This window comes from Granulicella sp. dw_53 (genome assembly GCF_018449545.1).
GTDB lineage: Bacteria > Acidobacteriota > Terriglobia > Terriglobales > Acidobacteriaceae > Edaphobacter.
In genome coordinates this window covers 1-115343 of the sequence record NZ_JAAVUR010000001.1, presented here as the reverse complement: position 1 = coordinate 115343, position 115343 = coordinate 1, and the positions used below count along the sequence as shown (strand labels likewise).

97 protein-coding genes and 3 pseudogenes are annotated in these 115343 nt (G+C 54.2%); 33 read left to right on the top strand and 67 right to left on the bottom strand.

The genetic code is table 11. The annotated features are described in order from the left end of the window. Window positions 1–40: 40 nt before the first annotated feature. Both HB393_RS00490 and HB393_RS00485 read right to left on the bottom strand, forming a co-directional pair. A complete protein-coding gene (locus HB393_RS00490; protein ID WP_213803185.1) occupies window positions 41–457 on the bottom strand; it encodes a hypothetical protein in 417 nt (138 codons plus the stop codon). Then, window positions 457–1344, bottom strand: coding sequence for an ArdC family protein (locus HB393_RS00485; RefSeq protein WP_213803184.1), 888 nt, complete (start codon window positions 1342–1344; stop codon window positions 457–459). Before HB393_RS00485 ends, HB393_RS00490 begins: the two co-directional genes overlap by 1 nt. A 423-nt stretch (window positions 1345–1767) precedes the next feature. Between HB393_RS00485 and HB393_RS00480 the strand changes: the two genes are divergently transcribed. The 4 genes from HB393_RS00480 (at window position 1768) to HB393_RS00465 (ending at window position 10061) form a co-directional block, all read left to right on the top strand. Continuing rightward, entirely contained in the window at window positions 1768–4056 is a 2289-nt protein-coding gene (locus tag HB393_RS00480; protein ID WP_213803183.1) for an AAA family ATPase, read from the top strand. A 332-nt stretch (window positions 4057–4388) separates the two neighbouring features. Beyond that, entirely contained in the window at window positions 4389–5345 is a 957-nt protein-coding gene (locus tag HB393_RS00475; RefSeq protein WP_255550696.1) for a DNA recombination/repair protein RecA, read from the top strand. After that, window positions 5309–6853 (top strand): DNA polymerase Y family protein, encoded by a 1545-nt coding sequence (locus HB393_RS00470; protein WP_255550695.1) that lies wholly within the window; start codon window positions 5309–5311, stop codon window positions 6851–6853. Before HB393_RS00475 ends, HB393_RS00470 begins: the two co-directional genes overlap by 37 nt. Continuing rightward, the gene (locus tag HB393_RS00465; protein ID WP_213803181.1) at window positions 6846–10061 is read left to right on the top strand and encodes an error-prone DNA polymerase; all 3216 of its coding nucleotides are present in this window, start codon (window positions 6846–6848) and stop codon (window positions 10059–10061) included. The genes HB393_RS00470 and HB393_RS00465 overlap by 8 nt, the downstream gene beginning before the upstream one ends. Before the next feature lie 430 nt (window positions 10062–10491). On the opposite strand, the gene HB393_RS00460 is transcribed toward HB393_RS00465, so the two are convergent. The 9 genes from HB393_RS00460 to HB393_RS00420 form a co-directional block, all read right to left on the bottom strand. Continuing rightward, window positions 10492–11496: a DUF4238 domain-containing protein gene (locus tag HB393_RS00460; RefSeq protein ID WP_213803180.1), complete on the bottom strand. Its 1005-nt coding sequence runs from the start codon at window positions 11494–11496 to the stop codon at window positions 10492–10494. Between the two features lie 453 nt (window positions 11497–11949). Continuing rightward, the gene (locus HB393_RS00455) at window positions 11950–12858 is read right to left on the bottom strand and encodes a hypothetical protein (protein WP_213803179.1); all 909 of its coding nucleotides are present in this window, start codon (window positions 12856–12858) and stop codon (window positions 11950–11952) included. A gap of 54 nt (window positions 12859–12912) precedes the next feature. Continuing rightward, window positions 12913–13440: a hypothetical protein gene (locus tag HB393_RS00450; protein ID WP_213803178.1), complete on the bottom strand. Its 528-nt coding sequence runs from the start codon at window positions 13438–13440 to the stop codon at window positions 12913–12915. Window positions 13441–13452: 12 nt separating this feature from the next. Then, the gene (locus tag HB393_RS00445) at window positions 13453–14283 is read right to left on the bottom strand and encodes a hypothetical protein (protein ID WP_213803177.1); all 831 of its coding nucleotides are present in this window, start codon (window positions 14281–14283) and stop codon (window positions 13453–13455) included. 315 nt (window positions 14284–14598) lie between these two features. Beyond that, window positions 14599–15189, bottom strand: coding sequence for a toll/interleukin-1 receptor domain-containing protein (locus tag HB393_RS00440; protein ID WP_213803176.1), 591 nt, complete (start codon window positions 15187–15189; stop codon window positions 14599–14601). A gap of 69 nt (window positions 15190–15258) precedes the next feature. Then, the gene (locus tag HB393_RS00435; protein ID WP_213803175.1) at window positions 15259–15747 is read right to left on the bottom strand and encodes a hypothetical protein; all 489 of its coding nucleotides are present in this window, start codon (window positions 15745–15747) and stop codon (window positions 15259–15261) included. A gap of 135 nt (window positions 15748–15882) precedes the next feature. Then, a complete protein-coding gene (locus HB393_RS00430) occupies window positions 15883–16515 on the bottom strand; it encodes a hypothetical protein (RefSeq protein ID WP_213803174.1) in 633 nt (210 codons plus the stop codon). Continuing rightward, window positions 16516–17184: a hypothetical protein gene (locus tag HB393_RS00425; RefSeq protein WP_213803173.1), complete on the bottom strand. Its 669-nt coding sequence runs from the start codon at window positions 17182–17184 to the stop codon at window positions 16516–16518. It lies immediately after the preceding gene. Continuing rightward, window positions 17181–18347 carry a toll/interleukin-1 receptor domain-containing protein gene (locus tag HB393_RS00420; RefSeq protein WP_213803172.1) on the bottom strand — a complete coding sequence of 389 codons (1167 nt, stop codon included), beginning with the start codon at window positions 18345–18347 and terminating at the stop codon, window positions 17181–17183. Before HB393_RS00420 ends, HB393_RS00425 begins: the two co-directional genes overlap by 4 nt. Before the next feature lie 170 nt (window positions 18348–18517). Between HB393_RS00420 and HB393_RS00415 the strand changes: the two genes are divergently transcribed. Beyond that, the gene (locus HB393_RS00415; RefSeq protein WP_213803171.1) at window positions 18518–19024 is read left to right on the top strand and encodes a TIR domain-containing protein; all 507 of its coding nucleotides are present in this window, start codon (window positions 18518–18520) and stop codon (window positions 19022–19024) included. Between the two features lie 131 nt (window positions 19025–19155). On the opposite strand, the gene mobF is transcribed toward HB393_RS00415, so the two are convergent. The 18 genes from mobF to HB393_RS00325 form a co-directional block, all read right to left on the bottom strand. Continuing rightward, window positions 19156–21903: a MobF family relaxase gene (gene mobF, locus HB393_RS00410; protein ID WP_213803170.1), complete on the bottom strand. Its 2748-nt coding sequence runs from the start codon at window positions 21901–21903 to the stop codon at window positions 19156–19158. A gap of 8 nt (window positions 21904–21911) precedes the next feature. Continuing rightward, window positions 21912–23918, bottom strand: a complete 2007-nt coding sequence (locus HB393_RS00405) for a type IV secretion system DNA-binding domain-containing protein (RefSeq protein WP_213803169.1) — start codon at window positions 23916–23918, stop codon at window positions 21912–21914. 4 nt (window positions 23919–23922) lie between these two features. After that, entirely contained in the window at window positions 23923–24288 is a 366-nt protein-coding gene (locus tag HB393_RS00400) for a hypothetical protein (RefSeq protein WP_213803168.1), read from the bottom strand. Between the two features lie 166 nt (window positions 24289–24454). Beyond that, window positions 24455–24781 carry a hypothetical protein gene (locus HB393_RS00395; protein ID WP_213803167.1) on the bottom strand — a complete coding sequence of 109 codons (327 nt, stop codon included), beginning with the start codon at window positions 24779–24781 and terminating at the stop codon, window positions 24455–24457. Window positions 24782–24803: 22 nt separating this feature from the next. Continuing rightward, complete coding sequence (locus tag HB393_RS00390) at window positions 24804–25754, bottom strand: RepB family DNA primase (RefSeq protein WP_213803166.1); 951 nt, start codon at window positions 25752–25754, stop codon at window positions 24804–24806. A 91-nt stretch (window positions 25755–25845) separates the two neighbouring features. Then, window positions 25846–26238 (bottom strand): single-stranded DNA-binding protein, encoded by a 393-nt coding sequence (gene ssb, locus HB393_RS00385; protein ID WP_213803165.1) that lies wholly within the window; start codon window positions 26236–26238, stop codon window positions 25846–25848. Window positions 26239–26707: 469 nt separating this feature from the next. Beyond that, window positions 26708–27688 (bottom strand): ATPase, T2SS/T4P/T4SS family, encoded by a 981-nt coding sequence (locus tag HB393_RS00380; protein ID WP_213803164.1) that lies wholly within the window; start codon window positions 27686–27688, stop codon window positions 26708–26710. Next, window positions 27685–28491, bottom strand: a complete 807-nt coding sequence (locus HB393_RS00375; RefSeq protein WP_213803163.1) for a VirB8/TrbF family protein — start codon at window positions 28489–28491, stop codon at window positions 27685–27687. Before HB393_RS00375 ends, HB393_RS00380 begins: the two co-directional genes overlap by 4 nt. Before the next feature lie 162 nt (window positions 28492–28653). Beyond that, the gene (locus HB393_RS00370) at window positions 28654–29571 is read right to left on the bottom strand and encodes a hypothetical protein (protein WP_213803162.1); all 918 of its coding nucleotides are present in this window, start codon (window positions 29569–29571) and stop codon (window positions 28654–28656) included. A gap of 24 nt (window positions 29572–29595) precedes the next feature. Next, entirely contained in the window at window positions 29596–29865 is a 270-nt protein-coding gene (locus tag HB393_RS00365) for a hypothetical protein (RefSeq protein WP_213803161.1), read from the bottom strand. Between the two features lie 11 nt (window positions 29866–29876). After that, the gene (locus HB393_RS00360) at window positions 29877–30665 is read right to left on the bottom strand and encodes a hypothetical protein (RefSeq protein ID WP_213803160.1); all 789 of its coding nucleotides are present in this window, start codon (window positions 30663–30665) and stop codon (window positions 29877–29879) included. A gap of 236 nt (window positions 30666–30901) precedes the next feature. Further along, window positions 30902–31135, bottom strand: a complete 234-nt coding sequence (locus HB393_RS00355; protein WP_213803159.1) for a hypothetical protein — start codon at window positions 31133–31135, stop codon at window positions 30902–30904. 14 nt (window positions 31136–31149) lie between these two features. Next, window positions 31150–32409: a TrbI/VirB10 family protein gene (locus HB393_RS00350; protein ID WP_213803158.1), complete on the bottom strand. Its 1260-nt coding sequence runs from the start codon at window positions 32407–32409 to the stop codon at window positions 31150–31152. 2 nt (window positions 32410–32411) lie between these two features. Continuing rightward, a complete protein-coding gene (locus HB393_RS00345; RefSeq protein ID WP_213803157.1) occupies window positions 32412–33257 on the bottom strand; it encodes a TrbG/VirB9 family P-type conjugative transfer protein in 846 nt (281 codons plus the stop codon). A gap of 17 nt (window positions 33258–33274) precedes the next feature. Next, window positions 33275–35644: a type VI secretion protein gene (locus HB393_RS00340; protein WP_213803156.1), complete on the bottom strand. Its 2370-nt coding sequence runs from the start codon at window positions 35642–35644 to the stop codon at window positions 33275–33277. Then, on the bottom strand, window positions 35625–35888 hold the full coding sequence (locus HB393_RS00335) for a VirB3 family type IV secretion system protein (RefSeq protein ID WP_213803155.1): 264 nt from the start codon (window positions 35886–35888) through the stop codon (window positions 35625–35627). Before HB393_RS00335 ends, HB393_RS00340 begins: the two co-directional genes overlap by 20 nt. A gap of 14 nt (window positions 35889–35902) precedes the next feature. Continuing rightward, window positions 35903–36193: a hypothetical protein gene (locus tag HB393_RS00330; RefSeq protein ID WP_255550732.1), complete on the bottom strand. Its 291-nt coding sequence runs from the start codon at window positions 36191–36193 to the stop codon at window positions 35903–35905. 247 nt (window positions 36194–36440) lie between these two features. Continuing rightward, entirely contained in the window at window positions 36441–36656 is a 216-nt protein-coding gene (locus tag HB393_RS00325) for a hypothetical protein (protein WP_213803153.1), read from the bottom strand. Between the two features lie 81 nt (window positions 36657–36737). Here HB393_RS00325 and HB393_RS25585 point away from each other — a divergent pair, with 81 nt between their 5' ends. Further along, a complete protein-coding gene (locus HB393_RS25585) occupies window positions 36738–37007 on the top strand; it encodes a helix-turn-helix transcriptional regulator (RefSeq protein WP_213803152.1) in 270 nt (89 codons plus the stop codon). Between the two features lie 33 nt (window positions 37008–37040). On the opposite strand, the gene HB393_RS00315 is transcribed toward HB393_RS25585, so the two are convergent. From HB393_RS00315 to HB393_RS00305, 3 genes are all read right to left on the bottom strand, one after another. After that, the gene (locus HB393_RS00315; RefSeq protein ID WP_213803151.1) at window positions 37041–37613 is read right to left on the bottom strand and encodes a PIN domain-containing protein; all 573 of its coding nucleotides are present in this window, start codon (window positions 37611–37613) and stop codon (window positions 37041–37043) included. 2 nt (window positions 37614–37615) lie between these two features. Beyond that, window positions 37616–38065 (bottom strand): helix-turn-helix domain-containing protein, encoded by a 450-nt coding sequence (locus tag HB393_RS00310; protein ID WP_213803150.1) that lies wholly within the window; start codon window positions 38063–38065, stop codon window positions 37616–37618. Between the two features lie 1001 nt (window positions 38066–39066). Beyond that, the gene (locus HB393_RS00305) at window positions 39067–39498 is read right to left on the bottom strand and encodes an organic hydroperoxide resistance protein (RefSeq protein ID WP_213803149.1); all 432 of its coding nucleotides are present in this window, start codon (window positions 39496–39498) and stop codon (window positions 39067–39069) included. Between the two features lie 824 nt (window positions 39499–40322). Here HB393_RS00305 and HB393_RS00300 point away from each other — a divergent pair. Continuing rightward, the gene (locus tag HB393_RS00300; RefSeq protein ID WP_213803148.1) at window positions 40323–40967 is read left to right on the top strand and encodes a hypothetical protein; all 645 of its coding nucleotides are present in this window, start codon (window positions 40323–40325) and stop codon (window positions 40965–40967) included. Between the two features lie 193 nt (window positions 40968–41160). On the opposite strand, the gene HB393_RS25010 is transcribed toward HB393_RS00300, so the two are convergent. From HB393_RS25010 to HB393_RS00265, 10 genes are all read right to left on the bottom strand, one after another. After that, window positions 41161–41358: a beta-1,3-glucanase family protein gene (locus HB393_RS25010; protein ID WP_345944949.1), complete on the bottom strand. Its 198-nt coding sequence runs from the start codon at window positions 41356–41358 to the stop codon at window positions 41161–41163. 55 nt (window positions 41359–41413) lie between these two features. After that, window positions 41414–41878, bottom strand: coding sequence for a beta-1,3-glucanase family protein (locus HB393_RS25005; RefSeq protein ID WP_345944997.1), 465 nt, complete (start codon window positions 41876–41878; stop codon window positions 41414–41416). A 27-nt stretch (window positions 41879–41905) separates the two neighbouring features. Beyond that, the gene (locus HB393_RS25000; protein ID WP_255550692.1) at window positions 41906–42055 is read right to left on the bottom strand and encodes a hypothetical protein; all 150 of its coding nucleotides are present in this window, start codon (window positions 42053–42055) and stop codon (window positions 41906–41908) included. 66 nt (window positions 42056–42121) lie between these two features. Continuing rightward, window positions 42122–42652 (bottom strand): nucleotide disphospho-sugar-binding domain-containing protein, encoded by a 531-nt coding sequence (locus tag HB393_RS00290; protein ID WP_345944996.1) that lies wholly within the window; start codon window positions 42650–42652, stop codon window positions 42122–42124. Next, window positions 42652–43440: a hypothetical protein gene (locus HB393_RS00285; RefSeq protein ID WP_213803147.1), complete on the bottom strand. Its 789-nt coding sequence runs from the start codon at window positions 43438–43440 to the stop codon at window positions 42652–42654. Before HB393_RS00285 ends, HB393_RS00290 begins: the two co-directional genes overlap by 1 nt. A 160-nt stretch (window positions 43441–43600) precedes the next feature. Then, on the bottom strand, window positions 43601–43735 hold the full coding sequence (locus HB393_RS24995; RefSeq protein ID WP_255550691.1) for a hypothetical protein: 135 nt from the start codon (window positions 43733–43735) through the stop codon (window positions 43601–43603). Window positions 43736–44635: 900 nt separating this feature from the next. Then, on the bottom strand, window positions 44636–45328 hold the full coding sequence (locus HB393_RS00280; RefSeq protein WP_213803146.1) for a nucleotide disphospho-sugar-binding domain-containing protein: 693 nt from the start codon (window positions 45326–45328) through the stop codon (window positions 44636–44638). Between the two features lie 220 nt (window positions 45329–45548). Beyond that, a complete protein-coding gene (locus HB393_RS00275) occupies window positions 45549–47846 on the bottom strand; it encodes a S8 family peptidase (protein ID WP_213803145.1) in 2298 nt (765 codons plus the stop codon). Between the two features lie 58 nt (window positions 47847–47904). Beyond that, window positions 47905–48921 carry an AAA family ATPase gene (locus HB393_RS00270; protein WP_213803144.1) on the bottom strand — a complete coding sequence of 339 codons (1017 nt, stop codon included), beginning with the start codon at window positions 48919–48921 and terminating at the stop codon, window positions 47905–47907. Between the two features lie 279 nt (window positions 48922–49200). Next, window positions 49201–50424 carry a nuclease-related domain-containing protein gene (locus HB393_RS00265; RefSeq protein WP_213803143.1) on the bottom strand — a complete coding sequence of 408 codons (1224 nt, stop codon included), beginning with the start codon at window positions 50422–50424 and terminating at the stop codon, window positions 49201–49203. Window positions 50425–51274: 850 nt separating this feature from the next. Here HB393_RS00265 and HB393_RS00260 point away from each other — a divergent pair. From HB393_RS00260 to HB393_RS00250, 3 genes are all read left to right on the top strand, one after another. Further along, window positions 51275–52279 (top strand): nucleoside hydrolase, encoded by a 1005-nt coding sequence (locus HB393_RS00260; protein ID WP_213803142.1) that lies wholly within the window; start codon window positions 51275–51277, stop codon window positions 52277–52279. Between the two features lie 393 nt (window positions 52280–52672). Continuing rightward, window positions 52673–53833 (top strand): hypothetical protein, encoded by a 1161-nt coding sequence (locus HB393_RS00255; RefSeq protein ID WP_213803141.1) that lies wholly within the window; start codon window positions 52673–52675, stop codon window positions 53831–53833. Continuing rightward, complete coding sequence (locus tag HB393_RS00250; RefSeq protein WP_213803140.1) at window positions 53830–55626, top strand: multicopper oxidase domain-containing protein; 1797 nt, start codon at window positions 53830–53832, stop codon at window positions 55624–55626. Before HB393_RS00255 ends, HB393_RS00250 begins: the two co-directional genes overlap by 4 nt. Window positions 55627–55648: 22 nt before the next feature. On the opposite strand, the gene HB393_RS00245 is transcribed toward HB393_RS00250, so the two are convergent. From HB393_RS00245 to HB393_RS00230, 3 genes are all read right to left on the bottom strand, one after another. Beyond that, on the bottom strand, window positions 55649–55984 hold the full coding sequence (locus HB393_RS00245; protein ID WP_345944995.1) for a transposase: 336 nt from the start codon (window positions 55982–55984) through the stop codon (window positions 55649–55651). A 1725-nt stretch (window positions 55985–57709) separates the two neighbouring features. Continuing rightward, window positions 57710–58108 carry a hypothetical protein gene (locus HB393_RS00235; RefSeq protein WP_213803137.1) on the bottom strand — a complete coding sequence of 133 codons (399 nt, stop codon included), beginning with the start codon at window positions 58106–58108 and terminating at the stop codon, window positions 57710–57712. Continuing rightward, window positions 58105–58434 carry a type II toxin-antitoxin system HigB family toxin gene (locus tag HB393_RS00230; RefSeq protein ID WP_213803136.1) on the bottom strand — a complete coding sequence of 110 codons (330 nt, stop codon included), beginning with the start codon at window positions 58432–58434 and terminating at the stop codon, window positions 58105–58107. Before HB393_RS00230 ends, HB393_RS00235 begins: the two co-directional genes overlap by 4 nt. A 253-nt stretch (window positions 58435–58687) precedes the next feature. On the opposite strand from HB393_RS00230, the gene HB393_RS00225 reads away from it, so the two are divergent. After that, entirely contained in the window at window positions 58688–59908 is a 1221-nt protein-coding gene (locus HB393_RS00225; RefSeq protein WP_213803135.1) for a hypothetical protein, read from the top strand. 340 nt (window positions 59909–60248) lie between these two features. Here the strand turns inward: HB393_RS00225 and HB393_RS00220 are convergent, their stop codons facing one another. From HB393_RS00220 to HB393_RS00210, 3 genes are all read right to left on the bottom strand, one after another. Then, window positions 60249–60845 (bottom strand): hypothetical protein, encoded by a 597-nt coding sequence (locus HB393_RS00220; RefSeq protein ID WP_213803134.1) that lies wholly within the window; start codon window positions 60843–60845, stop codon window positions 60249–60251. A 30-nt stretch (window positions 60846–60875) separates the two neighbouring features. Beyond that, on the bottom strand, window positions 60876–62333 hold the full coding sequence (locus tag HB393_RS00215; RefSeq protein WP_213803133.1) for a hypothetical protein: 1458 nt from the start codon (window positions 62331–62333) through the stop codon (window positions 60876–60878). Between the two features lie 254 nt (window positions 62334–62587). Then, on the bottom strand, window positions 62588–66424 hold the full coding sequence (locus HB393_RS00210; RefSeq protein ID WP_213803132.1) for an AAA family ATPase: 3837 nt from the start codon (window positions 66422–66424) through the stop codon (window positions 62588–62590). 186 nt (window positions 66425–66610) lie between these two features. On the opposite strand from HB393_RS00210, the gene HB393_RS00205 reads away from it, so the two are divergent. Then, entirely contained in the window at window positions 66611–68353 is a 1743-nt protein-coding gene (locus tag HB393_RS00205; protein ID WP_213803131.1) for an ATP-binding protein, read from the top strand. Continuing rightward, window positions 68347–69186, top strand: a complete 840-nt coding sequence (locus HB393_RS00200; protein WP_213803130.1) for a hypothetical protein — start codon at window positions 68347–68349, stop codon at window positions 69184–69186. The genes HB393_RS00205 and HB393_RS00200 overlap by 7 nt, the downstream gene beginning before the upstream one ends. A gap of 371 nt (window positions 69187–69557) precedes the next feature. Here the strand turns inward: HB393_RS00200 and HB393_RS00195 are convergent, their stop codons facing one another. Together HB393_RS00195 and HB393_RS00190 are read right to left on the bottom strand one after the other, a co-directional pair. Continuing rightward, window positions 69558–70739, bottom strand: coding sequence for a site-specific integrase (locus tag HB393_RS00195; RefSeq protein WP_213803129.1), 1182 nt, complete (start codon window positions 70737–70739; stop codon window positions 69558–69560). A 14-nt stretch (window positions 70740–70753) separates the two neighbouring features. Beyond that, window positions 70754–70999: a helix-turn-helix domain-containing protein gene (locus HB393_RS00190; RefSeq protein WP_213803128.1), complete on the bottom strand. Its 246-nt coding sequence runs from the start codon at window positions 70997–70999 to the stop codon at window positions 70754–70756. 258 nt (window positions 71000–71257) lie between these two features. Between HB393_RS00190 and HB393_RS00185 the strand changes: the two genes are divergently transcribed. The 3 genes from HB393_RS00185 to HB393_RS00175 all read left to right on the top strand — a co-directional run bounded on the left by HB393_RS00185 (window position 71258) and on the right by HB393_RS00175 (window position 76542). Further along, window positions 71258–72667 carry a 3' terminal RNA ribose 2'-O-methyltransferase Hen1 gene (locus HB393_RS00185; protein ID WP_213803127.1) on the top strand — a complete coding sequence of 470 codons (1410 nt, stop codon included), beginning with the start codon at window positions 71258–71260 and terminating at the stop codon, window positions 72665–72667. Further along, on the top strand, window positions 72664–75219 hold the full coding sequence (locus HB393_RS00180; RefSeq protein WP_213803126.1) for a polynucleotide kinase-phosphatase: 2556 nt from the start codon (window positions 72664–72666) through the stop codon (window positions 75217–75219). Before HB393_RS00185 ends, HB393_RS00180 begins: the two co-directional genes overlap by 4 nt. 81 nt (window positions 75220–75300) lie before the next feature. After that, the gene (locus tag HB393_RS00175; protein ID WP_213803125.1) at window positions 75301–76542 is read left to right on the top strand and encodes a Fic family protein; all 1242 of its coding nucleotides are present in this window, start codon (window positions 75301–75303) and stop codon (window positions 76540–76542) included. 27 nt (window positions 76543–76569) lie between these two features. Here HB393_RS00175 and HB393_RS00170 read toward each other — a convergent pair whose 3' ends face one another. Beyond that, window positions 76570–76767, bottom strand: coding sequence for a helix-turn-helix domain-containing protein (locus HB393_RS00170; RefSeq protein WP_213803124.1), 198 nt, complete (start codon window positions 76765–76767; stop codon window positions 76570–76572). 251 nt (window positions 76768–77018) lie between these two features. On the opposite strand from HB393_RS00170, the gene HB393_RS00165 reads away from it, so the two are divergent. From HB393_RS00165 to HB393_RS00155, 3 genes are all read left to right on the top strand, one after another. Then, window positions 77019–78008, top strand: a complete 990-nt coding sequence (locus HB393_RS00165; protein ID WP_213803123.1) for an MBL fold metallo-hydrolase — start codon at window positions 77019–77021, stop codon at window positions 78006–78008. Between the two features lie 72 nt (window positions 78009–78080). Further along, window positions 78081–78494, top strand: a complete 414-nt coding sequence (locus HB393_RS00160) for a DoxX family protein (RefSeq protein ID WP_213803122.1) — start codon at window positions 78081–78083, stop codon at window positions 78492–78494. A 559-nt stretch (window positions 78495–79053) separates the two neighbouring features. Next, window positions 79054–79251 carry a malectin domain-containing carbohydrate-binding protein gene (locus HB393_RS00155; RefSeq protein WP_345944994.1) on the top strand — a complete coding sequence of 66 codons (198 nt, stop codon included), beginning with the start codon at window positions 79054–79056 and terminating at the stop codon, window positions 79249–79251. 87 nt (window positions 79252–79338) lie between these two features. Here HB393_RS00155 and HB393_RS24990 read toward each other — a convergent pair. Then, a pseudogene (locus tag HB393_RS24990) lies at window positions 79339–79522 on the bottom strand (IS6 family transposase); the annotation flags it as partial. A 126-nt stretch (window positions 79523–79648) separates the two neighbouring features. Beyond that, window positions 79649–81805 carry a glycoside hydrolase family 3 C-terminal domain-containing protein gene (locus HB393_RS00150; protein WP_255550690.1) on the bottom strand — a complete coding sequence of 719 codons (2157 nt, stop codon included), beginning with the start codon at window positions 81803–81805 and terminating at the stop codon, window positions 79649–79651. 1914 nt (window positions 81806–83719) lie between these two features. Here HB393_RS00150 and HB393_RS00145 point away from each other — a divergent pair. From HB393_RS00145 to HB393_RS00120, 6 genes are all read left to right on the top strand, one after another. Continuing rightward, complete coding sequence (locus HB393_RS00145; RefSeq protein ID WP_213803120.1) at window positions 83720–84730, top strand: D-2-hydroxyacid dehydrogenase family protein; 1011 nt, start codon at window positions 83720–83722, stop codon at window positions 84728–84730. A 1837-nt stretch (window positions 84731–86567) separates the two neighbouring features. Further along, a complete protein-coding gene (locus tag HB393_RS00140; RefSeq protein ID WP_213803119.1) occupies window positions 86568–87725 on the top strand; it encodes an MFS transporter in 1158 nt (385 codons plus the stop codon). Window positions 87726–87936: 211 nt separating this feature from the next. Then, window positions 87937–89415: an FAD-dependent oxidoreductase gene (locus HB393_RS00135; RefSeq protein ID WP_275951529.1), complete on the top strand. Its 1479-nt coding sequence runs from the start codon at window positions 87937–87939 to the stop codon at window positions 89413–89415. A gap of 129 nt (window positions 89416–89544) precedes the next feature. Beyond that, window positions 89545–90387: a LysR family transcriptional regulator gene (locus HB393_RS00130; protein WP_213803118.1), complete on the top strand. Its 843-nt coding sequence runs from the start codon at window positions 89545–89547 to the stop codon at window positions 90385–90387. A gap of 604 nt (window positions 90388–90991) precedes the next feature. Continuing rightward, window positions 90992–91594, top strand: coding sequence for a 5'-3' exonuclease H3TH domain-containing protein (locus HB393_RS00125; RefSeq protein WP_255550689.1), 603 nt, complete (start codon window positions 90992–90994; stop codon window positions 91592–91594). Window positions 91595–91797: 203 nt separating this feature from the next. Further along, window positions 91798–92550: a DUF2071 domain-containing protein gene (locus tag HB393_RS00120; protein ID WP_213803117.1), complete on the top strand. Its 753-nt coding sequence runs from the start codon at window positions 91798–91800 to the stop codon at window positions 92548–92550. A gap of 92 nt (window positions 92551–92642) precedes the next feature. Here HB393_RS00120 and HB393_RS00115 read toward each other — a convergent pair whose 3' ends face one another. From HB393_RS00115 to HB393_RS00090, 6 genes are all read right to left on the bottom strand, one after another. Next, the gene (locus HB393_RS00115; RefSeq protein WP_213803116.1) at window positions 92643–92831 is read right to left on the bottom strand and encodes a hypothetical protein; all 189 of its coding nucleotides are present in this window, start codon (window positions 92829–92831) and stop codon (window positions 92643–92645) included. A 194-nt stretch (window positions 92832–93025) separates the two neighbouring features. After that, window positions 93026–93583 (bottom strand): M15 family metallopeptidase, encoded by a 558-nt coding sequence (locus HB393_RS00110; RefSeq protein ID WP_213803115.1) that lies wholly within the window; start codon window positions 93581–93583, stop codon window positions 93026–93028. 141 nt (window positions 93584–93724) lie between these two features. Further along, a complete protein-coding gene (locus HB393_RS00105) occupies window positions 93725–93877 on the bottom strand; it encodes a hypothetical protein (RefSeq protein WP_213803674.1) in 153 nt (50 codons plus the stop codon). 239 nt (window positions 93878–94116) lie between these two features. Then, on the bottom strand, window positions 94117–94575 hold the full coding sequence (locus HB393_RS24985) for an alpha/beta hydrolase-fold protein (protein ID WP_345944948.1): 459 nt from the start codon (window positions 94573–94575) through the stop codon (window positions 94117–94119). A gap of 212 nt (window positions 94576–94787) precedes the next feature. Continuing rightward, entirely contained in the window at window positions 94788–96476 is a 1689-nt protein-coding gene (locus HB393_RS00095) for a carboxylesterase family protein (protein ID WP_345944947.1), read from the bottom strand. A 682-nt stretch (window positions 96477–97158) separates the two neighbouring features. Further along, complete coding sequence (locus tag HB393_RS00090; protein WP_213803114.1) at window positions 97159–97593, bottom strand: hypothetical protein; 435 nt, start codon at window positions 97591–97593, stop codon at window positions 97159–97161. A 611-nt stretch (window positions 97594–98204) separates the two neighbouring features. Here HB393_RS00090 and HB393_RS00075 point away from each other — a divergent pair. After that, window positions 98205–98663: a response regulator gene (locus tag HB393_RS00075; RefSeq protein ID WP_213803633.1), complete on the top strand. Its 459-nt coding sequence runs from the start codon at window positions 98205–98207 to the stop codon at window positions 98661–98663. Here the strand turns inward: HB393_RS00075 and HB393_RS25580 are convergent. The 4 genes from HB393_RS25580 to HB393_RS25575 all read right to left on the bottom strand — a co-directional run bounded on the left by HB393_RS25580 (window position 98606) and on the right by HB393_RS25575 (window position 100643). Then, the gene (locus tag HB393_RS25580; RefSeq protein WP_345944946.1) at window positions 98606–98758 is read right to left on the bottom strand and encodes a permease prefix domain 1-containing protein; all 153 of its coding nucleotides are present in this window, start codon (window positions 98756–98758) and stop codon (window positions 98606–98608) included. The genes HB393_RS00075 and HB393_RS25580 overlap by 58 nt on opposite strands. 660 nt (window positions 98759–99418) lie before the next feature. Then, the gene (locus HB393_RS00065) at window positions 99419–100063 is read right to left on the bottom strand and encodes a hypothetical protein (RefSeq protein WP_255550687.1); all 645 of its coding nucleotides are present in this window, start codon (window positions 100061–100063) and stop codon (window positions 99419–99421) included. Next, window positions 100060–100347: a hypothetical protein gene (locus HB393_RS24970; RefSeq protein ID WP_255550686.1), complete on the bottom strand. Its 288-nt coding sequence runs from the start codon at window positions 100345–100347 to the stop codon at window positions 100060–100062. Before HB393_RS24970 ends, HB393_RS00065 begins: the two co-directional genes overlap by 4 nt. 119 nt (window positions 100348–100466) lie before the next feature. Further along, on the bottom strand, window positions 100467–100643 hold the full coding sequence (locus tag HB393_RS25575) for a hypothetical protein (RefSeq protein ID WP_213803111.1): 177 nt from the start codon (window positions 100641–100643) through the stop codon (window positions 100467–100469). A gap of 35 nt (window positions 100644–100678) precedes the next feature. Here HB393_RS25575 and HB393_RS00055 point away from each other — a divergent pair. Beyond that, window positions 100679–101068, top strand: a pseudogene (locus HB393_RS00055) (IS66 family transposase); the annotation flags it as partial. Between the two features lie 71 nt (window positions 101069–101139). Here HB393_RS00055 and ltrA read toward each other — a convergent pair. Further along, window positions 101140–102402, bottom strand: a complete 1263-nt coding sequence (ltrA, locus tag HB393_RS00050; RefSeq protein ID WP_213803109.1) for a group II intron reverse transcriptase/maturase — start codon at window positions 102400–102402, stop codon at window positions 101140–101142. 693 nt (window positions 102403–103095) lie between these two features. Here ltrA and HB393_RS00045 point away from each other — a divergent pair. The 6 genes and pseudogenes from HB393_RS00045 to HB393_RS00020 form a co-directional block, all read left to right on the top strand. Further along, window positions 103096–103653 (top strand): annotated as a pseudogene (locus tag HB393_RS00045) (transposase); the annotation flags it as partial. Between the two features lie 841 nt (window positions 103654–104494). Then, window positions 104495–105496 carry a phytanoyl-CoA dioxygenase family protein gene (locus HB393_RS00040; RefSeq protein WP_213803108.1) on the top strand — a complete coding sequence of 334 codons (1002 nt, stop codon included), beginning with the start codon at window positions 104495–104497 and terminating at the stop codon, window positions 105494–105496. A 23-nt stretch (window positions 105497–105519) separates the two neighbouring features. Next, the gene (locus tag HB393_RS00035; protein WP_213803107.1) at window positions 105520–107466 is read left to right on the top strand and encodes an ABC transporter ATP-binding protein; all 1947 of its coding nucleotides are present in this window, start codon (window positions 105520–105522) and stop codon (window positions 107464–107466) included. Further along, complete coding sequence (locus HB393_RS25570; protein WP_213803106.1) at window positions 107466–108689, top strand: putative sugar O-methyltransferase; 1224 nt, start codon at window positions 107466–107468, stop codon at window positions 108687–108689. The genes HB393_RS00035 and HB393_RS25570 overlap by 1 nt, the downstream gene beginning before the upstream one ends. An 81-nt stretch (window positions 108690–108770) precedes the next feature. Continuing rightward, window positions 108771–109436 (top strand): DUF2306 domain-containing protein, encoded by a 666-nt coding sequence (locus HB393_RS00025; RefSeq protein ID WP_213803105.1) that lies wholly within the window; start codon window positions 108771–108773, stop codon window positions 109434–109436. A 195-nt stretch (window positions 109437–109631) separates the two neighbouring features. Next, window positions 109632–110663: a hypothetical protein gene (locus HB393_RS00020; protein ID WP_213803104.1), complete on the top strand. Its 1032-nt coding sequence runs from the start codon at window positions 109632–109634 to the stop codon at window positions 110661–110663. A 433-nt stretch (window positions 110664–111096) separates the two neighbouring features. On the opposite strand, the gene HB393_RS00015 is transcribed toward HB393_RS00020, so the two are convergent. The 3 genes from HB393_RS00015 to HB393_RS00005 all read right to left on the bottom strand — a co-directional run bounded on the left by HB393_RS00015 (window position 111097) and on the right by HB393_RS00005 (window position 114502). Beyond that, the gene (locus HB393_RS00015) at window positions 111097–111867 is read right to left on the bottom strand and encodes a hypothetical protein (protein ID WP_255550685.1); all 771 of its coding nucleotides are present in this window, start codon (window positions 111865–111867) and stop codon (window positions 111097–111099) included. Between the two features lie 413 nt (window positions 111868–112280). After that, window positions 112281–113297 (bottom strand): flavin reductase, encoded by a 1017-nt coding sequence (locus tag HB393_RS00010; RefSeq protein ID WP_213803103.1) that lies wholly within the window; start codon window positions 113295–113297, stop codon window positions 112281–112283. Window positions 113298–113317: 20 nt separating this feature from the next. Then, entirely contained in the window at window positions 113318–114502 is a 1185-nt protein-coding gene (locus tag HB393_RS00005; RefSeq protein ID WP_213803102.1) for a putative sugar O-methyltransferase, read from the bottom strand. Between the last annotated feature and the right edge of the window lie 841 nt (window positions 114503–115343).

Genomic DNA, 115343 nt, shown 5'->3' with positions numbered 1-115343 from the left:
AACGCGCTGCCCTGTGTCCGCTCCGGGGAGAGGGAGAGGTCTAGTCGCGTGGCTTCTGCTGCTGCTCGAAGGCTTCGGAGAAGCCCTGCAAGCGCAAGTTGTTGTCCCATGTCTTTGCGAAACGCTGGTGCTGTTCGTGGAGCGAAACAAGGTGAACGTAGTTCCCGCGCACGATGTTGCGGCTCCACTGCTCCACGCCGAGATAATCGTTGCGGTAGTAGAACGCGGAGAGATGCGCTCCACCGGCAAGGCCAAGCTCGAAACACATTTCCGGGTCGCGCATGGCATCGCCGTTCTGTTCGCCGTAGTGGGTGACAGAGAGCGCCGGGAGTCCCATCGGGCCAGACTCATCCAAGGCTTCGATGACAAGCTCCATAAACGGGGCGTTGTCGATTTTGAGGTACAGGCCGGGATACCATCCCCCGGCCATCTTGAGGATTTGAAGGATGGTTTTCATTACGCCACCCGCGCCAGTTCTGCATCGGGCATCGTCTCTTCGACTGCGGACGATTCCAACGCGGCAAGGATGACAGCGGAAGTCTGCTGGATCACTTCAAGCGATTCCGCTAGTAACGATGCGTTGCCGTGGTACAGATGGATATAGTCTGCGGATGCGCTGCCCGTCTCCAGACCTACGGCTTTGCCGATGACAAACGCGATAGCTTCGGCCTCCGTCTCACGTACCGTCTTCGTGGTTGCCGTGCGCCGTTCGGCCTTGTGCAACATCTCATGCGCCAGCTCGTGAACAAGCGTCGAAAACTCCTCGGCCTTCGACTGTCCGGGAAGGATGGCGATGCGTCCGCCGTAGCTCATGCCTAGCGCGGGCGCGATGCGCTCAGTAAAGACAAGCTCGATGCCCTGACGGTCGATGAAGGAAACGAGGCGGTTGCCGCTCTCCCCTACATCGCCGCTAATCTCGCGCATGGCCGGAAGCTCTGCACCTTCGGTCTGCGTGACATCGAAGACATACGCCGAACGAAACCCAACCAATACAGGCACGTTCTGCTTGGTGATGTCCTTCTCGGCCTCCTCCTTCTTCTTGCGCTGGATGCCGACGATGGGGGCAAGAATGCGGATGCCCTTCTCGCCCTTCTTCACGGAGCGGCCTAGCTCCTTCCACTTCCAGAACCCCGCTACTCTGGTCGCGTCGTGCTTCTGCCGTGCAATCTCCAGAATGTTTCCGAGGCTGTAGTTATGAAAGCGGCTCATCGCGTTCAGATAGGCGGTGAGTGCATCGCTGTGTCCTGCCTCTAGCTGCTCGATGAGGCTCTGGACGTTGGCGGCGATTACTTCTTTCGCCGTTTTGGGCTGATTGTTGCTCTTAGTGGTGGCTGCGCTGTTCATGGTGTTGTCTCCTTGGCCTTGGCCGTTGCTTTTCATGCCATGCGTGGCATGTACCTACATGCCGAACGCCTCCTGGCGAAGGCGGGGCGGCAAGGCGCAAGGGGAGGGGTATCTCCCATCCGGAGCAAAGCGGAGGACGAGCGAAGCGAAGGTCTGCACAAGCGCAGCGCGGAAGACTGTTGGGAAACCCCTTGCGCCGCGCCAGGGCAGCGCCCTCAGCGAGGTTTGGTTTCCTTATTCGTGCGCACTAGCGCACATGAATTTCAGGGTCGCGTTGCGGCAGGAACAGGCCGCTAGAAAAGGGAGCAAAGACGCGGAGCGGCCGAAGCGCGGCGAGGAGACCTCCTCCCGCAAAGAGGCGCAAGGTTTAGAATCGGTGAGCCGATCAAATTGAAGTGTTTTCGTATTCTGCCGAGGTACTAAGTGCTGAATAGGCTGCAACTCTTACGCAATATCGGGCAGTTCGATTCTGTTCCTGCGGGGGCGCAAACGCCTCTGCTGCGGAATGTGCTGATCTACGCTGAGAATGGGCGAGGAAAGACAACGCTGACAGCCATTCTTCGCTCACTGCGTAGCGGCGACCCTGTTACCGTCCTAGAACGTCGCAGACTATCCGCGGCCAATCCTCCCCATGTGGTGATCGACTGCTCCGGCGGCCCGCCAGCGGCGATGTTTCAGAACGGAGCCTGGAATCGCACGTATCCGCAAATGGAAATCTTCGACGATCAATTTGTCGATGAAAATGTATGTTCTGGTCTCGATGTCGCATCCGCACATCGTCAGAATCTGCATGAGCTGATTCTTGGCGCACAAGGTGTCACCCTTCATTCGCGTGTCACCGCTGCTGTCGAGGCAATCGAAACTGTTAACGGAAGAATCAGGAATGCTGCCAACGCAATCCCTGCGAATGAACGTTACGGGATGACAGTTGACGATTTTTGTAATCTTCCCAACCGAGCTGACATAGAAGACGCGATCCTTGCAGAAGAACGTCTCTTCGCTGCAAGCCGTCAGTCTGAGACCATACGAGCGGCAGCACTTTTTGAGCCATTTCGTTTGCCCGAGATCGATGTTGAAAGGATTGAGGCCGTTCTTGGCCGGGATCTGGCATCTCTGGAGACTGGCGCACTGGCGCGCGTACAGGAACGCATCACCACGCTCGGGCCTCGCGGCGAACCATGGATCGCGACAGGGATGGGTTTCGTCTCGGAAACGGGACGGGACGACTGCCCTTTCTGCGCGCAACCCCTGAGCACATCTCCAGTGATCGAGTCCTATCGTGGATATTTCAGTGAAGAGTACGCCCGATTGAAGGGCGAGATTGCAGAGCTTCTTCGTCTCTTAGAACGACAGCATGGAGGTGATGCGCGGGCGGCTTTCGAGAGGAGCGTCAGGGTTGCGCAGGAGAGAAAGCAGTTCTGGCAGGAATTCATATCGACTCCTGAGTACGATTTCGATACAGTCGCCCTTGCCAACACTTGGCGGACAACATATGACCAAGTGCGAACCTTGGTTGAACGAAAGCAGGCCGCACCGTTGGAGCCGGTGGCCTTGCCGGAAGACCTTCGCCGCTCTGTTCGTGACCATGCCACGAACGGACAAGTGCTGCATGATCTCGACCCGCAAATCACCGAAGCGAACGATCAAATTGCACTGGTCCGAGAACGCCTGGGAACGGTTGATCGCCGCGCCATCGAAACGAATCTGGCCCGGTTACGAGCGACCCGTAGTAGACATAGCCAAGCTATGACTCCGCTTTGTGCCGAGTACATCGCCGCAAAGGCCGCGAAAGAAACAGCCGACAACGAAAGAGACGCGGCCAAAGCCGCTTTGGATCAATACCGGAATACTGTGTTTCCCGGTTACCAAACCGCGATCAATCTTTATCTCGGACGGCTGAATGCCGGGTTCCGTGTGGATCGGGTAGTGTCAACGGATACGCGGGGAGGTCCAACCTGTAACTACAGCCTTTTGGTTAACAACACGCAGGTTCCAGTTGCCGGAAACGCGGGACAAAATGAGCCATCGTTCCGCACGGCACTCAGCGCCGGTGATCGGAACACGCTGGCTCTGGCGTTCTTCTTCGCCGCTCTTGACCAAAATCCGAATCTTGCACAGTCTGTCGTGGTGATTGACGATCCTCTCTCTAGTCTTGACGATCACCGGATTCTGGCAACGACGCAGGAATTGCGGCGGCTGGGTCAACGTGCGGCTCAGTTGGTGGTCTTGTCGCACAACAAGCCATTTCTTTGCCGTCTCTGGGAAGGCATGGACAGGCAAGTCAGAACCGCGCTCAAGATCGAACGAGACGGGGCGGGTTCCACGCTCTCGGTATGGTCGGTCGATGCCGATAGCATCACTGAACATGATCGCCGCCATGTCCTGCTGACAGAATATCTGGCGAATGGGCCGCGTGGAAACGAACGGGAGGCAGCCCGTTCATTGCGTCCTCATCTCGAAGCGTACCTCCGTGTAACCTGTCCGGGGCATTTTCCACCTGGGACGATGCTCGGCCCCTTTCATGCTGTGTGCGAGGCCCGCTATGGACTCGTGAATCAAATCCTAAATCGCACGGAAATCGACGAGCTGCACGACATCAAGGAATTTGCCAACCGATACCATCACGAGAACCCCGCATGGGAGACTGAGATTATCAATGATGCTGAACTGGCGGGTTTTGTAAGCAGGACTCTTGCATTTACGAGAGCATAAAAATCTGTAGATGCTTCTCTTTGGCAGAGGCGTAGACCGGGCGAGAGCGAATATCCAGGACCCTGCGACGCGGGTATTGGGATTCGGCGTACCGGCGACCGCATGGCGTCATGGCTGCGAGTTTCGCTTGCAGGGGGCAAGTGATGCTTTGGCATCTCGTCCACAACAGAAAGTTTTCTCCTTCAAATCGTTGAACTTAGGTCATCGCTGCCCCATCCTTGGTGCAGCAGCGCTTGACTTATATCCCTACCGATAGGCGAAGATATGGCGAAGATGCTATGACTTCGTCCTCCAGTCTTCGGGTTCAGATCGAAAGCGCTTTGGCGCACAAAATGCCATCGGCGCTGACCCCGCGTGCGCGTGTCGTCCGCCCGACAACACCCACCGGCATTCAGGCGGTGGATGCGCTGCTGGAGGGCGGTCTGCCGGTCGGCGCTTTGACAGAGATCGTCGGGCCGGAGAGTTCCGGGCGAACATCTCTGGCGCTCTCCTCCATCGCTCAGCTCACTGCGTCGGGAAAGGTATGTGCCTGGGTCGATGTGGGAGACATGCTCAAACCGGAGTGCGCTGCGGCTGCGGGCATTGCATTGCCGTATCTGCTTTGGGTGCGCTGCGGCATCTTCCGCGAGAGTGTCCACACCGCGCCGGTTCGATTCGAACTGCCGCAGAGTTGTCTGGTGCGTCCTGAGCCGATCAAGGGTCTGCATGGTGGAGGTTGCGGAACGCATCCACGGCAGGAATCGAAGAGCGTAGCTCGGGCGCTCGAAGGCTTCTTCGGAACGGAGACGACGAGTAGCGAATCCACTGGTAGCACACCTCGACAACCATTTGGCAAGACGGTTCGACCGGCACAAGACGCTCGACCTGCTGCGCCGCTTTCGCCGTGGGCGCGTATTGAACAGGCATTGAAGGTGACAGACCTGTTATTGCAGGGCGGTGGCTTCAGTGCTGTTGTGCTCGATATGGCAAGCCTGCCCGCGAAGTACACCAGCCGTGTTCCTCTGGCGCATTGGTTCCGCTATCGTGCTGCGGCGGAACACTCACGTTCCAGTGTGCTGTTGCTCTCGCAGCATGCCTGTGCCAATAGCAGCGCAGGATTGGTGCTTCAACTCGAAGGACGCAGTGAATCACTACAACGGAAAACGGTGTTGACCGCAGGCGCACATCGGCTACACATCCATCGCCAGCGCTTCATGCAGGAGAGCAATGTCATCCCGATGAAGAAACCTGTTGCCAAGGTGACGGAGGCAGAATGGGAGACATATGCTCCGTGGACGGGACGCCGATGAAAGCTCCTGAACTCTACGCCGCGCTCTATGTGAGAGAGTTTCCTGCGCAGGCTGCGTTGCGCCTACGGCCCGCATTGCGAGGACAGCCCTGCGCCATTCTCGACGGCATTCCTCCTAGCGAGTTTGTGTGCGCCATGAACACCAAGGCGCGGACTGGCGGTGTGCGGCATGGCATGACGCGCGTGGAAGTGGAGACCATCTCGTCGGTGATCGCGCTGGCTCGAACGCCACACGAGGAAGCGCAAGCGCGGATGATCGTGCAGGAAGTGGCGGGAGGCTTCACGCCGCGTATCGAATCACGTAGCTTCGAGCGTGCCTTTCTGTGCGTCCTCGACATCAGTGGAACGGAGTCGTTGTTTGGGCCTCCGCGACAACTTGTACAAAAACTCCTGAAACGAATCCGTTCGCTAGGTATTGCGGCCACGATTGCTGTCAGTGGGAACTTCTATGCGGCGTGGTGCATGGCGCGTGGCATGTCAACGAAAGCTGCGATCACTGTACTCACGCAAGGAAAAGAACGGGACGCACTCGCACCGTTGCCGCTGGGCGTGCTCGAACTGAACGAAGCGCAGATGTCTACGCTTTCGTCGTGGGGCATCAACACGCTAGGCAAACTCGCAATGCTTCCTGAAAAGAGTCTGATCGCACGATTGGGCCAGGATGGAAAACGCCTGCGTCAGTTGGCCGCTGGCGAGCTTCCACATCTATTTCAGCCGGGGGAGACGTCTTTTACCCTGCGCGAAGAGATGGAGCTGGACAATCCCATCGAACTGCTCGATGCGCTGCTCTTTCTGTTGAATCTCATGCTGGAGCAGATTATCCGCCGCGCCAGTGATCGCATCCTTGCCGTGGCATCGGTCTCTGTTTCTGTCGCGCTCGAAGGTGGAGCGACGCACACACGCACCGTTTCTCCGCCCTCGCCCACCAATGAACGCACTCTCTGGCTCAAGTTGTTGCAGATGGAGCTTGAGCTGCATCCGCCGCAGGCCGCCATCCTCCATGTTGCGCTTCAGGCGGAGCCTGGACATATCTGCAAAGTCCAACTCGGTTTGTTCTCTCCGCAGTTACCGGAACCGGGGCGACTCGAAGTGACCTTAGCACGCATCGCCAAGATCGTCGGCGAAGACGCGGTAGGACAGGCTGTGCTCCGAGACACGCATCAACCGCGCGGCTTTCGAATGGAGCGGTTCCGCGTACCCACCAGCACACCTGCTCCTACAGAGGCCGATGTAGTGCGGATCGCGTTACGGGAGCTGCGCCCCTCCGAACCGATCATGGTTCAACTTCACGCGGGAACTCCATCTCATCTGCGATTCCGTAATGAGTCTTATCGCGTGGACGCGGCCTATGGGCCGTGGATCATCGGGACGGACTGGTGGAATCAGGAGCATTGGGGACAGGCGCAGTGGGATCTCGTCCTCGCAGACGCGAGCGATACGAAGCTGCGTTGCTGCATCATCCGCGACCTCAAGAAACACTGCTGGCAGATGGCAGGGTTCTATGACTGAGTATGTCGAACTCCACACCGCGAGCGCCTTCAGCTTTCTGGAAGGGGCATCCCAACCCGAAGCTCTGATCGAACGAGCGACTGAGTTAGGGATGCCATCGCTGGCCTTGACGGATCGCAACGGAGTCTACGGGTCGGCTCGCTTTCATACGGCGGCGAAGCGCGCCGGGTTGCAGGCCCATGTGGGCGCGGAGATTGCCGTTGCCAGTTTCGGTCCAAGGCTTGCGCCGCCCAAGTGGTTGCCGCATCAGTTCGGCATCGAACCGGCGCGTGTCTCTCTGCTCTGTGAATCGCAGGCCGGGTATCAGAACCTTTGCCAGCTCACGACGCGATTCAAGCTGCGCGAGAGAGGCAAAGCGGAAGGCTCCGCATTGCTTCGTGATCTTCAGGAGTTTTCCGAAGGTCTGATCTGCCTCACTGGAGGCGACGAAGGACCGCTAGCCGCCGCTCTGGTCAAAGGCGGTGCGGATGCAGGCCGGGAGACGCTGGAGAAGCTGGTCTCTGTCTATGGTCCGCGCAATGTGTATGTCGAATTGCAGCGGCACCAGGAGCGCGAGGAGGAATGGCGGAATCAGGTAGCCATTGATCTCGCGCAATCTCTCAAGCTCCCGGTCATAGCAACGAACGGCGTTCGCTATGCCGCTGCCTACGAACGTGAGGTGCTTGATCTCTTCACAGCGATTCGTCATCACACCACGCTCGATCATGCGGGTCGCTTGCTGGCGGTGAATGGTCAGCGTCACCTTCGCTCTGCGCGGGAGATGGTGAATCTCTTCCGCGATGTGCCGGGGGCAACAAACAACACCTTGGAACTGTCGTCGCGTCTGCAATTCCAGCTCGACAATCTCGGCTATCAGTTTCCCGCGTATCCAGTGCCGTCCGGCGACACGATGGACTCCTTTCTTCGCAAGCGTGTGGAAGAAGGCGTACTCCGCCGCTATGGCCCGAAGCGAAATGCCGATCTCATGGCACGAGCGCGTAAGCAGGTGGAACACGAGCTTGCTCTTATCGGTAAGCTGGGCTTTGCCGGATATTTCTTGATCGTCTGGGACATCGTTCAATTCTGCAAACGCAACGGGATTCTCATTCAGGGACGCGGAAGCGCCGCGAACTCGGCCGTCTGCTACGCGCTCGAAATTACGGTCGTTGATCCGGTAGGCATGGAACTACTGTTTGAGCGGTTCCTGAACGAGAGCCGGAACGAATGGCCGGACATCGACCTTGATTTGCCCTCAGGCGACAAGCGTGAACAAGCAATTCAATACATCTACGAGCGGTACGGTGAACTCGGCGCGGCGATGTGCGCCAATGTCATCACCTATCGCGGGAAGTCCTCTGCGAACGAAGTAGGAAAGACGCTGGGCTTCGACCGCGAAGCTCTGCGGCGGCTGTCTGGGCTTGTGAGCCATTTTGAGTGGCGCGGCCCTACAGACACGATGGCGCATTCGTTCGACAAGGCAGGATTCGACATCTCGAATCCACGCATCGCCAAGTACCTCGAACTCTGTACACGTATTCAAGACCTACCTCGCCATCTCGGACAACACTCCGGGGGCATGGTGATCTGCCAAGGTCAACTGAATCGGGTTGTGCCGTTGGAACGGGCATCTATGCCCGGTAGGACGGTGATTCAGTGGGACAAGGAAGACTGCGCCGACATGGGCATGATTAAGGTCGATGTCCTTGGCCTGGGCATGATGGCCGTGCTCAAAGACTGCACCGAACTCATCCCTGAGCATTATGGAGAACAGATCGACCTTGCGCAGCTTCCACAGGATGATCGTGTGTATCGCACGCTGCAACGTGCAGACACCATCGGCATGTTTCAGGTGGAGTCACGCGCGCAGATGGCATCGCTTCCCAAGAACTGCCCTGAAAAGTTTTATGACCTCGTGGTGCAGGTCGCCATCATCCGCCCCGGCCCCATCGTGGGAAAGATGATGCACCCGTATATCCGCCGACGCCAGGGTATCGAGCCGGTAACGTATTTGCATCCGGCACTCGAAAAGCCGCTGAAGCGAACCAAGGGTGTTCCGCTGTTTCAGGAGCAGTTGCTCATGATGGTGATGGCGATTGCAAACTTCAGCGCATCCGATGCTGATGAGTTGCGACGCGCCGTTGGGATGCGTCGGTCCTGGCAACGTATGAAGAATCTGGAGTCGAAGATGCGCTCTGGCATGACAGCGAACGGAATAGCCCCCGAGATGCAAGAACAAGTCATTGAGCAAATCGGTGCTTTCGCTCTGTATGGTTTTCCGGAATCTCATGCGGCGAGCTTCGCGATGATCGCATACCAGTCCGCGTACATCAAGGAACACTACTTGGCGGCGTTCACCGCTGCGCTCCTAAACAATCAGCCAATGGGCTTCTATAGTGCTGCGGTGATTGTCGAAGATGCCCGGCGTCATGGCCTACGCGTGAAAGCCATCGATGTACAGGTGTCCGACTGGCAGTGCTCGATAGAACATGAGGCCGATTTCAGTAAATCATTGCGGCTTGGCCTTGGATATGCCAAGGGGCTACGGAAGCATGTTGCCGAAGCCTTGGTGAAGACACGCACGGAGAGTGGAGTCTTCCGCTCGATAGAAGATTTGACCATCCGTGTGCCGTCTCTGAGTCGTGGGGAGCTGGCGCTCCTCGCTCGCATCGGAGCGCTCAATCAACTGGAGGGAGTTGCACATCGCCGCGATGCGTTATGGCAAGTGGAACGCGCGGGCAAACTCGAAGGGCCGCTCTTGCGCCAGCAGAGCGATTGGCTAAAAGAAGAGGACGCATACTTGCCGCTTGAAACGATGAGTGATGAGGAAAGATTAGTCGCGGACTACGCAGGCATGGGGTTGACTGTAGGGCACCACCCCATGCACTACAGGCGCAAAGAGCTACGCTGCCGGGGCTTTCTCACGGCCTCGGACCTGCAACGCAGAAAGACGGGAGACTACGTGCGAACGGCTGGCCTGGCGATCGTGAAGCAAAGACCCGGCACAGCAAATGGGATGGTCTTCATGTCCATCGCGGATGAGACGGGCATCTTCAATGTGATGGTCACGAAAGAGTTCTTTGAGCGCAATCGTGAGACGGTCGTCCTCTGCAAATTCATCAGCCTGGAAGGTCCCCTCCAAAACGAAGGTGGAGTCGTCCATGTACGCTCCACGCGCATGTCTCCGTTACCTCAGCGGGGATTGGAGGTTGAGTCGCATGACTTCCACTAATGGATCGCGCGTTGGCGGCTTTCGAAAAGAAGTAGATCAGGAACGATTGGGGCCGACCCTAGCAATCGCCGCCAGCCTAATTCTCGGAATCAGGACTGCGAAGTGGCCCGCAACACACAGCGAGGGACTGTCGAATGCGGAGTGGGATAAGGAAATTGAGCACAGCGTGCGAATCGCACGGACGGTGCTTTCGCATCTGACCGCACGGCATCCAGAGCTTTTTCGTTCGCGCCAAGTCCCTTGGCATGTGGCGAACGATGAAGATGTTCCGCGCTAAACGAGGCGCGACTGTCACCACTTCATTCCCGGTTGATGCAGCTTTGCCAGCTCTTTGTCGCTAGTTCTAAGTGGCGATATGCCGACTAATGAGATGGTCCGCCGCTGTACCCTGCGCTGAGGCGGAGGATGGAAGCAGCGGTTTCTAGGAGGATCATCGACATGCAGATACGTTCGGTAGCGGGTCAAGGTATTGACCGTAGCGTGCGAGAGCCTTTTTTGAATCGCCATAGATCTGCTCGTGGGCGTTCTGCGCGATCAGGATGTTGTACTTCTCAACCTCGGTGGGATCGGTGATCGTCGCCGGATAGTCGTTGTTGATGACCTTGACGTAGAACATGGCCTTCGTTGGAGACAGAGGATAGTAGAGTTCCATCTCTTCAGGAACGTCCCGCGTCAGTGGATTTCCGTGCAGATTGAAGACAGGCTGGTCGCCGGTGATGAACTGAACGTCAGTGAGGTTTTCTGCCACGATGATCTTGAATCCTCGAAATGCACCGAAAAAGCTTCTGCTGACATTGATCGAGAAGATGTGGGCGTAAATCGTCCATAGGCGAACGAAGTCCTTAAGCGAAGCATTGAAGGTATCCGCCATGCCCTCGCGAATCTTTTTGGTTCTCAGATATTGAATGCTGATGAAGGTGATGAATTCGCCAGCTTTGACGGCGTCCCCATAGAACGACGTATCGCTCTTCAGAAGTGATTCAAGGTGAGGCTGGAAGGCGTTTTCCATGCGAGAAAGATAGTCTTCTTCGTCGTTGGATATGGCTTCATCTGCAGCAACTCGCGCATCTTCATAAAGCTTTTCGTGATTGAGATCATCGCCCTCATAACCCAACGCCTTCAAATCGATCTTCTTGAATTCGTCTAGGCTAACCTTCTCCAGGAATCGCTTGATCATCCATGACTTCCGGCATTGAGCGACGTAACTGCGATGTATCTTCTTCAGGCCTTCGGGCGAACGTTCGATAGCGAGATGCTCGATTTGGGCAATGTCGCTGGATAGGATTTCAGGTATCGAGTAGAAAAGATCGGCACTGGCGACGCGGCGCAAACTGCGGAAACGTGTTGTTCCATTGCGGTGGCAATGGATTTGGCCTTCCGAAGACCATGGCTTCAGGTACGCCCGCCACACGTAATGTTGATTGGTCTTTTCCACACATAATTCTAGCATCTACTGGCGAAGAAACAGCGCAAACGGCGACGACTCGGAAATGGGCGGCGAGCGAGCTTCGGTGACAGCAGCAAGGTTGGCAGGGCGAGTATGTTGTTTCTATTGGCGCGCGATGTCCATGCCATGGTCGGGCCGCGAAACGCTCTGCGCGAACTGTGAGGAGAGCGAAAACCGAAGCGCGAGTTCTACATGCACTTCATGCGAACGAATGGCTGGTACCAACAGTTTCTCGAAGAGGATCTGAAAACACCTCTCCCCTTACGGCTGACGCTGGAGACCCGGAAAAGATAAGGGAGCGTGCGAAGCGCGCCGGTGCGTCGATGATTCTTGAGGACAAGCAAGCGATACGGTGGAATTGGTTTGCGCAGCCTTCGGTGCGAAGTCAGGATGGAAGCCACTGTGCGTATTCCTTGTTCAAGTCGGAGTGATCAGGAATGCTCATTTCCTGAGCCACGGCAAATGAATGGTTTGGTACTCGCCGAAGTCCTTTAAGAACTGTTCTGCCCATTTCGCGGCTTCGACCACGGCGGCTTCGAGCGATATGCCTTCATATTCGATCTTGTGCCAATGCTTGTGCTTGGCATAAGCATCCTCGAACATCCAAGTCGCGCCCTTGTCCTTCTCTTGAAGGACAACGGTGACGCATTCGGCGGCTTTTGCCACATGGGGAATCTCATAAAGATGGCCGGATGGTTCTGAATTCTCAATCACAACAAACCGGGATGAAAGCGCATAGCGCATCACCTTCTGGACGATGCTTTCACCGGCCCGGTCAGGTTGTTCTTTGATGATGTAGGTGTAGTAGCCCATCTCCTGCAACTTTGATTCGATTCGCTTGAGTATGTCGATAGCGGTTCCCGTGTCTTTTCCGAGTATGAGGACGGAATCCGAATGTTCGAGAATGGCATCCGCGCGTTGCCAGACAAGGTCAAACGCGGCCTTTATGGAGGCCGTCACGCCTCCTGGCGGCGTTGCAGACGGCATTCGCAGTTGCCATCTCACAAAAATGTGAACGTCCTCTGCATCGCGGGAAGGACTGGCAAACGGATGTCCCTCGTGCATGAGGCGCGTGACGGCGCGTTCCATCGCTTCGGAAAAAGCGTAGGCAGAAAACTTATGTTCCCAGTATTTGGTGTAAAGGTGTTCTTCGATCTCGCAGATAAGTGTGTCGTCCTCACGGCGGATTCTCGTCTCCGGGAAGAAATTATCGAGAACCCAAAGCGTGACATCCTCGGGCATATGTGCAAGATCAAGCTGGTGCAGCGTCCCGATATCAAAGGGATCGTCTGAATCGCGATATTCTTCCCATTTGTCATAAGGTTCCATTTCAAGAGATTCATTCGTCATTCGGCCTCCCTCGTGAGACATATCCGTCGATAGCTGTTACCGAGGAGCAGGCTTCTACGAACTAGCATTCCGGCCACTGATGAGCCGCTGAGTCCGAGACGCTTTCACTTCCACGGTGTACCACTTTCCATGAATGTCCTCGATCTCGACGGTGATGGGGAGATGATTTCCGGGAAGCGTGTGGACGCCTTTGACGATGGCGTAGAGACGGACTTCCACGCCGGTGTAGGCCGGAATAGGGAGCGGCGTCACATTGAAGAGTTCACTGGTCTCTTGCTCATCCGGTAGCGACGGATTGTTCCCCTCGCCAATCGCGGCCATCTCGCTTTCGAGGTCCTCATGAACTCCGTTGTTGTCGATCCAAAAGCGATAGCCGCGAATCGCATTGGGCCGCGAACTGTGATTGTAGGCTTCGATTATGCCGCGAAAGATTGTCTCTCTGTCATTGGTAGCGCGATCCAGCACACACCAATCTCCCTTCCGGGGACGAAGTAGCAGCTTTACGCGCCGGTCGTAATTGACATACGCAAACGAGGCTATTGAGAACAGCAAGGCGAGGACTGACATAATGCCGCTGAACATGTGTGTTCCTTTCTAATCGCCCAGACGAACATTGAGGCCCTTCTTCTCCAAGTCGGCCATCATGTTCAACAATTTTTGCGGTCGCTCTGCATCTTTCAGTTCCATGCGGCCCGCGTTCCGCATGGTGAGCGAAATGTTCTCATACATCACTTGTCCGTAGGGGCTCCCGTTGATGCACGTCGGAACCTTGTCTTGAGCATCTTTCCCGACGAAGAGTTGAAAAGCGATGCCCGGCACGTAAAACAAGTATCGCTGCAATCCGAGAACTGGCGCGATTGGGTAAGGCTCGACCATGGCCTGCCAAACGACGGGCGCGGAATCCACCGTAACGCCAAGCGCCACGGTCTTTGGCAGGTCTGCCTTTCCAAGCAGGTATTGTCGGAGTGCGTCTATTAAATCTGGCTCCATTAAGATATAGGGTCGTGTCGGGTCATCCCCGTCCCACGGATGGACCGCAGCTTTAAAAAAAACTCCGCATCCGAAGTGTATGAGCTTCGGCACATCGATTTCGGGATTCTTCGCTGCCGCGTATACCGTTGTCCCTTCCGAATCTTGGAGCGGCGCTTGTTTCAGCAGGCTTTCGCGCAACGGGAATGGCCCGTTATGGACGGCGAACCGAGTATGAATCCAGCTCTCCCCACCCACATTGAACACCTTCTCGCAGGAGCCGCAAAATACATAGTCCGTCACCTGGTTGGATGTCTGGACCATCTTGTCGCGGGAAAAGCGTACCGGTTGGAGATTGCCGGTGCGAAAGAGCGGATAGAGTGACTTCGGCATGAAATGACTATCGTGCAGGGATACACCTTGAGAAAGGCACAGGGGGCAATCACCGGTCTCCATGGACATCCTCCGCTCAAACGCTAGAGTGCACCATTCTATTCCGGATCCCCCACAGTCACGAAGAAGCTAACTGCGTCGATTGGATGCAGGGTTGGCGATTTTAGAGAGATATCCGAAAGTCACTGCGGGTTCTCTCGGAAGTGAGGGAATATAGATCTGGATGAACATCGAGACTCAGCGAGGAGCTAATTGTGTCATCTGCCATACACGGTTTCGAACAGAGTCTCGATCAAAGGTCCTGCTCTCTGAACCACTTTTGTTCTTTAACCTGATACTCAAGAGCCTTTAGTAAGTTTGCAGGAAGACGCCGTTTGTTCATGCGGAGGAAGGTCGGGAGGTAGCTTTCCCGGCAAAGGTTAGCGGACCATATTTGCCCGTTTTCGAATCGACATTTTGATTAGGGGACTTGATCGCGCTCATTCGTTCCGCGCCGCTGAAATGTTGATTGCACTTCTTGTTCCTTATTTCGATCAACTCACGCGTGCTCAGGCCACCCAGATTGCGAAGAAGGCGAATCGCTATTGAGGGCCATTTCGTCGCCAACGCGTCAATGACCACGCTACTTGGAACCTGGCCATCCAGAGCACTACGGCACTGATGGTGGGCCAAGAAGCCATATGGTTTGGTCCCATCCAACGATATAGGGATAATGACAACGGCGTCACGTCTAAGGATTGCAGCTCCGCTCTCCTGCGCACACCAATCAGAACGCTTGAACGCCCGGCTTAGCAGCGCTAAGAAAACGTCACATTCTTTGAGTTCAGAGAGGATCCGTTCGTTCCATTGCTGCGAAGCGCGGATGTCGTTATGAGCAAGAAAAGGCTCAATATTGAGCTCCTCAAGTACGCTCTTCAGCGCGACTGCTACATCTTGTTCCGAACTTGAATGACTGATGAACGCTTTCATAATGTCCCACTGGACAGAGGACGATAAGGTATCCGCCTTGAATCGAGCCGAAAGATATGGTTCAAGGCATTATTGCCGTCTCTTAGGCTGCTCGCCTTTGAGCCAGCGCTCAAAAGTAACGGATGTCTGACGGTCCTGACGAATCCAGATTCGGTCGTCGCCTGCTTTGTTCTTGCCGACGGTAGCATACGGGTAAATCCCGAGGTACTCTTGACCGCGGTAATCAGAGGAGCCGGAATCAACTTGAGTGACGGGAAACACCGCCGCTTTGCCGTTCTTTCCATCCATGAACCCGAGTTCCCAGGGCATCCACTTGGACTCGATGGCGTGATCTGTGGGAACGAAGAATAGTGCAGAAGAGTTCGACATGCGGCGCTTTAAAGTATTGGCCGTCTCACGATTCACAGTTGCGCGATCTAAACGCAAATCCTCCCTCCAATCGAGATACACGGTGTAATTGAATGTTTCGAACAATTCTGCCACACCCAGGATGAGATCTTTATCGCGGAAACTGTGAGAGAGGAATATGTCGTAGTGTGAAAGCGATGCCGCCTTCATCAATAGGTTTCGGTGCCCAAGCTCAGTCGACTCTCGAAGGCGCTCCCGTCGATCCCCCGCCAAACGTCGTAATTCTGGTTCACTAATCAGTGGCAATGGAACTCCATTTCAATAGGACAATATAGTGATCAAAGATCAATCGCGATGCATTACGCCCCAGCTCTCGATATTACGGGGCCTCATAAACGCTTCACCACGTCTCATCCAGCCCTCGAAAGTGGTTGAATTGGGTGCTTCTATCAAAGTTAACCCGCGACTGTTTGTCGCTGATGGCCGAACGATTTTGAGTCGTCCTTCACCATCAATCTCCACATAGGGATAGAGGCCAAGGAACTCACGACCGCGGTAGGCGGTTGATCCCTCCGACAAGACAGGAAGGATAGCAACATGACCCTCATGACCATCGAACCAACCAAGTTCCCAACACATCCAAAGCGATTGCTCCGCACCGTTTGTATCTAGATAGAGAAGGCTTTTGCTTCTCTGCATGATTCGACGGAGATAATCAGCGTTTGCTGGTGTGACATTACTTCGATCAATCTCAGGAGAATCGATCCAATCGCAAAAGACGCGAAACCCGAGAGCTGTGAGCTGGTCATACACCCCTAACACCAGTTCAGCATCTCTTATGGTTTGCGAAAGGAAAATGTCATAATCGTTCGAGTGATGTTTCGAAGCTTCCTTTAGGATGTCTTCAACCGCCATGCGGTCCCGGGCAGCCCTTTGTCGAGCACGCCTACGCATTTCTTCTTGCGTGAGGAATGCCATTTATCTGATTCCGATCGGACCATCTTCAGGAGTCCATAGACGCTCGGCAGGCGATTCCGGTTGATCAGCCGGATTACGATAACGGCGCTCTCCCACGGGAACTCCAAGGAGGCGGTGAAACATACTCACATAATCCAGATCGCTATTGAGTTCTGGCGGATAATTCTCTAGTTGACGAGCTACCTCGACTACGGCCCCTCCGCTCGAAGTAACGGGTAGCATTGCGACCTTGGGTTGTATTTCGCGTAGGAGATTAAACTCATCAACAATCCCACCCATTCCGCCAATGAAGACCGCGGCAGAGAATCTCGTCTCGCGAAACATACGAGTACGCATTAAAAGCAAACTCTGCTCCCGGTCTTCTCCTGAGCGCTCGGTGTACGTCACGTTGTTGAAACGGTCGTTATCTTCCGGAAACTCGTCTTTGAAGAATTCACTCTGATAGAGCTTGACCCACCCACCGTAGTCAACACCCAGACCCTCGGCCACAGCCCATACCATTGGCGTGACCGCTGGATGTCCACCCCATACCAGTAATCGTCGACCAAGAGTGACATGCACCAGCGCGGTGATGGCGGCAGATATAGCAACCGTATCGGCGCTTTCTGCGTATTCTGGCGCGCGTCGAGGATCGGGAACGCTCGCAGAGAGAAAAATTGCGTCGCTCACGCTTTCACCTCCCGCACTGCCAATGCCCAGCCAGCATCAACGACGGGTACGGCACGCACACATGCAATGTTGTCATCAAGCCATTTCAGATGCGCTTTCCATTGATCCCGAATCCCGATGTGGTCGTATACCAGAATCGGTACTTGACCATGATCGGCCTTCCGGGCTTTGTCAGCGACATCGTTCAAAAGATCAGCCGTAGGGATTCCCACTACAGGATAGGCCCAGATTTTGCTTCCATCTAGGAGTTTCAACGCGAGCGCTCGATGAAGTCCGATACCCTGAATCTCTCCACCAATCTTTGCAATCTCTGCTCGCAGCTTCCCGGCAATGGACATGTGACGGGCAGCGATGCTCCGACTTCGCAGAGCCTCTGCCGCGAGAACGATACGGTCAACAATTGTCTCCGTCATCGGACCGTCCGCTCCTGTTAAGTCAGCAGCATCAAGATAGATCGTCTCTGCGAACCCAGTATGAAGCGGAGGCGTATGCGAAGGCCAAACTACACGTAGGATGTGAATCTCTTTTGCTCGCGCTCTTCCCAGTTCCTGTCTGGTCCACTTACGCTCGAAATACGTTGGGGTATCGAGCATGATCATGACATCAGAGTCGCACAAGCGATGCCATAAGACCTCTTGGAACGGTTCTCCTGGTCTAATGTCGTGAGTATCGAGGAACACCTCAAAGCCCCGTGCGCTGAGCGCGTCGTGTAGCTGAACAGCTGAACTCCGTGACTCCACTCTTCGATAGCTCACGAAGATCCGACGTTGTTGTCGCAATAATCCGACGCATTCCAGAAGTGCGGTTGCGAGTTCGATCATGTCCGGGTCGTCGGTGCGTCGTCGCAGACCATTAGTTGGCTGAAGGAAGTCGGGAATGAGCACACCGAAATCTCCGATGCTTGGGATAGTTGGGATAATGGGAATACTGGCACGAACTGCTTCTTGTGCGCAGTCTTGATCTGCCTTCGTAGCACCGCCAAAGTACGCTGCAACGGCCGCCGCATGAGTGTTGCGATTTTCGAAATCTTTACTCGTGCGGAACATGACGCTGTCACCCACGGCCAGATCGAAATCTGCTAGCAATGAAGTCAGTGTCGCGGTCAAACGGGCTACTTCGTCAGCACTGAAATCCCCGAGAATCCCAATTTCGTAGCTCGTCACAATTCTTCTCCAGGCTGTCCGGCAACAATTCTTTTTACAGGGTCAAAAAGCATATTATATTGGAGGAGCGAAAAGAAGGCGAATCCTGTCCGCATCTCTGCTTATGCCGATTGAAAACACTATTAGCGTGTCTCAGCTCCATCACTTCAGCTCCTAAGGGGGAACCTCTTGTGGCAAGACGTGCCTTTTTCAGCTTCCATTTCGAACGAGATTCTTGGCGTGCGTCCCAAGTCCGCCAGATGGGAATCATTGAGGGCAATCCTCCGTGCTCTGACAACGAATGGGAGCAGGTGAAGCGGGGTGGCGATGGAGCCATTAAAGCGTGGATCGACGGTCAGCTTGATGGAAAGAGTTGCGCAGTCGTACTGGTCGGCTCAGAGACTGCAACTCGTCCTTGGGTCACGTATGAAATTGAATCTGCATGGAACAGCGGGAAAGGCGTTTTTGGTATTCGCATACATAACCTGAAGGATCGGAATGGAGCCCAGGCGATAGCAGGCGGCAACCCATTCGACAACCTGCACTTCACTCAACAGCCCACAAAGCTTTTATCGAGTGTCGCCGCTCTACATTATCCTCCCTACGCAGACAGCAGAGACGTCTACGCACACATACATGACAACCTTGAACAATGGATAGAAGACGCTCTCAAGCTCAGGGCTAATTTCACGCTCTAAACCACGGTCGACTAATGGCCCTCCCCGTGGTGTACATAAGTCTGCCACTGCTGAAATGGATCAGGTCCAAAAAAGTGGATCTCGTCAGTTAGTCGCTCCCCCGATTTGAACGGATAAAAAAGTACAGGTATCTAGCGGACGGCCAGAGACATCCCTTGCTGCACGGTATTGCTGTGAACATTGCCAAAGCTGACGGCAGCGCTCTTGCTGACGTCCTGGCTGAGTTTGCCAGCGAGCGAAGGAGCATCATTGGTGTAAATGTGCGCGTCACGCGAGGCGCGAGAGACCGATACATAAGCGAATCTGCTGGATATCAGCTCGGGGTGAACCGCTGTGTCCATATTGACAATCACTCGTTCGGAAGTGATTCCCTGTGAGCTGTGCGACGTGACCGCATACCCATGGTCGAGGTGTCGCATATCGTTCGCGTCGAAGCGCACAATCCTGTCTTTTGTACCGTCCATGCGAACGCTGATCTTGCCATCCTCGCCGATTTGCTGGATGGTGCCGAGGTCACGATTCGCAATCTGCAAGTCTCTCGACGGAGCCGTAAATTGAATCTTGTCTCCAACCGCAAACTCGCGCTCGATCTCCCTGTAGGCAGCGATACCGCGCAACCGTGACGGGTCGTAGGTTACTTGTTGGCCGTCCGCCTTTTGCACGGTAACGAGATTTTCAGCCGCGTTCGTGGTGACGACCTGGGTGTAGCTTCTGGCCTCGATACCGTGTTCCTTGCTGCCGCGAACGTAATGCAGCACGTCGCCAGGCTGATAGCGAGCGGCCCATTCGCGGTCGGCTCCCGTCATATCATTGCGCGGCGCGAGCACGCGCACGGAATGATCTGTTTTATCCACCACATCAAGCGCTTGCAACTCCTGCCGGACGGCCTGATTGATGGCCCGGCGCGAAGCGTTATCCGGCGAGACGATCAGCGTATTTTCGGGATGCGCGGCATAGTCTTTGGCGATGGCTGCCACACGTCGCTCCGGGTCAACAATCTCAGTGATGCGGCCTTGCTGCGCCAGCATCTCGACACCGACAGCGGTTTCATTGTTGGACAGATGCTCGACCGCTTTCAGGAGCGCGGGATCTTTCTGGCGCATAATCTGGTCAAGCTGTGCCGCCTTCATACCCGCTTCCTGCAACTGCTCGAAAGGCTTCCCGGCATCGACGCCCTGATGCTGGCGCGTGTCGCCAATCAACAGCACCTTATCTTGCGGAGCAATCTTATTCAGGAAGTCGCGCATCTGTTGCGTCGATGCCAGAGAGGACTCATCGACCATATAGAGGTGCTTATTGGTGGGATCACCGGCGGCCTGCAGGCTGCCGCCCGCGAGGAAGCGTTGCAACGTGTCCGCCTTGATACCAGCATCGCGTAATTGCTTCGCAGCACGTGAGGTCGGCGCAAATCCTTCCACGACGTAGCCGTTATTTTCAGCTCCCTCTCGGATGGTGGCCAGGACTGAAGTTTTACCGCTGCCTGCCCGTCCTTGCAATCCCTGTACGCGGTCATAGGAAGTAAGCACTTCTTCGACAACCCGCTTCTGTGCGGAGTTGAAATGAGGACGCGAATCTACGAGCGGGACTGCGCTTTCAATCCCCATAATCTGCGGTGCGCGGCTCTGTCCGTCCCGCACCTTCTGCACGATTTCACTCTCCGCGTGGATGGTCGCCGCGGTGGTGAACCTGCGCCCCGCCCTGGAGCCATCGTCGGGGATTTGTTTGAACTCGCCGGAGGTAACACGCGACTCGAAGCTGGCGCGTACCTCCGGGTAAGTCATCTCTCCCATACCCCGGCGTAAGGCATCGACGTACAGAGCACGTTCGTCTACGACGGCCTCGCGCTCGAAGCCTTTATCGCGGGCAAAGGTGACAGCCTCCCGAACCTTCTGCTGCCTTTCGTTTGGAGAGTGCCCTTGTGTCTGTTCCATCCGGCGCTGCCGCGCCTCGGCCACAACCCGGTCGGCTTGATTGCCGAACTCATCGGCAATCTGTTTGTGTGCGGCCAGAATTTGGTCGGGAGACCAAATCACCTTCTTATCGCGGGTGTTGTGTGCCGCGATCTGCGCGGCTTCCGGCCCAGTGAAGCCGCTACGGCCTAGCGCCTCTTCGATCTGCTGGCGGCGTGGGCTGGATGCCTCAAGATAGGCTGCTGTGAAACCCTTTACGTCAGGTGCGCCGCTCTTGCCCGGTTCAATTTCATAGCCAAGGTCGCGCAACTTGTACGTGAGGTGGGATTGATAGACAGCGGTTGCAAACTGCTGGCTTTCAAATAGGGAGTGCGGCTGCAAGGCTCGCATCTTGCCGTTATCGCGCTCGGTCATATTGAAGACGACGACGTGCGTATGGAGCTGCGGCGCGGCGTACCCATCCACCGGACGAGCGGTGTCATGCTCAAACTTTGCCGCCGCAAACTTTCCGGTCGTCTCGGCGGGACTGTTCCCGCCGATGCGAGCCTGCGTGTATCTCTCCAGTTCGTTTAAGGCGACGTTGACGGCCTCGCGGTGCGCCTCGCGCACGCGGTCATCACCGCCGACAAGCGCGGTAAGAGAGACGGACTTCGGCGCGGAGAAAGTAGCGTCCCATCCGGCACGGTGCTCGACCGGAGACACCGTCTTCCCGTCCGCGTTCTTGTATTCGTGAACGACCCGATGCGAAACCAACTGCTTGCCAGTCTCAGGGTGCTGCCCTTCGGAGAGACGGGCAAACTCCGCTGCGCCCACTGCTCCCGACAAACCAAATTCATCTGCCAGCTTGCCATGCCATTTGCCCTGTATGGTGTCCCCTTGCTTCCAATAATTTTCCTCCGCAGCGGTGAACTCTTTCGCGTGATAAGTCCGCGCCTGGCTGGCAGAAAGCGGCTTCGAGATATTCAGCATGGCGGCTCCTAACCGTGCGTGATGACGTTCTGTTCTTCATGGACATCAGTAGTAAGTGGAAGCTCGGGCTGAACCGCTTGGGATGTTGCAGGCTCGTTAGGCGTGGGCGTCGGGGCGGAGGGCTTCGGCTCCTGCTTCAGTTCCGGAGAGGACGGCTCCGGCTTGCCGCTCCGTATGTTCTTAGGGTCATACGGGAGCTTGTCGTCAGGCCGCTCTCGCAACTCAAAGGGCTTGGCAATTTCCGGCATATCGAAGTACGGAAACGAAAAGTAGGTGACGTAGTTTTGGTACTTCATGAAGGCATGGAGGTCGGGAAGACCGGAGATTTCGGATTCCATAACCAGAGGCTCGACCTGCCTATCCATGGTGAAATTGCGGCCTGCCCTCGTACCGTCGAAATGTGTCTCACGCAGCCGCTCGATCTCTACTTTGCCGATGAACTTCGACACCCACTCCCCGGCATTTGGTTCTTTGGTGGTGAGCCAAACGCTGGTCGCGGGCTGCGAGAGCATAACCTCGGCCAGATGCCCGTACAGATACTCGACCTGTGCCTTGCCCTGGAAGCCGAGCACCACCGGATTCTGACCCTTGCGCCCTTCTGTGATAGCGGTGTGAAGCTGTGGCAACTTCTGTAAACTCGCCAACTCGTCGATCAGAAACCAGACACGCTTTTGTCCCTTGGTCGGCTCATTGAGCAGACGCAAAACCAGCCAGTCGATCCATAGACTCTGCAATGGCCGTAGCGCCTCGCGCTCGGCTGCGCGGGAGGTAAGGAAGATCCATCCTTGCCGTTTCTCCGCCCAGTCGGAAGCGGTCCATGTGCCGTTACCTTCGGCCTTCTTCGGCAACAGACGGAGACTGTCGGCAACCAGTCCCAGGGAGCCGAGAACACCGGCCCGCTGCTGGTGGGCCTGCGGATCGATCAGGTGTGCGTGCTCGGTGCCTTTGAGTCTGTGGTCGATCTCGTCCGGGTTCGACATCCACTGGACCAACTCATCCGGCGTCGGTCCGTACGCCATCAGGAAGGCAAAGATTTTCTGCGGCGACTCGATGAAGAACTCGCCCTTGCGATCCTGCGGCGGCTGGAAGAGCGAGACGGCCAACGCCTTCGCTTCGGAGCGGCTGCGCAGCTCCTCGGCTGGCCCCCAATAGGGGCAGCGTTTGTCCAACGGATTCAGGATGACATCGCCCCGCGAGGGGTCATAGAACCGCTTCACGAACTCGCGGGCCGGGTCGTACACGATGGCCGAATCGCCCCGGCTCTGGGCCTGACGAAGTACCTGGAACATCAAGGCCGACTTGCCCGCGCCCGTGTCTCCGATGAACTGCATGTGTTGGGCTTCTGCCCGCGCCGGTATGCGGATCATCTCTTTCATGCCATCGGTTTTGAACCCGACGCCATCGCCTTTGACTACGTCGTTGAACTCCTGCGGCGTGAGCTTTTCAGGGCCTTTCAGCCGACGTCCATACTTCAAAGCCTTCTGTCGCTTCACATCCTTGGTGACGGCGAGCGGCAACAGGATCAGAAAGATTCCAGCCCCACAGAGCAACGGTATTTTCACGATGGCAGACAGGCCATCCTTATAGATAGCGACCTTGAGATAGTCGCTGAGGCGGGCGTCCACGTAGCTCCGTAGTGGGCCGCGAAAAAGCAAGTCGTCTCCATGCTGGAGCGCACTCGGAGAAAGCGCCAGAGGGATGATTCGGCCTCCCGGCTCAACTGTTTTTCCATGAACCACATCGTCATTGATGGCGGGGCTTGGCTTGTTGCCTCGCCCGGCCAGAAAGAGCATCCGGTACTCACTGCGGTGCGTCTTGCTGAACGACCCAAAGATAGAAGTACGCACATAGACCGGGATATAAAACCGCTGCAATGGAGTTCCAACCAGGCGAAGGCGTCCATAGAGAAACAGGAGCGTCAGAACGATGGCGGCGAAGATCGCGCCATAGGTATAAACGGGCCGGTGCTGCGGCCAGATGATCGTCTCTTTGCGGCCCCACGTTGTCTTAGCCATCGTCTTATTTCCTTCCTTCGGCCAGGAGCTTTCCGGCCATCTCGTGTTTCAAAGTGCTGATCTGGTCAAGCAGCTTGTCGAATGCTTCGAGCGACATGCTCTGTCCTGCGGCTAGCGGTCGCAGGACATTGACCAGCAGCAACCGCACGCCAAGAATTTCCGCCAACGAAGGATCGAACGTAGGTCCCGAACGCAACTCGCGGAGAATTACGTCGCGCATCCATTCGCTGCGGGCCACACCTTTCGCGGTGGCGACTTCATCGAGCAACCTCGCTTCGTCTTCCGTCAACTTGAGGCAGCGCGTCGTATTGCGGAAGACCGTTTTGCCGGTCGTCTTCTTGATGTCGTTCACTGGACTGAGAAGGGCCATTTGATAGCTCCACGCCGGTATACCTGCGTATACCGGCCTTAGCGGATTTCCTGTGGTTTGTTGAGGTTTACGTTGGTATACCTGCACGAACCTGTAAGGGGTGGAGTGTCGAGATACACCCGGTGCGCAGCACCGCTCTGGTACTGCCACGGATGTAGGTGGAGGATCATGCCTTCGATCCCGCCACAACAGCCGGTGTTTGGGACGCTGAAGATGCTGCGGAAACCGTCTTCTTCCCAGCCGGTTCCAGTGCCTCATTCGCGGCTGCTCTACGCACGCGCAGTGTCGGTGTAACCCTCTGCGCTTCGGGAGTGCGAAGGAATTCCTGAAACTCACGATCTTTCGAGAAAACATAAGCAAGCGCTTGCTCGACAACATCGTCGGCGGAAGCGTGAATGAAAGTGGCGTATTGATCGACCTGAGTAGCGGTCGTGTCCGTCAACCGAATGGAGGCGCTGAGGTGGCGGGTTTGTGTGACTTCTAGCAGTGGCATTGTGTTCTCCTTTTGGTTTGAATCAGGCTGTCTTTCGATGGGCAATCATGCGCTGTGCCGTCGCGGCAATCTCCCGCGCACGTGTGGAAGAACGTGCGGCGGAAAGTTCGGCATTGCGGCGCGACTTAAGCATGGCGATTACGTCGTCAATAGCGATGCCCTCGATAAGCCAGAGGCGAGCCGAAGCAACATCGACGGTGCGCTGCGCGTAGTAAAGAGGATTGGGCTTATCGGAGCGGCGCGAAGCCAACTCCCGCGTCAGCTTTACGGCGTCTTTGCCGTGAGCAAGCTCGTGGGAGACCTGTGCCCAATCGCTCTCCGAATGACTGTGCTTTCCCATCTGCATCCTGGGCGGGATGGCATGGTCGAAGGCCATTGCATCGACCGCGCCCGCGTCCAGCTCGAAGTCATCGGAAGTCCAGATGGAATCGTCAGGATATTCGACCGTGACTCTGTACGCGGGATCGTACTTGCGATTCAGGAAACCGGGGACGCGAAGGACGCGGTTGCAGTCGGTACAAGCGGGATCGCCGCCGAAGGCTATGGCGAGCAGCTTGAGCATTTGCTCTTGAGCTGCAAAGTCGAAGCCTTCGACGCGCCAAAGCACCTGATACTTGCCGGACGAAGTAGAGAGAATCGAAGTCGGCGGCGGGACAAACTCCGATGCCCGGAGCGCAGCGAGCCGGGCATCTCCATCGGTGTCGATATCTATATATAGATGGCGAACGGATGCAATGCTCTCTTTCGTGCGCTTGCGGCTGCCGGGGTGAAGTGGATTTGCGGCAATGTAGATGTTGTTGCGACCATGCTGGTTCTCGTAAGAGAGCCAGGCCATATACCGGTTCTCCAAAGCCTGCTCCAAGCGCACGACTCGTTGCATGGGGGCAGCGCCATTCTCTCCCCGCAACAGGATGGCTATCGTCTCTTCAGGGGCAAAGCAACGTCTGAGGAAGCTGGCGGCGATTTGACTCATAGCGGAACCTCTTTGCGAGTACGATCATGCGGGCCTAAGCAGTGAAAGAAGCCCGGTGATGTGCCGGGCCTCACCATGCGGAGGAAGTGGCCTATTCGGCCTCTTCCTCTACGGGGATCTCATCGAACTCCTGCTCGTCGGCGGCTGCCTTCTCCGCGCGGTCGAGCTTGAGGATGGAAGTCACCCGGATGCTGTCGGTGCGTACCGGCTTCTTGGCCTTCTTGGGCGTGTACTCGGTGTGGCGAATCTCGCCCTCGACCTGAACGTGCGCGCCCTTCTTGAGCGTGGCCGCGAACTCACCAAACTTCCCGAAGACGATGCAGCGATGCCATTCGGTATGCGAGACGTACGCGCCGCTCTCTTTGTCCTTGTAGGAGGTCTTGGTGGCAACCGAGAACGTGGTGAACTTCTGGTCGTTTTTGTCGTTGCGAATCTCTGCGTCGTTGCCGAGGTAGCCGATGAGGGTTGCGCGATTGAGGTACATGGTGGTGTCTCCGTTTTTGAATTCCCGAACTTTGTTCGGGTCATACCGGGCGAAGCCAAGCGAGTGGGGCGCGACTCCCAAGGCCGAAGCTCTGCATTTACGGTGGGTCCGTCGAAGATGGAAACCGTAACCCGGAGGGTGCGTAGCAAAGCAGAAGAGCGAGCCTGCCGCCGGGCGTCGCATAGGCCCCGAAGCAGTGACCGAACATGGACGGAATGGAACTTGGGAGACACACTCCAGAACCACGCACACCCTCTGCTTCCTGACGACGCTATCCACCGGCAAACCAGAACCACGTCTCTGCCTGACCTCCGTACAAAGAGGCGCGTCTTGCGTCCCGATTCGCTCGTCTTGAAGTTCGGAGCGGCCACGCTCAAGAGCACATGCCAGAGGCGAGGCGTATTCGCTACATCATGCTCAAGAAGGTCTTTCATGCCGGTAGGCTCCGATTCGGGTTTCCGTCCTTGACTTATGCCGCGCTTGCCGTCGTGGAAGCTCGATAGATGTCTTCCGTAAGGAAGCACTGCTCGGCATGGCTGTAGCCGTTGACGGCAATCAACTCGCGCACCCGGCGTCGGCCCGTATGATCGCGCTCACAGTACAGAACAAAGTCGATGGCTTCCGCCGTCTCCGAACGCATGAATGCGTGGTTAAGATTGGGCCTGGCACTCAGGGCTAGATTGGAGAGGCGATTTAGAGCGTCGAGCGCCGACTTTGCATGAATGGTAGAGAGCGTACCGCCATGCCCTGTGTTCATGGCTTGCAAGAGGTCGTAGCCGCACTCGTTGCGAATCTCGCCCATGATGATCCGGTCTGGACGATGGCGGAGCGCGGCGGCCAGAAGCTCGCTCGGCGTGATGGCAACCTGACCCGGGATTTCCTCTACAGCCTCCCAACGAACCGCGTTGGGATGGGATACCTTTAGCTCGGCGGGCTGCTCGATGATGAGCAAGCGTTCGTACTCAGGAACGTGGTCTAGGAACGCCTTCATCAGAGTTGTCTTCCCACTGCCGGTTCCACCGCTGATAATCCCGTTCTTTCTGTCCCCGATTAGGCGCACGACAGTATCCCGAACATGCGACGGCATACTACCCGATGCAATCAGCTCATCGGAGCTATACCAGCGGTTGAACTTGCGGATGGTGAGGGTAGGGCCATTGATGGACGAGGGTGGCCCGACAACCGCCACACGCGAGCCGTCCGGCAAGCGTGTGTTGAGGATGGGATTCTGTGTCGTGAGGTCTTGCCCGAGGATGCGGGCAACACGCTCTATCGCTGCCTGAAGCCGGTCGTTCGTGTATGGGGCTGTGAGCGGGATATGCTGCACAACCCCACCACGATCTGCGTAGACGCCCGTAGTGCCATTAATCATCAGGTCTGAGATGGACGGGTCCAGCAGAAGCTCACGCAACTCTGGCGGAAAGAATGGCAGTATCAGCTCGTAGCTCACCGGGAAACTCCAGCGTTCGGCTGTGCTATTGCTGACGGAGTTGTGGCCGCCGTTCCGGGTGCAATGGGATCGACGGACACCCGGTTTTCATGAAACTCAGTGATGGTCAATCCAAGCGGATTGATGAACTGGTATTGCGGGTAAATCTTCGCCTGGTCGCTTACCTGCTTGGGATTCAGGTAGTAGGTCACACTCAGGAGCCAATGCTCCGTGCGTGGCTCACGCGAGTGGCTTGGAGAGTAGAGCTTGTCGATCGCGACAAGCGCCGTACCACGGGCGATTGTCGCACCTTGTACCGTCTCCTGGGACATGGACGTGATGGTGACGTTCTTCACATCCACATCGCTCTGTTCGATCTGGCCTGCCACTACTTGAGAAACGAGGTGGTTCTGGTTGTCTTCCAGCATCAACTGTGAGGCGAGCGCTTGCCCCATGAAGTAGTAATTGAGCGAGTATTTCTTCCCAATGGTGTCGCGGTTGATGGTGTAGCGATAGTTCGCCCAATCCATTAGGTATGTGCGTACTTCGCCCTCACGCGGACTATAGCTCAAATCGCTGTATTGGATCGCCTGAGCGCGTCCCATTTCGTCGATGCGAACGTAACGATTGACAACGGGCCGATGCGCCAGGGACCAGTTGAGCCACATAGACCCGCAGAGTAGAACCGTCCCACAACCGAGAATGAGGCGGTATGCTTTTCGCTCGGCATAGTGAGAGGCATAGACCTCGTTGCCGATGTGGTCTGCGAGCAATGCCTGCTCTGACGTTACGTATTGCTCATGAACTGCCGTGTGTGTGGACATGGGAATGGCTCCTTTGCTCAACCGCTTGGAAGATCACATAGGTGTAGATAGCTCCGGCCACTACAGAACCTAGAAGGATAAGGACAATCGCCAACCTGACGATCCGCAACCGCAATATGCGACGAACAAATGCGACTTTTAGTACGTAGTCGAACATGGGCCTTATCCTCCTCCTGACATTCCTAGCGATGCAGCCGTGCCAGCAACCTTCGTGATGCTTTCAGCCATTCCCGCCGCTCCACCGAAGATCGCTTGGGTCATGCTCGGAATAAAAAGCATGTTCACGATGAATGCGACAAATACCATGATGCACGGAATGAGATTGGCAAGCCACATCTCCATTGAGTAATTTCCATTGAACGTCTGCTGGATAAAGGCGTTCATAAAGCCGCCCCAAACGAATATGAATGCGGCGGCTACAGCCCGAATCATGGCGAAGCTAATAAGCACGTCAAGGAAGTGAAAGAACTTCGCTCGAAACGTCTTTGTCATCAGCAGCGGTACGAAGATAGGTCCGAACAAAGCCGTCACACCGTACAAGATGAACGCGCTGCAATTGATGACGAAGAGGATGGCCGACGCTATGCCCAACAAAGCCTGCACAACGAAGTAGCAAAGGATCTGAACGGGAGCCATGAGAGACGGCATCGCGGTATTGTCGCCAGCGGTCTTGAAAAGCTGGAGAAGGCTATCGAGCGAGTTCTGATCGAACGCCGCGACCATCGCCTGCGCGATGTAGGAAAAGAAGTGATTGATACCGAAGCTCGCTCCTGGGAATGGGTTCACCCAATAGCTTTCGAGCAGGCAGCAAAGGATGAGTCTGAGCAAGAAATTGACTAGATCGCCTGCATGAACCGGCTGAGCATGGAAGCGCAGTGTCATGCTCGTGGTGTTCCAATTGATGACCATGCTGATGAGGGTGAAGAGTGCGATACAGCTAAGCTCCGTAAGTCCAAGCTGGGTCAACGCGCCACCGTTCTGCGTGGTGAGATTGGTCAGATTATTGGTGAACTGATACAGCCAATCGACGCCAGAACTTGCGCTCGGTAATGCTTGTGCCAACAATGCTAGGGAAACCATATCGCACACTCTCTCAGGTGAGGTTTAGGGGATGTACTTCTGCCATGTCTTACCTTCGTGTGCAGCGGCGGAATTGTGCTTCTTCTTGTCCGCCTCTACACGCTGCCGAAATGCCTCGTCACGCTGGCGCTGATCTTCGGCCTCCTTCTGCTGTTGCTGAAGGATGACGGCTGCTTTTGCGGCGGCAGCGGCGGCTTTCGCCGCCTCATGCCGCTGGTAGGTCAATGCGCCGCCTATCGCGGTCAACGCCGCGAGGATGGCAAGCAGTATTTTCGTGTTGATCGCTTTCAGCATCGGGTCTCCGACTAGGGAAGGTAGGTCTGCCAGGTACTCGATTCGTTGGCGGCGCTCGTGTCGTTGGCGGAACGCTGTTGCTGCACGAACACTGCGGTGTTGAGGTCTTCAACGTGGGCGTTGCGACGTTCCATGTTGGCGACCGTCATCTGCGAAGCGAGGCAGGCATGGAGCGTGCCTTGCGATTGCATCTCGCTCAACCTCTGCGCCTCCGATGCGTTGAGGAGATTGAGTTGCTGGACTTCGCTGTTGGTACTGTCTGAGCCGTCGAACTGCTGCGAGAGCAACGAGTTGTTAGCCGTGTTGTTTTGGCTTCTGGAGGCACGGTACTGACCCACAGCCGTCAGGCAGTCGGGAGATACTGAGTCGGCGGTCTCGATCATGGCGAGCTGCGACGTACGGGAGCTACCGAGAGATTGACCGGCAAGGTAGGACGACGCACTGCCATTCATCGTGACCGTGGCCGCCTTCCATGCTGTGCTCGATGTAGACGGGGAGTTGGTGTTGAGCGCTATGCTCATACCTGCCGTCTCACCGAACATATTGGCGACGTTCACGTTTTCGAGAGCATGGAGCGTCGTCTGCCACTGCTGCTTTGCGGAGAAATGCGTGATGTTGTTTTTCAGCATGTTGTACTGCGATTCCAGCGTGGTGAGCTGGGATACGAGACTGGCGTAGCTGGTCGGGTCGAAGACGATATCGCCGAAGCCGAACAGGGCGAAGCTGGGCGTGGCCGTGAGTAGCACCGCTGCGCCTGCCCCGAGGAGCCACTTGCGGCGGTTAGTCAGTGTGATCTTCATAGAGCCTCCTGCGGTTGGGTTGGATTACATGCATTGCGGGCAGGTCGGGTCCCACCTGTCCAGGGAAAACTCGTGGATATGTGTTGCGCGTGAAATCGCATCGGTGGACTGGAGGTACACCCATGCGAGAGCATTCCGTCCGGTCTCTGTCCCAAGGAGCAGGAGAGCAAGCAAGATCGCGGCAATGATTCCTGACACCTGATAGCTCCGATGGAGAGTAGTCGTCTGCCTGATTGTCATTCCTCCTCCGCAAGCTGCCGCGCTATCTGCGGGATGATCGCTACCCATTCCTGTCCGCTGCGTTCGATGGCCTCGGCGATCGTGTACTGATCCTCTGCAAGCCAATCGGCACGATTGAGGACAAGCGCCACGGCGAGCTTTTCGCCGGTGGACTGCACAGTCCATGCTTCGCGTCCTCCGCGCTTGGCATCACGAGACTTGCGAAGGAGATGTTCGTAACGGTCATTCATTGCGGTGCTCCTCTCTACAATGTGGGATCGACGCGATGCTTCGCGTAAGCCGGAATCAAGAGGTCGGTTCCGATATACACGCGGGCGCGGGAACCTTCCTTGAGCGTGATGATGGGGAGCCGGTTCAGGAAGTGATTCAAAACCTGCTCGCCTTCAGCGGCGGACTGCTCGGAGATGCCATTTCGAATCTGAGTCGATGGCTGAAGAACGCTGCCGTTGTTACCGATCTGCGCGAGGCCGCCCAGACCGCCAATAGCCGCAGCGGCGGCGAAGGCTTGCAGGTAGCCGTGGTCTACCTTCGTTGCAAGGCCGGTTGTTCCGATCTGATCGAGCCCGATGTATTTGGCAAACTCCAGAGAAAAGCCATCGGGACAGATGGCACGATGGAAGGTGACGAACATCTTGCGCTGTTGTGCATTGCCGACGCTCTGCACATCTCCTAGCAATCGCGTGCCTTGCGGCAAGAGAAGCTGCTGATGGTCGTGCGAGTAAAGGTCGGTAGTCAGCGAAACCATGATCGGGCCGCTGAACCCGCCGTCAATGTGATTGGTGACGACACCCTCAAGTACGGTGCCCTCGAAGATGCGGTACAAACGGCCATCGTAGGTATCGAAGTTGTAAGCGGCCATCGCATTGCCTTTGCTGTCGGCTTTGGCTTCTACATTGGCGGGTTTGGCCGGTGCCGCGCCGCCGGCTGCGGTAGCAGCCGTCCCTTGCGCGGCCTCCGTTGTTCCCGCTGCGGGCGCACTGCGCTCGAAATCAATCGCAACGGTGTCGCTGTTGATGGCGTCCTGCTGCTGCTTCTCTTTGGCAAGCTGCTTCTGCTTGGCCTCGGCCTGGGCCTGCGACATCTCGGACGTACGTCTGGGCGCATTCGGATTGTCACCGTAGATCGCGGAACGCTGCGCGGCGGTCATGGGAGGGGCGCCTGCGGCCTCCGGGCCGGGAGCGCCCTCGGTCTGCTGTAGCTGCTGGAGCGCGGCGTTAAGTTCCTGCTGGTGCTGCCGCGCTTCGGCGTCTCGCTGGGCCTGCAACTGCTGTTGCGACTCAAAGCTGTTCACCTGCTGGGCGTTCGGCGCTGCCGGACGCATGGGCATTGCGCTGGCCGGAGCATTCTTCTTGCTCCCACTCAACAGACTGGAGAGATTAGCGATGCCGATAAGCCCGATGATGACGACCAGGGCGATGACGACCGGCATACTCTTCCGTACTGGAGTCTTTGCTTCCGGCTGGTCGGGCACGGTTGCAGGGATGTTCTGATTGGGCTCCGACATGGCTACCTCACTTCCGCTGCGCGGTGAAATTCGACCTTCTGTTTACCGATGGCCAGGTAGCCGTTGTCCAACTGCTTCGGAACGGTATAGAGACCATTCGCAAAATCAAAGTTGATGAGAGATGGTTTCTTGTCCTTCACTTCGTAGAGAGCAGGCGTCTCCTGAAATTGGCCGCGAAGATAAGTGAACTTGTCATCGCGCCAGATCGCCTGCAAGCCGAGCTCCTTGCCCTTCGACTTGTCCCATGTGTAGTCGAAGTGGAGCGAGCCGGGATACTGACTGCGATACGCCTCTTCCTGCGTCTTTTCAGCCTTCAGCGTTGCGGCCTGCGCCGCTTGCGCTACTGCCGCTTCCTGCTTCACTTTGTCCAGCTCGGCGGCCGGAACGAAGACGGGCATCTCAATCAGTCTGTCCTTTGCAGCTTTGTCGCCGGGAGCGATAAAGATTTTAGAGTCGAAGTGGGGATCATCCTCACCGGAGACTTCCCGCAACTGCAAGGTGTATTCGTTGCCGTGATCGGAGACGATGTGAACGTCCGTCGTACCACCCGCGACTTTCGGCTTGATGCTGATGAAGCGGCTGGCGACGTGGCCGCCATCGAACACCCAATCCACGGTGTCCCCAGCAAAGACGTTCGCAACTTTCTCCTGATCTGGAAGCAGAATGAGCGTCGATTGCAACAGGCCAGCGCGAACCACAGGCGGCGTGTCCGTTTCGGACACGGTGATGGTGCGCGGCGCGTTCGGCTGAAGGTGCTTTTGCTCGGGTGTCGTTGGGCCGGACGCAGAGGCAATGCTTGCGGTCAACGCAAGACCAACGGTAACGATGATGGGGATGGGCGGTTTCATTGCTCTGGTCCTTTCGGTTAGGCGGGCTCACCCTGGGCGAAACGCGTGATGCCCTCGGTGAGTCCATATTTGGCGATGAGTTTCGACCGGCGTACCCGATCCTTGGGTTTGGTGGAGAACGTCGCATAGCTGCGGCTGTCGAGATTGAGCGTGACGACTTTGGTAAGGCCGTCGCGACGCATGTAGAGACCTTCACGGTCCTGCAAGCTCTCGAAGAGAGCGAGCTGCTGTTCCGTCATTTTGAACAGTTCGGCGTACCGCTTCCGATTGAACGTCGCGTCTTTCAGGAACAGGAATGACGTGCAGGAGTTCACGATGCTGTCAGCGTTCGCGCCTAGGTCATCCGCCGATTGCCCAATCATGGTGACGCCGCCAAGATTTTTGCGCACGGTCTTGATGGAAGCGAGAGCCCCGTCTAACAACTGCTTGTTCTTCATGGAGGAAAAGATTTCTTCGATGAGGATGTGCTTGGGTACACCAAGATTGGCGGGGTTGTAGAGAACATCGTTGATACGCCGGAGGAGCCACACCATCAGCGGCTCGATGAGGTCGGCGTACTGCTCGTTGTTCACACCTTGGAAGTCGAAACATTGCAGGCGCGACAGCGAAAGGCTGTCTTCTACGTTGTCGAAGACAGCGTTATAAATGCCTTTGCCAACCCACTTCGACATGTAGCGGTCGAGCTTCTTTGGCAGGAAGAGATTGGATAGACGCCGGTTCTCCGGGTCGAGCAGGTACATATCCTGCACGGCCTTATGGATCACGTCGTCGTCTTCGGGCTCCAGTTCCGCGCCGCCATTGGTGAGCAGGAGCTTCACGAAGGAATACAGGAACTTGATATTGCTCTCAGTTGGCTCCAGAGCAAAGGGATTGACGCGCGGGCCGTCTTTTCCAACGCGGTCAACCCGCCCGCCGTATAATTCGACAACGCTCTCGTAGCTGCCGCCGATGTCGAAAATGTAGGTAAAACCGCCGTATTTCTGCTCAAGGGCGATGATCTGGTTCCCGTGAACCGACTTCCCGGTCCCGGTCGGACCGATGATAAGCATGACGCGTACGCCATCCACATACACATCCTGAAAGAACGGTGTCCGGGTACGGGTCTCGAAGATATTCAGGTACTCCGAATCGAGGTCTTCTGAGTGAGTGTGGCCGATGTGCGGCGCGAAGACAGAGGAGAGTCGCGCATGATGATCTTCCGCAAGCCACAGCGGGAAAACGTTGAACTTTTGATTACCGGGGAACATCGCGTAAAAGGCAGAGAGATTGCCAAGCGTCTCCTCCATCACCTGAGCGCGTGCATCGACGAAGATCCGATGCACGGCGGGAACGGTATCGCGTAGCTGCTCCGCGCTGCGTGCCGCCAGCAGCAAGCGGAGCGAGTATTCGCCCTGCGCTTTCTTATCCAACTCGCGGATGACCTGGCTCAAGTCATCAACATTGCTGTTGGCGGCCTTCGCTCCGGCTCCTGTTTCGAGTGAGGCCGTATCGCGCCCGCTCATCACGCGAGTCAGTACACCGACCTTGAAAAACGAGATGAACTTCTCCTGAGCGTCGATCTCGCTACGGGCCTCGGTGGTGGACTTCACGCGCCATGTCGAGCACAGGACACTATCGCAATCGAGTGTGAGCAGGCTGGAGAACTGGCACGGCCTCGATGCTTCGGGCGTCGTCTTCAGGGAGAACATCTGCACATGGCGCTTGCCGACTTTCAGGTAATCGCTGTGCCACGCAACCGGGTTCTTCACGATCTGCCGGTCTACGCCGGTATCGCTGCGGAGCTGGTCAGCACTGGCCCAATCTTCAAGGTTGAACAGATAGCTGAAGAACTGAAAGACATCATTCTTCGGGAGCAACCGCAATCCAAGAGTGCTGCCGAGATGGCTTTCAAGGATGGTCGCCGTCTTCTGAAGTTCGGCCAACATGCGCGACGTGTCGGCGGCGTTCTCCTGTGGCTGACGCTCAAACGCTTTCGCCTTGGACGGCTCCAGCGTGAGGCACCAATGAAGATCAATGCGGCGGAACGCTGCCGTCTTCTCAAGGAACGCTAGGCGGTCGTCTACGAAGACCTGCGTGGCGGGATTCGTATATTTGTTCTGACGGGGTAGTTCAAAACCTGACAGAACGCGGGCGTACTGGTACAGGCAGGAGCCTTCAGGCAGTCCACGCAATGCGCCTTCAATCGACCGCATTCGCGCATCGAGTTCCTGATCGGTCAGCCCTTCTTCGTCAATGCCGGTCAGTGAAAACAGGCATCCAGAGCCGCCGCCCTTGAGCGCAAAGACATTCGGGCCAACGAAGCGCGAAATCGGAACGATGCTGCACGCAGCTCCGGCCTTGGCGAACCACGGCGTATGTTTGTATTGCTCAGTGTTTGCGCGGGTCATAGTAGGACTTCTGGTTGAGGCTCAGGCCCCATAGCTGGAACATCTTTGGGTGTTTGCGAACGATGAGCCATGCGCTCACTGCAAGCGTGGGGAAGGCAATCATCGCCAGAAGACGAAACCCAACGAGGAAAACCGTTACGCAGACGAAGACAATCGCCATCCATGCTGTAAGATCGAGGCCAAGTTTGGCTCTCGGTCGATTCAGCGCTTGATTGATCGGTAACGGCTCTCCCCGCTTGGTCATAGCAGATGCACCTCCTACATCTGCTGCCCGGTTAAGCTGCCAATCCATCCGGCTCCCCAACCGAGAACCCCGGCACCGAAAAGAGCGCCGAAGAGTCCTGGGATCGCGTCCTGAAACCGTCCCGACATCATGCGGATTCCGGCGAAGATTAAGCCGCCGAAGCAAATCACAGCACCCGCATAAATACAGAAGGTTTTGAATGTTCCCATTAACGTTTGCGCCCCGGAGAAGTCCATCGTTCCCTGGGCATGAGCGACACCGCTTCCGACTCCCGCGAACAGGAGCGCAGTGAGCGTCGGTGCCATCACATGAAGGGCGTGGCGGAGGGTTTGCTTTGAGAGGGGGTCTCCCCGCCGTTTGGCGGGGAGATTGGACGACCGATTGAGAGGCTTTCCCAACCGGATTGCGCGGCGGATTCTGAGCATCTTTGCACCTCCGCTGACTCTTGTGTCAGCTAGGCGCAAAGCTAAGAGCGGCGCGTCGAAACGTCCAATGACATTTCGAGCATTCGTCATGCCTTACGGGCATGACGACGTCAGGTTGAGGCGGGCGCTACGGCTCGTAATCGCGGATGATCTTCGGCGTCCCAACGCCGCCCTCGAACAACGTTCCTTTGAACGTTGGCTGATAGGAGACAGAGCTGGAGAACGATGTTCCATCTGTGAACTCAATCAGCGTTTCACAGCCATCGGTGTCGTCCTCATATAGCTTGAGGGCTTTGATCGTCTTGCCCGCCACTTCAGGGCATTCCACATAATCTCTCGTCACTCTCGATCTCCTGAAAGGATTCGATGCAATCTAGCCTGTCCCCTATTAGGGGATTCGTCAAGGGTTTCCCACACTTGAAAGGTGAAGAAACAGAAAAAACCTGAGACCCGCGTGTCCCGCAAGGGCAGGACGGCGCAGCATCAGGCTTTGTATGACAGATTTATCGAAAAGCTGATTTTGGCCCGTGAGGAAGCAGGGCTGACGCAGCGGGACGTAGCCGCCCGCATGGGCAGGCCGCACTCCTTCCTCTCGAAATGCGAGACCGGTGAGCGCAGCGTCGAAGTGTTTGAACTGATCCAGCTCGCTCAAATCTATGACAAGCCTCCGCAGCACTTTCTAATTCCCGATTAGCCGATTGTCGCGGAAGTCCCGAAGAAAGCAAGTTCAATTCAAGCCGTGCATATATTCACGGAGGGCAGATGTCGTCTGTGTCAGCCCTTGGGCTTCCAACATAGCCAGGTATTCATCCACGTTTTTGGGTGGATTCTTCAGGCTACTCCGGTGGTTCTCTGCGGCTTCGATGACAAGACCGGGAGCAAGGTCGAACAGATTAAAAGTGAACTCGTCAGGATGTTGCGCCTCGATTCCGAACTCTCGCAGCGACTCACGCGGAAAATCTACCAGATTGAATGTAACGATGACGCTGGCTCCGCAGCGGATCGCTGCTGCCAGTACATGCCGGTCTTTTTCATCAGGAAGAACGAGGCCAGCGATGAGATGTTCATACCCCGTGACAAGCACATCGGGAGCGGCTGTATCCATAAGCCGCCGTGTGCGTTCCAATCTCTCACGCGTAAGCTCAGGGCGGCGTTTCAAAAGGCTGCTGATCCATTCCTCGTGAACGTCTGCGGACCATTTGGCACGAAACATTCCAGTCATGGCGAGGTGCATCAGGAAGTTGCGCAACTCCGCTGGGTAGAGCACATTCGCGTCGTAGAAAACAATGAATGCCGCCACAATCAGATCCCGATCTCCTGGTCATACGCTGCCAGTTCAGCGAGAGCCGCACGGCGCTCTGCATCAGACTGACGCTTGTAGGCCATCAAAGCGTCGAAGCGAACGCGGCGATGCGTCCCAACCTTCCGGTACTCCATCTTTCCCTCGTCCAGCAGTTGAATCAGGTAGGGGCGAGAGACATTCAGCATGTCCGCCGCTTCCTGTGTGGTCAACTCGGCATGAACTGGAATCAAGGTAACGGCATTGCCACGCGCCATCTCTTCCAGAATGCGAACCAGCATTTGGACGGCGGGTGCGGGGAGTTGCAAGGTTTCTTCTTTGGCTGCGTCCACGACGCGGAAGCGAAGAGGCGCTTTCGAGCGCAGGCGCGGAGCCAGTAGGCGGCTGGTTTCTCTTGCGAGCGTGGCGTCCGTTTCGGAGGGAAGCATCGGCATGAGTAGTGTCTGGGACATCGCGTTAACCTCTAAAAACCATTGTCCCACGCATTCGCATCAGTCGCAACCAATCGAAGCAAACGAAACAGAACTGGTGCTTACATGCGCCGAAATCCAACGACCTTTGGGTGGGAAATCCAAAGGTCGTCAATTTCCATTACGGATAAGGTACTTATAATCAGCAAGACGGGGTTTTCTGTTTGACACACGCGCTCCCAAAATCTCCTAATAGTCCCAATTCGTAAGAGCGATACAGCTCCCAGCTGGTTGATTTGAAAGAGCTTGCGTCATCTCTAGGGACTCCCAATGAACTCCCGTTCCCTCTGCTGTGACAGAAGTGCTTTTGGACTTAACTCATTGAAAACATGAGCACCACTGGCTACCAAAAGCACTGTAAGTTATTGAAAAAAATGTAGGCAAGTCTCCAGCACCCTCATCGACCTCTGCTTTTTGATTAGCAACTTCGGCCAAACTGACCGATTCTGCTAGGGCAGAGGTCTACCAGTGGAGACGATCGTCATCTCAGCGCTGCTGTTCCTTCATTTGACGATTGCTGTCGAGAAGCCGGCCTGTCATTCCCTGCAATGTTTAGCGCGTCACCTGCCAAAGCTGATCCTCTAAGTGTGCCTCCGTCTTAACGCTGTTGGGTGGCAACGTTTGGTTACAGACGGGTGACTGTGATCTCCCCGATGATATCGGCTTTGGTGATCGTCACGGGAGAAGGCGGCAACGGAGAGCGATTGAGGAGCTGTGCAGCAAGGTCCGTAAATTGACAGAGACAGGTGTACATCTTGCGCGATGGCGGTGCCGGTGCAAGAAAGTACCGACAGCAACACTATGTCTAGTACTGATCTCTTCACTGATAATTCCTTTCTGGTTCTTCAGGAGTGGTTGTTTAGATCGAGCGGACGTCGTGTCTGACGGCTCGAAGATGAATTGGCAGGGTCAACTTCAGATCGAGAGAGAAACGCTACCGAGTCCGTGTAGCTGGGGCGAGGATCCGGCTTATGCGGATTCGGTTATGCCACTGAGAGCCTTACTTCGATGTTATTTCTAGTGGCACGGGAATATGGGCATACCTCGTGTGCCTGATGCACCATGCGTTCCGCCTGCTCTCTGTCCATGCCTGGGATATGCACCACCATTTCCACCCCAATGCCGAAACCCTTGATGCCTCCGGCGAGTAGGCCGAAGTTCACTCTTGAATCGATTGATATCTCATTGGGCACTTGAATCTTTTGCGAATTCGCCACAACTTTGAGTGCACCGATAAAACATGCTGCATACCCAGCTGCAAAAAGCTGCTCCGGATTTGTCCCCTGACCACATCCGCCCATGACCTCAGGTGGATCGAGCTTGACTTCCAGCTTGCCATCGTCTGACTTCACTATTCCTTCTCGTCCACCTGTGGCGGTCACATGCGCTGTGTAGATTACCTTCTCCAATGACATCAAGCTCTCCTGTCCTTTTGTTCGGTCATACTCGGCCACATTGTTACTCTTATTGACTACTATTCCACCGCCGCATAAGCAATCCCCGTGAGCTATCCCGTGCGGTATAGATTACATCGGAGCTTTCAAATGCGGCCCCATCAAATCTCCGGACAAACCCTCCAAGATCGGTCGTGAAGATGTAGCCTCTCCTTAAAGCCAGAGCAAGTCCTATTCCCTAGTGGGGCCTCCGGATAGAACCTGACGGTCCGTGAGACCGGCCCCAGTCATACGGGCTCAATTTCAACGTGTTTCCCTCGGAAGATCATCACGACCATCTAACTCGCCTTCCGGAATATCGACTCCGGCTCGAAATATGCGACTCTGCCCACCGTTGAAGGCACTTTCTGGGTTTATTAGATATAACCGTTCACAATGCCGATATCGATGTCGACACAGTATCGTGTCTCATCCGTACGATCTTCGGCTCCAGAATCGGTCTGACCAGAACAGTGATCTCTCTACCATCCGTTCCGACAGATCTTCATCTTGAAAAAGCTAGTCGTATGTCGCAGTATGCGTAACCAACTTGAACCCAAATCTAGTCAAGGCTCTGTGCGCTGCCTATCATATGTTTCTATTAGGGAGCGGGCAATGCACCTAAGTCATGGGCATTGCCTCGGTATGACACCTAATAAGGAGGAGACGAAGCACCTATCGCTGAGATTCTGTGAACGGGGGGGCCGCAGACGGCTGTTGGGTGAAATCGGCCGGCGGCGCGCTACTGGAGTTGAATCGGTTGGTTCGAAGTTTCTTTTCTTCGAAGTGCGAAGTTCGGTGAACTATTGCCTGCCGAGGCCGAGACTGGCCGCACATTATCTGCTTCATACCTGTGCGGGATGGGGAAGATCAGTCCGCCGGGGATGGAGATGTCGTTTCTTGAGCGGCGAGCAGCGATGGTATCGTTCATTCGGCCGCATCCCGTGTCTGTTGCGAGTCTCGAGGATAAGGCAGGTGGAAATATCTTCATCATGAACTTGATGGGCGAGCTGGGAGAGGGACGATTCGGATTTGGTTTGAAAGATTCGAGGAAGCCTGCGCATATGGTCGAGCGAACGGGCAGGATCGCGCTCAGCAGTGTGCCGTTCAACCAGGGGAAGCTTGCGTTTCAGCTGGCAGCGAATCACTTCGAAGAGCGAATTGATTGGAACCAGCTTCCTTTTGCAATAAAAAGATCGGTTCACTTCCAGATTCCGATTCCTGCGTTTGCTCTGCGGGTGAGGGAGATGGAGGTGGAGACGATGAGAAAGATCGGCAGTCATACATTTTTTGTAGCGAAACTTGTTGGGGACGAAAGTATTGCAGAGGGCGAAGAGCTGCATGCCATCCATGGGTTCTATCAGGCGTGGAGGCTGCGAAAGGGACATACTACGTTGGGAGTGTCGCTGAGGGCAGACTCGGTAAACAAACAGGGACTGGCCCCTTTGTGACGGGAGTTGGCTGGTGGATCGCCACTGCTGGTGAATTACAGGATCGGTCTTGATATGTAGCTTTGATCGCTAAATGGAATGGTCCGTCTCCTCGCACCCATAGGCGGGACTACAAGATCGTTAGCTGGTCCGTAGTGCGAGACGAGGTTGCGGAGACTCGCAAACGGGATATCCGCTTGTTAGGCGTGTTGGATTACCAGCCAATGCCGAACGCTATGTGCTCGGGCACCGGGGTGGTAATAGTTGTGCTCTGGTTATTGTTATCGTCGTAGGAGAATCCGTACGCCAGACCTCCAATGGAGTGGCGGTGCCAGAAGGCGGAGTAGAGGTTCGCCGGGGCACTGCCATAGTACGGGGGTACGTTTATCCAATTGGCGGGGTTGTTCAGCACACCACGATTGGTAGCCGAGCAGATTTGCTTCTACAAATGCGACTGGATTGCATTCTCATCCGCCGGGGCCGGAGCGGGCGCGCCCCGCGCCATCGTTCCGGCAGGCCAGGATGTCCTGAGTTGATGGTTGATTGATGATGAAGGTCTCACCGGCATTTGCTTGCGACGGATTTACCTCGGTAAACGTGAGAACGGAGCCTGAAGAGGTGCCAACGAATTGGCGCCCATTCACGGTAATAGTGACCGGACTGGCCGCATACGACTTCCATACGTTTGCAATCAGGCCATCGAAGTAGTTTCCGTAAACAGCACCCGCCGCCATGTTCACTTTTGTGGGTGATGGGATACGCATATCCGACATCTGGGCAGGCTGGAATTGGACGGGTACCTGTTGGACGAACTCAGAATCGATCTGTGCAACCGACTCTGTGATGTCCATACGCTGATGGAACGTTCCGCTGTTACCCCAAACGTCTAGCGTCAGCGGTAGAGCAAACTCATCTACCTGGGTTGTGTTGATGAAGATGCCGCCCTGATAGTTGAACTCCTACCAGTCGAAGTGATCGTTCACGTTGGGGTCCGTGGCGTTCTGTGGATTCGGGTCTGCGTACCCGGCTACGTTGCCGTTACCATCCCCGTTTACCTGGACGCATAGCGGTATATATGCACGAACGGAGATGAAGGTTGGTATCTTCAACTGCGAACTCTGCGCAAGTGTGAAGGAGTAATTACTGGCAGCACTGTGGCTGATTCTTCCGTAGTGTTACACATTTGCGAGAGCCTGGCCTGTTTTTGCAAGCACAGTTTCTTCTACCAGGCGCGCTACGTTCTTACTTGCATCTATGCCAGCTAACTCGTCAGCCACGGCGCGAGAACGGCTGCGGTAGGTATCTGTCGACAAGATGGTCTCGACTGCCTCGAGGATCGAAGTAGTTGTGGGCCGGTCTGTCTGCAGGTTGATGCCGATGCCAGCGTTTGACATGTGCATGGCAACTTCAGCCTTATCTTCGCTCTTGCCAGCAACAACCATCGGCACGCCTAACGCGAATGCACGACACACTGTTCCGTACCCGCCATTTGTGACCAGAACGGCTGCGTGTTTCATCAGTTCGTCGAGCGGCAGGTATTGCAGTACGGCGGCATTTTCCGGTATCTCGCAGTGCACCGCGGACAGGTTACGACCGCCGGTCGTTGCGACGAGGATAAGATCTTCCTGTCCTGAGAGCGCTTCGAGTGACGGCTCCACGAGCTGAGTCAGGTCGATATTCGAAACTGTGCCCTGAGTTACGACGATCAGTTTTTGCCTGTACCGATCAGTTTCTCTATAGATTCAGGCAGCTTGCCATTGGTGAACGATGGCAGAGCACCTACGCGATGCACACTGTCCGGCAGGTCCCTGCGTGGAATCTCTACGCTCGGAGAACCGGGCTGTACGTAGAGATCCGGTAACGCTATTACGCTATCCCAAAAGGACAAAGGGAGCGGAGCGGCTCCGAGCTGGCGGAGGATGTCATCCATATAAGCACGTCCTGGGTTCCACACCTCAGCGTCTATAACGGCTGCGATTAGCTTGTACTGCTCGTCTTCCAGGGAGCCAGGTTGTACCGGTGGCAGACCTGGGCCGAACGGCGCAGAGTCATCACGGTGATACATAAACGAACCGATGCCAAGGTGAACGATCGCCGGACCATTTACCCCCTTCTTTAGAAGAAACGGCAATGTGCCGCCATAGAGAGAATCGACCACGATGGCATTCGCAGGAAAGGTCTGCAGGATGGAGAGTAGGCCAGCATAGCGAGCTGGCACTGGATCGCAGAATATCTTCTGTACATCGAAGAGAATTTGCTGTGGTCCGGGTGGCAGGGCTTTACGTTCGGGGAATGAGGCATCGATATCAGACATATCCTCGGCGGCGCCGGGAGGAGCAACAATAAACCGCAGGCCAGATTCTTCTGCTGCGGCACGAAACCCTTCGGTCGAGGTGAACACAACCTCATGTCCGGCCTGTACAAGGATTTTTCCAACGTTCAGTACAGGGTTTACATGCCCAATTAGCGGGGTGGAAGCAAGAAGAAATTTCATCAGTCCTCGATATCATGTGAAGTGTTGACGGATAGATCAGCTCTACAGCCGTACAGGCGCGGCCTATCCGTGAACGGGTACCCATTGGTTCTGGAGCACCGAACTCCTGCCTGCTGCACCGCTGACCCAAAACGGGTAATGCACTACCGGTCGCCATTAGTTACGCTTCGATGGCTTCCGGCTGGGCAATCTGCGTGAGCACGTTGGACTCGATAGCCTCGCAGGCGTGGATGAGTGGACGCTCCGCGAGGATGGCCTGTCGAAGGGCCTGCGCCGCGCTGGATTTGTGTACCATCGGTCGACCATAGAAGGTTGATCTTAGCTTCCCAGGTGTTTCGGGCCTATAACGCATTTCTATTAATCGGCAACAGAAGCATGAATGAGACGAGATCCGATATGACGATCCGGAGGTCGCGAAGAGCCTTGCATATTCGGCCAGCCGCTGAATCGTGAGCAGCAATAAAGTGAGTGGCTCCGTGTTTGTTCAAGAGAAGCCAGCAACCTCACAGGCTACCTATACTGTCGCTTTATAAAACAATTCGTGTAATGCCTCTGTTAAGTCTGGCAACGCATGACACAGCAGCTAGAGCCGCCTCTGCCACGCGAGTTTTCAGCAATAGACGCATGGCATACATCTTCCATAAGCAATTCAATGCTTCCCCAAGTGAGGCGTAGTAATAAAGGTGTTCTCCGAGGTATTCACCACCGAACCTGATCGGATACAGTTACATAACATCTGCTCCTACAAATAAACGAAATGCAGCGCATTCCATCTTGGCCAGAAAGTCTCGAATCCTACCCGCAGGACAATCTGTTCGACGGTTCACAGAATAACCTCAGCTACTGTTCCGATTTATCCATAAGACTAGCAGGACTTGGTATGTCGAAATCTTCGGTTCTGGAAACCGACTCGGATGGGTGACATAACGTTGCAAAGGTACGCATCAGTGACGTGTTGCAGCAATCTTTTCCTTCGCAGAGAGGGGCTTAGATGGAGCAGGATGCTGCTCTGCATTTGTTTGAAACTGCTGCAGGAGAGCTTTTACCTGTGGGTCAAGTTCATTAAACAATGGAAACTCTCTTTCTTCTGGGAACCACTTCAAAACATGTGCAGCCACACCAAGGAATCAGGATGGCGATTCATTTTGTGACTGCAGACGATTTGCTTTTGCCAACGCCTTCTACAAACAACACCTTAGCTATCCATAGAGAGAGGAGCGAGCAAGCTGATTTCCTCTAAACTTTTGAGCAGTTCTCTCTCCATGTCATGGCTCGCGAACTCCTGTGCGAGCTCCTTCGCCCGTTCTCGGTAGTGCGGACTATCGAGAACTTTCCTCGCCGCAGCACGCACCGCTTCCGGGGTCGCCTGGTTGGTTCGGAGATCGAGTCCGACGCCGGCCCACTGAACATGCGCGGATACATCTTCCTTATCTTCTGTCAATCCAGCGGAGATGATCGGAATACCATGCGCCAGCGCCATGTTGCCGGTACCGTAGCCGCCATTCGTAATCAGCAGATCGATCCTCGACATAATCTGGTCATAGGGAAGGAAGTTCGCAACACGCGCATTCTCTGGGATCTTCACCAAGATCGAATCGATCGCGCGTCCCCCTGTCGTAACCAGGACGATTAGATCGTCTTCCCTGGCAAGACCCTCCAACGATGGTCCTACGAGATGTCCGAAGTCTCTGTTTGCGACAGTCCCCTGGGTAACCAGCACGAGCCGCTTTGTCTCGTTTAGTTCATGCCACCAATCTGGAAGCCGAGCGTGACCTGGCGGTAGAGGTAGTGGCCCGATATATCGCACTGGCGAAATAGAGGGCGAGTCCTCCGGATACTCGAAGCCCTGAATTCCCGGATGCAGGTAGAGATCGGGCAGGATTGACATGCTCTCCAGAGAGGGACATGGCAATGGCCCACTGTCCACCTTCGCTAAAGCAGCATCGAAGGCCACTTGAGCAGGTCTCAGAAGAATGAGTTCTCGCTCTTTCCACTCGTCATGTTGCTTCTTCTGAGAGATTCCCTGTCGCGGTGGAACATTTTTTCCGCTGCCAACGGACCGAATACTAGGGCCGTTGTGCGAGGCTCTGACCAAACTTCGACTCCGGTTACGCGCGGAGACGTACATTCACGCGCTGATCGATCCGCTCGTAGAGCCGCACGTCGACGCTATGCGCAATCTCGACGACCACAGCAAAACGTTGTTTCGCGAACTCGTCCGGGTACCATTGCCTCTCACAGCGAACCACGAGGAAGTAAGTTTCGCCATACTCGTCCGAGGGATTCGCTGTCATCGTGAAGATGCCGCGTTGTAAGGTACCGCGTTCGCGAATGGTCGAGCCAATATCGAAATCGCAATCGTACTTACCACCCAGCTTCTCGGCTTTTCCTTCCGTCTTCTCTTCGCGTTTACGATAGTGTTCTCGCACCCATTCGAGAGACTTACCGCGAATGAGGCGAAACGACATCTCAACACCGAGATACGCTAACCGGCTATGTCGTGTCGGAGGATCGAAAGCAAGTGTTACGGCGATATGACGTTTGCCCTTTGTTTGAGCGTATTCGGACGGGATTGGCACCTCATACACGAAGAACCGATCCATTGGCATTTCGCCTTCTGTATAGAGTACGACGCGGTTCGCATCCGAGGTCGCCGCCATCTCAGCGTTCGCGATACCGTAGCCGCAAACGCTAAGAACCTTTTCCTCCGACTCGTCTTTTAAGCGTCGCAATGATGGTTCAGGGATTCTTGCGGAGTTTGCAAGGAAAGCCCTAACGAGATTTGCACTTGCTTCCGGGAACGCCCTTAACACAAGCGCCGCTTTGTGCGTAACGAGCGGAGCTGCGCAGGAGGTGCCGCGCGCCGTCGTGAAAAGATTCCGCAGATAATCATGGCTTGTGGTGAACACTTCGCTTTCAGGCACGCGGACGAGGTTATGCGCGAGGCCGTCATACAAGATGTTCCCACCGTCGTCGCAAAGATCAGGCTTGATCCCACGATTCACGCCAGGCCCGGCGCAAGTGAAAGGTGCGGGTTCCCCGACTTCGGCAATAGGACGAAGCCCCACATTGCCACCGGCAGACGCAGGAACAGCCGCAGCATGTGCCACGGCGCCGACCGTGAGCGCATTGGCCGCTGTAGCCGGTTCAAATATTCGATTGCTCCCATTCAGCAGATATACCGGATAGTCCGTATGGTGCTCCTCCGGATGCGCTGCTGGCTTGTGGAGATAATTACCCGCAGCAACGACGAACAATACATCAAGCTCGCGGGCCAATTCATCGAGCACGGCAGTCCATTGCCCTACCCTGCCTCCGACATACTGGCTCAGCCTGTCGCCGATGGACAGGTTGAAGATGCGGCAACCTCGCGCATGAAACAACCGCACGATCTCATTGATTTGCGTTGCTATGAGACGGCGATCATCGAGATTGCCTTGATCGTTGATCACCTTACCGCTCAAGATTCGAACGCTCGATTGAAAGGTACCTTCTTCGAGGCAGTTACGCACATCGCCGTAGGCGGCAATTCCGCTCACACGCGAACCGTGCCCGAAAACATCGTTTGGCGCCAACGTGTCGGGAGACGCGGCGCGGCCAACGACCACAGGTTCAAGAAGCGGATGTGCGCTATTAACGCCAGTATCAAGGATCGCGATAAGAGGCGCGTCCGCATCAGGCGGCTCGATTATCCCAAGGTCTGCTATTCCCGCATCGAGCAATGGCGCAACGTCGAGGTCTGGTTGAGGCGGTAAATCTACTAGTCGCACAAGGGGATCATTGAGCAGCCGCCGAACGACGTTACCCATCGCGCGCACCCGAAGCGCCGAGAAAGTTATACCGATATAGCGATCACTGACCTCGCCCCCTAACCCGGCGATTTCCCTTGTCATGCGATCCGCTTGCTGGCCTCTTTCGGCTTGCGTTCCGACATCCCACAATTCCACATCAAGGTTGAATTGGCGATCTTCTGAGAAACTCTCGGCACGTTCGAACCCCTCTTCGAGTAAAGCGCTACCGATCCTGTCCTCTGGCTTTAGTGGCCCAAACTCTTCGATAGAAGCAATTAAGAGATTGTAAGAGGGATTTTTTTGTCCTGCCTTCTTCTCTGCTGCGAAAGCCGCAAGGCGTTCCTGAAATTCTTTCAGCTCGGCGTCACTTGCGAAGAGCACGACCGAATCTGTGGCGTCATGGCCGAGGACCGCGAGACCCGCACGTTCCCACTCCTCCTCCGGAACGACACCGCTTGTGCGCACACGGACAATCAGCGCCGGGTCTGCGATATCGGCTCTCAGCTTTTTGTGGACAGCAAGCGCCTCATCTACAGCGAGACGTACGTGCTCCGTTTGCGCTGTCACATCTTTTTGGGGCGATGTGCCGAAGCCCAATTTCTTTCGGCGCTCCATCTCAACTTCGGCTCGAGGCAGGATTAGGTGGGGAAGCTCTGGCATGACCTAAAGTTCGCTAGGATTGGTGCTGCTGCGCGATATCCCTTCTCCGGGATTCGAGCGCGATACCTCTCAACAAGCGGCGCTTTGTGACGACACGTTGGCCGCTAAGAATTGCGCGACGAATAGCGTTGATGCACACGCGCTCGATATCGGCGTGCGAAAAATCTTCAAATGCGTCGGCCACTTCAATGGACTCGAAATCACGCTTGAAGTTCTTGAATTTCAAACTCACGAGACGGATGATCTGATTTCTATCGGGCTTTTCAAAGAAGACAACTTCATCAAAACGCCTCCAGATTGCCGGATCGAGCTGTCGCTCGTGATTTGTCGCCGCGATGATAAAGCCTTGACCATGAAACTTTTCAATGAGCGTCAAGAGACTGTTTACGACGCGACGCAACTCGCCGTTGAGTGTTTCGTCATCGCGCAGGCGAGCAATAGCGTCGAATTCATCAAGCAACAGAACAACTGGTTGAACAGTCGCGTAATCGAAGATCCTCCTCAAATTCGTAGCGGTCTCGCCGAGGAGAGAAGAAACGATCACGTCCATGCTGACAACCAGCAAAGGCAACCGAACCTCATGTGCAAACACTTCAGCGCAGAGCGTCTTGCCGCAGCCAGGAGGACCACAGAAAAGAAGCCGAGAGCGGGGACGCAAACCATGCGCGCCCAGAGTGTCGCGTTTCCGAAACTCATTCACCAGCGATAGAAGAAGGTGCTGATTGCTTCTCTTCAGAATCAGATCAGATGCGCGCCTTTCGGGGGTGATCGTCTCCACGAGCGGCAATTGCTTCTCGCGCTCGAATGGAACGACATTCAACTTCCGTAAGGTCTTATCGCCTTGTTGCGCTATATCTCGTGGCTGAGGGCTCTTCGTGTCTCCCAAATTCCTGCGGAGTGCGTTCGCAAGTACGCGATTGTTTTTCGATTCCTCATCCCGAATGATTTCGGTCGCGGTGTCGAGGAACCCTTGACCGTCCCCATGGGCGTAGCTATAAAACAGCTTTTTTAGCAGTTCGCCCCTAGGCATGAGATTCTCTCCTTTCGTACCAGTCCAAGGATAGCAACCAATGTCGCTGTCCAGTATGCACCAATTCAGGTGCAACTGTGCAGAATAAGCTTAAAACTGATTATAGCGAATAAAAGACGAAATAAAACTTAGCGCCAACAGCACCATAGTCATATCCCGCAAGGATTCGGATGTTTGGAACCATAGAGAGATCAGATAACAAACGCCGAGATTGCCGTGACTATTCGTGGTCACGGAAGCGCTGTCTACCGCATCTATTCGCAAAAGCCTTTCACCGCGTCAGGGAGTCACCGCAAACCCTCTTGAAAGCACGCTCTGCCCGCTGTTGCCGTTCTGCCATGCAATCTGAATCGCGTACATCCCCTGTGGTCCATGACGATTCACAGGATATTTGGCAATATGGCAGCCCCCTGCAAGCAGACCATGCTTGTAGTGAGAGAAACTCAACGGCACCGATATCCCAGCCGCATCACGAACCGCACCCGATAGTGGAGTTGAGTCCCTTGCAAGAAACTGTACATAGAGAACGGCTCCCCGCCGAAATGACCGTTTCTCGTGACACTTGCAAGACGAACTGACTACATCACAGGTATGCACCGCAATAACATCTGCGACCGGCGGATGAAGCGGGCTCAAACTGTCCCAATTCATCTCGCCGCCTGTCGCCCACCACAAAAAAGGCAGAAAAGAAAGCAGAAAGAGCAAGGCGACAACAGCCACCTCCGGCATCTGAATCCGGTTACGGCGAGGGTTAGCGCGAGCATGGAGAGCCGCAGAATACACAATAACCGGCAGCTGTTGCGGCGGATGAAAAGGTGGCGGTAATACATTCTTCGGCGTAGTCCCCGTCTGCGTCATATTCACCGACGCTTTGGGAAATAGAGCCTTCCGCAGAGTCTTCATCTGCTCATCGCTGAGAGGTTCAAAATTAAATTTGACACCAAGACATCTCTGAAGCGTAGCTTCGAATCTGTTCCGCGATCCCTCATCGGCCACGTCAAAAATAAGATCATCGCTGAAAAGGCAATACGTACTTCCAAGCGTCTGGATGAGTCCTTCTCTATTTTCGGCCTGCTGTCGCGTGAGCCTGGTAAAAGCCACACAGTGATTGACCGGAAACCGAAGCTTACCGAGATAATCACCCTCCCCTTGGCGGAGATCCTCAGATTCTTCGAGAAGATCTCTCAACCTCTCGTTGCTTGTTCTAGCTTGCTCTGCCGGGTTAAGTTCCTTTCTAAGGCCCCATTTACCATGAACAGTCCATCGCAAGGGATCAAAATCTTGGATGTAATCGTTTGACCAGTCCTTTACTTCAATGACAAGAAGACCTCGCTTTGGAAACCAGACTAGAAAGTCGGTTCGATTTGCTGCCGGTGTTGGTTCATACCACACGATATATCCCTCGTGCGGAACCAAAGCATCCCGCAGAAGTACAAAGATCTCTCGCTCGCCCTGTGACGCTTTTTTGCCTGCATCGATGAATGCAGGAACCATCTCGGCCATATGGAAACTGTCGCCCGTCTTATCGAAAATGGACAGCCTGTTACAGGCTATCTTATCGGCAGTTACAGAATTTACGTCAGAACTCGAAGCCTTCTGAAAATTGTCTTTGGAGTCGCCTGTTTGTCGCACCCCTTCTCGGATTGCATGACGTTGGAGGCGAGGTTCTATATCGGTCGCCCGTTACGCCGAAAAACATCGTCGCTATTGAGCCCGTAAGAATTTCCGCTCCCTAATCTAGAATCATGAGCAAGACAAATCTATGAGAAAAGTATCCTCGATCCTCGAGACGAACGGCCGTGGTGTTGGGTGCAGGAGCGAGCCGTGGGGTCAGCTATGCCAAACAAACAGAGATCGCGTCGCTCTCGACCGCGATTACTTTGACTTGCAATAACGATTCAAGCACTCGATGCGCGAGCGATCAGCAGCGTCGTAAAGTGGGCTCAAGATTTTCCGTTTGAATGCTGGCGTTTGATGGAGCAGAGTCTCTACACCCTGCAATCGAAATCTTATTTCTCAAAGAACTTGAACATTAAGGGAACATTCCCGAGTGATGCGGACATCGGCTTCTCGCCAGTTATCGGGCACGAGCCCGATGTTAACAAGGACAAGGAGTGTCTTCCATAGCAACTCTTGCGCTCTCGTCAGAGACATCAATGACCGACAGTGCAAATTTTCGGGTGTCGGCCTTCGCAGTAATTTTCCTTGACAAAGAATGAGTTATAGCTAAGAGTGATCTGCACTGATCTTCCTGAGCCGCCAACACAGGCGACATCGTTCTCATATAACACCTATCTCCTTGCAGATCCACTATCAGGCCATCAGCTAAGGGCTTGTCAGTTGAGGTATCGAAGTGAGCACAAAGGTAAACGAGAAAGTTGTCCATGCGCGGACCCCGGTCGTTCTCATTCACGATGCGGCGATCGATGAATTCATCTCGACGATGTTGCTTATCGCGATGCCTGAGATCGATCTATTGGGCATTGTTATTGTCAACGCGGACTGCCTAGAGGCACCTGCATTGCAGGCGGCATCGAAGCTGCAACAGTTCCTTCGCCGTCCGGAGATTCCGATTGCCCTGAGCCGCGCCCGAGGATGGAACGCTTTCCCCTGGGAGTATCGGGGCGACTGTGTCACCTTCGGAGAAATTCCCAGCCTTCAACCGTTCACTCCATATGTTGTAACACCTCCGCCGGATGGCGAGGTCTTGTTGGCAACGCTGCTGAAGCAGGCCATTGCAGGGAATAGTCCACTGACACTACTGATGACAGGTCCGATGACCCCGCTGACTGATGTGCTGCGCCTCGAACCGGAGTTGATCGAGGGCGTAGAAAAGATTGTGTGGATGGGCGGTGCGATCGATGTACCAGGCAATCTCGACCCCGCAACTCTCAATCCCGCGGTAGCCAACGCCCATGCCGAATGGAACGCCTTCTGGGACCCCTACTCGGTGGACGAAGTGCTACTAGGCTTTAGCGGTATTCATCTCTTTCCCCTCGATATCAGCAACTCCGCTCCGGTTAGCAAGGCCTTTCTCGACGCGCTGCAAAAGCAAGGAAAAACTTACAGTTATTCGCAGCTTGCGTTTGAGGCTTACAGTCTGGTCGTCAACGAACCCTTCTATCGGTTATGGGATGTGACTGCGGCCTGCTGGCTGACGCGGCCCGGTTTCTACACGCCATCTACGAAGATGCACCTCGCGATCGAGACTTGGGGCTTCAATCAGGGATGGATTCGACGGGTTCCGGACCGCGTCGAGACCAGCGTCAATTTGCAAAATGTCTTTCTCAGCTTCACGGATCAACCCGGCTTTTACCAATATGTCCTTGACTTACTCGCCACCTCCGGCACCCCGTGACCTTCACCGCTGCAATTGAGCGATCTCTCATCATTGAGCAAAGAGGAGCTACTTATGCAGAACTTGTTCCATACAGCAATCCGTAGAATAGTGTGGGTTTCTTTCATTTTCTCCATCTCTGCGCCCTCACAGGGCCAAGAGCCTTCTCCGCTGCCTAAAGGGCATGATGCAAGCTACTATGCATTTCGCAATGCCGCGACCAATCCGCCGAAAGTTCCCATCACGCCCGTCTTCAAGCTGAGCAAGGACTATCCCCAGAGTATTCCTGCTACGTGCGTCGACTGTCCGTGGCTGGATGTAAAAGTGAATTTCACTCCCAACTTTACAAATCCGAAATCTCCCAGCTGGCACGGACAAAATTGGGACGCATACCTTCAAACTATTCTTGACTACGTGAAACAGGATCAAGACCCCAACTTAGCCAATGAAGTCGGTTGGAAGGTGAAGGTGGGAGGCAAGACGCGCTGGTTCAACGTGCCATGGATGGCCTACGATCCGACGGCGGGCCGGGAGTATGTGCATGGAACCACAAATGAGCGCACCGCGACACTCAGTGATCTAGTCAACCATAATCCGCACGCTCTTACCTTCTTTGCCGGTGAGACTGAAGCCTGCAAGCGGACCTATCCTTGGGGGTTCGAGAGTTGGTCCGTTGGTTACTACAACGAGTATGGCGGCTATGCGCTCAGCCAGGCAATTCCCCCTACTGGGATACCGCGGATGGGAGAGTATCTGGGGAGCGCGATTCCCGCTGGCCTACCGTTCCCGACTGGAACAGTGGTGGTCAAAATCTTGACCTCGAGCGTACCTCCCGATTGTGTTCCGTTTCTGAAGAATTCACCGGCGTGGCAGATCGATCGTCACGCACTCACCGCGAAGAATGGCTACTCGTGCGAGCGCGAGGTGCAGACCTCCCACGTCGTTCAGGTAGACGTTGCAGTAGTGGATCCGCGCTCTCCCACACGCTGGGTCTACGGCACGTTTGCCTATGATGGAACGGTATCAGGCAACAACTTCTGGGAGCATCTTGTTCCGGTTGGACTACAGTGGGGCTCGGATCCATGGACGTTCCCGGCAGTCCCTGAATCGGCTAGCTTACCCTTACAGCAAAGCGCGATCAATACTGACATCAAGACCTTCCAGCATCTCGGCTGCAGGGACCGGCTTGCAGGACCAGTTGATAATCCTGCATCTTCCTGCACCTCGTGCCACGCGAGCGCCTACGCTGCACCTCACAACGCCATCAATACGATGGGGATCAATGTTCCCCCCAGTTTCGGTTTCTCCGGAATGTGCCAATCGTTTTCGCTGGAGAATTCAGCCTACTTTCAGAATCAGAATGCGCCGCAGGGTTTTCCCGGTGGAAACTTTCCGGATGCATTCACTATGGATACCTCACTCCAACTGGCTGTGGCCTTCACCCAATACGCAAACTTCCACATCAACCACGAGCCGAATGCGTGCTCCAATCCCAATCAGATCACTCCTGCGTCAAAGCCTAGCTTGAAGTCGACCAAGGCACATGGTCTGGTTGTGTCCAAGGAGTCGAAATGAGAGAAGTAACTCGTCGCAAATTCATGACTTTGGCTGCGACCGTAGGCGTCGCCGCAGCTAGTGGCGAAGCGGAGGGATTTTCTCCTGGCCCACCTCCCACGGAAATCCCGAGCACGTTCAATTCAGCAGTGGAAGTGGACGGGATGCTACCTGTGGCGGCGCCCGAGGATTTCGTGCCTGATCTTGTCCTCGATGCAGCCTTCATTACCAAAATCCTCGACGGGCACAAAGTGAGGTTGCGCGCCTACAACGGTGTTATCCCAGGTCCGATGATCGAAACAAGAGCCGGGCGTACGCTCAAGATCAGGGTAACGAATTCGTTGACTCCAGAGGCCAATCCCGGCTGGGCCGGAGATATGGATGTTCCGCATGAGATGGAGCATACGAACTTGCATCTGCATGGTCTGGATATCGCACCGCACATATTTGAGCCGCTGGGCACCTCCGATGTGGGTGCTCCCATGATCTCAATCGCACCTGGCCAATACAAGGACTATCCGTTCGTCATTCCATCAGACCAGTCACCCGGATTGAACTGGTATCACCCGCATTCGCATGGCTCGACAGCGATTCAGGGAGTATCAGGGATGGCAGGTGGGCTTATCGTCAAGGGTGCCATCGACGAGGTCCCCGAGATCAAAGCTGCGAAGGACTACCCATTGGTAGTGCAGGACATCGGCCTGTTCCCTACCGACAAATCCGGTGCGGACTACAGTGACAGCTATGAGCCGAAGCAGAACGCAATGTGGCAGACGTTTGGCGGGAACGTCACCATCTACAATCCACAAACGGGCAAAGCGGATCCCACCAACCTGAAGTGTGGCTTCACTACCGGAGACTACGCCTTACGCTACTACTTACTGAACGGCGAACCTTTCTTTAAGGAGACGCACAACGACGACAAGCCGACCAATCCTCACGCGAAACAGATGGAGCCCCAGGTCTTCAAGCTGCGGTCCGGCGAAGTCGTACGTTTCCGGCTGCTCAATGCATGCTCCGACCTGATGATGCCGGTACAGGTAGAGCAGCACGCGATGTATCTACTGGCAATGGATGGCAATAACTTTGACGCGCCGGAGGTTTTGGAATGGAATAACAACGTACCGCAGGTAACGCTCGGGCCGGCCAACCGAGCCGAATTTCTGATCAAAGGTGGCAAGCCAGGCAAATATCGGATCTTGCAATTGGAGCAGACCCAGCAGTTTCTCGTCGGAGTGCAGAAGACCATCGCTGTCATCGAAGTGAGTGGTACACCGGTCAATATGAAAATTCCCAGGGAGTTGCCGCCGATCCGGCGCGATGCGCCTATTGAAGATCACGAGATCAAAAAAACACGGTATTTTGTCTTCTCATCAGAGTTTCCGGGCGTTCGAAATCCCGTAGTCGGCATCGATTTCTACGTCAACAACCAGCTCTATGACGAGTTCGCAGTGCCGACAACGGTGTTCCTCAATCAATGCGAGGAGTGGCACATTATCGTTCCGAGCGGTGAGCATGGAGGAACGGAAGGTCATCCCTTTCACATTCATGTCAACGACTTTGAGGTTAAGTCAATCGCTGGAATCAAACAACGGCGCGATTTAATTCAGGACACCATCTGGGTGCAGCAGAACACAGCTTCAGTCATCCGCATGCGCTTCAAGGAATGGACTGGAAAGTCCGTCTTTCACTGCCACATCCTTCCGCACGAAGACACCGGAATGATGCAGAACTTCCTGATCCTTCCAGATGTGCCAGCAATGGATATGAGCGAGAAATCGATGAAATCCTTGAAACTAGAACGGCAACGATGATGCATAGAATAGCAAAAAGCAATTAGAGCTGATTATCTATTGGTATAGCGGGTGGTGTGGAAGTCTGATCCATGCCGGCGCGTCCTGGCCGGATGGTAGGGAGCAGTTCAGCGATGGCTTGGTCGAGTGCTGTGGCTTTTCTTGCTTTGACGGCCCGGAGTTGTTGTTTGAGTTTGGCCCAGGCGTTCTCGATAGGGTTGAGGTAGGGAGTAGGGCGCTGGATGAGCAAGGATGCTCCAACGGCTTCGATACGCTCGCGGCCCCCCGTCGATCTGTGCGAACTGAGGTTGTCCATGATGACGGCCTGACCGGATTGGAGCTGCGGGCAGAGCATGTGGTCGAGGTAGGCGAGAAAGATTTCGACGCTGGTGGGCTCTCCGCCTCTGATTCTTTCGTTTTAGGTCAGGTCTATTGACATCTATATCGCCCCCGAGAAATGAGATGCGACTCGTCTTCATTAATCGCTCCGGATCGCGACCATTGGATCGAGTCTGGATGCTTGACTGGCAGGAACAAAACAAGCCAGAAGAGCAATGACAAAAAGCACACTGCAGACAAGCGCCACAGGCAGCCCTTCCCACGGCACGTCACCCAGTCGACAAGTGTATCGGCTGTGCACTCTGGCGGATGCGGTTCCACAAACAGGGCAAACTACATCGGCCCGACAACCTTGGACCTCCATCTGAATAGCTCCGTCCTTCGGACGAAGACGGATGAGTTTTACTTCGGAATGGTTCGGTAGCAGCGTCCCTTGGACCATCAGCAGCCTCCAGCTACCCCTTCTTACCCGTGCACAGACGCGCTGGAAAGAATCACCAAATGTACGGATGAACCCAAATAATTAGCAAAACGACAGGCAAACGGCCGCGAAGGAAGCTCCTCATGCCCATGAAAATCAATATCAATCCTCTCGTGCATCAGATTCTCGTTCATGCCGACGATGATCTTCTGCCGAGCCAAGATACCGTTCGCTGATCTGGCTGGACGAGTTGGCCGAACAGGAACTTGACCCTCTTGAGATCGCTTTACATTCACATTCTGGCACAATTTCGCACAACCCCGGCGCAGAGGTTCGCCGCCAATGCAAGCTAAAGAAGATAAGACAAGGGACGCCGATTGGGGACTCCAATTAGCTACAGAATGAGCGCGTTCAGCAAGAATAAGAAGGTCTTATACGGTTGGAGCACCTGCAAAAACTGCTGTTGATAAAAGATTTAGCCCATGTCCTGAAATTCGGGACCAGGAGGTCGGAGGTTCGAATACTCTCGCCCCAACCATTTAAATCAATTACTTATAGAACCTTCGCCATCAGGGGACACCAATTGGGAATCCAATTGCATGGGAGATACTGCATCGATGGTGCGTGTGACCGCCTCCCCGCTTTCCTCCCACCAGCTGCGCCCGTAGACATTCTGGGTGACGTCAATATTGGCGTGTCCCATATTGTCGTGTGACTTCGGGCCTCGCTCCGGTCCGCAACATCAGACTGGAATGTATGGTCCGGAAGCTCCGGAAATGGATGTCTTTGGGCAGGCCGAGCTTCTTTGCGGTCGGCTTAATCTGCCAATTTAAAAGGTTACGCCGATCGATCGGCTTGCCAGCACGATTGGCAAACACCAGATCCTCCGGCCCGAGAAATTGAGCGGTTTTACGGCATCGTTCGAGGGCCTGGACGAGCACACCCCTTTGGTCAAAAGGGACCTCACGATTCCCTGCCTCGGTCTTCACATCGTCGAAAGTGCCATCGTAGACACGCTCGACAATTGCCAGCCGATCCTCTAGGACACTCTTCCACCGGAGACCCAGTACTTCACCCACCCTGAGAGACGCGAAGATGATTAGAGTCACAATCGACTTCGTGACTTCCTGGCTCTACCCTTCACAGGGTAGACGGATGTCACCTTCGGCTCGCATTCAAATTTTGGGCGACCAACCCAAAGCCCTCCCCTTTGGGTACACCGCTAAGAGATTCCGACTCTATATGGTTAGGCCCAAACCTTGAGCCGTTCAGGGAACAAGCTGGGGAACAATAACCATTCAGAAATCGCTTCCGGCACCGTCGCGAGATCTGCATCTGCAGGCTCTACTTCCCAATGAAGACATCTGCCGGCAGCTTAAACCTGGTGCTTAGTTTGCGAACCTGAGCCAACGTGAGCTTCCTCTGCCCGGCCAGAAACATCGAGACGGCGCTTTCCGAGCCGATTTGCGGAATCAGATCACGTTGCGTGAGATGTTGCTGTTCGATGAGGAAGCGCACAACCTCAGTTGGGTCAGCCACGGGAATGGGGTAGCGCTCCCGTTCGTATCGTTCCACCAACAGGGTCAGCAATTCGATGGCTTCCGCTTCGGACGAAGAAGGGTTATCTATAGCTGTCAGCTGAAAGAGGGCATCGGTGTAAGCTTCCAATTCTGCATCATTGTGAATGACACGCGGAGCACCGTGGGCGATCATCTCCGCCGGGTTAGCAAGGACTGTGCTCATTTGCTTCCAAACCTCCGATCCCAGTTGTTCCGATTGTCGTATTCCTTGTGGGTCAGAAACGACCGGATGTACACATGCCCGTCCGTTTGCTTCTCGTCACTGGTCTTGGCGTAATGGATGACGGTGATGAGCCGATAGCGATTTCGCCGGATGTTGAAGACTACATACCCATCCACGTAATCGGCATCCTTGAACATCTCACGCACTTCCGCGAAACTGTGCCAGCGAACAGCTTCAACGATGGCCGACCAAGCCTCAATCTCACTCGCTGCATCCTTGTACTGCTGCATGGCCTGGTTCAGATGCTTGCGGGTAACGATATACACTCACCTCACAATACTTCACAATTTGTGAAGCTGTCAAGCGCGCGAAAGGAATCTGTGCGTTGCATGGTAGAGGTCCGGGGCAATTTGACCATTGTCTTTGTACAGCAAGGGTTTAAAACACATAAAGCGGCTAATTTTCCTATGGAAGATATATCGTCCAGTCGCAGCTACCGAGATGCCGACTGTCGGTACTAATCCACGTCACTCCACGGGAGATAATGAAAAACGCCACGCCGCACAGAGGACATCGATAGTGACTGAGAACGACATCAGAACCCGGGCATACTTTCATTTCGAGAATTGTACTGGGGGAACATGGCAGAACCCGGACGCAAACTGGTATCAGGCAGAAGCAGAAGAAAAAGCCTGGGCGACGGCAAGAGCCTCGGACATTAGTGGCGAACTCTTCACATATCGACCCTTGTCGCAAATGATTCCAATGCTCGTCATACCGTCGATCAACGAAAAGGTGGCAAATGGGGTCATCAGTGCCACAACTTTGCCCATAGAACTCCAACGACTGCAGATTCTTTGGCCGCCTTCTGCGCCTCCCGTGGTTCAGGTCAATGACGAGGTTCAAATCACCGTTGAAGGCATTGCACGCAGGCCTGTAAAGGCTGGCGATCCTGTGTACACCACAGACATCGTGCCCGGAAGCGAGCGCCTAGTTCCCCCGACGATCAATGGAGCGCCTGTCGCATACCTGCTGTTCTTTTCAAGCTTCATGGATCTAAGAGTCTATTTCGATTTCAGCCCCAATGGGCCCGATTGGACTCCCGAAATCCAGAGGAAGCCACCGTATGACCTTCAGGAATTTGCCGCTCGAACTAACTTCATTCAGGCCAACCCGCCGAAGACGTTGCTCACAAGGCTCAAGCAACTCGGCTGGCCACCGTCACCGACATATTATCCGTCGTTGGTTCAGACTATGGCTCAGCCGGGCGGTGACACTCCCGAAATGGTCGCTTCAACGATCATTGCTATTCACGGAGTTCAATACTGGACGAAGCGAATCGCTCTTTGGAGCGAACTAAAGATTTTTTCGACGCGCACTCCATACATCCGCAAAGCCATCGAAGAATATTTGGAGGGTGACTATATCTCCGCTATCTACGTGGCAGTTCCTCAGTTCGAAGGCATCATCAATGACTATGTACGCTCCTCTGGAGGCTCTGTCGCAAGCAAGTTCCGAGATAACTTAAGCGAGTTCGAGCGGTTGATTGAGTCTAGGGGAGTGCTTCTATTTCCACGCTTCGCGCTGAACCTCGTCGTGGACTTTATCGACAGCGGGAGCTTCTGGAATAACACGAGTACGATTGCCGACCCGAGGCAAGAGATCAATCGTCATGGGATTGCGCATGGCGTTTTCACCGATTTTGAGGCCCAGGAACTTGCGCTGAAGTTCCTAATTCTGCTTGATTGCGTTGCAGTCATCCTCCTTCAGGACCAAATGATTCGCGGAGTTCTGAACTAGTAACGCCGTTGGCTCGAAGTCGAATTTCGTCTTAAAGAGCTTGCTTAGACCTGTTCCGTCCGCGTTGGTAACCACCGTTATGCAAAAGCCTAGATCATCATCTCTACCATTGGATTTCCGTCGCGAACGAGCGTGCGGAGCGATACGGGCTGCATCCTTGAAGCGAGACCCCAACTGGGTGCGCTAAGAAGCCGAATTGTAGATTCTACCCACGAGTTTTCGAACACCTTTCCTCTTGAGAGGCTAATCGATTTGGAGGGCGCATCAGCCGACAGCAGGCCGGACAGATAAGGTGGTCATTCAGCGCACCGCAGTCAAACAGTTCTGTGGTCTTTTATCTTTATTCGTCAATGTCCCTGAATATGCTGGAAAGGCCAGCCGGAGGAGGAGTTGATTGTGATGTTGGAGCCGAAGTCGATGAAGGGGGCTCAAATCGTTCATGCATCTTGGTGATTTCTTCGCGAATCTGCGATGACACCTTGGCTATGGTAGCCGAATAGTCCTTTTGCTCGCTCAATGCCCTGGAAAACAGCTTTATTGACGATTCAAATTTATCGAAGTGTTCGTCTGGTGGGTAATCAGAGTCCCACTCTCCGCTCAGTTTTGTGACCAGAGAACTCAAGTTTGGCATTAACTCCTCCTCGATTGCCCTAAGGAGTGATTGATGCTCATTCTTTGTCAGGACCGCACCCAATTCGTCGTCTTCAAGAAAGCTCGCGTCCGCTTCTTGGAGCGCGGCCGATCTAACCGCTTGAACGAAGTTCGCCCTTAGAGGTTCAGGGAGAAGACCCTGAACATGAAGAGTTGCAAGAAACGACGCGTCACTATCGTCTTTGATCGGGCTAATAAAGCTGTTCATGCCCTTGAGGACGTCGGGGCGTAATATAAGCATCCTCTTTGTAAACGCAGAGTTAGAACGCCGTGTGAGAAATCCCACTAGCTGGTGGGACTCCATGTGGTTGATTCGCTACTCTAATAAAAAGTGCAGTGAATCCGGAACAACTACTGGAGCCCCGTATATTTCCACGCCGGCACAAACTACCTCGGTAATAAGTGAGGCAGGTTTGGCGCCCCGGAGATAGACTTCGACTAGCTCCGGGCTACCGGCCACGTGCTGGGCGAATGCATCTCCAATAGTAGGGTGTTTGTAGCGCCACACCATACCGGCTTCGTCTCGGACAAGAAGTAACAAACTTCCATTGAGTGCCTCGATTTGCACCCGAACCGAACCCGAGGTCACGCCGAAGGCTTCTGCGGCCGACTCCAGCTCTTCCATTGATACGGGTGATCTAACATTTCCACCATTCATGAAGATCAAAGCAATCGCCGCACGACAATCGGCCGCTAAATTATTGATTGTTTGGAAAAGAAACTCTTGGGGATCTTTAAAGAAACTCGTTAGTGTAGACCTTCCAGGAAATATCCCGCCAGCGAAAAATTTACTTCCGAGCCGACGGGCTGTTTCTGGCAAGAACTCCTTAAGTTCAGCAAGTTCGGGAAGAAGGATCTTCACCTCCTTGCGGAAGGCAAGAGGCTGATCCCCAAGCTTCAGATGGTTATACAGAATCTGTGCTTTCTCCTGGAGATTAAGCTCTTGCACATTAATCACCACCTGACTCTTACCTAGTATCGGCAAGGCTTGCAATTTCAGATCTCTTTGAGCTGCGTTCCAAATGTAATCTCTTGAAGTAATGAGAAAGCGAGTTCCCTTGCGCATAGCACCTTGCATTAGGGGAAAGGTTTTATTCCAAGCTTCTGCTGTTTGATTCTGATATTGGGTATTGCCCCACGCGTCATCAATCCAAAAGAATTGCTTTATTGACGGGTTAAGGTGACGTTGGATGTCTTCAGGTGAAGTGGCGCGGATTGTCTGGCACTGCCAGATGTCTGCGGCTCCGATAGCTAGGCTAGCGCCAATCGTCGATTTTCCGGCCGCGGGAGAACCAAGTAGTAGAAGAACAAGGTTGTGTTCGCTGATTGCTCTAACACTCCGGCGGTGTGCATCAGTGACCACTAACCGTTGCAGGTCATCGCCCATGGAGCTCAAGATAAGCTGAGTCTGCTCATAGGCGCGTGCATCGAGTAAATCACTTAAATCACCCAATCCGTAGAGCCGAGGCGCCATCATCCTCAAACGTGGAGAAGACTTAATTTGCCGCACTATATAGTCGTATCCAAAGACACGACACCGACCGACACCAACCTTCTCAAAAGCAGCTTTGATGAGGATCTCGCTGGCACCTGTCACGGGATGATTGGTAAGAATTATGTAGTCGGACGCGAGGCCTCTGGCCGCCAGAAGCGCTGCTTTGGCCAGCTCTTCATCTAACTTAGAAAGAGTTAGATTTTCCTGAGCTTTCGAAGTGAACTTGCATTGGATGGTGGATTCACCAGCAGCGGGATCCTCGCCTTCCCAGCGTCCCAAGAAGGCTCCATCTCTGCCTGCGTCGTTGCCTGGTAGAAAGTTTTGAACCGGTCTCCTGAGACACTCCTCCGCGACTGATACACAAAGATCCTGAAACGCTTTCCATCCCAGAAGATGAAGAGGATAAGGGGGATTTGCGTTCAGGAGAATACCACTCGAATCTTGCAGGTCAGACATGCGAGCACCGGTTTAATGGAATCATGTAATCGATCGCTCCCCACAATGTGGCCATGGTTGTAGACGCAACTCGGGAGTCAGTTTGGCAGCTCAAAGAGCACTCCAGCCACAGGCCACACATGCGTCAGGCAGTTTCCTGCGTTACCCGGCATTCCCAAGATGACCGGTGCAAAGTCGCCCCCACTGTCCATGCTCTCAAGAACGATACGATCGGTTCCAACCCGAAGCCGTTTGAAATAGCGGTTATCGTCTGTATCCGAGGCGATGACCGGCTTGCCATCGAGCCGCTTCAATGCATCCTCTCCCATGAGCTGCTTTTCGATGATGATGTACTGTCCGTTGAGGGCATGCGGTTCTGCACTTTGTCCAACGACTTCAACGAGACCTAACGCTTCGGAGATGACGCCACTCAATACAGCCTCGCCCGCGCATTCGCAGACCTCTTCGTCAGATCTTTCGGGCGCGGCCCATCCAGCATCTTCATATAGAACGCCGACGATCTTGAAGAACGTCAGCGTTGCCTTCTGCGCGATGACCGGAGGAGCGATTTTACGTGGATTGATGGCCTGCGCTGTTAGCACAGCGATGTCCGCGTGATTGTCAGCCACTTCAAAGCGCCTCGCCAACACGCGGTTCTCACTGAGGGCCACCACAAGCGATTTGACGGAGGGCTCGCCTGCCTCCTTCACAAGCAGCATGTCTCCCGGTCGCGCGACCGGCTCCAGTGTCGAAACACGAAGCCGGTAGGCAGAGTGTTGCGCCAGCGTGATCTTCTTCGAGGCACCCGGAGCATAAACATCCATATCGATGCAGCCGTCGGCGATTCTACCATCTGAAAGCGCAGCGGCTTTTCCCAATATCTTCAAAGGGATTTGCGCGACCTTCGCTTTATGTCCTTCTGGAAGAGTGATGCTGGAAGATGGCGCTCGCAACGCCGTTAGACCGCTATGCATGATGAAGTAGTTCCGGGCTAGACGAATGCAAGCATCTAGGAGCGGGTGAAGCTTCTTTCTCCAATACTCCTCGACAGCTATTGCTTCGGGCATGCCCAGATGCGACCAAGAGGCATGATGGGCCGATTCGATGTACTTGATTTCCGTTACATTCTTCCCAAGGAGCTTCGCAAGATTTCCAAATTCGGACCGCTCCCAGGGAGGGATCTTCGTATTGTGAAGATGTTCAATTTTGTTTCTGGAGTCGCCGATGACGAATGTAGCGACCTTGCCATCTTCACCGCGAAGCATTAACTTCAAAACGCCCTCAAGATAAATTCTGACAGCGCTGAGATATTCGCGGCCAGCTTCCGGTGTCTTCTGCTTTATGGTGTAATCCCATTTGCGCTGTAGAGAAGCACCTTCGAAGATCCCCATGAAGCCGAGCTCCGCGCCGGCGGCGGCGCTCATGGCTTGGCGACCAGAAATTCCACCAATTTTAATCAGTTCGAGGAACATCTGGTCGTGAGTCGCAAGGATGAGTTGCGCCCGAGAAGAGCCGTCCTGTAATGATGCGACATGGAGTGCCCATCGATGGCGATGTTCGAAATCAAACGTCGCCTGCGGATCATCGAAAACTAAAACGGGAAGAACATCGACTGAAAATTGTTCAACCGCTTCCTCCCTAAGAGCGAAAATGAACGACCAAAGCACCGCCCGTAGCCAGGACGTATTCGCGACCAAAGTTGCGTCGATACGAATCTCGCCACCAAATCCACCATAGACGATAACTCCTTCCTTCTTCTGGAGCTGCGCGTCCTGAAACTTGAGTTGTTCGGAGACATGGATTTGCTTGAGAAGCTTCTCTATTCGTCCAGACAAGCCATCGATTGCTTCGCGGGCGATCGATTGGACCAGTGAGTTGAGTGCTTTCAGAGGTTCAAGGAGGCCCGCTATTGCGATGCGTCGTTCGAGTTCCTTATCAATCAGGACGATCATTTTCCCCGTGGTCCACGCACTGCGAATCGAGGCTGCGGCCGTGCTGTAGGGTTTTGCTTCCGAGAGAGCCGAGGAGAGGCGCGTCAAATGTGCGGATAGAGCTTCACCCTCCTCCTCATTATCGCCTTTTCCCCCTGTGTCAACGGCATGGATGGCACTGATCGCGCTCGTGGTGTTCTCCCACCAGGTCGTCCACATATCTTCCTCAGTCTGGAACCAGCGGACAAGCGCTATCGCCCGCTCCATTGCGGATAAGCGTTGGTTGAGCAGATCTAAGGCTGGATTGCCGCTCATAGATGAGGCATTCAATTCACTCGTCGGAGCCCTTTCGAGCGCGGCCTCAACAATCACGGAGAACTTGATGAGAATTCTTGAATAGCGCTCTTTTAGAACAAAGGCCTGCTCAATCTCACCGGCAAGAGCCTTTCTCGGTTCCCATGAGATGAGATCGGCTGCTATATGTTTTTGTGTTGATGGGATCGAGGAGTTCAAGTCAGCGATGATCGCATTTACGTTGTCATCGAACCGACGTGCGGCAGCACTTCCAGCGGAACGCAGTGCCTCCAACTCATTGGAGAGTAACTTGCTTTCAGCAAGATCGTGTTCGCACAGAGGGCAACTCATAATCGCACCGCCATGATGCTCAGCGTGCCATTGCGCAGCGACAGCCTTCAACTGGAATTTCGTGTCATTCCCGCTTTTCGCGAAGAGCTCCAAGCATTCATCTGCTGAGGAGCGAGCTCTTCCAATTGCGGCTTCCATTGCTTCCACGACCTCTACCGTCAGGTCTTTCTTGAGCGCTTCCAGCAACTTCCAGGAGACGAGAGAAGATAAACCCTCATGGACTTCAGCTTCGGCTGCAGCAATCGCAGCAACGACTTTGTTCTGACCTGCCGCCGTCTCGATCGCCAGCCCTGGCCCGAGATCACTCTCGATGACCGCCGTTAGCTCCTTAGCTTTGTCAGCCACGAGCTTTCCGAACTTCGCCAGTTCGCTTGCGTTGTCAGAAGTTTCGACCGGAAGGAAGCTTGCAACAGCCACATTGACGCTCAATAAAGCCGTGCGTGCCGTCGTTATGTATCCCTCGAATTCTTTCTTCGCGTCCGACAGTTCCTTCTTCTTATAGGCCAAGTATTCACGGCTTTTGTGACACAATCCCTCAACAAGCGACCCGATCGCCGCAAGATCGTCCATCCCGGTGAGCATCTGCACAGCGTCCGTCATACGGCTTGATCCGCCACCCAAGCGCATGACAGCCAAACGCGCTGGCATCAGAAGGCCGGTTTCAATGAAGACGGAAGGAACGTCAAAAACAGGATCGACCGAATGGGTGATCGCACCGTTTTCGAGCACACGTTCGACCGTTGCCATGTTTCCCGCGTCATCCACAAATTCGAGATGTACCCTCACGCGCGGCAATGACTTGAGCTCGGCTACAGTTGAGGGATAACATGCGAGAGGTGGCCATTTGCCTATCAGGCTTTTGTCGTCAGCCTGAAATACGGGCTGTGCATCGTTGTTCGCGCCATCAACTTGATCACGGGGCCGCTCACCCGTAAGAGCCCATAGGATTGCTCCGGTCAAGGAAGATTTGCCGCTTCCGTTTGGACCCTCGATAAGCAAGCTTTCCCCGTCGAAATCAAAGCGAAAGGTCGGTCCCTTCCAGGTGTTGACGCCACCGAACCCGTCGGTCTCAATAGCCTTCAACTTCCAGATCGTTACACCGCCCGCTGAGGTCGGCAGCGAGGAGGACCCTATTGCAGGGTCTGCGCCGTTCTCGTACGCATCTGCCAGCCCCGCGATGAAACCATCAGGAAGACTCGTCGGATTCCGAACAGAACTCGTGAGGATAAATTGAAAGAGGCTTCGCGCCTTCGGCGAGCCAAGGAGCAGTTGTACGGTCTTCTTTCCACCATCGTTCCAAGAAACCGGCGACCCGGTCGATAGCTTGCGTTCAATGTCCGACTTCGTCAGGCGTGCCATGTAGTCTCCGAGGTGATAGGCAAGAATGGGCAAGGAAGGCGATAATTAGCTCATCTTCTTTTTCAGCATGCTTCTGAAAACGCTCATTATACAGAGCTTAGCCTCTTTCTATAAATGACACAGCATTGTAGTTGTGGAGCAAAGTGCAAACGGCGAAGAAATCGCAAAATGGCTGAGGGCCGAAAGATGAAGATTGTTTATGTAGGAACTGACGTCAAGAAGCGCAGAAAATATTTGGATGCGAAGGAGGATGTTCTTCTACTCCTCTTTGATAGATGGGACGACTACAACTATAAGACTTCGTTCCCAACGAGTTGCAAGATCGGCAGCTCGATCGTCGATCTGGATGCAATTCGCATTCTGGTCGAGAACGAGCAGGTGACGTTTGAATACTTGGATTCTTTGCTTGAGAACGGCTGGGATGGGGTTTTTCCGCCTCCCTCCAAGCCTTTCATCTCTATACCGAACACCCTGGCATTCTATGAGCAGATTGCCGGTATCCAGGGACTGCCAGCGGCTCTCGATGTGGCTCGTAGTCTCCATGATGCCAGTCTTCTGACCCGCATCGACGAAGACTCAGATGCTCTGAAACTCGTTGGCACCCGTGGTTTCGAGAACTCACTTCAACGTGAGCAAGGTTCCATCAAGGCTTACCTCGACGGCTGGAAACTTTTCTCGAACCAAAGCATTTCCGTCCAGAATCAGATCTTTCATTTTCGGACCAGCGATGGACAGCTGTCGAAATTGGAGCTTCGATTTACTTCGGGGAGCATTTTGCCTCACGACATCAACGTGCTGATTGGTCCTAATGGTATCGGCAAATCACAACTAATGTTGCAGATTGTGACGGATTGGTTGGCCTCTCCCGAAAAGCGCAGTAAGACCGTCGGCTTCGAGTCAAGACCAAACATCAACCAACTCGTCGTAGTGTCTTACAGTCCCTTCGAGCTGTTTCCGCTCAACAGCTCATCTGAAGTATCGCGAAGGGATGAAGATGTCTATCGCTACTTCGGTCTGCGAGGTAAACGGCGTCAATTGAGCGCCACAGGAAAATCAGACGAGGTTGTTTTGTCGCGAAACATCCCGAAAACGGATGCGGCACGCTCGCTTCTTTCCTGCCTTGCCGGTGATCAGAAGTTTGTTGCGATCAAAGAATGGTCCAATCGTCTTCGGACGATGGAGAAAGTGCTAAAGACTTCCATCGATTTCGACGTGGCTGCAGTTTTCGTAGACGCCGGCATAGATGTCACGGAATTCTACAATGATGGCCTTGAGGATGGGGAGCTGGCGGTATACACGGCGGTGTTGAACGAAGGTCAAGATAACCAAGAACGCGTACGCTACATTCCGATTACAGACTTTCATGCTCCGCATCTAAAGCTGGCTGCGCTTCGTAAACATACGAAGCTCGCACACGGTATTGAATTTTTAAAAGACGGAAAGAAGGTATTTCTCAGTTCAGGACAGCGGCTATTTTCTTACATTGTGATCAACATTCTCGGAACGATCCGACGGAACTCCTTGTTGTTGATCGACGAGCCTGAGCTATTCCTCCACCCTACGTTGGAGATCGCGTTTATCAGCATGCTCAAGACGATCCTGCACAACTTTGGCTCTAAAGCTTTGATAGCAACGCACTCGGTGGTTACCGTTCGCGAAACACCACGTGATTGCGTTCACGTGCTCGACCGAACTGATGAGGGTCTCTTCATCAAGAGACCACCTTTTGAGACTTTCGGTGGAGACGTGCAGAGAATCTCGTCTTACGTGTTCGGTGACAAGTCTGTATCGAAACCATTTGAACAGTGGTTACAGTCGCAGCTTGACGCTTTGAACGGAAGTGCCGCAGCTCTGATCGAAAGCCTGGGAGCCGATGTCAATGAAGAGCTCTTAATCCAAATTCACGCGATGGGCGACGGCAAATGGTGACGCGCCTGGATGAACCTAATGTGGACGAGATTACTTACTTGGAATCAGTGGTGCAGGAGCGGCAGAACGGTAAGCACGGTAACTTTTTTGCTGGTATCAACGATGAATGGAAGACTCGGGCATCGCACTATAGACAGAACTTTGGGAACCCGGAGTTGATCAAACCTTGGGTCGCAGCCGCTGCCCGTAAAAAGACATTCAGCAATTTGTACACTTCCCCAGCGGACGGGTCGACACAGGGAGGCGTGATCGCAACACTAAGGGCACGGACCCTTCAGCTTTGCCCAGCGTGTGGGGAGGAAGGCACTCCAAACACCCTTGATCACTATTTACCGAAGGAACACTATCCTGAGTTCTCGATTCTTCCTCAGAATCTGCTGCCAATGTGCGATGCATGTCAGTTAAACAAGGGAAGTAAAACGGTTGATGGCTCCAACAGGAAGCTGTTCATTCATGGCTATTACGATACGTTCTTAGCACAACAGATCGTTGACCTAACAATCAGCGAGCCATACGATGCTCCTGCTTCGATCGAACTTGAACCAGCAATAAGCCTCACAGAGACAGAGATTGCACTGGTTCGTCGGCATTTATCAGAACTAGCAATCATCAATAGATACCACCATTTTTTTCGAGCGGAATATCTCCGACTACTTCGCATGGTTAACTCGCTACGCAGAACAGAACAGAATGTCGAGCAATCGCTTCAAAATTTTGGTGAGTTGGCCGCATTTAGGTCCGTGAACAGCTGGGGCCATGTCTTCTATAGAGGCGTGCTGTCCAATCCAGACCTCTTGGCATATCTGACGCAGCAACAATTGCCAGAAGTCTGATTTAACAGAGGAGCGACAATGCATATCCGCTGCTCGGGACTGAACGGATTCATACTAAACGGGTTGTAATGCTTGACGTGAAGACGTCAATCCCGAAGGTCATGGTTCCCTTCGAAGGTGAAAGACGAGGGAACAAATCAGGGAACGGTAAGGAAGAACACCCTGTATCCTACTGATTCCAAAGAGAGGTTAGGGATCATCTACGCCGCTATAGTTCTTTTAGAATCAGCTATTTAGCCTTCTCATAACCCAAAGGTCGTAGGTTCAAATCCTACCCCCGCAACCAATCAAATCAATCAGTTACGAGAAACGAAAAACCCAATTAAGTCCCCATTATCCCCCAATCGGAAATGGCCACTGATTCAGCCCTTCTACTGAAGGGCTGTTGTGCTTAACGCCTCCCTTCTCGATTCCATCGTTTCGCCGAATGCCAGCCCAACGACCTGGCTGTTGGCTTTGCGTTTGGAGTCGTTCATCGCCCGTCCATAGATGTTCATCGTCGTCTGGATGGAGGCGTGTCGCATCAGCTCCTGTTGCACTTTCATTGGAGCGCCTGTCTCGTCCAGCCATGAACGGTAGGTGTGGCGAAACGTATGCCACCCGATCCCGTCCGGCAGGCCGATGAGTTCGGCGACCCGGTGGAGTTGATGCTTCTTGAGGCTTTCCTGGTGGAAGGGCTTCCCGGTCTGCGGATTGGCGAAGACCCAATCTGCATCGCTGGGAAAAGCGCTGAAGGTCCGCCATTCGAGCAGCAGTCCTTCAAGACGTGGATCGAGCGGAACGTAGTCCTTTGAATATTCCGTCTTCACCGCATCTACCCTTCCGCTGACAACGCTGCGCTGAACCATGAAGGTGTGCGCTTCAAAATCGAAGTCGCCCCACTGCAGGCCAAGGATTTCGCTGATCCGAAGCCCCGTACACTGCGCCACCATGACCATCGTTCGGTACGGCTCCGCGAGATGCTTGAGCATCTCGAAGAACTGAGCCACTTCGAGGATCTGAGGCCGCTTCAGCCGCTTGCTTGCGTTCTTGACGCGCACCAAAGCGACGGGGTTTTTGCCGATCTCGATTACTCCCCATCGTTCAGCGCATTTCATAACCAGGTGCATCAAGCTTCGGATGTGGACCTTCGACTTGGGTGCCAGAGGCAGATCGCGCAGCCACTGCTCCATCGCCATCGGTTTCATCCTGTTTATCGGTTGATCGCTCCAACGCGGCCTGATGTGTTTCCGAATGTTCGAGAGATGCGACCTCTGAGTCGAGTGTCGCTCTGGCAACTCATGCTCGATGTACCGATCGAGCAGAGCCCCGAACGTCGGAGCTTCCATCTCAGCGCGTGGAGCTTCGTCGTTGAGCCGCATGAGAAGAGCTTGCGTCGCCTTGCGTGCATCGGCCTCGGTCCGGTAGAGAGCTTGATCCCCAAGGATGACGCTCTGCCTGATCCGTTTGCCAACCGGGCTGGTCTCGTAATAACGAAACTCCCACACGTCGGTACTCCGCTCGCGCTTCCGTAGCCGCAGACTGCCATATTGAAATCGTGTCCGAACAAACATGGATATTCCTCCTGTTAGTTGCGGACACAAGTGGTACTTAAAGCGTACCGCTCGGCAGTGTCGGAGTCGAGTGTGGAAGAGAAGCTATCGTGACGGCCTTCCAGGTCGGAGGCGTGAAACCGCCACAGCTTCCCGACGCGATAGCCGGTGACACGACCGCATCGCGCGAGGCGTTGCAGGGTCTTGGGGTGAATGCGAAGGATAGCGGCGGCTTGATCGCTATCCAGGAACGGTTCAGAAACTAGCTTGAATTCGGACATGGCTCGTACGCCTCCTGAACACACAATGGAACGTGCGTTTGGATTTGTCTATGGGCCAACACGACGGCTACAGCAGAGATCTTTGGCGCTCTGGAATCGTTACAGTCGCTACAGTGTCTTCTAAGGAATTCATGGGAACTCTACGGACACGATTTGCCTGTGGAAAACCAGCAAAAAATAGTTTGTGACGAGTCTTGCATGATGGTCGAGAGCCGCGATCTTAGCGTAGTTAGCCCTGTCACGTAAACTTAGTTCTCAATGCTCCTAACAGTCTCCACTACGCATCAGCCGGCAACCGATCTCGGCTATCTGCTCCACAAGAATCCGGCACGCCTCCAGACGGAAGAGCTTTCATTTGGAAAGGCCTATGTGTTCTATCCCGATGCTTCCGTTAACCTCTGCACCGCAGCTCTGCTGGTCGAGATCGACCCGGTAGCGCTCGTGCGCGGTCGAGGGCCAGCCGGTGAAGGCGGACAATTAGAGCAGTACGTGAATGACCGTCCGTATGCTGCGAATTCTTTTCTCAGCGTCGCGATGGGCCGGATATTCAGCACGGCAATGAGCGGTCGGAGCAAGGATCGTCCTGAGCTTGCGGAGACAGCCATACCGTTGACTGCCCATCTGCCAGTCATCGCGGCTCGCGGCGGTGAAGATTTGGTCAAGCGTCTCTTCGAGCCGCTGGGCTACTCCATAGAAATGCAGGGCTCACAGCTTGACGAGAAGTTCCCTGAATGGGGTGCGTCCCCCTATGTCGCATTGACCATCGCAGGTACTGTTCGGTTGCAAGACTTGCTCACGCACCTCTATGTGCTGATTCCTGTCCTCGACAATGAGAAGCACTACTGGGTAGCCAACGACGAGATCGAGAAGCTGCTGAAGCGTGGTGAAGGATGGCTTGGCACCCATCCCGAAAAAGACCTCATCGTCTCGCGCTACCTAAAACGCCAGCGGAGCCTTGCGCGAGAAGCGTTGAGCCGTTTGATGGCGGAGGACACTGCAAGCGATGAGGCAGGCGACGCGCCTTCTGTGGAGTCGCCTGTGACAGCGCGCACACCGTCCCTGCATGACCAACGCCTACAGACGGTTTTGTCAGTCATTCGGGATACAGGTGCAAAGCGCGTTGTCGATCTCGGTTGTGGCGAGGGCAAGTTGCTCAAGCTGCTTCTATCCGAGAAGCAGTTTGAGACTATCCTCGGCATGGATGTGTCTTGGCGAACGCTCGAGACCGCGAAAGAGCGCTTGCGACTGGATGAGTTGCCGGAACGGCAGCGCAGCCGCATCGACCTCATCCAGGGTTCGCTCACCTACCGCGACCAGCGGCTGAACGGGTTTGAAGCAGCCGCCATTGTGGAAGTCATCGAGCATCTCGATGCGCCTCGTCTTGCGACCTTCGAGCGCATCGTGTTCGAGTTTGCACGACCGACGCATGTCGTCTTGACCACGCCGAACGCGGATTACAACACAGTCTTTGAGACGCTCCTCGCAGGCGAGTTCCGCCACGGCGATCACCGCTTCGAGTGGAAGCGCTCTGAATTTGAAGGCTGGGCCAGCGGAGTCGCAGAGCGGTTTGGATATGGAGTTCGATTTGAGCCCGTAGGTCCAGTCGATGCAGAACGAGGGGCACCAACGCAGATGGCAGTCTTTACACAGAAGGAGGTGGCAGCATGAAGATCAGCATTCCCGAACTGTCGCTCGTCCTCCTCGTTGGCCCTTCAGGTTCCGGCAAGTCATCGTTTGGCCGAAAGCACTTCCTGTCGACGGAGGTCGTCTCCTCTGACTTCTGCCGTGCGCTCGTATCCGATAACGAAAACGACCAGTCTGCTACCGGCGAGGCCTTTGACCTGCTGCATGAGATTGTGCGTAAGCGGCTCGCTCGTGGTCGTCTGACGGTAGTCGACGCAACGAATGTCCAGCCCGAGGCACGGAAGTCTCTGATCGCACTGGCGAAGGAGTTTCATCTCTTCGCAGAGGCGATTGTCTTCGACCTCTCGGAGCGCGTGTGTCAGGATCGCAACGCGCTTCGTCCAGACCGACAATTCGGGCCGCACGTCATTCGCAACCAATCACAGCAGCTCCGCCGTTCCCTGCGCGGACTGGAACGCGAAGGCATTCGCCACGTCTTCAAGCTCTCCAGCCCCGAGGAAGTGGACGCCGTAACCATCGAACGTCACCCGCTCTGGAACAACAAGAAGACCGAGCACGGCCCATTCGACATCATCGGAGATGTTCATGGATGCTTCGACGAGCTTGTCGAACTGATGGCGCAGCTCGGCTACACCGTGAATCAAATCGATGGTGTGTATTCGGTGTCGTCCTCGGGCGACCGCAAGCTCGTCTTCGTAGGCGACCTCGTAGATCGTGGTCCAAGGACAGTTCAAGTTCTTCGTCTTGTATCCAGCATGGTGCTGTCCGGCCAAGCATTCTGCGTTCCGGGCAATCACGACATCAAGCTCGTACGCGCGTTACGAGGTAAGGACGTGAAGCGCACACACGGGCTTGCGGAAACGATGGAACAACTCGGCAATGAGTCGAATGATTTCCGCGTCGAAGTTGCCAAATTTCTCGATGGCCTCGTTAGCCACTACGTTTTCGACGACGGAAAGCTCGTTGTTGCCCACGCTGGCCTCAAGGAGTCCATGCACGGTCGTGGGTCAGGAGCAGTGCGGGAATTCGCCCTCTTTGGTGAAACAACCGGAGAGACGGACGAGTTTGGCCTGCCCGTTCGTTATAACTGGGCAGCGGACTATCGCGGCAAGGCTTTGGTGGTCTATGGACACACGCCCGTTCCCGAGCCGCTCTTCCTCAACAACACGGTCAACATTGATACAGGCTGTGTCTTCGGTGGCCATCTCACAGCGCTGCGCTATCCCGAGCGCGATATCGTCTTAGTCAAAGCGCATCAAACATACTACGAACCTGCACGTCCCTTCCTGCCTGAAGCGACCGAGACTCAGCGGCTTTTGCAGCACGCACAGGACGATGTGCTCGACCTTGCCGATGTGGTCGGCAAGCGCCTCATTGACACACGGTTGAAGCCGAAGATCACGATACGAGAAGAGAACGCCATCGCTGCACTTGAGGTCATGAGCCGGTTCGCAAGCGACCCGAAGTGGCTCATCTATCTTCCGCCGACGATGTCACCCACAGAGACAAGCAAGCACGAGAACCTGCTCGAACATCCCGACGAGGCATTCGCCTTCTACCGCAAGGAAGGCATCGCAACCGTCGTCTGCGAACAGAAGCATATGGGCTCGCGCGCTGTCGTTGTTCTTTGCAAAGACGAGGCCGTCTCGCAAAAGCGCTTCGGTGTCGTGCAAGCATCACTCGGAACGGTCTACACCCGCACCGGTCGCCGGTTCTTCACCGATGAAGCGTTGGAACATCAGTTCCTCGCCCGCCTGCAATCGGCAGTCGAGAGGTCTGGTCTATGGGATGAACTCGCCACAGACTGGCTCTGCCTGGATTGCGAGCTAATGCCTTGGTCTGCGAAGGCGCAGGAGCTGCTCCAGAAGCAGTATGCGCCTGTCGGCAATGCAGGCGTCCATGCTCTTCGAGCTGAGAGCGAACTCATCACAAAGGCGCTACTGCGCGTCCCCGGCATGGAGTCGCTCTCTACACAGACTACTAAGCGGCTCAATGCTGTTGCGCATTACACTCAGGCCTATCGGCAGTATTGCTGGCCGGTCGGCTCATTAGGCGATCTCAAACTCGCACCGTTCCATATTTTGGCAAGTGAAGGCGCAGTTCATACAGACAAGCCGCACACTTGGCACATGGAGACGATTGCTAGGCTCTGCGCTGCGGATTCGGAGATATTGTTCGCTACTCCATTCAAGGTTGTTGATCTTCAAGATGAGGCGAACACTTCGGATGCAGTTGCCTGGTGGACGGACATGACAGCTCAAGGCCGAGAAGGCATGGTTGTGAAACCTCTCAACTTCATCGCAGAGGGCAAACGTGGCATCACGCAACCTGCCATAAAGTGCAGGGGTGCGGAGTACCTTCGCATCATCTATGGCCCAGAGTATCTCCTCCCCGAGAACCTCGAACGGCTGCGTTCGCGGAACGTTGGAGCCAAGCGCTCGCTCGCAAGTCGGGAGTTCGCCCTAGGCATCGAGGCACTGGAGCGATTCGTTCGCAAGGAGCCATTACGGCTTACCCATGAATGCGTCTTTGGAGTCCTCGCGTTAGAGAGCGAGCCAATCGATCCGCGACTTTAGGCCGTTTCCCTAAAAGCTTAACGTCGCCCAACATCGGCCACAACATCGGCCAATGTTGGCGATCAGGGTGGCGTATTATCAATGGATACGGAGCATTCCAACTGGAAAACTTCGGCCATTTATCCCATGTCAGACATTGAGACTACAAGTCGAATCGAACCAGCTCTCATTGACGAGCCCTCATCCGCCATTGCGGACGTTGTTGCAGATCTGACAGCCGCCGTATCCATGCTCGGTAAATTTCTGCATCCCCTCACAGCCGCGAATTTGGCCGATGCTGTACGCATCATGAACACCTACTACAGCAATCTGATCGAAGGGCACAATACACGGCCACGCGACATAGAACGCGCTCTATCGGGCGAACTGGATCAGAATGAAGAACGCCGCAACCTGCAAATCGAAGCGGCGGCGCATGTCCGAGTGCAGACAGAGATCGACCGAATGTTTCTCCGGGGTACCTTGCCCCCCGCGACATCCGCTGGATTTGTTCAGTGGATTCACAACGAGTTTTATCGGGACGCTTCCCCGGCGATGCTCACCCTTAAGAACGAATCACGGGAAATCATGATGGTTCCAGGCCAATGGCGTTCGAGGCCAGAACACGACAATGCGGTGGGTCGGCATTTGCCGCCTTCCAGCGAACGCGTGGCGGACTTCATGCGGTATTTTGAGCAGCGGTACAGCCTATCTCAGCTTGGAACAGCGGGCCGCATCACGGCCATCCCAGCCGCGCATCACCGTCTGAATTACATTCATCCATTTCCTGATGGGAATGGGCGTGTGAGCCGTTTGATGAGTCACGCAATGGCACACCAGATAGGCATCGGAGCGCACGGGCTTTGGTCAATCTCGCGCGGCCTTGCACGAGGACTTGAGAGTCGAGGCGAATACAAAAGCATGATGGACTTGGCGGACATGCCACGACAGGGGGACTTGGACGGACGAGGAAATCTTTCGCTGAAGGCCCTGAAAGACTTTGTGCTTTGGTTTCTTCGAGTCTGCCTGGATCAAGTTCAGTTCATGTCCGGGCTGTTCGACCTGAATGAGTTGAGGCAGAGACTTCGGACCCTCGTTCAAAGAAGTAACACTCTAAAGCCGGAAGCTGCCGCTCTCTTGGAAGAGGCGCTTATGCGCGGTGAATTTGAACGAGGAGAGGTTGCGCGCATCACAGGCCTTCCAGAACGTACCGCGCGTCGCATTCTCGCTGACGTGACAGAGCTTGGATTGCTAGCATCTTCCACGCCAAAGGGTTCCGTCTCACTTCGCTTCCCAGAGAGCGCACTGGAAGAACTATTCCCAAGACTGTACCCACAAGTTTGACCGACAAAGCTCAGAACCAACCAGAGATCAAATGCTAGTCGTAGCGACACCGTCATACAGCCCATTCAAAGGCACGACTCGTACGGCGACATCCGCCCACAAGTCGCGAGCTTGGAATCTCCACAGCTTGCCAACACGGTAGGCGGTGATGCGCCCCGAACGTGCCAGTCGCTGCAATGTCTTTGGGTGGACACCAAGCAACGCCGCTGCTTCGTCGGTATTCATGAATGCTCCGCTGGATATAAAAGGACTTGGCATGGCTCACTACTCCCTATATCCACGATGCCGCGAACTACGGGGCTTGTCCAGAGGGGTGCAACGAGCAACGGATTACTTAGGACTGCACACAAACGCAATGCGTTGCGCAGCGTTGCTACCTAACTTCACACAAGCTTAAGAAGCAGGTCTTCAAAGGGAGCTGTAATCAAGTCCAGATCGGTTGCACTTCAGTGCTCGATCGAAGGAGCGAATACAGCATGAAAACCATTTTTAGGAACGCGTTCTTTGCCTTTGCTGCGGTAATGATTACTGCACTGGCTGTCGCCCAGGGGCCTGGAATTAACTACGCAAAAGTACAGTTCATTCCCCAGCAGCTCGCGCCGAATGTCTACATCCTTACCGGCTCGCCCGGCGCGGATGCTGGCCATCCCGAGGCAGCCGGCGGTCGTATCGGTATCCTGGCGGGACCGGAGAGAGTGTTGATGGTCGATGCGACCTACGCGCCTCTCTCCGATAGGCTCGCTGCTGCGATCAAGCAGATCAATCCCGGCCCAATCCGGTTTCTGATCGACACCCATTATCATCCTGACCATACTGGGGGAAATCCGAACTTTGCAAAGATGGGCGCTCTCATCTTCGCCCGCGAAGAGGTAAGGCAAGCGCTCGTCACGCCACCTCCTCCGGCAGTGCTGGCGGCAGTCGGGGACGCAGCCTCGTGGAAAGATCCTGAACGACTTCCCATTGTGACTTACAGCGCTGGCGCTCCCGTAAAGATTCATTTCGATGGCGAGACAGTGGACCTCATCCCGCTTCCGTCAGGTCACACCAACGGCGATACGATGATTCGCTTCGAGACAGCGAATGTCATCATGATCGGCGACTTCTATCGCAACTACGGCTACCCATTTGTCGATGCAACTCGCGGCGCCTCATTCAAGGGTACGCTCGAAGCCATCGATCAGTTGTTGGGTATCGCTGATGCAAATACGAAGCTCGTGCCTGGGCATGGATCGATGCCCACACTTGCAGATGTCAAAGCCTACCGCGACATGATCCTCGATATTCGAGCCAAGGTTCAGGCGATGGTGGCAAACGGAAGTTCGCTTCAACAGGTGATCGTCGCGAAGCTCACCGCTCCGTATGACGCCAAGGTTCCGGGTGGGACAGATCCCTTGCCCGCTGGCTTAGGCAATAGCGCCGATAGGTTTGTCTCGGCTCTGTACGCGGAAGCGAAAGCGACACGTTAGATTTCCCGCCGATAGGAATACCGGACGCATACGACCCTCCCCCCACATTGAAACAGTGCTCAGGAGCAGCCAATGAAAACTCTGAAGACTTTGAAGATCGCGTATTGGGCAAGCACAGGTTTGTTTTGCTGCGTGTTTCTTTTCACCGGGACCTCGTATCTGTTGCACACGCAGATTATGGATACGAAATTCCACGAAATAGGCTTTCCCTTTTACATCATGAACCTGATCGGAATTCTGAAAATAGCTGGCGCTATCACTCTCTTGGTACCGAAGTATCCAAGGCTCAAGGAATGGGCTTATGCAGGTTTCGTCTTCGACTTCGTCGGAGCAGCGTGGTGCCATTTTGCCGTTCAAGGGTTCGGCCAAGGGGTGAGGCTCGTGATTCCAATCACGGTCGTTTTCATTTCGTACTTCACCTACCACCGGCTGAACGATCAGCCGGGCCTGTCTACCCAGGTCGCCGAAGAGCATTCTGCGCTGTAGGCGATCTATTTGCTCATAAGCCCAAACAACTGATTGCTCAGAAGGAAGTGTCCCTCAAATGAAGAATGTTCCCGCGTTGATTCGCTCCAAGTTCCACCTTGCAACTCTAGTGCTCCTCTGTCTCCTTGGCGGATCGAGAATGCAACTGGTGGCCCAGGCAGTGTCCTCATCTGCCGTGGCAGAAATCGCCAATACAGAGCTTCCCGACTCGCCGATGCCGGTATCGACATCTCAGAACGAGCGCCCTGGTGCTGCATCCCAGTCATCAGCAGTCCCGTCTCCAGCGCCCAATCCGAATTATCGCCCATGAAGGTGCGCGAGAAGCTCTTCCTTTACGACTTGATTGGACCGGGAGCATTCCTCGTACCCGCGCTTCAGGCAGGTGTCGACCAAAGCCGCACGTTGAAGGTTCCATATCCTCCTGACGGATTTGTTGGACCGGGAAACCATCCTGAAATCTTCCGCTCATCATGCGAATTCCAGCGAAGATCAAACCGCCGAAACAGATGACTGCCCCGGCGTATATCGCGAAAGTTTTGCCAAAACCTACTTCTCCACTATCGGATCCCGCACCTTCAATATCAGCATCAACGGAACGCAGGTGATGACAAGTTATGACATCTTCGCCGCGGCAGGCGCCAAGAACAAGGCAGTGATACAGGAGCTTACGGAAAATGCGGACTCCTCCGGAGCTTTCGTAGTTACGTTCACTTCGGTCGTCAACAATTCTCTGCTGAGTGCAATCGAAATTAACTAGGATGCAAGATAGATAGGACCCGAGATCGCGGCTTAGCCGCGATCTTGGGTCCTATTGCACTAACTCCGTTGGGCACAGTCTGGTTCAGCGTTTGAAGAACTCCGGGGCATACCGTCGAACCCACCGCAGAATGGTCGTGCGGGCAAGATCAAGTCCACGTTCGGCCATCATCTCGACCAGATCACGGCAGCTGAGCTCGTAATGCAAGTACCAACGTACACAGAATGATGACTTCACGGTCAGAGTGACGTCCTACAAACAATTCCTCGATGCTGCGCAGCTTGCTCACTTGGCTCCTCGGTTCTCCCAAAGATCAATCTACCCCCAAAAGTTGGTTTTGTTTGCACCAGAGCCTCAATTTGTGGCGTATTCTCGGTGATCGCTTGAGGTGAGCGCACTATCGGAGCTGAAACGTTGTCTGGAGAGTGGCTTCAGATGAACCACCGGCCCACAGCGTGTAGCGTCCAGGTTCCACAATCCATTTGCGATCCGTGTTCCAGATCTGCAGTTCCCGCTGTGGTAAATTGAAGGAAACAGTTCTAGTCTCGCCAGCTTTCAGGTGGATGCGCGTGAACCCTTTGAGCTCTCTCTCCGGAGTCTCCACGCTGCTATAGTCTCGCCGTAGGTAGAGCTGCACTACATCGTCTCCGTCCTGCGATCCCGTATTTATCACATCTACTGTGACGTGTATGTTTTGGCCTTCCTTCAACGTTGGCTGTGTTACCGTCAAGCGATCGTAGCGGAAGGTCGTGTAGCTCAGCCCCCATCCAAAGGAGAACAGGGGCTTGCCATCATCGTCGACGTACTTGTGTACGCGGGACGGATCGGAGCTGTAATACACCGGCAACTGGCCGGTGCTCTTCGGGAATGTAATGGTGAGGCGGCCCGCCGGGTTGTTGTCGCCGAAGAGCGTCTCCGCGACAGCCTGACCACCGAGCTCACCCGGATACCAAGCTTCGAGAATAGCGGAAACATGCTGTTTCGCCCATTGGATCGTCAGTGGTCTCCCATTCTCAAGGACCAGCACGACTGGCTTGCCAGTAGCGACTATCGCCTCCAGCAGGGGTTCCTGGTTTCCTGGAAGATCGAGGTTCATGCGATCGAATCCCTCGCCCTCTACGCCCTGCCACTCCCCCATGCCCAGGATCACGACGTCGGCCTGCTTGGCCATCGCCACGGCCACAGAGATATCCTTCCCCTCGTCGAAGGTGACGAGCGCGTTCGGCGCCTCTTCTCGGATGCCGTCGAGCAGGCTTACGTGTTTGCCGTTCGACTCGCGCTCATAGTCTCCATAGCGCGCGATGTTTCCATTCGGACCGATGACGGCGATCTGTTTTGTGGTCTTGGCCAGTGGTAGCAGATTCCCGTCGTTCTTGAGCAGCGTCATCGATTCGCGGGCCGAACGCAGCGAGAGCGCAAGATGCGTAGGTGTGCGTTCGGCCCGCGACATGAGCGTCGGGTCAACGTAGGGGTGATCGAACAGCCCCAGCATAAACTTCACGCGCAGCACGCTGCGAACCGCGCGATCGAGATCCACCGAAGCCAGCGTGCCGTCATGTATGCAATCGATCAGTGCTTTCTGGAAGACGGCGTGATCGAAATCGTAAAACTGCATATCGACACCGGAGCGGATGGCAAGGCAAGACGCAGACTGGGGCGATGACGCAACGCGGTGATCTTCATAAAGCCTGCGAATGGCGCCGAGATCCGAGAGAGCGAAGCCCCGGAAGCCCCACTCGCCGCGTAGAATCTGCTTCAACACCAGTGGGTCCGCTGTCATCGGAATCCCGTCGATCTCGTGATAGGCGACCATGGTGGCCATGGCGTGACCTTGACGGAATGCGGGCTCGAAAGCCGCCAGCATTTCAGTGCGCATCTCGCGCTCGCCCATGTGAACGGGCGATGTGTTCTCACCACCTTCCGGAGAGCCATGTCCCACGAAGTGCTTCGGCTCGGCCACTGTCGAGTGATCGCTCGCCAGTGTCTCGCCCTGCATGCCCTGCACGTACGCCAGACCGAACTGTCCGGTGAGATAAGTATCCTCGCCGAAATCCTCCTCCACACGGCCCCAGCGCGGATCGCGCGCCAGGTCCAGCACCGGGCCCAGGATCATGCCGACTCCGTGTGACCGCGCCTCCGCGGCAATCGATGCACCGGTCTCGCGTGCTATTTCTGGGTCCCATGTGCCAGCCAAGCCGATTGGCGCAGGAAACACGGTCCCGGTATCGTAGCCGTGCAATCCCTCCTCAATAAAGAGCGCCGGAATTCCAAGCCTGTTGTGCGAGACCACCCACTTCTGAATGGCATTCGCCTGCTCTGGAGTTGGATTCAGATCATGAACGGCGCCTACGCCAAGGTTTCCCCAGATAGATTGAGCTTTTTCCGGAACGAAGGCAGCGCCCAGCGCCGCATGCGTGTCATCGGTATGCGCGCTCACAATCTCTCTCGCGCTTGAATACATGTCGAGCTGACGTACCTTCTCTTGAATCGTCATACGCAACAGCAGGTCATTGACTCGTTGTTCTAACGGAATCCGGGCATCTTGGTATTTCAATTCTACTTTTTCTTGTGCGCCTGCCAGATATGGCGATAAAAGGAACACAACCGCTGCTAAGCACCGCCTTGTTGCTTTACCTGCACGCAAATAGACCTGAATCGAGACTCTCATCTTGTCGTGTGACTCCTACCTGCTTCTGATACTATCGCCGAAGCCGCTCCTAGAAGACTACAACAGCAGTTACAACCCACTTCTAATGACGAGAAGCCGCCCTGTGATGACTGATCGGCACCTGCCCGACGGCTTTCCCAGAAACACATCTTGTCGGCAACTCGAACCACGGCAGCGGAATAAGCAGAGCTGGAAAGATATCCAGTTACTGATACTACCGCTGGCATATGTTATGGGAAGCGTCCCTTGGATAACAGCTCATAAATGGTCTCATTCGTATCTGGGTTCAGCGAGAATAGGAAGGTTTGGGGCATCCTATCGGCATTGATATTTATAGCCTAAACGGTTCAGGCTGCGATTCAGACCATTAGCAATCTGAAACCTTTTAGAACCGCCACCTAGACTACGGCACTCGTATCGACAACTGCTTGATTGTCGAAGGCGCTATCCGAACGGCTCAAACATTTGCCAATTAGCGATTTGAAAAGCTTGCGGTTTCGGCTTGAGGTAGAAATCTAGCTCAAGGAGAAATCAGGAATTACCCTTCTTGGGTTTCCCCTTATTCTGTCACTAATGAAAGAGGTCAAGCTATCAGCGGGATTTTCCAGTCCCTTGAACTCCGCAGCAATAGGGGCAATGGTGGGCTTCATCGGGTTGCCGATCTTTCAACTGTAAATGATACACAGTACAACGCCTCTGGCCCGTTCGCGCGATATCGCCATACGCATTGAACGCCGCGCCCATATCCGCCGTCGGTTCTTGCTCCAGAAATGGTGCTGTGTATCGATGATCGGGGTATTGGTCTCAATCGCAGCTTCGAGCGATTCACTTTTCCAGGCGGATTTCGGCATCGATATGATTCCTTTTAAATTCTGCAGGCATCGTTGGGTACGGGTGAGCGCGAGGGGTACAAGGCGTGCAGGCAGACTCTGCCTACTTCTGCGAGCTTGGGATAGCTACGAAGCTCTTCTGGAATCCCCCTTCAATAATTTCGGCAGCGAGGGCGAAACGGTTGGGTATCTCTGATCACCTTCCGGCAGTAACGAGCCTTGTCGCGGTAACTAGGATTCACGAGCACCTCCTGGATCAAACGCAAGTGGCCATTCACGCTCATGGATCGGCCCCTCACTGTCTATCACCCTTCAGGGCAAGTACGCCACCGGGGTGGGGATCTTCTACATCCGCCAGACTCGACGCATCGGTGTTACGGTCGAAGTAATCTTGTCATTCAGTGCCATCAATACACCAACGCATGCCGATGCCCGAGAGCATGAGGATGCAATTTTCATTTGTAAATTCGATGACCGGCGTAAACAGCACCGATATTCGAGAGACTCGCCCCCTCTCGATCTCGGATATCATAAGAGTATGGTTTCCTTCTGACCGACAACTGAGACATTCATGACGCTCACGGAAAATCCTGCTACGACTCCAAACAATTAGGGACAAAGGAATTCGAGCCTTGAAACTCTTTTACTCGAACTTCCTCTCGGACAATACACAAGCCGAGATTCGCGGCCTGGTCCAGTGGATCAAAGAAGAGTTGCATAACGAATACGAGCGGATGTTGCCTGAACAAGCGCAAAGACAATGTCGGGACTCGAGCTTAGGGTCTATTCACCCACGATCGAAGAAACCTGGAAGAAAAGTGGATAAGTCGTTTAAAGATCGACGGAAAGCTCGATCAAAAATGGCAAGAGCCGCTAGAGGCCGTAGTCTGCAATACCAGGAAAGTATCTACTGTAATCGATGGCGCTCAACATCCCCGGGACGAACAAACTGTGAAGAAGATTTGAGAGAATGGGTAACTTAGGAGACACAATCACGAAGGTTGCAGTGTTGGACGACTGGCAACGCATCGCGAAGGCGAGCACGGATTGGTCGGCACTGGCCGCTGTCGCCGAAATAACCTATTTCGAGAGGGCATTTCAGAACGAGGACGAGGTAGCTGGGGCGCTCGCAGACTTCGAGATCGTGTTATCCATGCGCGAACGCACGCCGCTTCCAGATTCATTGATCGCTCGTTTACCCAAATTGCGCATGCTGGGCATTACCGGTTCCTCTAATCCTTCGCTCGATCTCGCCGCCTGCACGGCAAGGAACATTGTTGTGTCCAGTGCGGTTGCAAACGGCGGCGGTGAGGCAGCTACAGCCGAGCTGGCTTTGGGTCTGCTTTTAGCCGCGGCTCGTGCCATTCCTGCTGCCGATGCCAATATGCGCGCAGGCTATTTCCAGGAACAATTGCCTGTAGGTCTTTCTTTGGCAGGAAAGACAATCGGAATCATCGGGCTTGGACGTCTCGGCTCACACATGGCACGCTATTGCCAGGCTCTCAATATGAAGGTCCTGGCATGGAGCGAGAATCTCACCGTAGAAAGGGCGCAAGCAGCGGGCGCAACTCTCGTCTCGAAAGAAGAGTTGTTGACGAGTTCCGATGCGATCAGCATCCATCTGGTGCTTTCGCCGCACACCCATGGGCTAATCGATGCTTCTGCTCTCGCGCAGATGAAGCCAAGAGCAATCCTCATCAACACCTCCCGTGGCCCTATTGTGGATGAAGCTGCACTGATCGAGGCTGTACACGCGCGTCAAATCATTGCCGCTCTCGATGTTTATGGCAGCGAGCCGTTGCCATCAGATCACCCACTTAGAAGTGCTCCCAACACCATCCTTACGCCACACCTCGGTTTCAACGTTCAGGAGACATGGAAAGAGTTCAAAGAGTTCTATGGAAAGAGCGTTGAGAACGCACTTGCCTTTCTCAACGGAAAGCCTGTGCGCGTTATAAATCCGGATGTCCTTCAAACCTGAGAAGTCTGCCTAGGTGCATAACCTTATGCTGACTTACATCATCTCCATATCTGCTCTTCAAACTGCGCAGACGATAGCCGAGAATATGGTCAAGACTCTAAGCGCATGAGCGCCTTATGAGTGTCTTAAATCATTTCGGCGGGTTAGACCTTGTACTTGGAATTCGAGACCTTCAACTTCGATGGCTGGCCGAGTAGCCCAACGTCCTGAAGCCGCTGTCGTTTTACGTCCTGCAGCGGACCGCCTCCGATATCGACATCGGATACCATTCAGCGACGGCGTACCACTCGGCATACCGACCTCTGAGTGTTCGTTTGAAGGTGCCAAATAATTGAGAGCCAAATTTTTCATACACCTGATGCCGCGTCAATTGCCACAAACCTGCCGAGGCCGAAATAACAAAACTGTCACAACTACTTCCCCAGCGGCACGAATTAGAAGAAGAACTTCCACCCCCGTCTACTTCGCCGCCATGAAGCGTAGCTATCGTCAATCAGACATTTGCTAATACGTCTTTTGTCGGGAAAGATCAATCGGGCAGTGCCTTCGCATCAGCACCGACGATCCTTGGTCCGCAATTATTGGTCTTGTGCAGGACATCCGCAACTAGAGCCTCGAGACTGCAGCCGTGCCTCAGGTTTACGTCCCTTTCCTCTCCTCGTTCACCTTCCTAGTGGGACCGGCGCACCAGATTTCTGTACCGATGCTGCGAGCTAGTCCCAAGGTGAGCGGAACGAAGCGCACCTCGGCACTAATATATCGGTTTCAATAACCGCCCAAATGCACGCCTAGTTCACTAGGTTAAAAGTTCTCGATCGATGGCATTCGCAGAAAACGAAAGCTCGAATTCAACTTTGTGATGTTTTTCCAGAACCTCCCCTCTCGGTTAGAACCAGAGAGCTCTTCGATTACCTATCCTGAAATTTCTACACTTCGATGTATTGAAACCATTTAGAGAACTGAAGAATTCGGCGGACTCCAACCGTGCGGAAACCCGCTCCGGGTTCAGCCTGAATACCCGCTAGTGAAGCGGGGGCGCAAACTGGAGCGCGACTAGCAAGTTCGATCTGTACCCTACAGTTCCTAACGGTGCTTCGGTATCATAAACCGCGCCAATCCTAACGCTGATACTTCTATCCTTGCAACTAAGGGAACCCAAGGCAACCGAGGTGACCACGACCACCACCACTACTGCCACGATAAGTACTACCGCTGTCACTGATAACGGTACGGATTACGTCCCCTTAACGAAAGACGACTTCTGCTATCTGAATGATAGGTTCCCACAAAACCCTGAACTGGACACTCCCAGTTTGCCTGCGACAAAGGCTGTTTTTCTGACTGCAGCTGCAACCACATCTGGAACGTGTGATGAGCTCGATTCAAAACCCAAGATAAACCGCTGGATGAGTTATCGCCCCTTTACCGCAGAGGTAATGATCAACACATCCGATGCTCGCGATGACCGTAGCCTTAGAAGCAGGACGTTCGAGGTCTTGAACGCTATGGCCCTCGGAGTCTCTGCTGTCACGGCCGTGGCTATTCGTTGGCGTCCATGCTGATTGAAATAACACTAGGGAAATTAGTTGGAGCAATACGAATGTCGCACATCCCTGAGTCGATTAAGCATCATCTCGTTAACACTGTATCTCGCGCGCACCTCTGTTTAGAGGATGACCTATCTCTTATTGTTACAGCTGAAAGAGCTAAGCATCGACTCTCACAGTCGGGTCAAAGTACATAAGAGGGCTAAAAATGCTATGAAAGAAATAGGTATAGCGGTTGATTACGATGCTTCGACAATCTACGAGTTCCTCAACCAGATGGAATTCAAGAGTTGACGCCCGAACTCCAAGCATTCGTTCTGATGCTCACCGTGGGAGTTGTCGGTTCGAACGGCTTAATGCTCAGCCCCGTACTCCCCGATGTGGCAAGATCGCTTCACACCAATACTCTCGCGATCTCGCGGGTCATGTCGACGTATGGTGGGGGCACGGCGGCGTCTGCCCTATTTCTAGCTCCTTTGATTGATAAAATTGGCGCGAGGAAATCGCTCCTTCTCGGCGCCGCCGCCTTGTTTGTCGCAACGCTGGCCAGTGCCTTCTCTTCATACCCGTATTTTCTCGCTTCCGCGCAATTGCTGGCAGGTCTGGGCGCAGGTTTGACACTGCCCTCCTGCTACGCCATGGCTACGGTAGTTGCAAAACCCGGCGAAGAGGCGCGATCGCTCGGACGTGTACTCCTTGGATGGTCCTTGTCTCTGGTAGCTGGCATCCCGGTTTCGGCCTTGATTGCACAGAGATTCGGATGGCGATTCTCTTACATCGCCTTAGCTGCATGCGCCGCCTTATCCGCTGTAGGAACCTGGCTACTGCCCGCCCACAAAGCCGTAGCTCCGGCGCCACGGCGTAGAAGCGGTATCTTTACGCTGTTAGCCTATCCAGACGTCGCGGTAGTACTCGTCGTATGTCTCGCCTGCACTGGAGCTTTCTATGGCGTCTACGCTTTTGTTGCAGATCAAGTCCGCCATACCTTAAATATCTCCGCTGGAAAGTCGGGCATGATAGTGCTCGCCTACGGGGTGGGGGTTGGATTGGGCGCCATTGCTAACCGTCTCGTCGACAGAATCGGAGCCCGCGTTCTCTTCCCCATCACCTTCCTCCTCAGCGCTTTCGTCTATGGGCTGATGGCCTTCGCAACACACTTCTTCACAGCGATTCTGGTCGTGGCGGGACTGTGGGGAATTACTGCTCATCTGTGCCTCAACATGATAGTCCTGCAGCTCTCTCGCGCCAGACCCACGGAACGTGGAGCTATCCTCGGACTTAACAGTGCGACAACTTACCTTGGAGCCATGCTGGGAACAGCGCTGGCCGGATCGATTTACACCAGAGCCGGTTTTAAAAGCCTGTCTCTCACCGCGGCTGGTCTACAGGTCGGAGCGGCTGTGCTCTTGGCAATCTCAACCTCACAGACAGCACGGCGACAGAACTAGAAACGAAGGCGAATTGCCTTTTTACTCTCCCCTCGTCTGGATCGTTAAGTACGTATGCGAACCAATTTATCTGTTCCTTGGCCCGCTTTATCGCCTGTTGTGTCTTGATTCGGAGCTCTGACCACGCCTCACTACATAACAATTTCTAAACGATCAGCCGACATGATTCCTAGATAGAGACTGTCAAATTCAATGACGGAGATTTTACGATATGAACTCTACGCCAAGACCATTCACAACGATGCCAGCTATTTTAACTGTCCTACGAGCCAAAGCACTCTTTTCGCCTCCAGCTGATACGACAGCGGCGGAGACGATTCCGAGCGATACGCCTATCGAGCGCCGCGGAAAAGCAAAGCGCGTCCTCATTATTGGGGCAGGCCTAAGCGGTCTTGTTGCGGGATTCGAACTCATGCGCGCTGGCCATGATGTCACGATCCTGGAAGGACAAATGCGCCCGGGAGGGCGGGTTCACACCTTGCGATCTCCGTTCTCGGATGGCCTCACGACCGAGGCTGGAGCAGGCCGCATACCCGCCAACCATCGATGGACTTATAAGTATATACAACAGTTTGGGCTAAAGACCATACCTTTTGCGCCTGAATCGTTGGCAACACTTGTATCCATTCAGGGGCAGCAAGTGTCTCTCACCCCTGCGACCCGACTTTCGCAACACTTCGACCTATCGAGAGAAGAGCAGGGGTTAGGACTCGCTGAGCTTGCGGAACGATATATTGTTCCCGCAATTAGAACCATTCGATCGAGCAGTGATATCACGGCTCCAGATTGGCCTCCCGCTTCTCTTCAAAAGTTCGACCAATATACACTCCCTGAATTCCTTCGCGGTCAAGGGGCATCACGAGCAGCCACGGATCTGCTGCTTTCAGGTGCTCTCACCCAAAAAGCCTCTGCCCTTTATGTACTCCGCGTCTTGGCGGCGACCGATCTCAATCGTACGGAAAAGATTCAGGGCGGGAACGATTTACTTCCGAGAGCAATCGCCGATAGGTTAGCTGATCGAATCATTTATGGATCACGCGTCGTCAGTTTTGCCGAAGAAGAATCCCGTGTAAGTGTGACCTTCTTACAAGATGGAACATACCACTCCCTGGAGGCAGATTATCTTATCTGCAGTCTTCCCTTCTCCGTCCTCCGCAACCTGGAATCGATGCCGCATTTTAGCCAATTGAAGCGGCAGGCTATTCGAGAGATGCCTTACATGTCGATGGTCAAAGTGGCACTGCAGACCAAGACCAGATATTGGGAACAGCAAGGACTAAGCGGATTCGTCCAAGCCGATTTGGCTGAAATCTGGAGTCCCGCTTGGGACCAGGCTTCGCCTCGTGGAATTTTACAGTTATATCAAGAGGGAGAGGTCGCCGAAGAACTAGACCGTATGAGTCCAGAACAGAGACTGCGCTTTGCCGCAAGTTACATCGGAAAGGTCTTTCCGGGTCTTAGTCCAGATTTTGAACAGAGCACATCATACTCCTGGCAACTGGATAAATTCGCTTGTGGAGCAGCTGCAGATCTGCGCCCCGGAGATCTGTATTCGTGGTATCCGGCCGTCGCATCCGCTGAGGGCCGAATCCACTTCGCCGGGGAACATACCTCGGCAACGCCTGCGTTCATGCAAGGGGCCATCACTTCAGGATACCGCGCGGCCACTGAAGTCAACGAACGAAGCTAGATGAACATTAGAGGTTTCCGCAATAGTTGTCATAGGATCATATGACCGATCTCGATCGTACTTCTTCCTCACGATATGCGTAGCCCCATCCCATAAAAATGGCTCTAAGTGAGATATTGTATTAACGAGATGCGGAATAATCTGGATCACGGCTTGCTGCATGCCGTGCAGATCTTGACGCGTGTTGTTGATGCCGGAAGTTTTACTGCTGCGGCTGAGCAACTGGATTTGACGACGGCTTTAGTTTCACGAACGGTTTCGTTACTGGAAAGGCGACTACAGACGAAGCTCCTCCAAAGGACGACCCGCAAACTCGTACTCACCGAGGCCGGAAAGCGTTACGTCCTTCAATGCAGACATATCCTCCAGTTAGTCGCCGAATCTGAAGAGGATGCTTCAGAAATCACCTCCGGGCCGGTTGGACATCTTCGAATATTGTGTATGGCGAACTTTGGTAAACGCTATGTGGTACCGCTAATCACCGAGTTTGTGGAACGATACCCGAAAGTGTCTGTCGAATACATTACCAGTCAATACACGCCCGATCTGATTGGACACGGCGTCGATGTCGGCATCTACATCTCACGCCAGTTGCCAGATTCAAATCAAATTGTCCAAAAACTCGGCGTTGTTTACGCGTTACTATGCGTCGCGCCAAGTTATGTCGCCCGCAATGGAATGCCGCTCCATCCTCAGGATTTATCTAAACATTCTTGTCTCCGACTCAACAATCCTTCTGCTCCGAGACAGTGGGATCTGCTGAACGGAACAGAGACCTGCAACGTCGAACTAACTGGTCCTATCACAGGTGATTCACCTGATGTGCTTATCGACGCAGCGATCCGAGGAGTAGGAATAATCCTGCTACCACCCTTTACGTTCATCGATGCTCTTCAGGAAGGCAAGCTCTTGCCCTGTCTACCAGAATGGCGCACCTTGGATTTCAATGTCTTTGCATTAATTCCGTCGTGAGACTTTCTAGACGCGAAAACTAGGGCGTGGTTGGATTTGATCAAGGAACGTATACCTCTGGCTATGAATCGCGATGAAGAGCTCTTCCGTAATCAATGGACGAGTCTGTAACAAAGTACGGTTTCCCGGGCGGCGGTGCTACACAGCCGACTGGTGCGATGTATGTCGGCTCGTACATTCAGGACGACATCAAGTTCACTCCCAAGCTTACGGTCAACGACGGCCTATCGCGGCTCCCCGTGTCTACTATCGTACCCTCCAGGACCAAGCCGGCACTCTGTGGCCACGCCAACGACGGTGCAATGATCACCGGCGCCATCGCCAGTAGTAACAGAGCTGTTCGTTTCCGGCTTTTCGTCATAATTACCTCCATAGATCACTCGTTCTCGAGCATCAAAATCATTCGTAACAGCGCGCTTTGACAATAGATTGTCCTGCCCTCGCGTCTCACAGTTGAGGGAAAAGGCACGCCAAAAATGATCCAGGATGGCGCAACTCATATAGGAGTCGCCACCGACCACGTCATTGAATCTTTCCGGAATCAGATGTGGCCAGGTTATAAACCGGAGCGGGAATCGAGCTCGAACTGCTGGCCCAATTTCCATTGCTCGAAGAGGCTCTCGGCGCTCTGGAGATAGTAATTTGGCCCATGGTCGAGTTCGAAGCTGACGATGCCCTGGCGTCAGCGGCGTTCTTAGCTGCCAAGAATGTAATGGTAGACCGGGTTTTCATCTGTACCCCCGATAAAGATCTTTCACAATGCGTTGAAGGAGCCCGAATCGTACAACTGGATCGCAGGAAACGTTTGGTTCGTGACGAGGCGGGGGTGATCGCGAAGTTTGGCGTTTCACCGGCCTCCATTCCAGACTACCTGGCCCTGGCAGGAGATGCTGCAGATGGCTACCCCGGCTTGCGTGGGTGGGGAGCGAAGTCAGCCAGTGCCGTTCTTGCGCGTTATGGCCGTCTCGAACAAATTCCCGAGGATTGGCGTGAGTGGGGACTCAGCCTTGCGGGGCCAAGTTCGCTCGCAGACACTCTTTCACAGAACCGGAAGCTGGCATTCTTGTTCCGGGATCTTGCCACGTTGCGAACCGATATTCCGCTTTTCACGTCGATTGAACAATTGAAGTGGCCCGGTCCAACCGCCGACTTCCCTGCTCTCGCCACCAGACTCGATGACTCCGTGAGATCAAAGAGAAAACCTTAAGCTGTAAGCTCCCGAATTGATGCTGCCCCTTCCGCAAGGGTGGCCCGCGCTGGGAGGTGTGTCCCCACTGAAGTCCAATGTGTAGCCAGGTCGTGGCTTTCTGAACGCTGTTCGGGGGCAGATGGGCCAGCTGTGGCTTAATTCTTCTCCAGTCACGAGTTTGAGGGAGTCTCCAAGGCATCTAATTCCGGAGTGGATTTAATATGAGCAGCACCTTTCTCACAGCCGAGTGGCGTCGCTTGATCATGGCGAACTATGTTATCGCGCCAGAACTGCTAATGGACTACCTTCCCGCTGGAACGGAGCTTGATCTTTACTATGGACACTGTTTTGTCAGCTTGATTGGCTTTTACTTCCACAACGTGCGGCTGAATGGTTTTCGGATTCCCTTTCATCAAAACTTCGAGGAAGTGAACCTGCGATTCTATGTACGCCGACTTCTTCCGACTGGCGAAGCGCGGCGGGGCGTGGTCTTTGTCCGTGAGATTGTTCCGCTCCGGGCCATCAGCTTCGTGGCCAATACTCTCTATGGGGAGCGTTACGTGGTGGCGTCTATGAAACATGTGTGGAGCGAGACTAATGAAGGAATGCAGACCGCGTATCGCTGGAAGAGCCACGGGCACTGGTGCGGAATGGAATCGACGGCACAGAAGGAACTCGTCCCAATTGAGCCTGGCACCGTAGAGGAGTTCATCACCGAGCACTACTGGGGCTACGCGAAAAAGCGCAGCGGACACACTGTGGAATATGCCGTGCGGCATCCGCGGTGGCAGCAGTATTCTGTGCGTTCTTTCTCCACCGATGCGGACTTTGGTATGCTGTACGGCGAGCGTTTCGCTGCGTTGACAGGCCGTGCGCCTGACAACGTTCTTCTGGCCGAAGGCTCCGAGATCGCAGTTCTTAACGGCCAGACACTATCTCGACCAGGATTGCCGCGCAACGATCATACATTTTAGGCTGATACGTTGAGACAGGTCGCTGACCTCATCTCACAACGATGCCCGTGATGACCACTGCGGATGATTGCTTCAAGAACCATGTGAGCACCTTATGGCTGGCCTCCACCTCCGCCCGCACCATAGATATTGCCCGTCGTGTAGCTGGCGTCGTTCGCCGCGAGTTGCACATCAATGCTTGCGAGCTCGGCTGGCTGTCCTGCGCGGCGCATGGGATAGGTTTCGCCGAAGTGAATCAAGTGGTCCTGAGTAGCTCCGCCTGAGACCTGAAGTGGTGTCATACCCGTCACCTAAGGTTTGAAGCCAATCTTTGTCCAGCCCAAGAATAAGCACAAAGCGATCGACCGGTCTAAACATCCTGCCCAAAAGCTCCGGGTCCGTCGTTCCGCCCTGAAGAGGAAGCCGTTCACGAGAACGGTTTTCCCGCCTCGAAAATCGTGCGAACCTGGTCAGCGGATTTTCCGGTGGCAAGTTGTTAGTGTGGCAAATCAACAAAGGTGCGCCAGTCGCCGTCCCACTCGATATTTCCGATATGCTGCTTGATTAACGACGCGAATTCTTTGTACGTGTCTTCATCACCCTTATTTTTCCCGTCGAGGTAGCGGCCGCTGCTGTCAAACAGACCAACGTCCCAAGCTATCCCGAAATTATGGTTGCTTCGGCCACTCTTGGCTTTCGTAACGGGCTTACAGCTGAGCTGAACGGTCCGGCCAATGGCGTAGAGCGCGTCCTGCTCAGCATAGGTCCGGGTTCCAGACAGAATACTAACGCGCATGTTGAAGCTGGATGCGGCCTTCATAAACTGTCGCGCGATCTGCTGCGCCGGGGTTATGAGGGAGGCAATGTTCTTTTCCGTCCGGGCATCGAAGGTGCCCAGGGCGTCTCGTATTTCGGCAGCCTGTGCGGCCAGTTTGTCTTCGGCCGTTTGTACGTCGAGGGACCATGTGCCGTCGAGTGGACCTGCATAGCACCCGCAAACGGCACACGTCCGTTGCAGATAAAGAATGTCGGCTGGTAGAAGAGACATGCTCATGGGGCGTCCTGTCGCGCGTGTGGGGCGCGATGATTTTGTGTGAACAAGAGTTGGCCCGAATTTTAGCGCAGCCCAAACGACACGGCCAGCAAATCTTTTGGCTCAGCTATCCGCAACGACAATTGAAATTTGGTCCCTGAGTCATCCTAAGAATCGGATCATGACCAGTTCCCAAAGCAAAAGCGCTCTCTGAATCTCGGCTTCCGGCGGATCAGCGAGGGCACCAGGAACACCCACTTCGGCTTGCTTCAACACCCCAACTATCTGCTCCACAGAAAAACGCTTCTTCTTCATCCAAAGCCTCCACCCTCTCAGGTCAGGTTTTGGTCGAAGACTAACATCTAGATTGGTTCAAAAACACCAAGGCCGATCACGTAAAGCCATTCAACGATTTAAACCCATGACAACTCCAGTTGTCATGGGTAGCTGCCGGATCTACTGCGCCTTAACGCTCAAATGTGCGTGATATTGAGTGGGTTTTCCGTTTTGGGAGTAGACCCCAAACCGGCAGCTTTGGAACGCCCGGAACAGGCTTAACACAGAAATCTTGCGATCTGAACTGCCAACTGTCCCCATATATCCATCCTGACTGACTGTGAAGATGATCTCCAGGGCCTATTTTCCGCGCCGACAGACAACACGGACTCATAATGTATAGGCTGCCAAAGCCCAACAAGCCCACGGCTGGCTCGATTCGGAATCGTTCTGTAATGTGCATCGACGTAGGCGACTACATCTTTCGCGATGAACTGCTCGAAATCACCGGAGGTAACCGAACTCGAATACATCGAACCGTTGTGAACCGTCTTTGAGTCTGGCAGCACGACAATCATCTCTTGTGAGCCCTGGGCAAACGCGCCTTCGATGGTCTGCGGGACGTGAATCTCCTTACTCCACTGTTCGGCTCCGATGGAATAACCGTGCAGGGCATACACCACGAGATAGTGGCGCTTCTTATCAGTCGCATAGCTCCGAGGCAGGTAAACAATCACCAGCCGATCGACAACATCGCCCTCTAAATTGCTTCAAGCGAGGTGCCGTGGACAGTTATCTACTCTACTTTTGCAGGCTTTGCTCCCGGAACTACAGCCGGTACCAGAGTTTGAACCTGAGCTGGCAGGCAAGTTGCGTATACAAGGCCAAGTTGCATCAATAAAGTCAGCGCGAATCGTTCTTTCCACATTGGTTTCTCCAATTACGTTCGTTAGCTCAGCAGTATCTTGCGGACGCTTCCGTCCGGATCGTCCACCATTCGGCATGTCTTATCGAAGACCATAGTCTGGCACCTCGCGGGATCACTTGGTGCCCATGAAAGTCCGGCTTGGCTCGGATCTCCGCTGCGAGCAAAGTTGGCCCATGCCGTGCTCATTTTCTTCGCAAGCTCCTGGGCTTCAGGTGTATTCCCAGTTCCCTGCTCGCAGCGCTTCGTGTTGTCGAAGCAGAACGCGAGTTCAGCCGTATGCCACGCGCCACATTCGCCGTCGAGCATAGGCGACTGCCACGTAAACCAGTATTGATATGCTGGCGCTCCCCCCTGCCCATGCTTTAGCTTCACCATGCGCTGTACATTGTTGCGCGTATTCAAACCCTGAACACCATACGACAGAGTGCGGATGCTCTTTTCAGGATGCGCCTTCTTCATCGCGGCAATGAGTGCAACCGCCTTCTCGTTGCCATAAGCTTTAGTCAGCGTCTCCTGCCACTCAGCTTCTGTTGGATTCAACTTGTACTGCATGCCCTCTTCACTCACAGAGCCGACAAGCATCGGGACATTCTTCGAAACCTCCGGAACCGTGTCATAGAACGATCGAACCGTTACGGCGCGACCATCCACCGTCGGCGACCAACCGACCCTGGGGGTCGCCGATGGTGCCGAGCCCGGCCCGCTCAGGCCTCTGATCGCGGGATTGATCTTTGCAATAGCAGCATTGCCGGCCGCGAAGAGACGTGACCACTCCATCTTCTTCAACGACTCGATATCGTTCGGCACAAGCTCAAGCTCTTTCATCACCTGACGTGCTAGTTCCTTCGACTGCTCCGCGCTCGGGATATTTCCGCCTCCGCCCGACTGCACTCCAGCCCGTTGAATGAGCCCCGCAGCCGAAGGCATCCCCATAAGGCATGTCACCTTGGAGCCGCCGCCGGACTGGCCATAGATCATGACCTTGTCGGGATCGCCGCCGAAATTCGCAATGTTCTCTTGTATCCAGCGAAGCGAGGCTACGAGGTCCATCATACCGACGTTTACTGAATCTTCGTAAGAGGAACCGCCGATCTCGGAGAGATCGAAAAAGCCCAGGATGTTGAGCCTGTGGTTCACAGACACCTGCACGACATCATGATTGCGGGCCATCTGGGCGCCCTCATGCGAGGGCAATTCGTATGCGGAGCCGAAGCTGAATCCGCCCCCGTGAAAGTACACCATCACAGGGCGCTTCCCGGAAAGACTGGGCGTCCAGATATTCAGCTTGAGCATGTCCTCGCTCATGTAGCCGTCATCCCAATCGTAGAGAAATGACATCTCGATCGATTTGTAATTGTGCAGCGTCTGAGGACAGTTTGCTCCATACACCAGGGCCGGATACTCGTCCGTCCAGGGAGTTGGCCTCTTGGCCGGCAGCCAGCGATTTTCTCCAGCTGTGTCCTGGCCGTAGGGAACACCCTTGAAGGTATAAACGCCACCGCTGACATAGCCGCGAACTTTACCGTACTCTGTCTTCGCGACGGCGCTCTGTGGAGTGGCGCAACTCCCCGTCTGCTGAGGTACGGCCGTTTTGGTGCTATCCAGAGCATGCAGTTGCTCAGCGAACGTTATGCCTACGCCCGCTGAGGCGGATAACATCAGCGCCTCACGACGAGTCATACGAATCCCATTCAGCAAGTTCTTCTTCACTTTGCCTCCGTTTCAAGCAAACGTTATCCTGCGTAACCCTTGAAGTCCAGAACACGATGTGGCTTCGCACGCTGCTGAAATGACAGCCAACATACTACCTGAATACACAGTGTTAATTCGCGACCGAAAATAATGCGGCAAGTAAAACGTTGGACAAATCGCTCTAATTTTTCGCTCAACGACTTAGGGTTATGCTTGCTTTCGCATTATTTTCGTACTCTTACAGAGTCTGGAAACTCACAATATCTAAATTACGTTCGATTACGGTCACCCACGGTCGATTGCACCATACTTCTGCGTGTGCCGAAACCAACTAAAGGAGAAGAGGACAAAACTAGTGCTTGTCAGCCTGCGACGCTCTCTGTTGGGCTGGCGGACATCCTTCCTCGCTTATAAACGTAAAAAGAGGACCGGATCTGTAGGTTTCGCCTTGCATGCGCCGGCCAGAACAGCAAGCTCAAACCCGATCCTGAAACGCCGCGGACCACGCGCGATCTCCATCAACTGTTCGGTGTCACTTCGGTTGGCAGTTCAGGGCGGCGCAGAGGCTGCTCCCGGTGCCGACCTGCATCGTATCCACGAGCGTCCTGCGGAATTGATCGAGTCGAGCCTTCGCCTCGTCGGCCACAGATGCAGCGGCAGCAGCAACAGTGCCTCCAAAGCACTTGACGCAAGCCACGGTCTACACGGTGCGAGACGCCTGTTTGCGTTGAGGCCGTGAGCTACTCCGTGGACCGTCGATGCCTTTGAGAATGAGATCGATTCCAGAGATAAAATCCATCCGGTCGTCGTGGTCCCGTATCTGTCCGGCTACGCTGCGAGCAAACGGGTACTCCTTCGGATCGAGTTGCGCCAGGCGGTCGATACTACCTCCAGAAAGTCTGGTTCGATCGAGCCCTTGCTTCCGAGCGAGCTGACCGTTGGCCGCGTTTTGACTGCTAACGCCAAGGATGTAAGCCATCAGCGCGCCGACCGCCGCCCACTGTTGGTCGTCCGGCACGCCAAGCGCGCGAATCTGCCGGCCGATGCGTTCGAGAATGCGCACGATGGGCGACAGCCCCTGGGTGCTTGTGAGCGCCGAACTCCGCGACTGTTTTTCCAGCCGTACTCGCGCCATCGGCAAGCCAGATAACACATTCCGTCGATCAGGTAGCGGGAGTCTGAGCGCTGCAGCACCTGTTGACCGCGAGGTATCGATCAGAAAGCTTAAACGGCGGCAAGGATCTCCATCTCGGAGATTGTGGTCCACGGGTTTGCCCCCGACAGTTCCCTTCTGTTCTTTCCGCTGATGATGACTGCGCCCCAGCCTCCCGCTCCTGGGTTCCCGATCGCCGATCCATCTGTGTAGATATGAACATGCTTCACCATCCTCTCTGGGGAGCAATCGGCTTAGGCCGCCTGCATGGGGATCACCTCGCCAAAGGGGCTCGCCGGCATCCGGTAGAGGCCCACAGGACGGGATAAGGAGGAGCGGTCTCAGGTAACGAGCCGTTAAGATCTGCGAGAAACACCAGCGTTTGGGGGTGAATGCCATGCTCCTCGAACCATTCAAAGCAAGGACCAAACTCCATACCACCAGGCAAACCGCCAGATGTCATCGAAGACCAGGTGACCTACCCCTATCGTTATCAGCCTGCTGGCTGCCCCGCATGTCAAAGCCGTCCGCGCGCAGACTATGCCTGGCGATTCCTACGCGTATGTCGTTTTTGAAGACGGTACGGACCTCTACTGGGCACGCTCGCGTGTCATCGAATACCTGCAAGATCAGCAGACGATGAACCCACGATCATCAGAGCACTGCGAGCCAGCTTTATTGCGAACGGTTATGACGTTCGGACGGCTAACGACGATCTTTCCGGACTGAATTTACAGGAGGATTGGGGGCGGGACCTCATTGTCACCGATCTTGCGATGCCGGATATGGATGGCATCGAACTATGTAAACGGGTAAGGACCGTCTCCGTTCTTCCAATAATCTTGTTGTCGATGCGCGAGGATGTGGAATCCAAGATCCGTGCTCTCGATGCTGGCGCCGACGACTATGTTACCAAGCCTTTCAGCATCGAGGAACTCCTTGCTCGGGTTCGCACTGCCCTGCGCAGATTAGAGTCAATACGTACTCTTGCTTCTCAGCCACAGCACTCGCTCTTCGTTAAGATCCGATTCCCAAACCGGATCTCCGCGTAGCGACGCGCCTCAGCCAGTGACATACCCGTGGCGACGCCATCCTCAATCCGCGTCTCGATATGCGACCGTAATTCGGCGTCGATCTCACTCGCCACCTTTAATCACGAAAAAAAAGTTCCCTAGCCGGCGCATCATAGAGGGGGAAAGCTCCTCTTACGCGTATTGCAGGATCGTGCGAACGCCCTTGACTAAGTGCTCGAAGCTCTTATGCGCTTCACGCAACTATGCCGTACCCGCCGAAGTGAGCGTGTAATACTTAGCCTTCTGGTTCGTTGCCGTCAGCCCCCACTCCGAACCAATCCAGCCATTCTGCTCCATCCGGTACAGCGAACATCTTCCACCCTAAGCAACTACTCCGAAGCCCTCTGGATATGCACCACAATCCCATAGCCGTGCAGCGCGCCCATCTGAGAAAGCGTATTCAACACCAGCAGATCCAAGGTTCTTGCAGATTGTTCTTCGCCATTCCAAACATCTCCAGCCGGCACCTAGACAACTTAGTCTTAGCAGTAAGCCTCCCACTAGACACCAAGAGCTGTCTATACCAGCGAATTCACGCAGGCCCACGCTCGCAAGTTTCCTACCACTCAACCCTCGCGTACGGGCAAGAGCAGAGCAAAAGAACAAACCTTATCCTTTTAGGACACTTGCGGTGTCCCTAACAACATGAATAAGCAAGTTAAAGGCATGGCATACCGATAAAATAAAAAGTAGGTGGCCACAACGAACGTCGCAGTTGCCGCGTTTTTGATAGGCTAGCGATGGATGGGTGGGCGGCCGGTGAGGACGTGGATGCGTTGGTGGGTGATGTTGATGCGGCAGGCGAGGACGCCACCGCAGGTGCGTTCGCGGACATCCAGCCAGGAGACCTGCGAGGGGCTCAGCATCCAGGCGGTGGCGTTGGTCACATGGTGTACCTGGTCGAGGTAGTCGGCAGCGGTGACGTCGAGGTCGGCGGCTTCGGCGTTGAGTTGCTCGCAGACACCGTCAAGCGGAGCGACGGTGCCATCGGCTGAGACGCAAAAGTCTTCGTCGTGCTCGAGGAGGATCTTCTTATTGTTGCCGGTGATGAAGTAGCGGGTGACGACCGGTCCTACGTGGGCACTGGTCGACCACTGAATGAAGTCGTCGACGAAGGCCGGGGGGAATTGGCTGAGGCCAAGGGCGTCTTCCTTGATTTGCTTCGAGAAGAGATTGAGGGCCGGGGTTGGTTCGCCGTTGGTGGGAACGAAGTAGAAGCCGCCGAGACCGATGCCGGTCTGGAGATCGATCCAGAGAAAGCCGCGGCCCTGGAGATAAGGTCCCTGCTGTCCGGCGACGAGAAGGTAGCGGTTGTCGCGTAGCTCGACCGGGATGCGAGAGCCGTCGAAGGCCATCGAGAGGGCATCGGGGAGGCTCATGTCGCGACCGTAGTGGAAGATGCAGCCGGTACAAAGAGCTTCATCAGCTTCTTGAACTGCTTGTCCCGGAGGAGATCTTTCGCGGGGGCTCCGACAAACTGTTGCAGGTAGGCGAGATCGGCAGGTGCCAGAGGTGCTTGGAAGAGGCCGGGATCGTAGTTCGAGCCGGGTGGCGGAGGCGGTTCTGCTGACTGAGTGTCGGGGGTGATTGGTGCTTGCTGGAGGGGAGCTGCTGAGAGGGTTAGGGCAAGGAGCTGGATGGCGAGGACGCGAAGAACGTGCATGATCTCGGGATTTCCCTTGTGGGCTGTGACTTTGCTCCGAATGTAGCGCGAGAGAGCGGAATCTCACGATCAAAATTTAGTTGATAAGATTGGGATTGTGGCTGCGTACGTAAAGCTCCTCATTGAGTAGTTGGAAGCAAGGCCGTTCCGAAGGATTCACTGCGTGCCTCACCGCAATGGGCGGTTTCCATAATTACAGCTTCGGCAACTTCCTCAAAATCGCCCGACAAAAACCAGATGCTCAAAAAGCAGCCGGGTGTTTTGATCCGTAAGCGTACGCCGAGTCCCTCTTGCATGCGGTTCTGATCTCGATTGAGATTGCGTCATGGTGCAGTCGGAGATCTATGCTCGACAGGATGTTGAGATCTCTCGCTCCACCATGGCTGGCTGGGTCGGCGCAGCCAGCGAGTTGCTGAGCCCGCTGCTCGACGCGATCCAGAAGCATGTGCTCGCCGGACCTAAGCTGCATGCCGATGACACGCCACTGCCCGTGCTCTCTCCTGGCAACGGCAAGACCAGGACCGGCCGCCTCTGGACTTATGTCAGAGACGATCGTCCAGCTGGCCTCGAGACACCGCCAGCCGTATGGTTCGCTTATTCGCCCGACCGCAAGGGAGAGCATCCCCGCCGGCACCTCAGCACCTTCCGGGGTGCTCTTCAGGCCGACGCCTATGCGGGCTTTCAGCACCTGTATGGACACGATATCTATGAGGCTGCGTGCCGAGTAGGTGAGGATGTCGCCATCCTCACCCCTCACAGATCCGGACGTGCAGTTTTCCCGCATCCGGTTCCTCACGGAAGAGCTTCGCTCCCAACGACGTAGCGATGGACGATCTTGGCTGAAGGAAGAGGATGCCGCTTCAACAACTCACGCAGACGAGTCCACAGGAAAGAGCCCTGTTGGCCGCGTCTGGAGAGCCACTTCTGCCATATCCTCTCAACCTGGTGCGCGTACCATCGCAGTCGTCGACCATTGCCTGTGATGCCGTAGTAGGCAAAATGGCCTCGCATCACGCGGCTCAGATGGAGATGCTGCTCGACGATTGCCCGATGCAGGTTATGCCTGCACCAGTCGCTCACGGAAGCGAGTGCGCGAGCGAAGCGGCTCTTAGCCGTGCTCTGACGCACCACATCCTTCCCTTGCCTGGACCGCACCCAGACATGGGTGAAGCCAAGGAAGTCGAACGTTGTGCCACTCGTTGCCGCATGGCGCATCCCATTAGGCCGCTTGAAGCGGAAGTCGATGAAGCGTGTCTTCTCGGGATGCAGCGTAAGGCCATACCGAGCAAGACGCTTGCCCAGAACAGCCAAGACTCGCTTGGCGCTGAGGAAGTCCTCGAACGCCATCACAAGATCGTCGGCATACCGGACAAGGGGACATCTCCCCTTGAGCCGTGGCCGCACCTCTGTTTCGAACCATTCATCCAGCACATGGTGCAGATAGATGTTCGAGAGCAGTGGCGAGATCACGCCTCCTTGAGGAGAGCCTTCAGTCGACTGGCGTAACTGTCCTTCTTCCATCACGCCAGCCTTCAACCATTTATCGATCATCCTCCGGATAACACCGTCGGTGACCCGTCTGTCGAGGAACTCCCGCAGTTGCTTATGCGGGATCGAGTCGAAGTACTTGCGTATATCGACATCGAGCACCCAGCGTAAGCCCTGGGTCATGAAGCCCGTGCGCAGTGTCTGAAGTGCTTGATGCGCCGATTTGCCGGGGCGGAAGCCATAGGAGCAAGGATAAAAGTCCTGCTCGTAGATAGCCTCCAACACCATGCTGATCGCCAGTTGCGCCACCTTGTCTTCGAAGGTTGGGATACCGAGCGGCCTTTGCGAGCCGTCCGCTTTGGGTATGTACACCCTGCGTACCGGAGGAGCTTTATAGCTGCCGGAACGGATTCGCCCAAGAAGACTTTGCAGGTTCGCTTCGAGGTTCGATTCGCATTCCGCAGCGACGACTCCGTCGATGCCGGGCGCACCACTCTTGCGGGTCAGCCGATAAGCCTCCCGCATCCATTCCAGGTCGATGACGTGGCTCAAGGAGTACAGCGCCACACCGGGCCTGTTCCTCGCCAGTTCCGCTATCTGCTGCCGTTTCGTGTACAGGTTTGCAGGGTTCAGTGTCCCCTCCCATGTTTCCCGTCAACAGTTCTCTTCTGTGACGTCTCCCTTCTCTCCGCCGGGTCCCTTCGATCAGGTTCCCCGACTTCGTAGATACTACGGAGACGCTACGCCATCCTGCACTGCATACCGGTCGCTTATGGTTTCGCTTCCAGCTCCCGCGCTTCCTCTCTCGATTCGTGTATCGCTTACGCGCTCCTGTCAGACCGGAGGTGGTCTTTTCAGGCCAGGGGCATTTCGATGCCGGCGTCCCCCATTCCGGCTTTTCTCACATGGACAGAACAGGACTTCTCAGGTTCCTTGGCATTCCATCCCGTACCTCTGCCATGCTCCAAGACCCCGGCCGGACCAAGTAGACCTCGCCAGTAGCGGTCTTCTCGATGCTGCCCCCGCACCCAACAAAACGAAGGCTCCAGCAGTGACATGATTTCGTGGCCAAATGCACAGCTTTAGTACCCGCTGTCTACGCTTCACGAACAGAGTTGCCCCTGCCCATGCAAGACTGACTTCCGGCTGGCTGGCTAGCCTCTGCCGGGAGGGAGTCGAACCCTCTGGACTGCGAAGAAAGGTTTCCGTGCTGTCTTACATCGCTTCCCCCTTTCCAAGGCTTACCCTGACGCAAGCTGGGCTCATGCCCGGCGCAAGTTCCACGAGATCCACATCGTCCACGCGTCACCAACCACCACCGAAGCGATGGCCAGGATCGGAGCACTCTATGCGATCGAGGAGGAGATCCGCGGTAAGCCAGCCGATCTCAGGCTGAGTATTCGGCAGGCACGAGCCAGACCCTTGCTTGCCGAACTTCGCCTCTGGATGGAGAAGGCACAGGGCAGACTATCGTCGAAAAGTGAGACCGCAGGCGCGATCCGCTATGCGCTCTCGCGCTGGCATGCCCTCACGCGCTATGCCGATGAGGGTCTGCTCGAGATCGACAACAGTGCAGCCGAACGGGCACTACGCGCGGTCGCGCTTGGCCGGAAAAACTTTCTTTTTGTGGGGTCCGATGGTGGTGGAGAGCGTGCCGCCGCCATGTACTCGCTGCTCGGATCAGCCAGGCTCAACGGCCTCAACCCGGAACTCTATCTCCGCAACGTGCTCGCCAGAATCGCTGACCACCCGATCAGTCGAATCGCGGAGCTATTGCCATGGAACCTGGCAAGCTCTCTTAACCCGCTCTCTTCCTAGGCAGCCTAAGGCACACGCAATAGGTGTCCGCTAAGAAATAAGCGGACACCTGTTGCGTCATTCTCCTCGCGTCAAGAGGGACGCGGCGTACTCTCACTTTGATCCCCCCAACCTGCCCCCAAATCCGCGCCGACCACAAAGTCGTACACGCAGGTGGTTGCGGAACTCGTCGCCACTATCAGGCATGCGCCCGACCCGACTTGATAGACCAGAAAGTCCGATCCAGTCTACGTCGCAAACCGCCGACGCTTACCTTGCGGAGGATTCGGATGCTCTATTCACGGAGCTACAACGGCGGCTGCCCGCGGAATGCGAGGGTCGCTTTTATCAATGGATGAACAAACGCCGCGTTACCCATCTACATCGACCACCGCTTGGACCAGGAGTCTTCGTTCATTCCCGCGAAGCACGAAGGCAATGATCCCGAACAAATTGGAAGCGATCATCAACTCTGATCTTATGCACACGATGGAATGACTGCTTGAATCGAGCGGAACGGTAGCCCCAGTTTGGCCCCCACGGCACGTATCCTAGCCCGCCCTATTTCGCTCTTTGGACTGCCACCACTTTGCGAAATGTCTTTTGGTCACCATAAGTTCTAAACTCATAAATCAAAAGTGGCACTGAGGGCCGAAGAAAAGCTTCAGATGTGTTCTCTGCGCGAGTGGCTCAAATAACTATCCTCTTTAGATCTAAAAACAATCAAGTGACAAACTTGTGACAACAAACGTAATTTTGACAAGTAATCTTGGGGCACTAGTAGCGATAGTTTCGCTCTAGGGGTGTTTATTGACTTCAAGCTTTCCTGTTGCAGGAGTGGTTAAAGTCTGCTGGTGACCTAATGAAATCGTTTCGTTCTATTTTGGCAAAAGATGTAACGTCGCTTTATCTTCAGGAGGAGATGGACTCTCGGGGCTATGTCCTTATCAGAGAGCTGTTGCCTGTTAGTCATATTAAGCCGTTATTACTGCAAATCTTGGAGATAGTCCAAGAAGCGGGCTGGTTACTTCCAGATTCTAGTCCTCTGGAACGGCTGGCAGACTTGAGCGAAGCCTGCGGTGATTCTGATCCAGAGTTCAAGACTGTCTATGAGCGAATATTTCAACTTGAATTATTCCATGCATTTCCACACCATCCTGCGTTGCAGCGGATAATGAGTTTACTTGTCGGCCCTCGCCTTCTGGTTCATCCTAAACCCATCGGCCGTCTGATCTTTCCAAAGTGCGAACGCTTTGTCATTCAGGCACATCAAGATCATCAGTCAATTGCGGGAGACGCAGGTAGCTTCACCATCTGGATGCCTCTGCACGACTGTCCAATAGAAGTGGGACCTTTACAGGTCCTGGAAAATTCTCATCGTTTTGGCCTTCAAAGTAACAATCCAGCCACAGGGATTATTGCGAAGGAAACCGCGCAAGGAGACGATTGGGTAAGCGGACAAATCAACGCGGGAGATGTGCTTATCTTTCACGACTTGACAGTTCACGCGGCAACGCCTAACACGTCCGATCAAATTAGAATTTCAATGGACTGTCGGTTTCAGGACTACACACGAGCACTTAATCCCGCAAATCTGGTATTTCCAGGATCGACAGGGAGGTCATGGGAGGCTATCTATAGCCATTGGCATTCGGACGATCTCAAATATTTCTGGCAGAAATTGCCTCTGACACTAAAACCATCTTTAGGCGAACTGAATGTGCTTGCCGAAACCGCAGAAGCTTCGAGGATGCGTCCCCGATATGCCAAAATTCTGAGCCAACTTCAGTCCCAAATTTCACTCGTCAAAATCTCACATGAAAATTCAGAGGTTACAGTGGGTGGCCCCACACAGACTGACTGAACTAAGAAAAATGGGGTCTGATCATGAAGTTTTCTTTTGGTTTTAGCAGGCTGGGCCGAGCCCTGAATTTCCTTGACCGCCCCTTGCGTGACCGTGGCCAGGGCAAGGCGAGGGGGTCTGGCGCATCGTGGTCGAGCCCAAAACTTGCAAGCGTGATGCCGGAAGTATGGCATCTCGTTGGACCTCTACGTTGGTCTCTCGTCGGCAGCTTCTTATTGATGATCGTAAATCGTTTCTGTAGCTTCGCCGTCCCCATCTCTTCCCGTTACCTGATCAACAACGTGATGTACCAGCGTCACTTCGATAAACTTCCTCTAATCGTATGTTCAGTCGCAGGTGCGACCTGCATCCAAGGCATCACGACCTACGTACTGTCACAGCGGCTATCGATCACAGGCCAACGTCTAATCGCGAAGCTACGCATGCAAGTCCAGCAGCATGTCGGTGGACTTCCTGTATCTTTCTACGACAGCAATCGCACTGGCACGCTCGCAACTAGGATCATGACCGATGTGGAAGGGGTGCGCAACCTAGTCGGTGCCGGTTTCCTCGACCTGGCCGGGGGTGTTCTTACAGCGCTCATCGCGCTTATCATCCTTGTTCGGATTAGCGCACTCATGACGATTTTAACCTTCTGTATCCTGATTGCCTTTGGTTGGTTCTTAAAAAGGGCGTTTGGGGTCACGCGGCCAATGTTTCGCGAGCGTTCGCGTATAAACGCAGAGGTTACTGGACGTCTTACCGAATCGCTAGGCGCTGTACGTGTCGTCAAGGGCTACCACGCTGAAGATACCGAAGCGCAAGTCTTTGCGATCGGCGTAGGTCGCCTATTAGAGAATATGATCGGATCCATAAGTGCACAATCTTCCATGTCGCTCTGTTCTACGGTGGTGATTGGCGTGGTTGGCGGTCTTGTTATGTACGTTGGCGCGCGAGAGGTCATGGTTCATCGCTTAGACGTCGGGGGATATGTAGAGTTCACCATGCTATTGGCTTTTATGGCTGCGCCTGTTGCACTGTTAGTCAGCATTGGAACGCAACTTACAGAGGCATTGGCTGGGTTAGATCGTACCTCCGAAATATTGAAACATAGTAGAGAAGACAGTGAACCGGGGCGTCGCCAAGTCCTTAATCCAATTCAAGGAGCCGTGGCGTTCGAGAATGTGGCCTTCGCTTATATGACTGACAAACCAGTCCTACACGACATTAGCTTTACATCCAAGCCTGGCACCATTACCGCCTTGGTCGGCTCGTCAGGCTCCGGCAAGTCAACGATCATCTCTCTTATTTGTGGGTTTCATAATGCTGTCGGCGGGAAGGTTTTGATCGATGGTATTGACCTCACTACAGTTAAACTGAGTAACTATCGTCAACAACTGGGAATTGTCTTGCAAGACACGTTTCTCTTCGACGGAAGTATTCGCGAGAACGTTCTCTTCAGTCGGCCTCAAGCGACTAAGGAACAATTATTAGTTGCTTGCCGAATCGCCCGTGTTGATGAGTTTGCTGAACGTTTGCCGCAACAGTATGAAACTATCGTCGGCGAACGTGGGGTAAAACTCTCCGGCGGGCAGCGTCAGCGTCTTTCTATTGCCCGTGCCGTTTTGGCCGATCCACGCATCCTCATTCTTGATGAAGCCACCAGTTCACTGGACTCCGAGACGGAAGCTCTCATCCAAGACGGCCTCAACTTCCTGATGGAGGGTCGAACTACATTCGTCATTGCCCACCGGCTTTCCACCATCCGACGTGCCGACCAGATCTTAGTGATTGAAAACGGAAGAATTGTCGAAAGGGGGACACATCACTCACTCTACATGCGTCAGGGTCGCTATTACGATCTCTACACTCGTCAGCATGGGCTCGAGACTAATCTCTTCCTGGCACCCGGAGAGGGAGATCATCTCACCGACTCTGAATCCCTAAGCCATGCTTATAGTGACAACATATTTAGCCAGGGGATCAAATAGTGAAACCGCGGATCCTGCATCGATGTTTTCAAGCAGCAACCGTCGCCCGAGCGTCGCTTGCTAAGCGCCTTAGAATGTGGGAATTTGCAAATCATGGTCGGCGCCATTTTCGCGGCGACAAACGCTACGATTTGCAGAATGTCACGGCCGGATTCAAATCTGTAATGGATAGTTCGATAGACGATTCGAAACTGCTCGATAGGATATGTGCGGCTTATATCCAAACACGCGAACAAGAACATTTTGCGTCAGATGCATACAAGGTGCCAGAAGTGTGGGAGCGAGTACGAGAACGAAGTTTAGGCCCAGTCATTCGAGCACTTCTCAACAGAGATACAGAGACCTTGGGGAACATGTATCGGAACCTTTTTCGCGATACATGTTCGTCGGGATTATTGGCGCCGCCAAATGGAATGTCTAAAGCTTATTTTGGCGGAGAAATAAAGGACATGTACCGCCATTTCTATTTGAGTCATGTTTTGTATCGGCTTGACTATTGGAAGACTGTAACCGAGGGTCGCTTTGCGTTGAGCCATCTGAAGGGACCGGGAGTTGGAAACCCCTTTGGAGTGGTTATAGACGGAACACCTATTAGTGTGGGCTCGGAATATGCACATTATTGTGCTCAGAGAGTAGGTAGCCTATTCCGATCTGACCGTACTACCGTCGCCGAGATTAGGGGCGGGTTTGGAGGCATCGCATACTATTTGCTCCGCGACCATCCTGCTATTACTTATCTAAATTTTGATGTTCCGGAGAGTATTGCTCTGAGTTCGTATTACCTTATGAAATCTTTTCCCCGGCTCGACTTTCTCCTTTACGGTGAGGATGAGGTGACCCAAGAAACAATCGACAGGGCAAACGTGGTGCTCATGCCACTCTTTGAGATTCAGACGATGCCAGCGGAAATCGTCGATCTCACTTTCAGTTCCTACGGACTGTCGACTATGTCTTCAGAGAGGTTAGGAAGTTATTTGGAGAGAGCTTCCACAATGACGCGGGATTGCCTTCTGTATATGAATAATGAAAGAACTAGCGAGGTCACTAAGAACGTCCTTTGTACAGAACCTAGCAATTTTAAATTAACCGATACGCGGTTCTCAGAATGGCACAGCCATAAGATCTCCGGTGCTGGCGTCGGCGGCGCTGCAGCTCTGGCCACTTCGACAACGTTTGAGCAGTGCTTTGTACGAAGTGCTGCTGACGAAATTCTCAATAGCTAGATTGCCGCAGTAACAAGCACGAACTTACAACCATCGCACCGGAGCGATGAAATCCGAAGCTTGTACTTCCAAGGAGTCGTTATGATCGATGGCGCCCTGACTTCAGAAAAGGCGGTTTCTTCGCTCTCCATTTCCACTTCGCGCCGAAAAAAACTGAAAATGGCAGTTTGGATCGCCATTGGGGCCATGACGCTCTCGGTAATTTTTTACAGTGAAGTACCACTCCTCAACCAAGCGAAGGAGCGCGCTTATCTACGCACAATTTTGTTGTTGATTATTCCGCACGTCACGGCAGGAATCCTCGCGTTACTGAGCGGACCGCTTCAGTTTTCCAGGCGTCTTCGCCGCCGCAGCCCTAGGTTTCATCGTGTGCTTGGCCGAGTTTATGTATTTTCTGTTTTCGTCTCTGCTCCACTCGGTATCGTGATGTCAAATCACCGTCATGACCCAAGGGCCATTCACTTTGTTGCGGCCACTGCCGTGCAAAGCGGCACATGGATGATTACCACAGCAGCTGCCTTTCTGACAGCACGTAACGGATACTTCCGACAACATCGGGAGTGGATGATACGTTCGTATGCTGTAACCCTCACTTTCGTTGCCACCCGTGTATTGCAGCCAATTCCAGCTTGGAACCGTCATAGTGAAGCAGGATTTGCGATGGAGATTATCGTTATTACTTTTATGGCCGTACTGCTTCCCGACATCGCCCTCCACTGGCACGAGCTTACAAGCTCTCGATCGTAAAAGAACTCGCCGCAATTGCTTCTGTTGTCGAAGATGCATTCGAGAACATGAATTTGCTTTCTATTTCTATAGAGACGGAGGCCCTAAATATGACAAAAGCAAACTGCATTGCGGCTTTAACTTAGGCGCGACAGTTCGGCTGACTTGTCAAACATATTGTGCCGTTGTCTAAGGGTTGCGAGGCAGATCAAATCTATGGCATTTAATTTATACGTTCGGAAAGCGATCAAACAATTCGTCTTTGGAGGAGACATTCTTCCAACTCGATTTTTTATCAAACAGTCTAATCCCCAGACCGAAATCACAGTTTGGCTGCACGGTTTTGGGCCGCCGCGCGATGTTACACGTTGTCATGCTCCCGCTTCAAGCGTCCCCTGTACATTCTGGATTGCCTTTGAATCGAGCCCAGGTCCCAACCAGAACGAACGCACCCGTCTATTACTTCGGTTCTGCGAGAACAGTGGGAAGAAAAAAATGTTGGGAGAGATTGGTCTCAAATGGATAAAAACCATCGAAGTGGGCAAAGGGGAGATTCAGATCTTTGAACCCAACAGCGCCGCCAATTATTGCTACCCCAAATTTCAGATCTGGACGCGAAGCCTGCTCCATACCTGGAGACAGCAACACAGCAAAGCATCCATCAAGCCTTCTGACTTAGAACTACGTGCCATGAGCGTCTTGTTCATTTGTCCGCGGCCCATTTCGCTTGTCAGCGTTCAAGACGACGAACGAGCCAACATCTTCCCTTTGAATATTATGAGCGATCTCCACGACGGTTATTTTGCCTTTGCGCTCACTGCGTGGAAGATACCTGCGATGTTTCTGGAACATGTCCGCTTCTTCGCTCTGAGCGATACCCCCATAGAGCGTGGATCTACGGCGTTTAATCTGGCGATCAATCACAACAATTTTTCCATCAAATGGGAGGAGCTCCCCTTTGAAACTAAACCTTCCAACACTCTCGGAACTCCCGTTCCTGTCTTCTCTCCACGGATTCGCGAGATGGAGATCGAATCCGTTTACAGGGTTGGAAGCCATTCGATATTCATCGCCCGAACCATCTCTGACGAGCGTCTTGCCGAAGGCCCGGAACTATCTGTCGTCCATGGCTTTTACCAGGCTTGGCGAATCCGGCACGGACTCGACAACATATCTTCTATTGTTGAGGATGCTAACATCCGTTCCGGCCTATCTTCCAATTTATCCGCTTTCCATAGACATCTCTAGACTACGACAACGGACTTGCAGAAAGAATGGGTCATCAGGAACCGACGAGAAAATGCAGTTTCGCTCAGTCGTATCGGTCGACACACAGTACATCATGGACAACCCGTCCGCTCGCGATTTCCGTGTGGTTAGGGATTGAAAAAACGAAGTAATTCTTGTTCATCATGTTGACTGAGGGAGGCACGGACACGCATGTGGCGAACTACGGTGCCCGCAATCCGAGGGGAAAAACCCTGCGGGGTGTTGTGGCAGCGAGAGCAATTCTGCTGAAAGATGCGTTCACCTTCATCTCCGTGCGATTGTCCCGCTGGCGCACTCGCGGCTTTTTGTTTAGCCGGCTGCGTAGCGGGTGGCGCAGTCTGAGTATGACCCTCTGGTGCAGATATTGCAGCCAGGACGAAAAAACCAAAGAGCAAATGCATTGTGTTCATGGTTATTTACCTTTCCAGGCTGGAAATAGAAAACGATAGACGATTCCCGTCTCCCAGACGTTTTGGTTGCCGTTGGGGGAGAACTGTCGCGCGTAGCTAGTAAGGATTCTAGTGTTGTGAGGTAAGTTGTAATCCAGCCCAAAGTCGGCACGTTGTGTGTTAACGAGCGGAACGCCATCACTGATGGTGCTCTTGTCGGACCGGAAGGTCTGCTGCATTCGAAAAACAGGTTCCAAGCGGCCTATGAGGCTATCTGGACCGCCAAAGGTCTGGAGTCGGTAGGCGGTCTCAACCCAATAGCCCTTTGCGTGTTCGCCGCGGCTTACCTCCGAGCGTATACGCAAGCCGGTATCCTTGGGTTCCCACCAAACATGTGTCGCAATGAAATTTTCGTTCACGCCTTGGAGGAGGCGACTATAAGAAAAGCCAATCTCCAGACGCTGATCGGGTAGATAGAGGCTGGCGCGCCCTCCGGCAGATCGCCGCGCAGGAAACTCTGAATTGTTACTACGTGCGGAGAAGTAAGCAGCATAGTCGATGGAGTACTTTCTACGCGAAATTGCGGAACCGCGCAGCATACCTCCGAGACCTATACCGGTTGATTGAATGCCGATAGTGGAGCTAATCGGAGCATCTTGGAAGTTGCTGATCCAGATAGGAGAGAGACGCTCGTTGTAGGTGGCGAAGGGCAGTAAAAAGCTGCCACCTACAATCGTAAGGTGCTGCGATGCGATATAGTCTCCCTGCAAGTAGGTAAGATCAACAAAGTGCATGTGGTCGTAACCCGGAGTACCTTGACCTTTCGGAGTCCAAGTCTCGAGGAGAGAGGCGCGAGATTCTATAAGAAAGTGTCGCCCGACAGGTGCAGCTAGGAGAGGCTGCATGATCGGCGTGTAAGTTGTATTGCCCGCATTGGTATTTGAGAAAAAACCAACTCCGCCAGAGAGGAGCGGCGTGTTTTGTGCAGTCCCATAACTCGCCGTGCAAAGCATGGACAAGGCAAAGATAGCGGGTAGTGATAACCTTGCCATTTTGAAGAGGTTGAAGTATTGAGTCGGAGGCGGCATGTCAGCTAAACTAACAACTATAGCTCGTCGAAATGTCAAAGAATCGTCTGGCCTTTGTAACTTAATTGTCAGTCGAATGAATAGGTTGTAGGAGTTGATTAAGATAGGCGATTTCGCTTCTATACCGATCGAGATCCCGATTTGTTCAAGGAATCCATAGCAAGCGACGCCTTCAGTGTTGCGCCAGATTCTTTTAGGCGCCTTGCTTGGTAAAACCCGTGGACAACATGTAGCTCCTCCCCCACTGAAAATGTTTGATTACTAACAACTCGTGCGACAAAAAGTGTATGACTACCGATTTTATGTATAAGCTCAACTTTCATCTCGCGGACACGTAAAGCGAAATCCGGCACTGGGATATCAAAAATGCGGGATCTCATCGTCGCAAACGGTAGCTGGTCCCACTCTATAGATTCTTTGAAGTGATTAGCTGCAAGCTGAAACGCTGTCTTCCCTTCATGGAAGGGCACACTACTCAAGGCGATGCGACCGGTTCGCTCTACAAGATGTGCAGGCTTTCTTGTGCTCTTCAATGCGAAAGCAAAATAATTGTTCCCGAGATCGCCCATCAAATTCATGATAAAAATATTTCCTCCAACCTCGTCGTTGACACTCACGATTGAAGTAGGATGAGGTCGAATAAACGACACCATCGCCGCTCGTCTCTCAACAAATGACATCTTCATTCCGGACGTGTTGACTTGGTGCTTCGTAGTGTACGCCTGAAGCAAGTAATGGGAACCTAAACGGATTCTCGAAAGGCAGTAGTTCGCCGAGCTTCGAGCTTCAAAAAAAAATAGCGTCAAGTCAGATAGTGACACTCTGTTGGTTAATCTGAGGCCAATCTCGCCTAGCACTTGGCCATGTCCATCGCTTTCGCAAAATTTCAAAGAAAGTCGCTCTAGGTTCTGCTTATCGGGTGCTTGTATAGTGTCGAAAGCAATGCAAATGATGAACGGAGCTGAACATACTGTCGATTGGCAATAGGTGACGTCGCGGGGTACACCTAGACCGTGCAACCATACCGTTATCTCCTTTTGGGGTGCAATCAACGGAACCGTGAACTCTTGAGGGAGCAATGTATCGCCGAAAATGACCTTCTTAAGGAGATTATGGATCTTGTTGGCGCTCGGCATTCTGTCCCCCTTGGATCTTCTCAGCCATTCGATTGATTAGTAATTCGATATAAACGTTCGACCTCTTGGGAATGAGAAATCCTATGACGGTTCCATTCGGATGCACGCACTTCCGCAAGTTCCAGCGGGGCATTTGGAGGGATCTTTAAGTCGAGCGGCGATTCACCATGATGGTCATCACCAATATCAAGAAAATAGTTACGCCCCATATGAGTTATATGAGTGAGATATTCCACGACCGCTCTACTAGATAAGTTGGACATTGCATGAGAACTGAAGATTATATCAACGCTTCGTGGAGGCATTTTCGTTAGCTCAAAGACCGGCATCAAAACGACATCGGCTTGAGCGATAGTTTCAGCAGTGAGTTCTTTTTCTCCGAAAAGCAAAAATTGAAGTTGCGGAAATGCCTTTATGAGGTAGTAGGACATCAATGCAATGCTCTCTGGCACATCAAAACTTAGATAGGTCGTTTGCGGATGGTCTCTAAGGAGGTAATAGGCCATTCCGCCAAAGCCGCCGCCGATCTCTGCAACTGTAGAGGCCCCGGAACTTAGTAAGTTTCCTAACCTGAATGCACAGTAATGCTGATATTCAGCACCGATCCTTATCAGCGTGTTGTCAACCATCAAGCCAAATGGATTGCCAATCTCGGGGCCCGCGAGATCACTTAAAGAAAAGTGATCCTCAGTCTGGACTTGCCAGAGATCAAGACGATATAAAGTGTCGGCGAGGTAAAAGCGGCGATGAACATCTCTAATCTTTGGGCTGAAGTATTGGTTCAACGCACATTGTGGCGCGATCAAACCGGCGGAACAAGGATCTCGATAAAAATTGCGATACATTCGATATAAAGCATCGACGTCGAATGCTGACAGGGCCAGCCTGACAGGCTCCAGACTCCCATATCTCTGTTGCTCCCACCATTCTGTCGCTCTGTATGTCTCCGAGACAAATGATTCCTGTTCTACCGCCTTGGCGTACGCGTCGCAAATCCTATTTAGCAATACTGTATCGTTATCCGCCGGCTCAACGCGATCGGCAAATCCCGCAGTCACGTTCTCAGGAACGTATCGTGCATCATCAGAAAAGTAACGTTTCCCCTGGTTAGCAAATTTCTTCTCTTCAAAGTGATGTCTCAATAAATTGCGAATGGAATTTACCGATCGAAGGGGATGACGCAAATGTTTTGGCTTAATTTTCATCGGCGGAGAGGATTCCAATTTAAATCGGATAACTTACAGCTAAATCCCCTTTCAGCTTACGATCGATTCGCGAGTGAATTGTTTGCGGATCATCTTAAAAATGTCACTAAATTGTCTCGGAATCGTATGCTCATCACATCCGCCCATATGTTGCATGATCACTTAACAAGCAACAGAGCATACAAATCCATTTTGGTAAACCCAAACCTAGTGGCATTTATAAAAACTTTCCAATCGGTGCCGTCGAGTGTGAGGAGAAGTGGGAACCCTACTTTGCTCTCCACTTCTCCATACCTGCCTTGCTCTTGTGTTGCCATGTCTCCGCGGTGTGCGATCAACAAACGAGCGAAGAGTTTCGTCGGATGGTGTTGTAGTGCCTCAGCATTCGACCAGCACCTGCAGTTCCTTCATCGACTGGAAGATCTCGTCGTTGAGGATCGTCTAACGCCTCTAGCCCAGACAACCCCGATTTGCTCCCCGGACCTATGAATCTGGCCTAAATACCTGACAAGCAAGATGAAGAATATTGAAAAGAATGGGGCGAGCACAAAGCGCCCGCCACGACGTTAATTCCGTCAGAGAGGAATCATGAGGTGTCGGCAATATCTGACACTCAGCATGCCGCGCATGTTTACAAACACTTAGCAATACCCCATGTTCCGTAATCACGCCGATTCTGGACGTGACTGCGTTAAGCAAACAGGCTCACCAGCTCAGCGGTTCAGTAAGAGGCCCGGTTTCGTCGTTGTGTCATTCATAATATTCACCAGTGAACGGGTCGCTTGCGAGCCGCATCCTGCTGCATCTTACTCCTGGAGAATCCTTTGAAATTCGCCTGCTG

What these genes read in the sequence shown, in the direction of transcription:
- HB393_RS00490 (WP_213803185.1), bottom strand. Translation starts at nt 457, where the DNA reads ATGAAAACCATCCTTCAAATCCTCAAGATGGCCGGGGGATGGTATCCC.
- HB393_RS00485 (WP_213803184.1), bottom strand. Translation starts at nt 1,344, where the DNA reads ATGAACAGCGCAGCCACCACTAAGAGCAACAATCAGCCCAAAACGGCG.
- HB393_RS00475 (WP_255550696.1), top strand. Translation starts at nt 4,389, where the DNA reads ATGCCATCGGCGCTGACCCCGCGTGCGCGTGTCGTCCGCCCGACAACA.
- HB393_RS00470 (WP_255550695.1), top strand. Translation starts at nt 5,309, where the DNA reads ATGGGAGACATATGCTCCGTGGACGGGACGCCGATGAAAGCTCCTGAA.
- HB393_RS00465 (WP_213803181.1), top strand. Translation starts at nt 6,846, where the DNA reads ATGACTGAGTATGTCGAACTCCACACCGCGAGCGCCTTCAGCTTTCTG.
- HB393_RS00455 (WP_213803179.1), bottom strand. Translation starts at nt 12,858, where the DNA reads ATGACGAATGAATCTCTTGAAATGGAACCTTATGACAAATGGGAAGAA.
- HB393_RS00450 (WP_213803178.1), bottom strand. Translation starts at nt 13,440, where the DNA reads ATGTTCAGCGGCATTATGTCAGTCCTCGCCTTGCTGTTCTCAATAGCC.
- HB393_RS00445 (WP_213803177.1), bottom strand. Translation starts at nt 14,283, where the DNA reads ATGGAGACCGGTGATTGCCCCCTGTGCCTTTCTCAAGGTGTATCCCTG.
- HB393_RS00440 (WP_213803176.1), bottom strand. Translation starts at nt 15,189, where the DNA reads ATGAAAGCGTTCATCAGTCATTCAAGTTCGGAACAAGATGTAGCAGTC.
- HB393_RS00435 (WP_213803175.1), bottom strand. Translation starts at nt 15,747, where the DNA reads ATGAAGGCGGCATCGCTTTCACACTACGACATATTCCTCTCTCACAGT.
- HB393_RS00430 (WP_213803174.1), bottom strand. Translation starts at nt 16,515, where the DNA reads ATGGCATTCCTCACGCAAGAAGAAATGCGTAGGCGTGCTCGACAAAGG.
- mobF (WP_213803170.1), bottom strand. Translation starts at nt 21,903, where the DNA reads ATGCTGAATATCTCGAAGCCGCTTTCTGCCAGCCAGGCGCGGACTTAT.
- HB393_RS00405 (WP_213803169.1), bottom strand. Translation starts at nt 23,918, where the DNA reads ATGGCTAAGACAACGTGGGGCCGCAAAGAGACGATCATCTGGCCGCAG.
- HB393_RS00400 (WP_213803168.1), bottom strand. Translation starts at nt 24,288, where the DNA reads ATGGCCCTTCTCAGTCCAGTGAACGACATCAAGAAGACGACCGGCAAA.
- HB393_RS00395 (WP_213803167.1), bottom strand. Translation starts at nt 24,781, where the DNA reads ATGCCACTGCTAGAAGTCACACAAACCCGCCACCTCAGCGCCTCCATT.
- HB393_RS00390 (WP_213803166.1), bottom strand. Translation starts at nt 25,754, where the DNA reads ATGAGTCAAATCGCCGCCAGCTTCCTCAGACGTTGCTTTGCCCCTGAA.
- ssb (WP_213803165.1), bottom strand. Translation starts at nt 26,238, where the DNA reads ATGTACCTCAATCGCGCAACCCTCATCGGCTACCTCGGCAACGACGCA.
- HB393_RS00375 (WP_213803163.1), bottom strand. Translation starts at nt 28,491, where the DNA reads ATGTCCACACACACGGCAGTTCATGAGCAATACGTAACGTCAGAGCAG.
- HB393_RS00370 (WP_213803162.1), bottom strand. Translation starts at nt 29,571, where the DNA reads ATGGTTTCCCTAGCATTGTTGGCACAAGCATTACCGAGCGCAAGTTCT.
- HB393_RS00365 (WP_213803161.1), bottom strand. Translation starts at nt 29,865, where the DNA reads ATGCTGAAAGCGATCAACACGAAAATACTGCTTGCCATCCTCGCGGCG.
- HB393_RS00360 (WP_213803160.1), bottom strand. Translation starts at nt 30,665, where the DNA reads ATGAAGATCACACTGACTAACCGCCGCAAGTGGCTCCTCGGGGCAGGC.
- HB393_RS00355 (WP_213803159.1), bottom strand. Translation starts at nt 31,135, where the DNA reads ATGAATGACCGTTACGAACATCTCCTTCGCAAGTCTCGTGATGCCAAG.
- HB393_RS00350 (WP_213803158.1), bottom strand. Translation starts at nt 32,409, where the DNA reads ATGTCGGAGCCCAATCAGAACATCCCTGCAACCGTGCCCGACCAGCCG.
- HB393_RS00345 (WP_213803157.1), bottom strand. Translation starts at nt 33,257, where the DNA reads ATGAAACCGCCCATCCCCATCATCGTTACCGTTGGTCTTGCGTTGACC.
- HB393_RS00340 (WP_213803156.1), bottom strand. Translation starts at nt 35,644, where the DNA reads ATGACCCGCGCAAACACTGAGCAATACAAACATACGCCGTGGTTCGCC.
- HB393_RS00335 (WP_213803155.1), bottom strand. Translation starts at nt 35,888, where the DNA reads ATGACCAAGCGGGGAGAGCCGTTACCGATCAATCAAGCGCTGAATCGA.
- HB393_RS00330 (WP_255550732.1), bottom strand. Translation starts at nt 36,193, where the DNA reads ATGGCACCGACGCTCACTGCGCTCCTGTTCGCGGGAGTCGGAAGCGGT.
- HB393_RS00310 (WP_213803150.1), bottom strand. Translation starts at nt 38,065, where the DNA reads ATGTCCCAGACACTACTCATGCCGATGCTTCCCTCCGAAACGGACGCC.
- HB393_RS00305 (WP_213803149.1), bottom strand. Translation starts at nt 39,498, where the DNA reads ATGTCATTGGAGAAGGTAATCTACACAGCGCATGTGACCGCCACAGGT.
- HB393_RS00285 (WP_213803147.1), bottom strand. Translation starts at nt 43,440, where the DNA reads ATGAAATTTCTTCTTGCTTCCACCCCGCTAATTGGGCATGTAAACCCT.
- HB393_RS24995 (WP_255550691.1), bottom strand. Translation starts at nt 43,735, where the DNA reads ATGGTACACAAATCCAGCGCGGCGCAGGCCCTTCGACAGGCCATCCTC.
- HB393_RS00280 (WP_213803146.1), bottom strand. Translation starts at nt 45,328, where the DNA reads ATGTCAATCCTGCCCGATCTCTACCTGCATCCGGGAATTCAGGGCTTC.
- HB393_RS00275 (WP_213803145.1), bottom strand. Translation starts at nt 47,846, where the DNA reads ATGGAGCGCCGAAAGAAATTGGGCTTCGGCACATCGCCCCAAAAAGAT.
- HB393_RS00270 (WP_213803144.1), bottom strand. Translation starts at nt 48,921, where the DNA reads ATGCCTAGGGGCGAACTGCTAAAAAAGCTGTTTTATAGCTACGCCCAT.
- HB393_RS00265 (WP_213803143.1), bottom strand. Translation starts at nt 50,424, where the DNA reads ATGGCCGAGATGGTTCCTGCATTCATCGATGCAGGCAAAAAAGCGTCA.
- HB393_RS00250 (WP_213803140.1), top strand. Translation starts at nt 53,830, where the DNA reads ATGAGAGAAGTAACTCGTCGCAAATTCATGACTTTGGCTGCGACCGTA.
- HB393_RS00235 (WP_213803137.1), bottom strand. Translation starts at nt 58,108, where the DNA reads ATGAGCACAGTCCTTGCTAACCCGGCGGAGATGATCGCCCACGGTGCT.
- HB393_RS00210 (WP_213803132.1), bottom strand. Translation starts at nt 66,424, where the DNA reads ATGGCACGCCTGACGAAGTCGGACATTGAACGCAAGCTATCGACCGGG.
- HB393_RS00205 (WP_213803131.1), top strand. Translation starts at nt 66,611, where the DNA reads ATGAAGATTGTTTATGTAGGAACTGACGTCAAGAAGCGCAGAAAATAT.
- HB393_RS00200 (WP_213803130.1), top strand. Translation starts at nt 68,347, where the DNA reads ATGGTGACGCGCCTGGATGAACCTAATGTGGACGAGATTACTTACTTG.
- HB393_RS00195 (WP_213803129.1), bottom strand. Translation starts at nt 70,739, where the DNA reads ATGTTTGTTCGGACACGATTTCAATATGGCAGTCTGCGGCTACGGAAG.
- HB393_RS00190 (WP_213803128.1), bottom strand. Translation starts at nt 70,999, where the DNA reads ATGTCCGAATTCAAGCTAGTTTCTGAACCGTTCCTGGATAGCGATCAA.
- HB393_RS00185 (WP_213803127.1), top strand. Translation starts at nt 71,258, where the DNA reads ATGCTCCTAACAGTCTCCACTACGCATCAGCCGGCAACCGATCTCGGC.
- HB393_RS00180 (WP_213803126.1), top strand. Translation starts at nt 72,664, where the DNA reads ATGAAGATCAGCATTCCCGAACTGTCGCTCGTCCTCCTCGTTGGCCCT.
- HB393_RS00175 (WP_213803125.1), top strand. Translation starts at nt 75,301, where the DNA reads ATGGATACGGAGCATTCCAACTGGAAAACTTCGGCCATTTATCCCATG.
- HB393_RS00170 (WP_213803124.1), bottom strand. Translation starts at nt 76,767, where the DNA reads ATGAATACCGACGAAGCAGCGGCGTTGCTTGGTGTCCACCCAAAGACA.
- HB393_RS00165 (WP_213803123.1), top strand. Translation starts at nt 77,019, where the DNA reads ATGAAAACCATTTTTAGGAACGCGTTCTTTGCCTTTGCTGCGGTAATG.
- HB393_RS00160 (WP_213803122.1), top strand. Translation starts at nt 78,081, where the DNA reads ATGAAAACTCTGAAGACTTTGAAGATCGCGTATTGGGCAAGCACAGGT.
- HB393_RS00145 (WP_213803120.1), top strand. Translation starts at nt 83,720, where the DNA reads ATGGGTAACTTAGGAGACACAATCACGAAGGTTGCAGTGTTGGACGAC.
- HB393_RS00135 (WP_275951529.1), top strand. Translation starts at nt 87,937, where the DNA reads ATGAACTCTACGCCAAGACCATTCACAACGATGCCAGCTATTTTAACT.
- HB393_RS00130 (WP_213803118.1), top strand. Translation starts at nt 89,545, where the DNA reads ATGCGGAATAATCTGGATCACGGCTTGCTGCATGCCGTGCAGATCTTG.
- HB393_RS00120 (WP_213803117.1), top strand. Translation starts at nt 91,798, where the DNA reads ATGAGCAGCACCTTTCTCACAGCCGAGTGGCGTCGCTTGATCATGGCG.
- HB393_RS00115 (WP_213803116.1), bottom strand. Translation starts at nt 92,831, where the DNA reads ATGACACCACTTCAGGTCTCAGGCGGAGCTACTCAGGACCACTTGATT.
- HB393_RS00110 (WP_213803115.1), bottom strand. Translation starts at nt 93,583, where the DNA reads ATGAGCATGTCTCTTCTACCAGCCGACATTCTTTATCTGCAACGGACG.
- HB393_RS00105 (WP_213803674.1), bottom strand. Translation starts at nt 93,877, where the DNA reads ATGAAGAAGAAGCGTTTTTCTGTGGAGCAGATAGTTGGGGTGTTGAAG.
- HB393_RS00090 (WP_213803114.1), bottom strand. Translation starts at nt 97,593, where the DNA reads ATGGCGCGAGTACGGCTGGAAAAACAGTCGCGGAGTTCGGCGCTCACA.
- HB393_RS00065 (WP_255550687.1), bottom strand. Translation starts at nt 100,063, where the DNA reads ATGAGCCTCCCCGATGCCCTCTCGATGGCCTTCGACGGCTCTCGCATC.
- HB393_RS24970 (WP_255550686.1), bottom strand. Translation starts at nt 100,347, where the DNA reads ATGCACGTTCTTCGCGTCCTCGCCATCCAGCTCCTTGCCCTAACCCTC.
- HB393_RS25575 (WP_213803111.1), bottom strand. Translation starts at nt 100,643, where the DNA reads ATGCAAGAGGGACTCGGCGTACGCTTACGGATCAAAACACCCGGCTGC.
- HB393_RS00040 (WP_213803108.1), top strand. Translation starts at nt 104,495, where the DNA reads ATGAAATCGTTTCGTTCTATTTTGGCAAAAGATGTAACGTCGCTTTAT.
- HB393_RS00035 (WP_213803107.1), top strand. Translation starts at nt 105,520, where the DNA reads ATGAAGTTTTCTTTTGGTTTTAGCAGGCTGGGCCGAGCCCTGAATTTC.
- HB393_RS00025 (WP_213803105.1), top strand. Translation starts at nt 108,771, where the DNA reads ATGATCGATGGCGCCCTGACTTCAGAAAAGGCGGTTTCTTCGCTCTCC.
- HB393_RS00020 (WP_213803104.1), top strand. Translation starts at nt 109,632, where the DNA reads ATGGCATTTAATTTATACGTTCGGAAAGCGATCAAACAATTCGTCTTT.
- HB393_RS00015 (WP_255550685.1), bottom strand. Translation starts at nt 111,867, where the DNA reads ATGCACTTTGTTGATCTTACCTACTTGCAGGGAGACTATATCGCATCG.
- HB393_RS00010 (WP_213803103.1), bottom strand. Translation starts at nt 113,297, where the DNA reads ATGCCGAGCGCCAACAAGATCCATAATCTCCTTAAGAAGGTCATTTTC.
- HB393_RS00005 (WP_213803102.1), bottom strand. Translation starts at nt 114,502, where the DNA reads ATGAAAATTAAGCCAAAACATTTGCGTCATCCCCTTCGATCGGTAAAT.